Origin of the sequence: Deinococcus taeanensis (assembly GCF_020229735.1) — a bacterium.
Taxonomy (GTDB): domain Bacteria; phylum Deinococcota; class Deinococci; order Deinococcales; family Deinococcaceae; genus Deinococcus; species Deinococcus taeanensis.
The window spans coordinates 284,878-397,549 of sequence record NZ_CP083457.1 but is presented as its reverse complement, the minus strand read 5'-3'; the positions used below and the strand labels follow the sequence as shown (position 1 = coordinate 397,549).

At 65.6% G+C, this 112,672-nt stretch carries 107 protein-coding genes, 8 pseudogenes and 1 riboswitch; of the genes and pseudogenes, 57 read left to right on the top strand and 58 right to left on the bottom strand.

Annotated features, from left to right (window positions below):
* Positions 1-23 precede the first annotated feature (23 nt).
* Positions 24-269: a hypothetical protein gene (locus tag LAJ19_RS17640; RefSeq protein ID WP_225523796.1), complete on the top strand. Its 246-nt coding sequence runs from the start codon at positions 24-26 to the stop codon at positions 267-269.
* Between the two features lie 825 nt (positions 270-1,094).
* On the opposite strand, the gene LAJ19_RS17635 is transcribed toward LAJ19_RS17640, so the two are convergent.
* Both LAJ19_RS17635 and LAJ19_RS17630 read right to left on the bottom strand, forming a co-directional pair.
* The gene (locus LAJ19_RS17635) at positions 1,095-2,003 is read right to left on the bottom strand and encodes a ParB/RepB/Spo0J family partition protein (RefSeq protein ID WP_225523795.1); all 909 of its coding nucleotides are present in this window, start codon (positions 2,001-2,003) and stop codon (positions 1,095-1,097) included.
* The gene (locus LAJ19_RS17630; RefSeq protein WP_225523794.1) at positions 2,000-2,938 is read right to left on the bottom strand and encodes an AAA family ATPase; all 939 of its coding nucleotides are present in this window, start codon (positions 2,936-2,938) and stop codon (positions 2,000-2,002) included. Before LAJ19_RS17630 ends, LAJ19_RS17635 begins: the two co-directional genes overlap by 4 nt.
* Positions 2,939-4,411: 1,473 nt before the next feature.
* On the opposite strand from LAJ19_RS17630, the gene LAJ19_RS17625 reads away from it, so the two are divergent.
* Complete coding sequence (locus LAJ19_RS17625) at positions 4,412-4,966, top strand: NUDIX hydrolase (protein WP_225523793.1); 555 nt, start codon at positions 4,412-4,414, stop codon at positions 4,964-4,966.
* Between the two features lie 1,459 nt (positions 4,967-6,425).
* Entirely contained in the window at positions 6,426-7,781 is a 1,356-nt protein-coding gene (locus tag LAJ19_RS17620; protein ID WP_225523792.1) for a replication initiator protein A, read from the top strand.
* A 686-nt stretch (positions 7,782-8,467) separates the two neighbouring features.
* Here the strand turns inward: LAJ19_RS17620 and LAJ19_RS17615 are convergent.
* The 3 genes from LAJ19_RS17615 to LAJ19_RS17605 all read right to left on the bottom strand — a co-directional run bounded on the left by LAJ19_RS17615 (position 8,468) and on the right by LAJ19_RS17605 (position 10,947).
* Positions 8,468-9,436 (bottom strand): magnesium transporter CorA family protein, encoded by a 969-nt coding sequence (locus LAJ19_RS17615; RefSeq protein WP_225523791.1) that lies wholly within the window; start codon positions 9,434-9,436, stop codon positions 8,468-8,470.
* Between the two features lie 169 nt (positions 9,437-9,605).
* Positions 9,606-10,280: a haloacid dehalogenase type II gene (locus LAJ19_RS17610; RefSeq protein ID WP_225523790.1), complete on the bottom strand. Its 675-nt coding sequence runs from the start codon at positions 10,278-10,280 to the stop codon at positions 9,606-9,608.
* 94 nt (positions 10,281-10,374) lie between these two features.
* Positions 10,375-10,947 (bottom strand): carboxymuconolactone decarboxylase family protein, encoded by a 573-nt coding sequence (locus LAJ19_RS17605; RefSeq protein ID WP_225523789.1) that lies wholly within the window; start codon positions 10,945-10,947, stop codon positions 10,375-10,377.
* 844 nt (positions 10,948-11,791) lie between these two features.
* Between LAJ19_RS17605 and LAJ19_RS17600 the strand changes: the two genes are divergently transcribed.
* The 6 genes from LAJ19_RS17600 to LAJ19_RS17575 all read left to right on the top strand — a co-directional run bounded on the left by LAJ19_RS17600 (position 11,792) and on the right by LAJ19_RS17575 (position 15,051).
* Positions 11,792-12,289 (top strand): 1-acyl-sn-glycerol-3-phosphate acyltransferase, encoded by a 498-nt coding sequence (locus LAJ19_RS17600; protein ID WP_225523788.1) that lies wholly within the window; start codon positions 11,792-11,794, stop codon positions 12,287-12,289.
* Positions 12,232-12,627 (top strand): lysophospholipid acyltransferase family protein, encoded by a 396-nt coding sequence (locus LAJ19_RS17595; protein WP_225523787.1) that lies wholly within the window; start codon positions 12,232-12,234, stop codon positions 12,625-12,627. The genes LAJ19_RS17600 and LAJ19_RS17595 overlap by 58 nt, the downstream gene beginning before the upstream one ends.
* Positions 12,624-12,863, top strand: a complete 240-nt coding sequence (locus tag LAJ19_RS17590) for a hypothetical protein (RefSeq protein ID WP_225523786.1) — start codon at positions 12,624-12,626, stop codon at positions 12,861-12,863. The genes LAJ19_RS17595 and LAJ19_RS17590 overlap by 4 nt, the downstream gene beginning before the upstream one ends.
* Complete coding sequence (locus LAJ19_RS17585) at positions 12,860-13,204, top strand: TOBE domain-containing protein (protein ID WP_225523785.1); 345 nt, start codon at positions 12,860-12,862, stop codon at positions 13,202-13,204. Before LAJ19_RS17590 ends, LAJ19_RS17585 begins: the two co-directional genes overlap by 4 nt.
* Positions 13,201-13,860: a nitroreductase family protein gene (locus LAJ19_RS17580; RefSeq protein WP_225523784.1), complete on the top strand. Its 660-nt coding sequence runs from the start codon at positions 13,201-13,203 to the stop codon at positions 13,858-13,860. The genes LAJ19_RS17585 and LAJ19_RS17580 overlap by 4 nt, the downstream gene beginning before the upstream one ends.
* 96 nt (positions 13,861-13,956) lie before the next feature.
* Positions 13,957-15,051, top strand: a complete 1,095-nt coding sequence (locus LAJ19_RS17575; protein WP_225523783.1) for a flavin-containing monooxygenase — start codon at positions 13,957-13,959, stop codon at positions 15,049-15,051.
* A gap of 24 nt (positions 15,052-15,075) precedes the next feature.
* Here the strand turns inward: LAJ19_RS17575 and LAJ19_RS17570 are convergent, their stop codons facing one another.
* The 3 genes from LAJ19_RS17570 to LAJ19_RS17560 form a co-directional block, all read right to left on the bottom strand.
* Positions 15,076-16,575 (bottom strand): dihydrolipoyl dehydrogenase family protein, encoded by a 1,500-nt coding sequence (locus LAJ19_RS17570; RefSeq protein WP_225523782.1) that lies wholly within the window; start codon positions 16,573-16,575, stop codon positions 15,076-15,078.
* The gene (locus LAJ19_RS17565) at positions 16,572-17,342 is read right to left on the bottom strand and encodes a Crp/Fnr family transcriptional regulator (protein ID WP_225523781.1); all 771 of its coding nucleotides are present in this window, start codon (positions 17,340-17,342) and stop codon (positions 16,572-16,574) included. The genes LAJ19_RS17570 and LAJ19_RS17565 overlap by 4 nt, the downstream gene beginning before the upstream one ends.
* A 235-nt stretch (positions 17,343-17,577) precedes the next feature.
* On the bottom strand, positions 17,578-18,288 hold the full coding sequence (locus LAJ19_RS17560; protein WP_225524003.1) for an IS6 family transposase: 711 nt from the start codon (positions 18,286-18,288) through the stop codon (positions 17,578-17,580).
* A gap of 89 nt (positions 18,289-18,377) precedes the next feature.
* Between LAJ19_RS17560 and LAJ19_RS17555 the strand changes: the two genes are divergently transcribed.
* Positions 18,378-18,605, top strand: coding sequence for a hypothetical protein (locus LAJ19_RS17555; protein WP_225523780.1), 228 nt, complete (start codon positions 18,378-18,380; stop codon positions 18,603-18,605).
* Positions 18,606-18,771: 166 nt separating this feature from the next.
* Here the strand turns inward: LAJ19_RS17555 and LAJ19_RS17550 are convergent, their stop codons facing one another.
* The gene (locus tag LAJ19_RS17550; protein WP_225523779.1) at positions 18,772-19,617 is read right to left on the bottom strand and encodes a DUF4384 domain-containing protein; all 846 of its coding nucleotides are present in this window, start codon (positions 19,615-19,617) and stop codon (positions 18,772-18,774) included.
* A 253-nt stretch (positions 19,618-19,870) separates the two neighbouring features.
* A pseudogene (locus LAJ19_RS17545) lies at positions 19,871-20,260 on the bottom strand (transposase); the annotation flags it as partial.
* Positions 20,261-20,297: 37 nt separating this feature from the next.
* Between LAJ19_RS17545 and LAJ19_RS17540 the strand changes: the two are divergent.
* From LAJ19_RS17540 to LAJ19_RS17530, 3 genes are all read left to right on the top strand, one after another.
* Positions 20,298-21,008 (top strand): IS6 family transposase, encoded by a 711-nt coding sequence (locus LAJ19_RS17540; RefSeq protein WP_225523778.1) that lies wholly within the window; start codon positions 20,298-20,300, stop codon positions 21,006-21,008.
* A gap of 290 nt (positions 21,009-21,298) precedes the next feature.
* Positions 21,299-22,612: a hemolysin family protein gene (locus LAJ19_RS17535; RefSeq protein ID WP_225523777.1), complete on the top strand. Its 1,314-nt coding sequence runs from the start codon at positions 21,299-21,301 to the stop codon at positions 22,610-22,612.
* Entirely contained in the window at positions 22,612-23,928 is a 1,317-nt protein-coding gene (locus LAJ19_RS17530; RefSeq protein WP_225523776.1) for a hemolysin family protein, read from the top strand. The genes LAJ19_RS17535 and LAJ19_RS17530 overlap by 1 nt, the downstream gene beginning before the upstream one ends.
* Positions 23,929-24,496: 568 nt before the next feature.
* Here LAJ19_RS17530 and LAJ19_RS17525 read toward each other — a convergent pair.
* From LAJ19_RS17525 to nhaA, 4 genes and pseudogenes are all read right to left on the bottom strand, one after another.
* Complete coding sequence (locus tag LAJ19_RS17525) at positions 24,497-25,768, bottom strand: cation:proton antiporter (RefSeq protein ID WP_225523775.1); 1,272 nt, start codon at positions 25,766-25,768, stop codon at positions 24,497-24,499.
* Positions 25,769-25,780: 12 nt separating this feature from the next.
* On the bottom strand, positions 25,781-27,127 hold the full coding sequence (locus LAJ19_RS17520) for an ArsB/NhaD family transporter (protein ID WP_225523774.1): 1,347 nt from the start codon (positions 27,125-27,127) through the stop codon (positions 25,781-25,783).
* 3 nt (positions 27,128-27,130) lie between these two features.
* Positions 27,131-27,301: a hypothetical protein gene (locus LAJ19_RS17515; protein ID WP_225523773.1), complete on the bottom strand. Its 171-nt coding sequence runs from the start codon at positions 27,299-27,301 to the stop codon at positions 27,131-27,133.
* Between the two features lie 199 nt (positions 27,302-27,500).
* Positions 27,501-28,790: pseudogene (gene nhaA, locus LAJ19_RS17510) on the bottom strand (Na+/H+ antiporter NhaA); the annotation flags it as partial.
* A 385-nt stretch (positions 28,791-29,175) separates the two neighbouring features.
* Between nhaA and LAJ19_RS17505 the strand changes: the two are divergent.
* The 5 genes from LAJ19_RS17505 (at position 29,176) to LAJ19_RS17485 (ending at position 33,276) form a co-directional block, all read left to right on the top strand.
* Entirely contained in the window at positions 29,176-29,976 is an 801-nt protein-coding gene (locus tag LAJ19_RS17505; RefSeq protein WP_225524012.1) for an IS5 family transposase, read from the top strand.
* Positions 29,977-30,066: 90 nt separating this feature from the next.
* Positions 30,067-30,627: a helix-turn-helix domain-containing protein gene (locus LAJ19_RS17500; protein WP_225523772.1), complete on the top strand. Its 561-nt coding sequence runs from the start codon at positions 30,067-30,069 to the stop codon at positions 30,625-30,627.
* Positions 30,628-30,692: 65 nt separating this feature from the next.
* A complete protein-coding gene (locus LAJ19_RS17495) occupies positions 30,693-31,631 on the top strand; it encodes a DMT family transporter (protein ID WP_225523771.1) in 939 nt (312 codons plus the stop codon).
* A 120-nt stretch (positions 31,632-31,751) separates the two neighbouring features.
* Positions 31,752-32,784, top strand: a protein-coding gene (locus tag LAJ19_RS17490; RefSeq protein WP_225523770.1) for an IS630 family transposase whose coding sequence is annotated in 2 segments (ribosomal slippage) — positions 31,752-32,237 and positions 32,239-32,784 — 1,032 coding nt in all. Because the reading frame shifts where the segments join, the coding sequence is not laid out codon by codon here.
* Positions 32,785-33,015: 231 nt separating this feature from the next.
* The gene (locus LAJ19_RS17485; protein WP_225523769.1) at positions 33,016-33,276 is read left to right on the top strand and encodes a hypothetical protein; all 261 of its coding nucleotides are present in this window, start codon (positions 33,016-33,018) and stop codon (positions 33,274-33,276) included.
* Positions 33,277-33,558: 282 nt separating this feature from the next.
* Here the strand turns inward: LAJ19_RS17485 and LAJ19_RS17480 are convergent, their stop codons facing one another.
* Positions 33,559-34,416: a hypothetical protein gene (locus LAJ19_RS17480; protein ID WP_225523768.1), complete on the bottom strand. Its 858-nt coding sequence runs from the start codon at positions 34,414-34,416 to the stop codon at positions 33,559-33,561.
* A complete protein-coding gene (locus LAJ19_RS17475) occupies positions 34,400-34,810 on the bottom strand; it encodes a hypothetical protein (RefSeq protein WP_225523767.1) in 411 nt (136 codons plus the stop codon). The genes LAJ19_RS17480 and LAJ19_RS17475 overlap by 17 nt, the downstream gene beginning before the upstream one ends.
* Before the next feature lie 62 nt (positions 34,811-34,872).
* On the opposite strand from LAJ19_RS17475, the gene LAJ19_RS17470 reads away from it, so the two are divergent.
* The 7 genes from LAJ19_RS17470 to LAJ19_RS17440 all read left to right on the top strand — a co-directional run bounded on the left by LAJ19_RS17470 (position 34,873) and on the right by LAJ19_RS17440 (position 40,949).
* Positions 34,873-36,513 carry a M3 family metallopeptidase gene (locus LAJ19_RS17470; RefSeq protein ID WP_225523766.1) on the top strand — a complete coding sequence of 547 codons (1,641 nt, stop codon included), beginning with the start codon at positions 34,873-34,875 and terminating at the stop codon, positions 36,511-36,513.
* 176 nt (positions 36,514-36,689) lie between these two features.
* On the top strand, positions 36,690-38,438 hold the full coding sequence (locus tag LAJ19_RS17465) for an ATP-binding protein (RefSeq protein ID WP_225523765.1): 1,749 nt from the start codon (positions 36,690-36,692) through the stop codon (positions 38,436-38,438).
* A gap of 206 nt (positions 38,439-38,644) precedes the next feature.
* Positions 38,645-39,367 (top strand): hypothetical protein, encoded by a 723-nt coding sequence (locus tag LAJ19_RS17460; protein ID WP_225523764.1) that lies wholly within the window; start codon positions 38,645-38,647, stop codon positions 39,365-39,367.
* Positions 39,368-39,377: 10 nt separating this feature from the next.
* Positions 39,378-39,617: a hypothetical protein gene (locus LAJ19_RS17455; protein ID WP_225523763.1), complete on the top strand. Its 240-nt coding sequence runs from the start codon at positions 39,378-39,380 to the stop codon at positions 39,615-39,617.
* Between the two features lie 57 nt (positions 39,618-39,674).
* A complete protein-coding gene (locus tag LAJ19_RS17450) occupies positions 39,675-39,824 on the top strand; it encodes a hypothetical protein (RefSeq protein ID WP_225523762.1) in 150 nt (49 codons plus the stop codon).
* 35 nt (positions 39,825-39,859) lie between these two features.
* Positions 39,860-40,063 (top strand): antitoxin VbhA family protein, encoded by a 204-nt coding sequence (locus tag LAJ19_RS17445; protein ID WP_155300869.1) that lies wholly within the window; start codon positions 39,860-39,862, stop codon positions 40,061-40,063.
* Between the two features lie 10 nt (positions 40,064-40,073).
* The gene (locus tag LAJ19_RS17440; RefSeq protein ID WP_225523761.1) at positions 40,074-40,949 is read left to right on the top strand and encodes a Fic/DOC family protein; all 876 of its coding nucleotides are present in this window, start codon (positions 40,074-40,076) and stop codon (positions 40,947-40,949) included.
* On the opposite strand, the gene LAJ19_RS17435 is transcribed toward LAJ19_RS17440, so the two are convergent.
* The 3 genes from LAJ19_RS17435 to LAJ19_RS17425 are packed head-to-tail and all read right to left on the bottom strand — an operon-like array spanning position 40,950 to position 42,481.
* Entirely contained in the window at positions 40,950-41,885 is a 936-nt protein-coding gene (locus LAJ19_RS17435) for a tyrosine-type recombinase/integrase (protein ID WP_225523760.1), read from the bottom strand.
* A gap of 13 nt (positions 41,886-41,898) precedes the next feature.
* The gene (locus LAJ19_RS17430) at positions 41,899-42,249 is read right to left on the bottom strand and encodes a type II toxin-antitoxin system PemK/MazF family toxin (protein ID WP_225523759.1); all 351 of its coding nucleotides are present in this window, start codon (positions 42,247-42,249) and stop codon (positions 41,899-41,901) included.
* Entirely contained in the window at positions 42,236-42,481 is a 246-nt protein-coding gene (locus LAJ19_RS17425) for a ribbon-helix-helix domain-containing protein (protein WP_225523758.1), read from the bottom strand. Before LAJ19_RS17425 ends, LAJ19_RS17430 begins: the two co-directional genes overlap by 14 nt.
* 125 nt (positions 42,482-42,606) lie before the next feature.
* On the opposite strand from LAJ19_RS17425, the gene LAJ19_RS22185 reads away from it, so the two are divergent.
* Genes LAJ19_RS22185 through LAJ19_RS17405 form a run of 4 tightly spaced genes read left to right on the top strand, consistent with a single transcriptional unit; the run spans position 42,607 to position 44,144 of the window.
* Entirely contained in the window at positions 42,607-42,828 is a 222-nt protein-coding gene (locus LAJ19_RS22185; protein ID WP_225523757.1) for an AbrB/MazE/SpoVT family DNA-binding domain-containing protein, read from the top strand.
* Positions 42,821-43,195: a PIN domain-containing protein gene (locus tag LAJ19_RS17415; protein ID WP_225523756.1), complete on the top strand. Its 375-nt coding sequence runs from the start codon at positions 42,821-42,823 to the stop codon at positions 43,193-43,195. Before LAJ19_RS22185 ends, LAJ19_RS17415 begins: the two co-directional genes overlap by 8 nt.
* Complete coding sequence (locus tag LAJ19_RS17410; protein ID WP_225523755.1) at positions 43,192-43,881, top strand: hypothetical protein; 690 nt, start codon at positions 43,192-43,194, stop codon at positions 43,879-43,881. The genes LAJ19_RS17415 and LAJ19_RS17410 overlap by 4 nt, the downstream gene beginning before the upstream one ends.
* Complete coding sequence (locus LAJ19_RS17405; RefSeq protein WP_225523754.1) at positions 43,878-44,144, top strand: acyltransferase family protein; 267 nt, start codon at positions 43,878-43,880, stop codon at positions 44,142-44,144. Before LAJ19_RS17410 ends, LAJ19_RS17405 begins: the two co-directional genes overlap by 4 nt.
* A gap of 205 nt (positions 44,145-44,349) precedes the next feature.
* Here the strand turns inward: LAJ19_RS17405 and LAJ19_RS17400 are convergent, their stop codons facing one another.
* Positions 44,350-44,922, bottom strand: coding sequence for a carboxymuconolactone decarboxylase family protein (locus LAJ19_RS17400; RefSeq protein ID WP_225523753.1), 573 nt, complete (start codon positions 44,920-44,922; stop codon positions 44,350-44,352).
* A 275-nt stretch (positions 44,923-45,197) separates the two neighbouring features.
* Here LAJ19_RS17400 and LAJ19_RS17395 point away from each other — a divergent pair, with 275 nt between their 5' ends.
* The 8 genes from LAJ19_RS17395 to LAJ19_RS17360 all read left to right on the top strand — a co-directional run bounded on the left by LAJ19_RS17395 (position 45,198) and on the right by LAJ19_RS17360 (position 52,268).
* A complete protein-coding gene (locus tag LAJ19_RS17395; RefSeq protein ID WP_349774848.1) occupies positions 45,198-45,482 on the top strand; it encodes an FAD-dependent oxidoreductase in 285 nt (94 codons plus the stop codon).
* Entirely contained in the window at positions 45,479-45,730 is a 252-nt protein-coding gene (locus tag LAJ19_RS17390) for a hypothetical protein (protein ID WP_225523751.1), read from the top strand. Before LAJ19_RS17395 ends, LAJ19_RS17390 begins: the two co-directional genes overlap by 4 nt.
* Before the next feature lie 131 nt (positions 45,731-45,861).
* A complete protein-coding gene (locus tag LAJ19_RS17385; RefSeq protein WP_225523750.1) occupies positions 45,862-46,749 on the top strand; it encodes a lysophospholipid acyltransferase family protein in 888 nt (295 codons plus the stop codon).
* Positions 46,746-47,948 (top strand): ABC transporter substrate-binding protein, encoded by a 1,203-nt coding sequence (locus LAJ19_RS17380; protein ID WP_225523749.1) that lies wholly within the window; start codon positions 46,746-46,748, stop codon positions 47,946-47,948. Before LAJ19_RS17385 ends, LAJ19_RS17380 begins: the two co-directional genes overlap by 4 nt.
* Positions 47,945-48,790 (top strand): ABC transporter permease, encoded by an 846-nt coding sequence (locus LAJ19_RS17375; protein WP_225523748.1) that lies wholly within the window; start codon positions 47,945-47,947, stop codon positions 48,788-48,790. The genes LAJ19_RS17380 and LAJ19_RS17375 overlap by 4 nt, the downstream gene beginning before the upstream one ends.
* Complete coding sequence (locus LAJ19_RS17370; protein ID WP_225523747.1) at positions 48,787-49,563, top strand: ABC transporter permease; 777 nt, start codon at positions 48,787-48,789, stop codon at positions 49,561-49,563. Before LAJ19_RS17375 ends, LAJ19_RS17370 begins: the two co-directional genes overlap by 4 nt.
* Positions 49,551-50,615, top strand: coding sequence for an ABC transporter ATP-binding protein (locus LAJ19_RS17365; protein ID WP_225523746.1), 1,065 nt, complete (start codon positions 49,551-49,553; stop codon positions 50,613-50,615). The genes LAJ19_RS17370 and LAJ19_RS17365 overlap by 13 nt, the downstream gene beginning before the upstream one ends.
* A 540-nt stretch (positions 50,616-51,155) precedes the next feature.
* On the top strand, positions 51,156-52,268 hold the full coding sequence (locus tag LAJ19_RS17360) for a flavin-containing monooxygenase (protein ID WP_225523745.1): 1,113 nt from the start codon (positions 51,156-51,158) through the stop codon (positions 52,266-52,268).
* Between the two features lie 15 nt (positions 52,269-52,283).
* Here LAJ19_RS17360 and LAJ19_RS17355 read toward each other — a convergent pair whose 3' ends face one another.
* From LAJ19_RS17355 to LAJ19_RS17345, 3 genes are all read right to left on the bottom strand, one after another.
* Positions 52,284-53,783 (bottom strand): dihydrolipoyl dehydrogenase family protein, encoded by a 1,500-nt coding sequence (locus LAJ19_RS17355; protein ID WP_225523744.1) that lies wholly within the window; start codon positions 53,781-53,783, stop codon positions 52,284-52,286.
* Positions 53,780-54,550 carry a Crp/Fnr family transcriptional regulator gene (locus LAJ19_RS17350; RefSeq protein ID WP_225523743.1) on the bottom strand — a complete coding sequence of 257 codons (771 nt, stop codon included), beginning with the start codon at positions 54,548-54,550 and terminating at the stop codon, positions 53,780-53,782. The genes LAJ19_RS17355 and LAJ19_RS17350 overlap by 4 nt, the downstream gene beginning before the upstream one ends.
* 150 nt (positions 54,551-54,700) lie before the next feature.
* Positions 54,701-55,138, bottom strand: coding sequence for a hypothetical protein (locus LAJ19_RS17345; RefSeq protein ID WP_225523742.1), 438 nt, complete (start codon positions 55,136-55,138; stop codon positions 54,701-54,703).
* 313 nt (positions 55,139-55,451) lie between these two features.
* On the opposite strand from LAJ19_RS17345, the gene LAJ19_RS17340 reads away from it, so the two are divergent.
* On the top strand, positions 55,452-55,754 hold the full coding sequence (locus LAJ19_RS17340; RefSeq protein WP_225523741.1) for a TfoX/Sxy family protein: 303 nt from the start codon (positions 55,452-55,454) through the stop codon (positions 55,752-55,754).
* 90 nt (positions 55,755-55,844) lie between these two features.
* On the opposite strand, the gene LAJ19_RS17335 is transcribed toward LAJ19_RS17340, so the two are convergent.
* Together LAJ19_RS17335 and LAJ19_RS17330 are read right to left on the bottom strand one after the other, a co-directional pair.
* Positions 55,845-56,420, bottom strand: coding sequence for a TetR/AcrR family transcriptional regulator (locus tag LAJ19_RS17335; protein WP_225523740.1), 576 nt, complete (start codon positions 56,418-56,420; stop codon positions 55,845-55,847).
* Positions 56,421-57,230, bottom strand: coding sequence for an alpha/beta fold hydrolase (locus LAJ19_RS17330; RefSeq protein WP_225523739.1), 810 nt, complete (start codon positions 57,228-57,230; stop codon positions 56,421-56,423). It lies immediately after the preceding gene.
* A 539-nt stretch (positions 57,231-57,769) separates the two neighbouring features.
* On the opposite strand from LAJ19_RS17330, the gene LAJ19_RS17325 reads away from it, so the two are divergent.
* Complete coding sequence (locus LAJ19_RS17325) at positions 57,770-58,792, top strand: hypothetical protein (RefSeq protein ID WP_225523738.1); 1,023 nt, start codon at positions 57,770-57,772, stop codon at positions 58,790-58,792.
* A 551-nt stretch (positions 58,793-59,343) separates the two neighbouring features.
* Positions 59,344-59,428, top strand: a riboswitch (cyclic di-GMP riboswitch).
* A gap of 7 nt (positions 59,429-59,435) precedes the next feature.
* Positions 59,436-60,023 (top strand): hypothetical protein, encoded by a 588-nt coding sequence (locus tag LAJ19_RS17320; RefSeq protein ID WP_225523737.1) that lies wholly within the window; start codon positions 59,436-59,438, stop codon positions 60,021-60,023.
* Positions 60,024-60,645: 622 nt separating this feature from the next.
* Here the strand turns inward: LAJ19_RS17320 and LAJ19_RS17315 are convergent.
* From LAJ19_RS17315 to LAJ19_RS17295, 5 genes are all read right to left on the bottom strand, one after another.
* Entirely contained in the window at positions 60,646-62,520 is a 1,875-nt protein-coding gene (locus LAJ19_RS17315) for a putative bifunctional diguanylate cyclase/phosphodiesterase (protein ID WP_225523736.1), read from the bottom strand.
* A gap of 791 nt (positions 62,521-63,311) precedes the next feature.
* The gene (locus LAJ19_RS17310; protein ID WP_225523735.1) at positions 63,312-65,531 is read right to left on the bottom strand and encodes a sensor histidine kinase; all 2,220 of its coding nucleotides are present in this window, start codon (positions 65,529-65,531) and stop codon (positions 63,312-63,314) included.
* Between the two features lie 615 nt (positions 65,532-66,146).
* On the bottom strand, positions 66,147-67,253 hold the full coding sequence (locus LAJ19_RS17305; RefSeq protein ID WP_225523734.1) for a sensor histidine kinase: 1,107 nt from the start codon (positions 67,251-67,253) through the stop codon (positions 66,147-66,149).
* Between the two features lie 3 nt (positions 67,254-67,256).
* A complete protein-coding gene (locus tag LAJ19_RS17300) occupies positions 67,257-68,048 on the bottom strand; it encodes a PAS domain-containing protein (protein WP_225523733.1) in 792 nt (263 codons plus the stop codon).
* A gap of 226 nt (positions 68,049-68,274) precedes the next feature.
* Positions 68,275-68,874 (bottom strand): EamA family transporter, encoded by a 600-nt coding sequence (locus LAJ19_RS17295; protein ID WP_349774847.1) that lies wholly within the window; start codon positions 68,872-68,874, stop codon positions 68,275-68,277.
* Positions 68,875-69,248: 374 nt separating this feature from the next.
* Between LAJ19_RS17295 and LAJ19_RS17290 the strand changes: the two genes are divergently transcribed.
* The gene (locus LAJ19_RS17290) at positions 69,249-70,172 is read left to right on the top strand and encodes a LysR family transcriptional regulator (protein WP_225523732.1); all 924 of its coding nucleotides are present in this window, start codon (positions 69,249-69,251) and stop codon (positions 70,170-70,172) included.
* Between the two features lie 765 nt (positions 70,173-70,937).
* A complete protein-coding gene (locus LAJ19_RS17285) occupies positions 70,938-71,756 on the top strand; it encodes a class I SAM-dependent methyltransferase (protein WP_225523731.1) in 819 nt (272 codons plus the stop codon).
* A gap of 640 nt (positions 71,757-72,396) precedes the next feature.
* Here the strand turns inward: LAJ19_RS17285 and LAJ19_RS17280 are convergent.
* Positions 72,397-73,326 (bottom strand): hypothetical protein, encoded by a 930-nt coding sequence (locus LAJ19_RS17280; protein ID WP_225523730.1) that lies wholly within the window; start codon positions 73,324-73,326, stop codon positions 72,397-72,399.
* 415 nt (positions 73,327-73,741) lie between these two features.
* On the opposite strand from LAJ19_RS17280, the pseudogene LAJ19_RS17275 reads away from it, so the two are divergent.
* Positions 73,742-73,942: pseudogene (locus LAJ19_RS17275) on the top strand (integrase core domain-containing protein); the annotation flags it as partial.
* 95 nt (positions 73,943-74,037) lie between these two features.
* Positions 74,038-74,307, top strand: coding sequence for a hypothetical protein (locus tag LAJ19_RS17270; protein ID WP_225523729.1), 270 nt, complete (start codon positions 74,038-74,040; stop codon positions 74,305-74,307).
* 275 nt (positions 74,308-74,582) lie between these two features.
* On the opposite strand, the gene LAJ19_RS17265 is transcribed toward LAJ19_RS17270, so the two are convergent.
* From LAJ19_RS17265 to LAJ19_RS17205, 13 genes are all read right to left on the bottom strand, one after another.
* On the bottom strand, positions 74,583-75,395 hold the full coding sequence (locus LAJ19_RS17265) for an alpha/beta fold hydrolase (protein ID WP_225523728.1): 813 nt from the start codon (positions 75,393-75,395) through the stop codon (positions 74,583-74,585).
* Entirely contained in the window at positions 75,376-78,090 is a 2,715-nt protein-coding gene (locus tag LAJ19_RS17260; protein ID WP_225523727.1) for a PAS domain S-box protein, read from the bottom strand. The genes LAJ19_RS17265 and LAJ19_RS17260 overlap by 20 nt, the downstream gene beginning before the upstream one ends.
* A gap of 832 nt (positions 78,091-78,922) precedes the next feature.
* Positions 78,923-80,047 carry an NAD(P)/FAD-dependent oxidoreductase gene (locus LAJ19_RS17255; RefSeq protein ID WP_225523726.1) on the bottom strand — a complete coding sequence of 375 codons (1,125 nt, stop codon included), beginning with the start codon at positions 80,045-80,047 and terminating at the stop codon, positions 78,923-78,925.
* Positions 80,044-80,865, bottom strand: a complete 822-nt coding sequence (locus LAJ19_RS17250; RefSeq protein ID WP_225523725.1) for an SDR family NAD(P)-dependent oxidoreductase — start codon at positions 80,863-80,865, stop codon at positions 80,044-80,046. The genes LAJ19_RS17255 and LAJ19_RS17250 overlap by 4 nt, the downstream gene beginning before the upstream one ends.
* A 16-nt stretch (positions 80,866-80,881) precedes the next feature.
* On the bottom strand, positions 80,882-82,432 hold the full coding sequence (locus LAJ19_RS17245; protein ID WP_225523724.1) for a 5-oxoprolinase subunit B/C family protein: 1,551 nt from the start codon (positions 82,430-82,432) through the stop codon (positions 80,882-80,884).
* 3 nt (positions 82,433-82,435) lie between these two features.
* Positions 82,436-83,917 (bottom strand): aldehyde dehydrogenase, encoded by a 1,482-nt coding sequence (locus LAJ19_RS17240; RefSeq protein ID WP_225523723.1) that lies wholly within the window; start codon positions 83,915-83,917, stop codon positions 82,436-82,438.
* Positions 83,914-84,414 (bottom strand): MaoC family dehydratase, encoded by a 501-nt coding sequence (locus LAJ19_RS17235; protein WP_225523722.1) that lies wholly within the window; start codon positions 84,412-84,414, stop codon positions 83,914-83,916. Before LAJ19_RS17235 ends, LAJ19_RS17240 begins: the two co-directional genes overlap by 4 nt.
* Positions 84,415-84,520: 106 nt before the next feature.
* Complete coding sequence (locus tag LAJ19_RS17230; RefSeq protein WP_225523721.1) at positions 84,521-85,660, bottom strand: CaiB/BaiF CoA transferase family protein; 1,140 nt, start codon at positions 85,658-85,660, stop codon at positions 84,521-84,523.
* Complete coding sequence (locus LAJ19_RS17225) at positions 85,661-86,803, bottom strand: acyl-CoA dehydrogenase family protein (RefSeq protein WP_225524010.1); 1,143 nt, start codon at positions 86,801-86,803, stop codon at positions 85,661-85,663. It lies immediately after the preceding gene.
* A 17-nt stretch (positions 86,804-86,820) separates the two neighbouring features.
* Positions 86,821-87,609, bottom strand: a complete 789-nt coding sequence (locus LAJ19_RS17220) for a LamB/YcsF family protein (RefSeq protein WP_225523720.1) — start codon at positions 87,607-87,609, stop codon at positions 86,821-86,823.
* A gap of 7 nt (positions 87,610-87,616) precedes the next feature.
* Complete coding sequence (locus LAJ19_RS17215) at positions 87,617-88,210, bottom strand: thiamine pyrophosphate-dependent enzyme (RefSeq protein ID WP_225523719.1); 594 nt, start codon at positions 88,208-88,210, stop codon at positions 87,617-87,619.
* On the bottom strand, positions 88,207-88,758 hold the full coding sequence (locus LAJ19_RS17210; RefSeq protein ID WP_225523718.1) for a thiamine pyrophosphate-binding protein: 552 nt from the start codon (positions 88,756-88,758) through the stop codon (positions 88,207-88,209). Before LAJ19_RS17210 ends, LAJ19_RS17215 begins: the two co-directional genes overlap by 4 nt.
* The gene (locus tag LAJ19_RS17205) at positions 88,751-90,154 is read right to left on the bottom strand and encodes an MmgE/PrpD family protein (protein WP_225523717.1); all 1,404 of its coding nucleotides are present in this window, start codon (positions 90,152-90,154) and stop codon (positions 88,751-88,753) included. Before LAJ19_RS17205 ends, LAJ19_RS17210 begins: the two co-directional genes overlap by 8 nt.
* Positions 90,155-90,631: 477 nt before the next feature.
* On the opposite strand from LAJ19_RS17205, the gene LAJ19_RS21765 reads away from it, so the two are divergent.
* The 3 genes from LAJ19_RS21765 (at position 90,632) to LAJ19_RS17195 (ending at position 92,491) form a co-directional block, all read left to right on the top strand.
* Positions 90,632-91,057: an NAD(P)H-dependent oxidoreductase gene (locus tag LAJ19_RS21765; RefSeq protein ID WP_255639889.1), complete on the top strand. Its 426-nt coding sequence runs from the start codon at positions 90,632-90,634 to the stop codon at positions 91,055-91,057.
* A gap of 4 nt (positions 91,058-91,061) precedes the next feature.
* A complete protein-coding gene (locus tag LAJ19_RS21760) occupies positions 91,062-91,373 on the top strand; it encodes a hypothetical protein (RefSeq protein ID WP_349774846.1) in 312 nt (103 codons plus the stop codon).
* Positions 91,374-91,669: 296 nt separating this feature from the next.
* A complete protein-coding gene (locus tag LAJ19_RS17195) occupies positions 91,670-92,491 on the top strand; it encodes an AraC family transcriptional regulator (RefSeq protein ID WP_225523716.1) in 822 nt (273 codons plus the stop codon).
* Between the two features lie 122 nt (positions 92,492-92,613).
* Here LAJ19_RS17195 and LAJ19_RS17190 read toward each other — a convergent pair whose 3' ends face one another.
* The 4 genes from LAJ19_RS17190 to LAJ19_RS17175 form a co-directional block, all read right to left on the bottom strand.
* Positions 92,614-93,027 carry an HIT family protein gene (locus LAJ19_RS17190; protein WP_225523715.1) on the bottom strand — a complete coding sequence of 138 codons (414 nt, stop codon included), beginning with the start codon at positions 93,025-93,027 and terminating at the stop codon, positions 92,614-92,616.
* A gap of 242 nt (positions 93,028-93,269) precedes the next feature.
* Positions 93,270-94,856 (bottom strand): ABC transporter substrate-binding protein, encoded by a 1,587-nt coding sequence (locus LAJ19_RS17185; protein WP_225523714.1) that lies wholly within the window; start codon positions 94,854-94,856, stop codon positions 93,270-93,272.
* A 308-nt stretch (positions 94,857-95,164) separates the two neighbouring features.
* On the bottom strand, positions 95,165-96,343 hold the full coding sequence (locus LAJ19_RS17180) for a M20 family metallopeptidase (RefSeq protein ID WP_225523713.1): 1,179 nt from the start codon (positions 96,341-96,343) through the stop codon (positions 95,165-95,167).
* Positions 96,344-97,047: 704 nt separating this feature from the next.
* Positions 97,048-98,250, bottom strand: coding sequence for a benzoate/H(+) symporter BenE family transporter (locus tag LAJ19_RS17175; RefSeq protein WP_225523712.1), 1,203 nt, complete (start codon positions 98,248-98,250; stop codon positions 97,048-97,050).
* Positions 98,251-98,917: 667 nt separating this feature from the next.
* Between LAJ19_RS17175 and LAJ19_RS17170 the strand changes: the two genes are divergently transcribed.
* Positions 98,918-100,002, top strand: a protein-coding gene (locus LAJ19_RS17170; RefSeq protein ID WP_225524009.1) for an IS3 family transposase whose coding sequence is annotated in 2 segments (ribosomal slippage) — positions 98,918-99,137 and positions 99,137-100,002 — 1,086 coding nt in all. Because the reading frame shifts where the segments join, the coding sequence is not laid out codon by codon here.
* Positions 100,003-100,305: 303 nt separating this feature from the next.
* Here the strand turns inward: LAJ19_RS17170 and LAJ19_RS17165 are convergent.
* Positions 100,306-100,628: pseudogene (locus tag LAJ19_RS17165) on the bottom strand (hypothetical protein).
* Positions 100,629-100,770: 142 nt separating this feature from the next.
* Positions 100,771-100,974: pseudogene (locus LAJ19_RS17160) on the bottom strand (transposase family protein); the annotation flags it as partial.
* A gap of 287 nt (positions 100,975-101,261) precedes the next feature.
* Here LAJ19_RS17160 and LAJ19_RS17155 point away from each other — a divergent pair.
* The 3 genes from LAJ19_RS17155 to LAJ19_RS17145 are packed head-to-tail and all read left to right on the top strand — an operon-like array spanning position 101,262 to position 102,333.
* Entirely contained in the window at positions 101,262-101,576 is a 315-nt protein-coding gene (locus tag LAJ19_RS17155; RefSeq protein ID WP_225523710.1) for a metalloregulator ArsR/SmtB family transcription factor, read from the top strand.
* The gene (locus tag LAJ19_RS17150) at positions 101,573-101,968 is read left to right on the top strand and encodes a hypothetical protein (RefSeq protein WP_225523709.1); all 396 of its coding nucleotides are present in this window, start codon (positions 101,573-101,575) and stop codon (positions 101,966-101,968) included. Before LAJ19_RS17155 ends, LAJ19_RS17150 begins: the two co-directional genes overlap by 4 nt.
* A 26-nt stretch (positions 101,969-101,994) precedes the next feature.
* On the top strand, positions 101,995-102,333 hold the full coding sequence (locus LAJ19_RS17145) for a rhodanese-like domain-containing protein (protein ID WP_225523708.1): 339 nt from the start codon (positions 101,995-101,997) through the stop codon (positions 102,331-102,333).
* A gap of 180 nt (positions 102,334-102,513) precedes the next feature.
* Here LAJ19_RS17145 and LAJ19_RS17140 read toward each other — a convergent pair whose 3' ends face one another.
* The 7 genes and pseudogenes from LAJ19_RS17140 to LAJ19_RS17105 all read right to left on the bottom strand — a co-directional run bounded on the left by LAJ19_RS17140 (position 102,514) and on the right by LAJ19_RS17105 (position 105,677).
* Positions 102,514-103,161: an IS630 family transposase gene (locus LAJ19_RS17140; protein WP_228758029.1), complete on the bottom strand. Its 648-nt coding sequence runs from the start codon at positions 103,159-103,161 to the stop codon at positions 102,514-102,516.
* Positions 103,073-103,282: pseudogene (locus LAJ19_RS22180) on the bottom strand (helix-turn-helix domain-containing protein); the annotation flags it as partial. The pseudogene LAJ19_RS22180 and the gene LAJ19_RS17140, both read right to left, overlap by 89 nt.
* A gap of 29 nt (positions 103,283-103,311) precedes the next feature.
* Positions 103,312-103,506, bottom strand: a complete 195-nt coding sequence (locus LAJ19_RS22175) for a transposase (RefSeq protein ID WP_225524007.1) — start codon at positions 103,504-103,506, stop codon at positions 103,312-103,314.
* A pseudogene (locus LAJ19_RS17125) lies at positions 103,503-104,674 on the bottom strand (IS3 family transposase). Before LAJ19_RS17125 ends, LAJ19_RS22175 begins: the two are co-directional and overlap by 4 nt.
* 55 nt (positions 104,675-104,729) lie before the next feature.
* A complete protein-coding gene (locus LAJ19_RS17115; protein WP_225523706.1) occupies positions 104,730-105,089 on the bottom strand; it encodes a DDE-type integrase/transposase/recombinase in 360 nt (119 codons plus the stop codon).
* Between the two features lie 31 nt (positions 105,090-105,120).
* Positions 105,121-105,354 carry an IS3 family transposase gene (locus LAJ19_RS22170; protein WP_225523705.1) on the bottom strand — a complete coding sequence of 78 codons (234 nt, stop codon included), beginning with the start codon at positions 105,352-105,354 and terminating at the stop codon, positions 105,121-105,123.
* A gap of 56 nt (positions 105,355-105,410) precedes the next feature.
* Positions 105,411-105,677 carry a transposase gene (locus tag LAJ19_RS17105; protein WP_225523704.1) on the bottom strand — a complete coding sequence of 89 codons (267 nt, stop codon included), beginning with the start codon at positions 105,675-105,677 and terminating at the stop codon, positions 105,411-105,413.
* A gap of 77 nt (positions 105,678-105,754) precedes the next feature.
* On the opposite strand from LAJ19_RS17105, the pseudogene LAJ19_RS21865 reads away from it, so the two are divergent.
* From LAJ19_RS21865 to LAJ19_RS17080, 6 genes and pseudogenes are all read left to right on the top strand, one after another.
* A pseudogene (locus LAJ19_RS21865) lies at positions 105,755-105,868 on the top strand (IS4 family transposase); the annotation flags it as partial.
* A 222-nt stretch (positions 105,869-106,090) separates the two neighbouring features.
* Entirely contained in the window at positions 106,091-107,344 is a 1,254-nt protein-coding gene (locus tag LAJ19_RS17100) for an ABC transporter substrate-binding protein (protein WP_225524006.1), read from the top strand.
* Positions 107,345-107,514: 170 nt separating this feature from the next.
* Positions 107,515-108,456: a carbohydrate ABC transporter permease gene (locus LAJ19_RS17095; protein ID WP_225523703.1), complete on the top strand. Its 942-nt coding sequence runs from the start codon at positions 107,515-107,517 to the stop codon at positions 108,454-108,456.
* Entirely contained in the window at positions 108,453-109,298 is an 846-nt protein-coding gene (locus tag LAJ19_RS17090; RefSeq protein ID WP_225523702.1) for a carbohydrate ABC transporter permease, read from the top strand. The genes LAJ19_RS17095 and LAJ19_RS17090 overlap by 4 nt, the downstream gene beginning before the upstream one ends.
* A complete protein-coding gene (locus LAJ19_RS17085; protein ID WP_225523701.1) occupies positions 109,295-110,269 on the top strand; it encodes a Gfo/Idh/MocA family protein in 975 nt (324 codons plus the stop codon). The genes LAJ19_RS17090 and LAJ19_RS17085 overlap by 4 nt, the downstream gene beginning before the upstream one ends.
* Positions 110,266-111,264 (top strand): Gfo/Idh/MocA family protein, encoded by a 999-nt coding sequence (locus tag LAJ19_RS17080; protein WP_225523700.1) that lies wholly within the window; start codon positions 110,266-110,268, stop codon positions 111,262-111,264. Before LAJ19_RS17085 ends, LAJ19_RS17080 begins: the two co-directional genes overlap by 4 nt.
* Positions 111,265-111,744: 480 nt before the next feature.
* On the opposite strand, the gene LAJ19_RS17075 is transcribed toward LAJ19_RS17080, so the two are convergent.
* Positions 111,745-112,578, bottom strand: coding sequence for a DUF4384 domain-containing protein (locus tag LAJ19_RS17075; protein WP_225523699.1), 834 nt, complete (start codon positions 112,576-112,578; stop codon positions 111,745-111,747).
* Between the last annotated feature and the right edge of the window lie 94 nt (positions 112,579-112,672).

Here is a 112,672-nt window from a genome sequence, read left to right as displayed (position 1 = left end):
ATTCCAGAGTACGCTGAGGCGGCATGAGTCCCCGTAAGCGTTTTCCTCCTCTCCCGCGGTATCAGGGTGACGCCCGGCCACCGCAGCTTCTGACCGCGGATGAACTCCGCGCTCTGGGTTTGAAGCCCACCGGCACCAATCCCGAAGCCATCTGGCTGTACCAGAAGGGCAGCGTCAGTGGCATGTGCGCCCTGTATGACCGGACGCACGCCGTTCCCCTCCCCACCGAGGACACAGGCAGGGAGCCCGCTGAACGAACGGAGCGGTAAGTCAGCAGCACCGCGGTGGACCGCTTCTGAACCTGGCAGACCGCACTGGCCCTGCGCTGGAGTGGCCGACCGGCGCTGCGGACCTGAGCACTGTGCCGTTGCTGTCTTGCCAGTCAGGGCAAAGGTCATGAGGAGCCGCAGCACAGCGCTCAAGGCTTGATCCTGCCAGCTGCATCCAGTGGCCTGTGCCGGTTTACAGCCGGCCGGGGTGACGGTCTGGCGTGCCACCAGCAGAGCGGCGACGTGTAACAGGAGACCATCATCCTGGGCTGGAATCCGCCCTCCTGGCTGGGTGAACGTCGGGGAGGCCTGCATGCGACGTGCTCTGTTCATGCCCTCTCCTCCGACGGCTTCAGCCTGAACAGCCGGCTTCGCGGCGGTCAGCTACATGCGCAGGGCGCCGCGCCCGGCTGCTGTCCCTGCCCGGCTCCATCCACAGCCTGGCAGCCCCATTGGGCCCATAGGCGCTGAGGATGAGGGGACCTGCGTGGGGCCAGCGTGAGCCTCCGATCAGGTCGCTGGTCTCCCCATTGCTCCCCGGCCCTCGCGGGCGGCGCAGGTGAAGTCAGCGCCGATGCTGTCGTTGCTGGTCTTCAGGCTCCCGGGTCAGTGGAGGCCCATCAGTTGTGTGGAAGGGGGCCGCCATCCGCTACCTGTGACGCCGTTCATCTCAACTTTCGCCGTGTCCAGCGAATTTCTTGCGTATCGCTCAACGGCTTGCAGGGCCGAGCGGGCGAGTGCTGGCTGGCCCTGGACGACTGCTTCACTTTTCCTGTGCGCTTCACTGTTCCGTGGCGCTCTGGGTTTGTGCACCGACCACGCTGTTCAGGGGGTCGCCTGGCTGAGCAGGGTTTCGACCCGCTGAAGCAGCCGCTGCAGCTCTTTCTGCGCCCGGTCGTCCAGCTGCTGAATCCGGCGTGGTGACGCCAGGCGCAGGACGCGGCGGGTCTCACTTGAGAGGTTGCTCTCCCCTGCTGGCGCGGCACTGCTCGCTGCCCCCTGCAAGGCCGCTTCGACGTCCCGCACCCCCCACTCCCCTGTTTCGATGCGCGGCAGCCATTCGGCCTGCTGCTGCGGGGTGGCCCGGCGCAGCACACGCACTGCGTTGAACGACGCGCCGCGGCGGATCGCGTCCTTCAGGGCCGGAGGCAGGTTGAGGAGGGGCAGGTAATGCTTGGTGAAACTCAGCCGCGTGAGGTCCTTGCCCAGCACGCTCAGCGCTTCTGCGAGGGCCTGCTCGACCTCCGGGTCCACCGGTCCGCGCACTGTCAGGCGGGCGCGGACCGTCTCCTGCGTCTGATCGAGGCTCAGGGCCGTCAGGGCCAGAGCCACGCTCGCCACTTCGAAAGCGTTGAGATCCTGGCGTTCCAGGTTTTCCTTGAGGCTGTAGAGCCGGGCCTGTTCATCCGTGGCTTCCCGGAGCATCACCGGCACCTCGCTCAGACCGGCCCGCCGCGCGGCCCGCCAGCGTCGTTCGCCGGCGATCAGTTCGTAACCGTCGGCGGTGGACCGCGCGACCAGAGGTTGCAGAATGCCGTTGGTCCGGATGTCGTCGGTGAGTCCTTCCAGGTCCGTGAAGTCCAGCCGGGCCTGGAACGGCGAGGGCCGCAGCTGCCCGACCTCCAGGTACTGCACCGGTACCCGGGCGCGCTGCAGGTCCTGAATGTCCTGATGAACGGCCTGCGTGCGGGCGAGCGCCGCCTGCATGCCTTTGGTGAGTTTGCGTCTGGTCATGCGGGCGCCTGGCCGATGCGGTCAAGCAGCGTACGGACCACCCGCTGAATTTCCCGGCGCGCCTCGGAGGTGGGGGCGTTCACGCCGATCGGTTGGCCTTCAGGCTGACAGCGGTTGTACACGGCGGGCCGGTACGTGAGGGGACCGGCGAGCTCATCGCCGAGCACCTGCTGAAACACCTCGTGAGTTTCTTTGCTGTGCGCGGTGTTCTCCATCTGGGTGACGAGGTACATCGCCACACGCAGGCGCGGATTGGTGCGGGTGTACTCGCTGAGCATCTCGCGCAGGCCTTCAAGCGCCACGAGTCCCTTATAGCGGGCGGGGACAGGCACAATCACCCAGTCCGCTGCGTTTGCCGCGTTCGCTGTGAGTTTGCCCAGGCTGGGGGGCGGGTCGATCAGGACGAAATCATACGTCCCGCTCTGCCGGACCTGCTCAATCGCGGCGCGCAGGCGGCCCTCAGCGTTGGTGTAGCCGGGCAACCGGGCGTCCGTGCGCGCGAGGCTGAGGTGACTGGGAATCAGGTCCATCTGATGGACGCGGTAGGGCTCCGGCAGGGGCGCGTAATCCTCCAGTACCGGCTGCAGGCTGCGGGCACCGTCCACGTCGTGAATGCCGAGCCAGGACGTGAGATTGGCCTGTGGGTCGATGTCAATCAGCAGCACGCGGTACCCGAGTTCGGCCAGCTCGTAGCCGATGTCGCGGATGGTGCTGGTCTTCGCCGCGCCGCCAGCGTGGTTGAACGCCATCAGGACAGTCATGTCCTGTCCGGCCCGCTGAATCGTTTCGAGGTCCTGCACGGAGACGAGGCCCGCGACGGGCTTGCCATGTCGCTCCAGCACCACCGGTTCCCCTGGCCGCAGGTTCTTCACCTGCTGGCCAAGTTGTGTGTGGGCCGCGCTGATGGGCACCGACCGCTTCCCTTTTCCGCTCATGTCAGCATTTTGCTTAAATTCCAGAGCCGGCGCAACCATTTTGCTTAAAAGCCGGTGGGGGAGACGTGGGAACAACGTTGTTCCCACCCGGGCATGACCAGCAGAAACGCCGATTCAGCCGGGCGAAACCACAACGCGGGTATGCCTGAGAGTCACCGGCAATCCACCACTGGGGGAGGTCCCACTTCAAGCGACCGCGCGCTTGACATTCACGCCGAACGATCACCGGACTTGGCATAGGGGAGACCATTTCTCCTGTGGTCTGCCGCTACTGGCTGGCGCACTGGGACCCCGCTCCAGGGCTCACTCCAGGCCGGTTGCGTTCGTCATGCCGGTCAATTCCCAGGTTCCTTCGCCGCGTCACTGCACTCACTGGCACGGCAGAAAGGTGTCAGAAATAGGAGCATGCTGACGCCTGAGCGCGTTTCCTCCATCCGCGTTCCTCCTGTGAAGAGCGTCTCTGAGGCCAGCAGGAATAAAGTGCAGCAGGATCGCTACACGGCCTGCAGGTCAGGCTTCCTCACTTCCCGTGGGCACGGCGCCGCTTCTGCGGTGCGCTCTGCGGCCTCTCACGGTCGTCGTACAACAACCGATGGGCCGCAGGAGCCTGTGGCTGCAGCCGGACGGTACCGTCGGGCTGCCACCTGGGCTCTGCAACACATCGTCGCTCGCGCTTCCTCACGGCGGACACCGCACCCTCTCCCCATCACGACTTTCGGTGCGCCATTGAACGTGAAAGCCATCCGGAGTCTTCCCCTCGGCTTCCTGTCCCCAGCGGCCGCCTCAGCAGTATTCTTCTCCACCACCACGCGCCGGACCACCTGGCCTGCCTTGAAAATCTGCTTGTCCTGCTCGCAGCACCTATGCAAAGCCTGCTCATTCCAAATGGCGGCGTTGAGCTCGACCGCTTCCAGGACAACGTCAGCGCCCCCTCCTTCCGCAACTGCGGCGTAAACGTCAGGTCAGAACAACAACCTTGAGGCTGTTCCGGGTCAGGGCACGCCAGCGGCCAGGGCAATCGCGCGCCGACACAGCGGTACAGGCAGACGGGCGCACCCCTGCGGACGCGGCCCATGTCATTCAGATCTTCAACGGGCCACCACCGTATTGTGTATCCACTCGATCACCAGGCTGAACTGGACACTGTGGCGATTCTTGGATGCTCCCCTCGACTGTGAATGGTATCGGCCTCCTGATTGCTCTCCCGGCCGGTAAGGAAGAGCCCGGCGACCGGGCACCGTCCAGGTGTCTGGAATCACAATTTCCTGATTGGACGTCAGGCTGCCTTTGTTCCAGTTGCAGCACGATCACTCGTCAGCTTGACCGAATCAGCTGCAGAGAGGCCGAAGCTGGGAACAGTGCACACAGGCCGATCCAGATCTCGCTGGGCGCTGCCACTCCTTTTGGTTTCTTGTGCAGGACAAACCAGCGAAGCAACTGCTTGCGACCAGCGCCAACTGGTACCCTTCGCACGTGACTTCCCGCCACCGTTACCGGGTGTCCTCAACGGTCTTCGTCGTATTGCGCAGTCACCATGAGTTCTGCAGCCTGAAACGCGTGAACACTGGTTGGATGGACGGCTTCTACAGTCTTCCCGCAGGCGGAGTCGAGGAGGGTGAAACCTTGCTGGAAGCCGCCCGACGCGAAGCCCTGGAAGAAGTTGGCGTCCTGCTCAACCTTGAGGACCTACGCCTCGTTCACACGCTTCATAGCCAGACTCAGGGCGACGGATGGCTGGATCACTTCTTCGTTGCGGATCGCTGGGAAGGTACGCCGAGGATTTGTGAGCTCGACAGACACGAAGACCTGTGCTGGCTGTCATTTGACGCCATTCCGGAACAGTTCGTACCCTACGTGCGGTCCGCCCTGGTGGCCCTCACCAAAGGGGAAACGTATTCGATCTACGGATGGCCTCACGCTGAGACGCCAGAACTGGCTACAGAACACCTGAAACATGCGACCCCATCCAGTCTGAAGGGTCAGGGCGGGTTGTCACTCCAAGGGGCAGACTCCAACCAAGACGACTGAAGAACGCGTGTGATGCGCGGCATGGATCTGGAACGCGACAGTGGTGGGGGAGAGGCCCATGAGTCGAGCGGCCGTGTCAGCGCAGGGAGCGACTGGGGCGCTCAGTGCGGTTGTGGTCTCAGTGGCCGATCGAGGCGCTGACCTTTTGTGCCGGTTTTGAGGCTCAGGGCCCCGAACCCCTTTGCTCGTCCTTTTCCGAGAAGTGACAGTTGCGCGGTTCTTGAGAGCCACAGCATGGCCTTATGATCATAGTATCGACAGACTGCTCAAAAGCCCATCACCGACCTGTGGATCCCCGGCTGTGCGCATCCTGCGAGAAGAGGGGGCTGCAGCGCTGGAGCCACCCTCCGGACCGTGACCTCGCTGTTGGGTCCCGTCACGGCGTCGCCCATTCGACATACTGCTCAAATTGACGCTTGAGTACGCCAGCTGGGTGCAGGTCTGCCTTCTCCCGCCTCGCATCACCCTGCACGTCAACGCCCGTGCCTCTGCCACTCAGCTTGCAGGACCACGACAAATGATCATGCGGCACGACATACTGCTCAAATTGGGCTGTCAGACACGTGGGGTAGGCGTGAAGGTGAGCCAGAAGACACGACATGGTGCTCAACTACAGTGAATAGCAGGGCTTTCTCGGAGCACCTGACGCGCGGAATGGCAGGCAGAGTCCTTCACCGCTGTTGACTCTCACCCGCATGTTTTCGCTGTTTGAGAGGACACTATTGGCTTTTTTTCAGCCAAGAAGGTGATCGGGTAAGGAGTTTATCGACATACTTCTCAAATTGCTCTCGTCGTGACGCAGTTCAGTGCCCATGTCCGGCTCATCGGCGTGCCCTCGACCTGACCGCTGATTGTGTGACTGGTACGGCGAATTTTCTGATCTAAGGAGTGTGCAGCTACGCGGCGGGCCAAGCAAAATTGGCAGCTCGACACCACTTCGACATACTGCTCAAATTGCGGTTCAGACCCACGACATACTCCTCAAGTTCAAAGCGGGCCCACACGACACACTGCTCAAATTTGTTCTCAAGGGACCGCGACACACTGCTCAAAACGGTCCGGGTAACCCACGACACACTGCTCAAATTCACGCGTCGCGCCTTCGACATACTCCTCAAATTCAGCTGCAAAACCCACGACATAGTGCTCAAAACAAGAGGCCACGACACGACATACTCCTCAAAAAAACCGAGAAATTGTCGCTCTGGCGCGGAGGGTGGGTCGTGCGCTGTTGTTGTACAACATTCTTTATCTCTTTAAAAACAAAAAAACAAACATCAATCAGGAGCTCCATCTCCCTGGCACAGAGTCCGTATACTGAGCCGACAGCGAGGCCAGCATGCCAACCAGGGAAGCGAAACAGCGGACGAGGGACTCGTCTGACAATTCACCGAAGGGGTCCTTAAAACGGGCGTCACGCGGACGCGACCTTCCCATCCGTCATCCGTCTGAATTCAACATGGCCCTGCTCAACATGTTCAGCATCCAGGAGCGGATCCCGCCGGACCACACCTCCTGGAGCATCGATATTCAGATCGGGGAGGAGACCGGCGTGATGTCCTGCCTGGCGCCGCAGGGCATTGGCGGCGTGCCGCACGGCCTGGACGCTGACATCGCCAACGCGATCCTGGATCTGTTCGTGGAAGCGGGTGCCCCCAGCCACGGCATTCTGCACACCACCCCGTATCAGATTCTGGTCCGCGCGAACCTCCATCCGAACGGCACGTACTACGAAATTCTGCGCGATTCCCTCAACCGCCTGACGCACAGCGTCTACACCATCGGCAACACCTGGCGCGACCACGGTGCCAAACGCTGGACCAGCGCGAAATTCAGCATCATTCTCGAGTTTAACGCCACCAGCGCGGACCGGGACACGCTGGATTCCAGGGCGACGATCAGTATCACCATCGCGCAGATGCTCGTTCGCTCCATCCGCGAGCAGTACACAAAGCCCGTCAACTCCCTGCTGCTCAACAATCTCAAACGGCCCCCCACCCGGTCCCTGTACCGCCTGCTGGACGCCAAACGCCGGAACCCGGAAACGCTGGCCATCGAAAGCAACGAACTCACGGTCAATCTGCTCGACTGGGCCAAGGAATGCAAATTCACGGAAACGGAAACGGCGGCCTACATCAAGCGGCTGCTGGCCTCCGCACACGCCGAACTTCTCACCCAGGGGTATCTCCGGGAGGTGAAGTACTCCGGTCGCGGGGCGAACACGGACGTCACGTACCTGTTCAACCGCGCCGAGCTCGAAGAAGACCCCACAACCGCAGCGCTGCTCCGTGACATGTACGCCCGGTTCGCCCTGTCGGTCCCCAACGGACGCAAACTCATCACCCAGTACGGTCAGGCGCGCGTGCAGGAACGGGTCCTGGTGGCGCAGCAGCTTATCCAGCAGTTCCGGCCGCGGTCGCCCGCAGCGTTCGTGACCGACGTGATCAAAGATGAGGAAGGAAAGTACCAGGTGACCGCCAGTGACGTGGCCCTGCCCGTGGCCGCCGCGCCCATCACGCCACCTGCTGCGGCCCGTGCCCAGCCTGAGGACGCTCACACGGCTTTCCAGCGCAGCCTTGAGGAACTTGGCACCGAAGAACTGCTGCGCACCACGGTGACGCTCCTGCAGGTGACGTTGGGCGACCGGTTGACCGCCCAGCAGTACAGCATGATCCGTACCGCCATGGAAAAAGGCCGCCTCGCGCCGGTGCGGGTGCGCACCGAACTGTCCGCTGCACTGACCGGAAAGACCCTCGATCAGTTCGCCGCGAACATCAAAGCGCTCGTGAACGAACCGCCCCTCTCGCTGTTCTGAAACGGGCCAGCCCAGGGTGGAGACCCAGCGAACAGGGCCGACCTCCCGGTTCAAGGCTCAATGAGGACCTCAGGATGCACTGGCTTTCTCGGACGGAGGCACGCCGCCCGGAACGAGAGCCCCAAAAGCCACCTCTGAAGTGGCGCTGCGTCTGACCTGCGTCTGCGCCTCGCTGGGCCTGATGCTCTGCCGGACGTCACCGCGCTGGACCGACAGTTAAGCCGTCAATCTCCGGACCTGAGCGTGGCGCAAACGACCTGGGCCGCCCTGCCGACAGATCCAAGAATTTACATGTGCGCCGCTGCACGCGGTGACCTTCTGGGCACCACCACCAAGGTCGCGGTGCCCAACCTCGCGCAAGGTGCACGGCCATACGGCCTGATTGAAAGTGTCGCGCCCCGCGAACACGTTTGTGGACAGGGCGGCGGCCCGGCACTGATCCGGTATACCATGGCGCCGGCGCGCACACGGAACGTCTGCAAAGTCATGCTGGTGACCCTGCGAGAAGCCCCGGGTGTCCACCGCCTGTCCGTCAAAAGCGGGTTGAGGTCTGACGCAGTCGCCTCTCGTTCTCGCCTTGACCTAGAACTGGCGCCGCGTCACGCCTCGCGGCCCCTGACCGGGACGCGCTGGCGCCGCTTCGGTGCAGCGGCGCCTGCACGTTGTCCGGAGGCGCGCCTTGCGCCTTAAAACCACCCCCGGCGGCGTGCGAAGGCCACCAGGGCCACCACCAGGACCATGGCCCCCACCAGAGCCGCAAAGAACCCCGCGTCTCCAGCGCGGAAGACAGAGGCTTCAAAATTGGTCCCCAGAAACCCGGCGACGGCCGCCAGGACCCCCAGCGCCACGGTGGCGACCGTCAGGGTGGACATCACCTGGTTGGTGTGCAGGGTCAGGCGCGCTGTGTACAGCTCGAAGGCCCCCAGCACCAGGCCGCGTGCACTTTCGAGCGAGTCGACCGTATGTTCAAACTCGGCCACCAGCGCCCGCAGGTGCAGTTCCGGCTCGTCACCCACGAAGGTCACAAAGTCCGGTCGGCCCAGCGCGGCGTACACCCCACGGTGGGCCGTCATCATCCGGCACAGCTCACCCACCTGCCGGCGCAATCGGGCCAGTTCCGTCAGCAGGGGCGGCCCGACCTTCTCCGTCAGCATCCGGGTGTCCAGGCGGTCAACCGCCTCCTCCAGCGGATCAAGCTGCCCGAGGTAGGACTCGACGTGCCGGCCCAGCAGGGCCGCGAGAAACACGGCAGAATCGAGTTGTCCGAGGCGACTGTCGCTGCGCAGGGCCTGACTGAAGGCGTGAAGGAACGGCACTTCCTTCTCGGACACCGTCAGCACCCGGTTCTGACCCGCGATCAAGTGAAGGCGGCGGCCCACAACTTCTGTGGGTGCCAGTTCGGCGACCAGAACCTGAACGTGGGTGTACGCGCCGTGTTGAAGCAGGACGGGCCGCCGGGTCCCCTGGGTCAGCTGCCGCAGGGTGTCGGCGCCCACCTGAAGCAAGGCGGCGGCCGGCGCCAGTTCATCCGGTCCGGGGGCGTCCAGGTGAATCCACAACAGCTGGCGGTCGGTCAGCTGCGCTGGTACGTCGCTCAGGGAGGTGTAGTCCTGATCGGGCACGTCCGCATCGAACAGGTGCGCGTGCACCGTCATGGCGGCGGAACCGCGAACCGTTCAGCACGGGCGGGTGCGGCTGGGCAGGCGCAGGCCGGAAGGGAAACTTCCGGCCACCCCGCTTGGCGGACGGCGACCCGTGCGGCCGCTCCGGTCGGCCCCGCGGTACGGGGGTGCGCCGCCCCTGGGCGCAACAGCCAAGTGCGGGTCATTCTGACGGTTGCTCAAGGAGACGCACCGCCACCGCCTCGATGTCGGGGCCGGTGACAGTGGGCAGGTCAGCCAGGGGGCTCAGGACGTGGCCCGGGCGGTCGACGAAGGCGGTCCGGCAGCCTGCCCGGGCCGCCCCCTGAATGTCCCAGCCGTGCGCGGCGACCATCCACATGCCGCTGACGTGCACGCCCAACTGCTCAGCCGCGTACCGGTACGGCTCCGGCGCCGGTTTCAGCCGCCGCACGTCATGGGCGGAGAGCATCTGGTCAAAAAAGGCGCTCAGGTTCGCATTCCGGAGCTGCGCCTCGCTGCTCTCACGGGGATTGTTGCTCAGGGTCGCCAGGCGAAAACCCGCGTCCTTCAGCCGCTCCAGGCCACCCATCACGTCCGGGTGGGCAGGCAGGGTGGTCAGCGCCGCACGCAGGTGGCGTTTGTCGTCCGCGCTGACCCTCATCCCGCGGAGGGTGGCCGTCATGTCCAGGGCCGCGCCACCGATCGCGCCGAAGTCCTGGTAGGCCCCCGTCACGGTGGTGGTCAGGGCCGTCTTCAAAACCCGTTGAAACCACTGCTCGCGGGCGCCGGCATCTCCGAACAGCTGCGCGAAGTCCGAGTCAAGCGCCCGCAGATCAAGCAGGGTTTCGATCACGTCAAAAACCACGACATTTGCCACGATGCTCCTCCCGCTTCATGATGAGGCGCTGAAGCGCCCCTGGGTGCTCAGGTCAGGGATGCACGCGCCGCCGCCCGGTTTCGCGCTTCTCCCGTTACGACCGTGATGCGGGGCGCCATTCCCGGGGCTGGAAGGTCACGTCAAGCGGCGTATCAGACACGTGACTGGTGTAATTGCTGATGGTCTTCACGGCCAACCCCAGGATAATCCCCAGGATGTGTTCCTCACGGTACCCGGCGTTGAGGAACGCCTCGGCGTCGGCCTGGCTGGGACGGCCACGGGTGTCATGCATCGCCCGGGTGAATGCCCACAGGGCCTCGAGTTTGGGCTCCGCAATGGGCCGCCCGTCCCGGATGGCGTCTGTGACGTCCCCCGGCGCGTTCGACACGTGATCGGCCAGAAAGGAGTGGGCGCCCGCGCAGTACTCACAGCCGTTTTCGACACTGAGGGTCAGGAACACCACTTCCTGCTCCACGGGCGTGAAACCGGCCCCCTTGCGGAACGGCTCGTACCCGTAGAGGTCGGTGTCCAGGACTGCCGGCTGGCGCGCCATCATCAGGTACATGTTGGGAACGCGGCCTTTGGCCCACTCGAGCACCGCGCGGGCTTCAGGTGTGGCGTGTTCCGGATCGACGGGAGGCTGCTTCAGGTGGTAGGGCTCACTCATGGGGGTCGCCTTGGGCGGGGGGTGGGTCAGTGCGTCGTTCTGAGGCTGGGGAACGCCAGGGCGGTGGCCGACCGCTTGACATGCTGGAACAGCACAGGCCTGGGCGCAGCACCGCAGTGCGGACCCGGGAACCCTCAGGCGGCTCCCCTTGAGCTTGCCAGGGCCGGATGCACCGCGGTGTTGTGCGCCCAACATCAGTCTTCGCGCGCCCGTTATGAAACGGTCACCGTCGGGTGGCGCCCGGGGTGATGTTGGCTGCATGACACTCGCCTCGCCGGCCGTGGTGTTCCATGGGGGCAACATTGGTGCCCCACCACCCACAGACTGGACGCGCCCGGCAGACCCCGGGTAAACCCCGCTGCCGTGACGCCGTCATCCGCGGTGCCGGGCAGGGCAGCAAATCGCTGACCCGGGGGCGGGACGGACAGAAGAGCAGGTGGTCCCGATCGGCACCGCGCGGTGCAGAGGCCGCCGGGTGGGCCCCCCCCTGACCTGGACGTGGACTGGCCGGGCCGGCGCCGCGCTGGGCGACCGGACTGACGTGGCGTCTGGGGTCATCGGTCCCGCGGTGCACCGCGCCCCCATGCCAGGTGGGGTGACTCTGCGCCCACTGACCCTGCGGGGCAGCCGGCTGGGTGAGGCCGGTCACGCCTCAGTGCGCGGTGGGGCCTGGACCTTTCGGCGAACGCCTGGCCAGATCGCCGGGGGCGCCGCGGCTCCGCAGCGCCGAGGCCCGTACGGCGCCTGGCCTCTGCCACCACTGGCGTGGACCGGGCCCGCCTGGAGGCCAGTGGTGCGGGGTAAGGGGCGTCCGCGCCCGGCCCTCCGATTTCAACCGCGCGCCGTGACTGACTGGCTGCACTTCACGGGGTGGGGCCGCGCCGCGCTGTGGGGGGCGGTGCGTGACGTCAGCCGGTTGCCCGCGGACCTGAGCCCACACCAGCGGGACGCGGCGCAGAAGCAAGTCAGTGCGCGCCTGTTGCGGCACCTGCGCGTTCGTCTGGAGATCACGGGCGCCGAGTGCATCGGGCGTGGGCCGTACGTCGTGATTGCTCTGCATGAGAGCGTCGTGGACGTGCTGGCGCTGGCGCAGCTGCCCCTGCCGCTGCGGTTTGTTGCGCGCGCAGAGATCTTCAGCTGGCCAGGCGTGGGCCCGGCAATCACCCGGCTGGGCCACGTGAGCATCGACCCGGAAAGTGGGTCGGGCGGCTACCGGCATCTGCTCCGGCAGGCCCGGGCGATCACCACGGGGGGGAGAGCCTGGCGTTGTTTCCTCAGGGCACGGTGCTGGGTCTGGAAACTGACTTTCAGCAGGGCGCGTTTGCTCTGGCACGGCACCTGAATCTGCCGGTCCTGCCGGTGGTCCTGACCGGCGCTCACCGCGTGTGGGAGCATCCATTCAGCCCGGCGCTCCGCTACGGGCAGCCGGTTGGCCTGCGGGTCCTGCCGGCGCTGACCCGATCGGAGGTGCAGCGCTGTGCCCCCGAAACGCTGCGCGTACAGGTCCGCCGCCGCATGAAGGCGGCCGCGCTGGACGGCCGCCTGCCCGCCCCCCGTCGGTACGATCCGGAGCGGGACGGGTACTGGCATGGGTTTCACTTCAGCATCGACCCTGACTTTCCGCAGGTGCAGGCCCTCGTTGCGGCCCACCGGCGCACCCCACCTGGAGGAACCCCATGAAGCATGCCCTGGCCCTGACCTTAGCCCTGATGGGCATGACCCTCGCCGCCCCCAACCCCGCCAACTGGACCCAGGTGCTCAAAGAAGCGCGGGGGCAGACCGTCAACTTCTACATGTGGGGCGGATCGGAGAACATCAACAGGTACGTGGACACTGCCGTCGCGCCCGCATTGAAGAAGCTCGGCGTGACGCTCGCCCGGCGTCCGTGGATGTCGCTGCGTTTTTCGGCGGTGTGAACTTTATTCCAGGGCAGCAGCGGGGCCAGGAGGTGCGGACCGGGCTGGGCGTGTTCCAGGTGGGCGTGGCGCGCGAAGGCCCGGTCACGCTCGTCATGAGGCCCGAAACCATGCACCGGGCGCTCGGTGAGAATGCCTTCCAGGGGGAAGTGATGGCCTGCGCGTTCGCCGGGGGGTTCCAGCGCGTGACCTTGCGTGCCGGGCCGCAGACGCTGGTGTGGCACGCGCCTGCGCATGAAGCCGTCGTGGTGGGTCAGCAGGTGACGTTGTCCTGCCCCGCCCCAGGCTGCTGGACAGTTCCACGCGGGAGTGTGGAGCACCCATCCGGAGGACCCACATGATCCCCAGACCCACCCCCACCTTCCAGGATCTGTATCCCGGCTTTCCCGAGCCCGAATTCGAGCCGCTGGCCTTCCGGCGCCGGTCCCTGGAGGAGATGCGCCGCCGTGCCCAGACGTTCTACGAGGACATGGCCGGGCGGCGCACCACCCGGCAGTTCAGTCCGGAGCCCGTGCCGGTGGAGCTGATCGAACTGGCAGTGCAGGACCCTGACCTCAAACGGCAGATGCGTGAGGCGGCGGAAGACGAGGAGTACCGGACCTACACCCAACGGATGCCGGAGGAGTGGCGCGCGGCCCTCGCGCCGCTGGGGACCGATTATGTCAAGACGCACCTCACCGACGCGCCCTGGGTGGTCGTGTTGTTTCGCGAGAAGTATGGCCTGCGCGCCGACGGCAGCGCCTCCAAGAACTACTACACCACGGAGAGTGTGGCCATCCCGGCCGGGCTCTTCATCGCGGCCGTTCACCATGCCGGCCTGACCACCCTGACCCACACGCCCAATCCGATGGGTTTTCTGGGCGAACTGCTGGGCCGGCCTAAGAACGAGGAGGCCATGCTGGTGATGCCGGTCGGGCATCCCGCCGAGGATGCCTGCGTGCCCAGACTCGCCCGCAAGGCCCTGGGCGACATCTTTCAGGTGGACCGAGGAGAATGAACACCGGTTCTCCGCGCCCTGGGGCCGGTGGAACGAAGGGGGAACCGGTCCGGAATCGTTCAGAAGGCCACGTGATGACCGGGCGACCCCAGGCCGATGCTGTTTGACGCGGTGGTCATCGGGGCTGGCCAGTCGGGCCTGGCCACGGCCTACCACCTGCAACAGCGTGGCCTGCGGTTTGTGATGCTGGAGACGGGCGCGCGGCCGGTGGGCTCCTGGCCGCAGCATTACGACAGCCTGAGGCTGTTCTCTCCCGCCCGCTACGCGGCCTTGCCGGGTCTGCCCTTCCCGGGTGACCCGGAGCATTATCCGACCCGTGATGAGGTGGCGGCCTACCTTGAAGCGTATGCCCGGCAATTTCACTTTCCGGTCCTGACCGGGGCGAACGTGTCACAGGTGCTGCCCACCGGCGCGGCCTTCCGGGTCCTGACCGACGATGGCCGGACGGTGGAGTCACGGGCCGTGGTGGCGGCGACCGGAACCTTTCGCAAGCCACGCACCCCGGACGTGCCGGGGCGTCCGAACTTCCAGGGACGGACCCTGCATTCGCTCGAGTACCGGAACGCGCCCCCCTTCCACGGCGAGCGGGTCGTGGTCGTGGGGGCAGGGAATTCAGCAGTTCAGATCGCGGTGGAACTTGCCCAGGTCGCCCGGGTCACCCTGGCCGTGCGCACCCCCGTGCCGTTCTTCCCGCAGCGCCCGCTGGGGTGGGATGTTCACGACTGGATCACCTGGCTGCGGGTGGACCAGTGGCCGCTCGGATGGCTCGGCCGGCTTCCCAGCCCGCGGACCGTGTTCGACCCGGGCGTTTACCGCGCCGCCTTCCACGAGGGCCGTCTGGACCAGCGGCGGATGTTCAGCCGCTTCACGGCGCGGGGCGTGGTCTGGACCACCGGCACCGAGGAAGCTGTGGACAGCGTCATTTTTGCTACCGGTTACCGCACGAATCTGGATTACCTGTGGGGGACGGGGGCCCTGGATGCGCGGGGAGAACCAGTACAGCGGCTGGGCCGGAGCTTGACGGTGCCAGGCCTGTATTACGTGGGCCTCAGTGGGCAGCGCGCGTTCGCGTCCGCCACCCTCCGGGGCGCCGCTCCGGATGCGGCCCTGGTGGTCCGGCACCTGGCCAGCCATCTCAGGGCGGCAGGGCGGCGTGCCGCCGCAGGGACCGGCCCACACGGCCTGAGGTAAGGCTCGCCGACCGCCCTGCTTGGCTCAGCGCCGTCCAGGGCGCCTCACCCCAAAGGCTCGCCCTTGCGTGAATAAGCCCAGGTACGTCTGACGCACCGCCTCGGCGTACGTCGGGTAAGGAGCGGGCAACAGGGCCAGCTTGAGGGGATGAATGCCGAGGCGGCCAGGCATGCTGAGCAGCTGCGCCAGTTCCCCGGCGGGCCCCCCCACCACCTGCGCTCCCACCACCCGCAGGCCCAGCGGCGTGCCCAGGCGGCCCTGGAGGGCAATGAGCTTCACGAAGCCCGCCTCGCCCTCGGTGATGGCGCGGTCCAGGTGGCGGTAGTCATAGTCGACGACGATCACCCGCCGGCCGTACTTCTGGACCGCGTCCGCCTCCGTCAGGCCCCAGTGGGCAATTTCGGGGGATGTGAACGTCACCCAGGGAATGCGCTCGACCTGGGCCCCGGGGGCGCGGGCGCGCGCGAGCAGGCGGCCGGCCTGGCCGGTGGCCCCCAGGCCCGCCAGCGTGCCGCGCTCGGTCGCGCCGTGCGTGAACATTGGTCCACCGACCACGTCGCCTGCCCCGCTCAGGTACGGCACGGTCGTGGAGCGCATCTGGGCGTCCACCGTCAGCCCGTGTTCGTCATAAGCGGCCCCGATCCGTTCCAGCCCAAGGTTCTCGACGTTCGGCCGCTTTCCGGTAGCGAGCAGCACATGAGAGGCGGTCACCGTCCCACCGCTGTCCAGGTCAGCCTTGATGCCGTCCGCTTCTCCCCGCAGGCGCTGAACCTGGGCGTTCAAATGAACGGTCACCCCGTCGGCCCGCAGGACCTGCAGCAGGTGCCGGGCCGCCTCGGGTTCATCCCGGGGCAGCAGCTGCGCTGCGGATTGAATGAGGGTCACGTCGCTGCCCAGACGCACGAACGCCTGCGCCATCTCACACCCGACCGGGCCACCCCCCAGGATCAGCAGGTGGGCGGGTGCCTCGGGCAGGTCAAAGAGGGTTTCCGTCGTGAGGTAGGGCAGGTCCGTGAGCCCTTCGATGGGAGGGACCACCGGGTGGGACCCGGTCGCCAGGACGATCTCCCCAGCCACGATCTGGTGGGTGTGGCCCTGGCACTGAAGTTCCAGGGTGCGGGGGGCGACGAACCGCGCCTCGCCGTTGACCACCCGCACGCCACTCGCCTGCACCGCATGCGGGCTGTCCGCCTCCTGAAACGCCCCGATGGTGCGGCCCAGCGCGGCCTGGACGGCGGCCCAGCTGGGAGGGCCCAGGACGGCGAGCCCCAGTGCCTCGGCGCTTCTCGCCGTGTGAACACGTCTGGCCAGGGAGAGCAGCGTCTTCGAGGGCACGCACCCAGTGAACAGGCACTCCCCGCCCAGACGGTCACGCTCGATCAGGATGACCGTCTGACCGCGGGTGACGGCTACCTGGGCGGCGGTCAAACCTGCCGCGCCGCCACCCAGCACCGCCACGTCGACCGTCATGACCGTTTCGCCCAGCGCGCACGGCACGTTCCACACGGCTGGTGAGGCCGTCACTCCAGTGCCTCCAGTTCCAGTTGCTCGATCAGGGCCTCGAGACCCTGCACGTTCACCCGGTAGTCGCCTCGCGTGCCCAGTACGAGCTCCTGGGCCCGCCACGCGCTGATCGCCTGCGTGGCACTCACCCGGCTGGCGTTCGCCAGGCTGGCGATCTCGTCGTGCCGGAGGTCCAGTTTCAGGTGGTACACCTCGCCGCCGAGGTTCTCGCCGAGCCGGACCGCGAGTTCCACCATGACGCGCGCCAGCCGCACCTGCACTGGCTGGGTCATGACGTGGAGGCGCTCCTCCAGGTCTGCGTTGCGCCGCGCCAACACCATCGCGAAGGTCAGGGCGACGTGAGGCAGCTGGGTGGCCACCTCCAGGAACTGCTCGCGGCTCACCGGGCACACGACGGTGTGGTCACCCAGGCACACTGCATCAGCCAGACAGGTCCGGGCGAGGGTCAGGAAGTTCTCCCCGAAGAAGTCGTCCGGACCGCAGACGGTCAGGACGCGCTCGTTGCCCAGCCAGCCGGGTTGGGCGAGTTTGACGTGGCCTTCGAGCAAGATGTAGAGATTGCCTGCTGACTCACCCCGCCGGTAGACCCGCGCCCCGCGCGCATACCGGCGGGGCGGACAGATCTGCCCGAGTCGCTGCATGTCGGGGTCGCTGATGGAGGTCATCCAGTTGGTGTCCGTGACTGACCAGGCACGTTGCGGCGTCTTGGGCACAGGACTCACGCCCAGCAAGGAGAGCAGCCGGCGCGTCGGGTCAACCGTATTCATGACGTGCCTGCGCTAGAGGAATAGACGGCGGGACGTGGGTTCATGCGTCAGTGTGACCTGCGGAGGGGGCAGCGTGTGTTGCCGGCACGACATGTCCTGGGCTGACGGGGTTGGTCCCGTGCCGCCCACCGACAATGGACCCAATTCGTGAGGGTGCCCGGGGGTTGTGGCAAGTTGTTGAGGTGGTTGTGCTTCACGGAAGCAGAGGGCTGCGGGAAGGCAGGCGGCTTGAAGTTCAGGCCGCCTGCCGCACGGTTTCTTGCCACGTCTTGAAGGCGGTCTGTTGGTGGTGACGCCGGTGGCGAGCGGGAACGGTGGAGCGAGCAGGATGGTGAAGATTCGTGATGCGGGCGTGCAGGTTGAGAAAACCTTGTGCCCGCTGCCGTGACCGGAAACCTCGCTGCTGATGTTCCTGGCGTCGTGTCGGGCGGTGGGATTGTTCGATCAGGTTGTTACAGCGGGCCGTGGAGACGATCTGGACGTGCTCCACGCTGTGGAGCACAGGAAATTCCCGAAGAGCTGCGCCGTCACTCCGAAGCTTGTCGGTATGGATGACCTCCGGCACGTCGTATTCCTCCAGCAATCGGTGGAAGAACGATCTGGCGGCCTCGGTGTCGCGTTGTTCCTGAAGGAGGACGTCCAGCACGGCTCCGTGTTCGTCGACGGCCCGCCACAGCCAGTGTTTGACACCGCCCACGTCCACGCACATCTCGTCAAGGTGCCACCGGGAACCCCGTCGGGGTTCTCGATGGCGTAGACCCTGGGCAAAGGGGTCGCTGAACTTGATACACCAGGTCCGAATGGACTCGCGGGTGACGGCGATGCCCCGTTCCAGCAAGAGTTCCTCGACGTCCCGGTAGCTCAGGGTAAAGCGGTGGTAGAGCCAGACGGCGTAACTGATCACCGCAAGGGGGAATCGGTAACCAGGGAGTTTCTGACCGCTCAGCACCGCGTCACCCTACCTCAACAACTTGCCACAACCGTCTGGTCACGATGGGATCCGATTATTTTCCTCAAACGGCAGAAGGTCGCGCCTTGACGTGGCTGTTGGCGCTGTACGGCTTTGCCGTATTCGGGTACCTGACCGCGTCGGTGGCCAGTGTCTTTGTGGGCAACGACCGCGAACAGCAGCAGGGAGAAGGTGGGAAGAACGGTGGAGATGCCGGGAGTCGGGTGCTTGAGGAACTTCAGGCGCTGCGCAGAGAGGTCGCCGCGCTTCAGGCAGACCTTGGGCGTCTGACAGACCACCCCCCTCAGTCCTGAAGCACTTCAGAGCCCCTCACCCACAGGCAACCGTGGTGCCCGTAGAAGCTGGAAGCCGCACGTTGAAGAGGTGGCTTCCGATTTCACTTGTGAACGTAGGCAACCGGAAAAGAGGGGCTGGGTCTGCTCTTCAAAAAGAGCGGAACCAGCCCAGGCCTCAGAAAGCTTATTGAGTCGTTTTGCGCGTCAGGACGATGTCGTACGTGGTGGTATTGGGACGCTGATTGACGGTCAGGGTGGCGGTCACATTGTTTTGTAGTTTGAGCTCACCGACCACACGGTATTGACCGGAGATCTTCTCCTGTTCGATGTACCCCTGGCCCTTAAGCTGGTTGGCGTAGAACGTGTACACCTGACCCAGCCTCATACTCGACCTGAATGTGGTCTTCCAAACTGAAGTTGTCGACACGGGGACGGGCGGCGCCGCTACCTTCGAGGAAATCTGGTACTGGGCGACATCTGTAACCCACTCCTCTGAGGCCAGCGGCGTGACGATGATCGAGAGCGCCTGTGCCAGACCGTTCTGGCCGCCCTTGATGGTGATCGTGGCGAACCCAGTCGTCTGATTGTCCTTGAACCGGGCGATGTCGTCCAGGTCAAGTTCAATGGTGCTGGCCAGCGCCAGGACCTTGTTCAGCCCAGCGGGGCCAGCGATGTCGAAGGTGAACTTGTCGTTGGCGCTGGGAAACGTTTTGGTGGTATTTGCCTTGATGAAGTTCTCGCCGCTCGTAAAGCGGTTGGGCAGAATCAGGCTGATCGTGCCTTTCTGATCCACGTTGAACAGGTAGACGTAGGCGTCTTGCGTGGTTTTGACATTCAGGACGATTCTGTCGCCTGCCACGTAGGTTGGGATGGCATTTCCGGTTGTATCCTTCGCCGTCCAGACACTGACCTTGAGTGGCGTTACCACCGGGTTGACGATGATGCTCTGCGAAGTGATTTTGGGCGCAGTCTGGGCCGTGGTCGTTCCCAGACCAAGCAGGAGCCCGACCGACATGAGGGTGCGTTTCATATTTGAAGGTGGCATATCCTGGCCTGCTATGCCTGAGAGGGGCCTGACTGGCTGTTATAGAATGGACGATCCCTAAAGACGGGCACAGCGGGCCTGGGAAGCCACTGAAGCGCGCGCAACTTGCCCAGGGTGCGGACCGGTGGACATGATCGCCGACCTCGCCCAGCAAGCGCAGCCGGGCTGAGAGGAACCCTCCCCCTGCCGAGCTGTTTGTCAAAGGCGACGCGGAAACGAAGGACCACGCGTTATAGCTTCAATCGCCCGAAAACCCCCGTTGTTGATCTCGGCATAAGTTTGAGTCCATCAAGTGCTGTGGAAGCTGGATGTAGCGCACGCGTTGCCAGGCACTGACCAACCGGGCCTTGAGCTCCTGAACGTTCGAAGCACAGAAGTTCGCCAGGACATTGCGCTTGACGTACGCCCACACCAGCTCGATGGGGTTCAATTCTGGGGCGTAGGGCGGCAGGTACACCAGTGAGAGACGTTCGTGGCACGCCACGAACGTCTGCACGGCTTTGGCCCCGTGAATGCCCGCATTGACTAGCACCACCACGAGTTCCCCAACGACCCGCCGCAACACATGCTCCAAAAACTGGATCACATCTCCACTCCGAATCGAGCCCTGCTTCGTATTCTGGAAGAACGGTTCTGGCAAGTTAAACCGGGTAGGCTGCTGAACTGTGCTGGACCGGAAGCCCTACCGCCATCGTTTTCCCCTGAGCATCATCGGCTATGCCCTGTGGCTCGACCACCGCTTCCCGCTCAGCCAGCGTGACGTGCAGGAGCTGCTCCACGAGCGCGGTGTTCAGGTCAGCCACGAGACCCTCCGCCAGTGGAACATCAAGTTCACGCCGCTCCTCACCGAAGAATTGCGCCACCGAGAACCCCGGCGGGGTTCTCGGTGGCATCTCGACGAGGTCTGCGTCAAGGTCGGTGGGGTCAAGCATTGGATGTGGCGCGCGGTCGACGAATACGGGGCCGTACTCGACATCCTCCTTCAGGAACACCGAGAGACCGAGGCAGCCAGATCCTTTTTCATCCGCCTGCTCGGTGAATATCGCGTTCCTGAGGCCATTCACACCGATAAGCTCTGGAGCGACGGGGCAGCGCGGCGTCAGCTTCCCGTGCTCCACACCGTGGAGCACGTTCAGGTCGTCTCCACCGCGCGCTGCAACACCCTGATTGAGCAATCCCATCGACCCACACGGCAGCAGGAACGGAGTCGGATCGGCTTCAAACGACGACAGCGAACGCAGGAATTCCTGGCCCTGCACGCCCGAGTCTCGAACCTTCACCGCCACACCCGAACAACCGTTTCCGCCGCCAGGAGAAGAAGCAACCAAACCGTAGCGCTGCGCCTCTGGCGAGAGGCGATGCAGCAGGCAGCTTGAGAATCAAGCTGCCTGCTGCCCTACTCCAATCCCATTGAGATTAAGTTGCCGGAACCGTGCCTGAACACTGGCGCGAGCGGGGTGCAGCCTCCACCTCCACAGAGAGCCATCCCCGTGTGCTTCTCGAACCGCTGCCACGTGAAGCCCAAACCTGCATCACCCGAATGACGGACCGGCAACGCGCTATGCTGGCGGTCTATGCCGTTGCCCTCCAGTGACAACGCCGAACCTCCCAGTTCGACTCACAACGCAGCGCCCGTGGAGCACACCACCAAGCCTGGTGGTGTGCCTTGAGCGCGCTCCTTCCCCTGGGGGTCATCCTGCTGATGGTGGCCCTCAATGCGCTGTACGTCGCGGCCGAGTTCGCGACCGTCGGTTCCAGGCGCTCGCGCGTGCAAGAGGCGGCCGAGTCGGGGAACCGCTCGGCGGCTGACCTGCTGGAGATCCTGAAAGATCCAGGGCGCCTGGACACGTACGTTGCGGCCTGCCAGATTGGAATTACCCTCAGCAGCCTGGCCGCCGGCGCGTATGGTCAGGCGCAGCTTATTCCCCTCTTCACTCCCGTGGTCGGTCCCGCCGGGGGAGTGATCCTCGCAACTGTCCTGGTGCTGGTGCTGATTACGGCTTTGCAGGTCGTCCTGGGCGAACTGCTGCCCAAAACGGTGGCCCTTCGCTACCCCGAGCGCCTGGCCCTGAGCACCCTGCGACCCATGCAGTTGAGCCTTTTTGTCTTCCACCCGTTGATCCGCCTCTTCAACGGCACGGCCTTCTCCCTGATGCGGGCCTTGAAGCTTCATGTGGACTCCAGTCATGCGCACGTCCATTCCCCTGAGGAGCTCGAGGGCCTGTACCGCGAGAGTGCCCGTGGAGGACTCATCGACGCCAGTGAACGCGACATGGTCGCGGGTGTGCTGAATGTCGAGGACCGCGTCGTTCGTGAAATCATGACCCCACGCACCAAGCTTGTGACGATCCCTGGTCACCTCACGGTGCATGAGGCCCTCGGGCAGCTGGCGAACACCCCGTACACCCGCTTCCCCGTCACGGGCGATACCCCGGACGACGTCACCGGCATCATTCATCTGCGCCAGCTGTTCCTGACCGGCGAAAACCAGCCCGATCGGCGGGTGGGTGACGTCGCCCGGCCACCTCTGATCGTGGCTGAAAGCATGCCGGTTCCGGACCTGTGGCGGCGGCTGCGTGAAGCGTCGCGCCACGCTGCCATCGCCGTGGATGAGTATGGCGGTGTAGCTGGCATGGCTACCCTGGAAGACGCCCTGGAAGAGATCTTCGGGGAAATGCAGGACGAGTTCGATCACGAGGACGAACTCCTCACGGTTGATGGGGACCGGGTGCTGGTCCGGGGTGACGTGCTGATTGACGTGCTCAACGACCGGTTCGAGTTAGACCTGCCCACCGACGAGGTGGATACGGTCAGTGGCCTGGTGTGGCATGAGCTGAGCCGACTGCCGATGGTGGGGGATGAAGTGGGTGTGGGGGCATTGGTCCTGCGGGTCGAGGTGATGGAGCGCCGCGCGGTGCATAGGGTGAGCTTCACCCTGCCGAGAGGCACGACAGATGGGGACACCGGGAGGACCGTCTGATGGTGGACGTCGTTGTTCCCATCGTGGTGATCCTGGTGCTGGTGGTGCTCAATGGCGTGTTCGTCGCAGCGGAGTTCGCTCTGGTCGCCGCGCGCCGCACCCGCCTGACGGCGCTCGCCGACACTGGAAACCCAGCTGCCCGCTGGCTGACCGCTGTCTTCGACGATGAGACGGGAAAAGACCGGTACATCGCCATCGCGCAGCTGGGCATCACGCTGGCCTCCATCGGGCTGGGCATGTACGGTGAGCCCGCCATCGCCAGCTGGCTGTACGGGCCGTTTGAAGGTGCCGGCCTGTCCTACGCGGCGGCGCACACGGCTGGGTTCGTCATCGCGTTGAGCCTGATCACGTTCATGCACGTGGTGTTCGGGGAGATGATCCCGAAAGCGCTGGCTTTGCAGGCGCCGGAGGCGGTCAGCCTGCAAGTCAGTCCGCTCATGCGTTCGTTCGGGTTCATCTTCCGGCCGCTGATCATCCTGCTGAATTTCCTGGCGCTCGGGTTGATGCGGCTGCTGCGTATCCGGGAACCGGGGAAGTACGCATTCCTGTATACCAGCAAAGAGCTCAGCATCATCACGGATGAAAGCGCCGAGAGTGGGCAGCTGGGAGAAGTGCAGCGGGACCTGATCCAGAACATTTTCGCGCTTGAGGACCGCACGGCCGAGGAACTGATGACACCCCGCCGCAGCCTGGAGGCCCTGTCGGTCAGTGCGGCTCCTGAGGAGATCACGCGGCGGATTGCCCGGTCGCCACGGAGCCGCTACCCCGTGTTCGAGGACAATCTCGACGAGATCATCGGGGTCCTGCACGTCAAGGATTTCATTCGTGCACGCGTGGCAGGCAGGTCCCTCCACCTGGGCCGGCTGATCCGTCCCCTGCCCAGCGTGGCGGCGTCCTCAACGGCCGAGCATCTGCTGGCGCTGTTCAAGCGGGAACGCCTGCACGCAGCCCTGGTGGTGGACGAGTTCGGCGGCACCCTCGGCTTCGTGACGATGGATGACCTGATCGAGGACGTCATGGACGAAGAGGATGCGGGGTCATCGGACTGGGTGCAGCGGAATGAGGATGGCTCCTTGACCCTGAATGGCGAGGTCACGCTCAGCGAGTTGCGGGAGGACCACGGCCTGAACCTGCACTGTGAGGACGCGACAACCATTGCGGGGCTGCTGCTCGGGGAGCATGGGACAGTGCCGGCGGCGGGAACTACGGTATTTGTACAGGGACATGACCTGACGGCTGAAGAGGTACAGGGCCTCAAGATCACCCGTATAAAGGTGCGGCAGGTTACAGGTGCTGAGAGGGTTGTGTTGCAGTAGTCGTTGAAGATGGGACTCGTGCCGGTGATGAGCACGGCCGTGGAACGTTCGAACAGCGCACAAACACTTGTGCGGATGGCACCTACGATGTTCGTTCGTTGGTGGGACTCATACTGTTCCTCCAGAAGCATCTGTACGAAGGGCTGGAGATGCGCCTATCCCCGAAAGCATTCGGGTTCCTGTTGGGAGACGCACCGGGGCGGGTAGACAACCGGGAGACAATCACGGCAGAGGTGTGGCTGAGGTGCCGGGAGCAACGTGGTGGAAGTGCAGTTGGCTAACCTGCGGTTCAACCTGCGTGACGCTGGAGCGACAGGACCACGCGAGGTTGTCAGAACATGAACCTGCGACGGAGTCTTCCAGATCACCAGCGCCACGATCACCACCGCGACCCCGGCCAGCTCTCCCCCCGCCCTGGTCGGCGCCACTGCCACAGGGGCTGCGCAGCGAGCGGCGTGGGCCTGGGCTGCTTGGGGCAACCCTGTCGGCCCAGCCGCGCGCGTTCACAGGCTCTCCTGATCCATCAGGACGCAGTCGTTGTTTGGCACGAGTGTCGTCCTCCTGCCCCTCAATTCAATGAAGTGGCGGCGTCGGCCTGACCTGCTTTCGCCGCGAGGCGGCCGACCGTCAGACCCTGAACGAGAATGGAGAACACCACGATCACGTACGTCATCACCAGGAACAGGTCCCGCGCCGGGCCAGCCGGCACCGTGAAGGCCAGCGCCACACTGATCGCGCCCCTGAGTCCGCCCCAGATCATCAACCGCCGCGTGAACGGCGAGAACTCATGCCTGGTGCGCAGCAGGAGGACCGGCACCTGCACACTGACCGCGCGGATCAGGAGCACCAGCGGGATGGCGATAACCCCCAGCAGCAGCGCCTGGGTGCTGAAGCGCACCACGACCACTTCCAGGGCGAGCAACGTGAACAGGAAGATGTTCAGGAGTTCGTCGGTGAGGTGCCAGAAGCTGTCGAACTTCTCTCGACTGGACAGGGCCGCGGGGCGCCGGTCGGTCAGCGAGCCGACCAGCAGGCCGGCGGCCACGGCCGCCAGAGGGGCGGACACATGCAGGTGGGTGGCCACGGCGGTACACGCCAGGACCAGACCGAGGGTGACCAGCACCTCGACCACGAAGTCGTGAACAGAGCGCAAGGCCAGGTAGGCCAGCAGGCCCAGCACGCCCCCCAGAACCAGCCCGCCCAGCGCTTCCTGGGCGAAGAAGGTAAGGACCCCCGTGGCGCTCAGGTCCGGACCGTGCGCGCCGCCTGCCGCGGCGGCAATACCCGCCAGGACCGCGAAGGCGACGACGCCCACCCCGTCGTTGAACAGGCTTTCTCCGGCGACCAGGGTTTCGATGCGCTTGGGCACCTTAGCTTGCTTGAGCATGCCGAGGACCGCCACTGGGTCCGTGGGGCTGATCAAGGCGCCAAACAGCAGGCAGTACACCAGCGGAATGCTCAGCCCAAACAGCCCCAGCAGGCCGTACACGCTCAGCCCCACGAGACCGATGGAGAGGGCGGTGGAGAGCAGCGCGAATGAGACCACTGGACCCCTCAGGCTCCACAGGGCGTGCGAGTTGACCCCCAGGGCACCGGCAAAGAGCAGGAACGAAAGCACGCCTTCGAAAACGAAGTCGTCAAAATCAATGCCCCGAACGATGGTCACGGCGTCTACTGCGAACGGCACGTTGAGCTCCACGAGCAGGAACATCAGCAGGCTGACGACCAGCCCCCCGACGGTGACGCCGATGGACGCCGGAAGTCTCAGGTAGCGGGCGTTGACGAAGGCCAGAGTGGCGGTGACACACACCAGCAGGGTCGCCAGATCAAGAATGCGCATCAGGGAGGCTCCTCAGGTCGACAGCTGGAAGACCAGGTAGAACAGGCCCAGGGCCAGCGTTACGGTGACCAGCGCGACTGGCGTGGCGTAGCGCATGAACTGCCCGAAACTGATGGGGTGACCCTCACGGGCGGCGATGTCCGACACCACGATGTTCGCCGAGGCGCCGATCAGGGTCAGGTTTCCGCCCAGGCAGGCCCCCAGCGAGAGGGCCCACCACAGCGGATCCATCTTCGTGCCCAGCGTGGCTTGCAGTTCTTTGAGGACGCTGGCCATGCTGATGGTGAAGGGGATGTTGTCCACGAAGCCGCTGATGATGGCGCTGGCGAAACCCACCAGGAGAATGCCCAGTCCGATGTCGCCACCGATGGCGCCGGTCAGGGCCGTGGCCACCTGCTCAAAGACGCCGACATGTTCCAGCGCGCCCACCACGATAAAGAGCCCCATGAAAAACAGCAGCGTGGCCCACTCGACCTTCTCGAAGAGTTCCACCGGGGAGAGGTCAGCGATCAGCAGCAGGAAGGTGCTGGTGGTCAGGGCGATCAGGCCCGCTTCCAGCCCGATCGGGTGGCCCACCATGAACAGCACAAGGGTGACGGCGAACATCACCAGCGCCTGGCGCATGAGTTTCGGGTCGGTCTTGATGGGGCGGTCGTCGGACAGGATCTGCTGGAGGCGTTCACTGGCGCCGGCCGAGTTCAGTTCGCCGCGCCAGCGCATCAGGAGATGCATCAGGGCGATGCCGACGAGGGTGGCCAGGGTGGCGTAGGGGGCGACGTTCACCAGGAATTCTCCAAACCCTTTGCCGGCGACGGAGCCGATGATGATGTTGGGCGGGTCACCCACCAGTGTGGCGGTGCCGCCGGTGTTGCTGGCCAGGATGACGGCAATCAGGTAAGGCATCGGTCGGAGGCCCAGCCGGGTGACGACGGTCACGACGACCGGCGCCATGAACAGCACCGTGGTGACGTTGTCGAGAAACGCACTGAAGACGGCGGTGAGCAGGCTGAAGATCCACAGCACGCGAACAGGTTCGCCTCGGGTGAGGAGCATGGCGCGCCGGGCCACCAGGTCAAAAAATCCGCTGCGGCTCAGGACGTTGACGATGTTCATCATGCCGAACAGCAGGAAGATGGTGGTGAAGTCGATGCTGCCCCAGGCCTGGTCGGGCGTCAGGAGGCCGACCACCATGACGGCGCAGGCGCCGAGCAGCGCCGCAACCGTGCGGTGGACGTACTTCTCAAACAGGATCATGGCGTACGTGAGGACGAACAGGGCGATGGCGAGCACAGTCAGGGTGGTGTCACTCAGGTGCAGGCCGAGCGTTTCAGGCAGGGTGGCGTGGGTGGGTTCGGTCATGGTTTATCCGGTGGGTAGAGGCTGGAGGAAGAAATGAACGACGAGCAGCACGATCAGACCGGTCACGATCAGCGCGCCAACAAACGTCGCGAGGAACAGCACGAGGTCGCGCTGTGAAGGTGGGGACTCGTGACCTTCTTCGGGATCGGGTGGGGATGAATTGGACTGGTTCATACGGCCTCCTGGGAAAACGACAAAGGAGGAGTCTGTTAGCAGACTCCTCCAGTTCGGCGTATGGTCGCCGGTACCCGTCATGACGACAGGATTGTGGGTTCAGTGTACAAGGTCAGTGCAGAGTTCACTACCGGTAAAACGGGGAGGTGGTAAAGGTTGCCTCAAGGACCTGTGCGATGGGCACGGGAGGGGGTTCTCGTTACACGGTCGCATCCGGCCCGTCGTGTGGACCAACGCCAGCCCGCGCGGCGGCACCTGTGGTCCGGCTGCCCAGCATCAGCCACGCGGCCCCCAGCGTGGCCGCCAGGACGGACGCCAGGAGAACGCCCAGTTTCGCCTGCGTGAGCAGGGCGGCGTCCTCAAACGCCAGATTGGAAACGAACAAGCTCATCGTGAACCCGATGCCCGCCAGCAGCCCGGCGCCCACCATATGCATCCAGGTCACGCGGCGGGGGAGCGAGGCCACCCCGGCGCGAACGGCGAGCCAAGCGCCGCCCACCACGCCCAGGGGCTTGCCGACCAGCAGGCCCAGGATGACCCCGAGCGAGACCGCGCCGAGGCCTCCGCTGGTCACGGTGACCCCCGCGTTCACCAGGGCAAACACCGGCAGCACCAGGAACGTGACGAACGGATGCAGCGCATGTTCCAGTCGGTGCAGCGGGCTTTGCGCACGTTCGAGCAGGTCTTCGAGATCCCGCAGCCGTGCGCCGACCACCTCGCCGCGTCCGGGCCGGGCGGCGTTCGTCAGGGCCGCCAGGTAACCGGCGGGGTTGGGCTTGCGGATGGGCACTGCGAAGGCGAGCAGCACACCGGCGATGGTGGCGTGCAGCCCAGACTTCAAGACGAAGAACCACAGCAAGACACCCAGCGCGGCGTACAGCTTCAGGCTGAAGGCCCCGCGCCAGCCGGCATACAGCGCCGCGCCCCAGGTGAGGGCCGCCAGAGCCAGGAAGGTCAGGTCGAGGCTGGAGGTGTAGAACAGGGCGATCACAATCACTGCCCCGAGATCGTCGACGATCGCGAGCGCCGTCAGGAAGACTTTGAGGCCCAGGGGAATCCGGGAGCCGAGCAGGGCCAGGACACCCAGGGCAAAGGCAATGTCGGTGGCCATGGGAACGCCCCACCCGGAGATCCCAGGTCCGCCGGCGTTCAGCGCCAGGAACAGGGCGGCAGGAACGAGCATGCCGCCCAGTGCCGCCGCGACCGCAAGCGCCACACGGCGGCGGGAGGACAGTTCACCGATCAGGACCTCCCGCTTGATTTCCAAGCCCACCAGGAGAAAAAACACGGCCATGAGGCCGTCGTTGACCCAGTGCTCGATGGAGAGGTCCAGGCTGGCGTTACCCAGGGACAGGGCCAGGTGCGTGTGCTGGGCGGTCGTGTAGGTCTCACGCCAGGGGGAGTTGGCCCAGAGAAAGGCGATTAGGGCCGTGCACACCAGCAGCAGGCCGGCAAAGGACTCGCTGTGGACGAAGCGGGCAAACGGGGATTGAGGTTAAGTCATGTGTCCTCCGGAACAAAAAACGGTGGAGTCCGCAGATCGGACTCCACCAGGTCAACGTATGGCCGTTGGGACCAGCCGCAGGGCGGCTTACTTCTCTGACAGCGTAACATCCGCATCCGGAAGTGCACGCCGTGATCCGCCTTAACCTTCAGCCCGCGCGTCGCAGGTGCTGGCGCAGCGCGAAAGCCGGCCGCTAAGGAGGGCGAGGAGGGCAGCACGGTGTGTGCCTGGAGGTGAAGACCCAGGCGTGCAGGTGCTTGAGCATCACTCCGGCCTACCTTAGAGGTAACGGCAGAAATTTAGGTTGCTAGACTGGCTAGGATCTGTAGGCCAAGCTTAGCGGCGAGATTTCGAGGCGTATCTTTTCCTGCTGTGGCGCGAAGAAATCAATGATGAGCAGTGGATACGTCTCGAACCTCTCTTGCCACCCCTCATCGGTCTAGGGCGTCCGTACTTGGCCCATCGTCCTGTCATCAGCGGCATCATCTGGGTCCTGCGGACTGGCGCACCCTGGCGGGATGTTCCTGACCGATTTGGGCAGTGGACGACTATCGCCAGTCGCTTCCGTCGCTGGACGGCAAAAGGCATCTGGCAGGCCATTTGGACAGAGTTGCAACGCCAGGCTGACCAGGGCGGCCAGCTCGACTGGTCCATGCATTTTGTGGATGGCACCATTGTCCGCGCACATCAATGTGCAGCCGGTGCTCGTGGAGGCCAGCACGATGAAGCCCTGGGGCGCTCCCGTGGTGGGTTCGGGACGAAGATTCACCTGCGCGCTGAAGGACAGGGAAAACCCATGGCGTTCGTCCTAAGTGGTGGTGAACGCCACGAGGCCAAGTTCTTGGCACCACTTCTGGAAACAGGGGCTGTTGTCCGTGCGGGACGCGGCCGGCCTAGACTTCGCCCAGATCGGTTGGTGGGTGATAGGGGGTACAGCTACCCCACCATTCGGAAGTATCTCCACCGTCTTGGCATTCGAGTCACGATTCCCAGGCGCAGAAATCAAGGACCCGACCTCTGCTTCGACGCGGCGGTTTATAAGGAACGGAATCGGATTGAGCGTCTGGTTGGCCGCCTCAAGCACTTTCGGCGAATTGCGACTCGGTATGACAAGCGAGCGGTGAGCTATCAAGCTTGGCTCATCGTAGCCGCGATCCTCCTGTGGCTCTGAAGAGCTGGGCGGTGCGTACTGACGGCAAGTAAGCATGAAGCGGGAATAGCAGCCTTGTCTGCGGAGAGCTTGTGCAGTATATTGCACGTCATGGCGGACGCCCTTGACCACGCCCTGCGCAGGCTTGCCGACAACCTCCGGCATTACCGCATCCAGCGGGCGTGGACCCAGGACGATCTCGCGCAGGCATCCGGAATCAGTCGCCGCATGATCGCCGCCCTTGAAGCCGCACAGAGCAACGTCAGTCTCTCCACCCTCGATCACCTGGCCCAAGCGCTCAACCTCACCTTCGTTGAACTCGTCTCCCCACGCTTGTCCTCCGGTACAGGCGAGGTGCAGCGCGGCGCCACCCTCTGGACCGTACCCCATTCTGCCAGCCAGGCGGTCCTGGTCAATACGGCCCCCGCGCGCCACGGCACCGAACTCTGGCACTGGCACCTCAGCCCCGGCGAGCACTATGTCGCGTCACCCGATCCACAGGGCATGATGGAGATTCTTTATGTCCTGCACGGGGAACTGACTATCGAGTTCCAGAACCGCACCACACGCCTGCACGCCGGTGATTCCGTCACGTATCCGTCCGACCAGCCCTACACGTACCGCAACACCGGGCCCACCCTGACCGAGTTCATTCGCAACGTCACCCACTGAGTGAGGTGGTTTCCTCACCCCCACGCGGCGCGTGGGGGAACCCGGGTTATGCCCGAAGGAGCTGTATGCGCCTAAGCCGTCAAGAACTGCTGCTGGTCTTCATCACCATGATCTGGGGGGGCACCTTCCTCGCCATTCACCACGCCCTGGCATACACCGGACCCCTGTTCTTCGTCGGGGCCCGGTTCTTGATCGCGGCGCTCCTGCTGGCCTTACTGACCTTTCGCACCCTCGGCCGACCCACTCGGACGGAACTGGTCGCTGGCGGCCTGATTGGCGCATCGATCGGGGCTGGTTACATCATGCAGACCGTCGGGCTGCAGACGATCCCCAGCAGCACGTCGGCGTTCATTACCGCCCTATATGTCCCGCTGGTGCCCCTGTTGCAGTGGCTGTTCCTGCGCCGGCCCTCTTCACTGATGGCCTGTATCGGCATCACCCTGGCGTTCGTGGGGCTCATCCTGGTGGCGAATCCGGAAGGGGCCAGCCTCAACTTCGGGGCGGGCGAGTACTGGACCCTGGCCAGTGCAGTCGCCATCGCCGTCGAAATCATCTTGATCAGTGCCTTTTCCAATCGTGTGGACGCCAAGCGCGTGACAGTCATTCAATTGCTGGTGGCGGCCCTGTTGGCCTTCCTGGTGATGTGGCCCGCTGGGGAGCAGGTGCCCGCGTTTTCCTGGACGCTGGCGATCACTGTAGTGGCGCTCGGGGCGGCAAGTGCACTGATTCAGTTCGGGATGAACTGGGCGCAGAAGACCGTCTCTCCGACGCGCGCCACAGTGATTTACACGGGGGAACCCGTCTGGGCAGGCATCATTGGCCGGATGGCCGGAGAGCGGTTACCGCTGCTGGCGCTGTTTGGGGGCCTGCTGATTGTGTTGGGTGTTCTTGTGAGTGAATTGCCCTTGCCGGTCTGGCTCCGCAGCTTGTTGGATCGCCGACGGCCCCGGACTGAGGGGCTTGGAGATGCGCCAGTTGGCCATCGGGGGGATCATCAACCATAGATTCGGTTGCCCTTTGCCTACACGCCGTAGAAGGGAAGGACCAAGTAATTTCGCTTGAAAAAGCTCTCGTGCGGCCTACACTGGACCTACTGATTTCTACCTAACTTGGTAGCATCTGGTATGGCAGATGTGGTGCCCTGGCGACCCCGGCAACTCAGTCGAGCGCAGCAAGAAGAGCGAAGGCTCAGTGCGCTTCCCCTCCTGCATGATCCGCAGCGCCCCACCCGCTCACTGGCTGAGCAGTTCGGTGTCAAAGAAGTCACCATCCGCGCCTGGCGGGCCCAGATACGTCGGGGAGGCGAGGAAGCGCTACGCGCTTCCCGCGCCACCGGCCGCCCACCGCAGCTCAGCGCAGAACAACAAGTTGAGATCCAGGGGATCCTGGACCAGGATCCTCGCACGCATGGCTGCGACACCAGCGGCTGGACCACTGCCCGGGTGCGTGATCTGATCGGCAGGCGGTTCGGCGTGTGGATGCATCGTGATTACCTCTCTCGCAAATTGCACCAGTGGGGGTTCTCGTATCAGCGGCCCGCACTGCGCGCCGTAGAACGCAATGAAGAAGAAGTGGCCACCTGGGTTCGCGTGCAGGGCGAGGCCTTGGAAAAAAAAGATCGTTGAGGGCGCCACTATCGTCTTCCTGGACGAGAGCGGGTTCAGCTTAAAAACCACCAAGGTGCGGACCTGGGGCCGGTGTGGGCAGACCCCAGTGATTCCGACCCGGCTGCGGTGGGAACACCTCTCGGTGATCGGGGCCATCACGACCGGCGGCAAATTTCTCCAGCACACCCATCACGGCGCCATTCGTTCGCCTCAGGTCGTCGCCTTCCTGGAACACGTGTTGCGTCACATCGCGGGTGAGGTGGTCGTCGTCCTGGACCGGGCCATGATTCACCGCGCCAAAGTCGTTCAGGCGTTCGTGGCTCGCCACAAACGCCTGTTACTGATCTATCTTCCTGGATATGCCCCGGAGCTGAACCCGATTGAGCTGGTGTGGGCCGACGTGAAACGGAATGTATTGGGGAACTTCTGCGCGCCAACGGTCAGTGCGTTGAAAGCTCGACTGGTGCTGGGTTGGCAACGCGTTCGTCGCAAAGAGCTCCCTCTCGCGTTCATTCGCGGAACACCTTTTACTGCTCCGCTATTAACTTAGGTAGAGATCAGTAACTCTGCGTTCAGACGCCTACAACCTACCGTCACCCAGACGCCCGCAACCCCACCGGTTGCGGGCGTCGCCTTTCCCTGCTGGAGGTCATATGCGTAGCCGCTCGCACCCGCCTTGGAGCGAGCGAAATTTCCTACCTTGCCGAGAATCACCCAGCCGTATTGTCAGTCCAGCAACGGGAGAAAACCGTTCTGGACGTTCTTTTCCAGGAGTTTTACTATGACACGCACAGTTCCTGCTTCACCCCGGCCTCGGCCCCAGTTTCCCCTCATCATCGCCTTCATTGTCCTGGTGCACGCTGGGGTGATCGTTGTTTCGATCATTTACCAAACGCCCCTTCCCTTCGGCATCTTTATGTCGTTTGTGCTGGCAGACGTCATTTGCCTTGCGTTGCACTACGTGCCCGCGCGATCCTTGCCGGGCTTCATCCGCGCGCTTGGTAGCGCGTTCCGGGGAATAAACGGCAGCGGCAACCCGTGACGCTCGTGGATATTCCCTACAGCGAATGCATCAGTTTTTGTACTGGTGATATTCATTGGAGACTTCGCCGCTCATGCCGAATTGTCTTATGGGAAAGGCCGACCGCATGGCGGTCTGCAAACCCCGAGAGGAAACAAGGTCCCAGACTTCTAAGCGCATCCTCGAAAAGGCATCGCGTCAGGAATCGATCTTCTGGTGTCTATTTCCCATCTTGAAGGGTGATGAGACATGTCAGCTCACTTTCAAAAATAGATAACGGTCGTTCCTCGATAAGGATGACCTTCAATTTCCGAAAGGAAGAGTGATGATCTGCCAGAGAAAGAAGGCCAGAAGGAAAAAGGCCCTGGTTGCTGGGGAAGACGCGATGGCATAGCCAATGCAGGCGAGCAAAACGGCAAAGCTGGGAATCGGCAGAATGATGTAGGCGGTGATGAAAAAGAGAATGAGCGCAATGTCCCTGAGGATGACTTTATTTCCAGCGAGTGGTGCGAGGAAGACGACTGCGAGGACACCTTCTAGCATCTGAGTCAGCAATGTGAACACTTGCGCTGTAGGCGCGATGTTCGGTGGCCTGGCCAGGGCCACTGTTGAGGTTACACTCTGGCTTAAAAGGTCCGTGATAGCCAGAATGTTGTGCTGAAGCTGCTCCTGGGTCAGACCTGTGAAAACCTGGGTGGTCAGCCCAATCGGGATCATGGTGGCCATGAAGTACTGCAGGGCAGTTCCGTCAGCGAATTCGGGTGACATGAACTTCCACAACGCGGCGAAGAAGAATGTTGCGCCAATCAAATAACGGCCAGACGCGGCCAGCATGCCTCGTGGCTCTTGTGCTGAGAAAGACAGGAAGATGGCGCCGACCCAGTACAGCAGCAGGAAGGCGTGACCTCCCTGGGACCACCAGTTGTTGACGATGGGCAGCGCGGTTGCGAGGAGGACGAGGAACCAGAACGTCTGCTCACGGACGACTGGCCTGAAGATGATGGCTACGGCCAGTAAACAGCCGTAGTTGGCCTGCATCTGTTCCCCGAAGCTGCTGTACCTCGCCAGCATGAAGAGGGTCATCAGTGAGAGTGCCTGCCAGTCGTCGACCTGAGTGGTCAGGCTGGTCCACCACCCGGCAGCCTTACGGACAGCGGTCAAGTCGCACCGAGTCCTTTAAGGTGTTGGTCACGGTAAAGCGCCCGGGATCGAACGTCAGTTCCCGGTACTCGACCTTCAGGGCAGTAAAGCGTCCCAGGGTCTGCGGCAACTCGGCGCTGCACGCGGCGGCCTGACCATAAGCCCGGAGATCTTCTCGCGAAGGGTGCAGCATCAGGGTGTCGCTGAGGCCACTCAGTGATTTGGGGAGTTCCATCTTCTGCCACTGCTGCCCGTCCAGAGCAAAGAGGAAGACGCGGCGGCCCCGCTGGTCGTTCACCGTGGCGTACATGCCGAAGCCCCCGCCCCGCCAGGCGCTGACAGGCTCATAGTGCCAGCGCCAGACCTGCACCGACGCGACCGCCACCAGGATCAGGGCCGGGACGGCGGCGAGCACGTGATCAGTGGGGGAGAGGCGTGACGTAGCGGGCATGTTGGGGGCTCGCTATAGATTACGGCATGTCCACTGCAATTCAGAACCTTGATGGCCGGGCGCAGGCCATTGTTGACGCGCAGCAGGCGCTGGTGAGCCTCCAGCCAGGCCAGGATGACCTGCCGACCTGGTTTCAGTCCTGGAATCGACTGAAGTTGAAGATCCAGAACCTCTGGTTGGAGCAGATCGTGGCCCAGCACACCCAGCCGGACCAGGAGGAAACGGAGGTGCTGCACCGCCGGTTTTCAGAACACTGGTTACCCCAGATGGAACGTCTGGACGGTGCGCTTCAGCAGCAGGCCCTGGACAGTGGCCTGGCGGGCCTGCACCCGGCCGTGGCCGCCGCGCTCGCGGAGGAACCGGAGGCCTCACCGCGCCTCCTTGAGCTGCGCACTCAGGAGCGGCAACTGTTCAAGGACTACCAGAACATCGTGAGCCAGCAGCAGGTGGAGTACGCCGGTGAACACCTTACGGTGGCGGCCGCTGAGGCGCGGTTGCGAACGACCCTGGAGCGGAGCGAGCGTGAAGCGCTCTGGCGCCGGATCAAAGCTGCTGAACTGGCCTGCGCACCCGCCCTTGACGCGCTGTTCGGGCGACTGCTTCAGGTGAGGCGGGACATTGCTGTCGAAAGCGGCCACCCGAACTACGCCAGCCTCAACTGGGCTGACCGGGCAGATACGATTGCCAGCACCGAAACGCTTCTGGAAGCCATCGGTGAGGTGTTCGAGGGGGTGGAACGGGGCCTGCAGCAGCACAGGGCTGAGGCACTGGGCGTGCAGACCCTGCGGCCCTGGGATCTGGATGTGGCCCTGACGTCCCCCACGACCTTCCAACTGCCGATAGAAGAGTACGTGCCCACCGCAGAGCGGGTCCTAAACCGCCTGGACGTCCAGTTTGGTGATGTGGTCAGGCAAATCCGTGATCATGGTGGATTTGACCTCGCCCCTCGGCCTGGGAAGCCGAATGGCAACATCTGTGCTCACTACATGGATGAAGGGCGGTCTGTCCTCATCTGTAATTTCTCCGGCGGCGTTGAATCATTCCGGGGTTTACTGCACGAATTAGGCCACGCCTCGCACCATCACAGCATCTCCAGCGTGCCGGATCACGTGTTCTGGGACTTCACGGGCTTCTGGGAAGTGCAGGAGTTCTACGCGTTCGTGTTCACCTATATCGGATTACTGGAGTTGTTCGAGTTGCACGCGGTGAGTGATGACGAGCGTCGGTGGTACCTGCGTTCCACAGTAGAACGGATCATGGAGCGTTTCAGTGATGTCGAGGAACGAACCCGACTGGAGCTGTGGCTGTATCAGCAGGAGCCTCCCACCACCGACGAGATCGGCGCCGAGTACCGGCGGCTGACCCGCACGGCCGAGGTGGACTGGACCGGACTGGACGAGATCTTGGATAAGCGCTGGCAGAAGCCTCACACCTTCAAGTACGCCTTCTACAACATCGACTATGCGATCGCTATGCTCGCGGCGCTGCAATTCGTGCACGCGTACCAGCAAGACAAAAGTGCGGCTCTCAGGCGACTGAAGTGCAGTATGCTGCTGGGCGCAACCGTTGGAGCGAAGAGGATTTTTGCTGAGGCCGGGATCACCTACCCATTTCAACGGGCTCAGCTTGAAATTGCCAGATCTGTTCTCGAAGGTTGGTTGTCGTAAAGGAGCTCAGAATGAAGAAATTGCTTGGGTATACTCTCGTACTTCTGATCGGTCTGGGCTCGGCATACGCTGCCAGTACAAAGGGCCATGTGCTTAAAGTTGTGACCAACGGTTGTTGCGCGACGGTCAACGCCGATAAGGATTGACCGCAGCTCCTATTGAAACATAGGTGATAGATGGATGTTTACGCGATTGACCTCGAATGCTCGCAAGTCTTTCAGGACTGGTTCATAGAGCAAACCGAGCATGCGGTCACGCCTGAACAGCTTGTGGATGCGCTGGAGGGAATTGGCTCGGATCATGCTTACATCCGTGCGCTTATCCTGTCCTACTGGCGGAGTACGCCGCAATACGACCGTTTGTTGAAGCGGTGCCTGACTCTCAACAATCCCATCGCCAATGAGATTGCGAAGGGATTCGCGGTTTACCAGCGCTCAGTCAAAATCATGATGGAGGGCGGGGCGCATATGCATGCCCGCCTGGCAGAAATGCGTGGCGCGCTGGATTTTTCATTGAAGCGGCTATCAAAACTGCCGATCACTGATCTTCTGATCGAGACACAGATCGGAATCTATATTCCAAAAGCGATCCTTTATCTCAACGAGCAGAACTTTGAGGAGGCCCTCCAATACGCCTCCCAGGGACTGTTTCTTGCGGAACAGATCAATGGGGCCGTCTCGGTTGCTCGGGCTAGGGCCACCCTGATCTCATGTCATTCCGCTGCCGGTCACGTGGAGACGACGATCGCTCTGGCCCAGGATGACCGGCGCCAACATTTCCGGTACGGGTGGCGTTTCACCGAACTGGCGCTCGCCAACAGCCTGTTCGTCCTGGGTAACTATTCAGAAGCAGTCTCGACGTTGACTGATTTGACGCAGCGAGCCGACGGGGTCTATCAGCAGCGCGCTTTGTCACTCCTCCAGCGGAAGGCCGCATTCTGGGGCGTGGGTGGTCTCGATGGTGACGTGTTTCCCACCCTTCTGGGAGAAGAGCCATTCGGCTGGATGACTGAGGCGATGCGCGAGATGATGCGCGCCACAGCCCTTCCGCGCGAAGGTAAGGAAGCGGAGGAACGCGCCACGCACTTTGCCAACGCCATCCACCTCTGTCGCCTCGCCGAGGACGAAGGCCTCCGGGTGTATCAGTGGCAACGCATTTTCATGAAATGGGTGACCGCGACAGCGCATCTGGCCCGTGGGGAATTCTCAGCGTCGGCTGGAGCACTTGAGCGAATCGGTGACGTCCCGTCTGAAATGTTCGACCTGAGGGTGCTGTCACTCGGCGCGGGCTTGGAACTGGCGTTGACCTGGGCCGCTCCGGGGAACTCTTCCGTCGCCGAGTTTGAGGCCAAGTTGCGGCTTGTCTTCGCGGAGGTTGAGGCCCTGCGGTATGCCAGCGCACCCGGCCTGGCGCGACTGCTGCAGCGCTGGCACCCAACGGCGGCTGCCTATCTGGCGCTCATGCCGGAGCCGATTGGTGCGTGCGCCTTCGCGCTCCGCGGTGTGATGAAGGTGGGGCAGCAGAACGTCGTGTTTGATGACGTGGTGCTCCCGCCGGTGTACGCCTGTGATCTGGTCCTCCGGGCCCTGGACTTTGACCTGCGCCGTGATTTCTCGTTCGTGCAGAGTGACCCAGGTGGGAGCCGACGCAAAAAGAAGGAACTGCTGCATCAGTCGGATGAGGTCATGGTCTGGAGACAGCCCATTTCTGCTGTTCGGATTGCGTACGGCCTGTTGACGCACCGCAAGGAGGCCTACCACCTGCGCGCCCGGTCGATTATCCAGAGCTATGGGATTCGCCCGAGTACCGCAGCGCTTTATCCGATGATCGGCGCGTTGGAGGAGGTCGAGCGCTCAGTTCGCGCCCTCCTGGACGGCCACCTGACCACAAAAGGACTGGCTGCGAGGATGCTGGAGATCAGCTGATGTGCCCCTGCCGCGTCTCCGGAGTCGCCCCGAAAGGCGGCTCACATTTTTTGCTCATAAAATAGTCGCCTCCTGGTCGGTTGGCTTTTTCACACTCGCTTTACGATCCATTCATGGGGCAAGTACTGCACAGTGGTCGGGGGAGCAAATTCACGCTCACCAGACGTACTCCGTCAACCATCCACCCCTTTTCCACCAAACCTCACATGCAGCGCGCCGAACAGGATTCTGCCCTCCATATCGAGTTCATCCTGCCGGAGGACCTGCGAGGGACAGCTGAGGCGCGGGTGCTGTGTAGCCAGCATCTGAGTGAGCTGTTCGACACGGAATTGACGGCCGGGCAGCGTGGGCGACTGCTGTACCACCATCTGCCCAACTCGGCGAACAATCACTATGTGCTGTCTTTGTTCGACGGGACCCTTGTGGCCCAGTCCAATACGCTAAGCAGTAGAACAGGCTGTGACCCCCTGATTGCGGGCATGCTTCGTCGTGGCTTTGCCGTGCGCCTCCTAGACCAAGCTGAAGGTCACAGCAAGCAAGTCGCCCTGCACACAGCGCTCACTCAGCGGGATATGGCCGTACTTTCCTTGGAGTGTTGCCCAGAGTCGACCCATCCACAGATCACCAGCGTGCTGCGCGAGGCTTTGAGGGCACACATCTACTTCTATGTCCTCGATTTTGAGCGCCTGCCTGACCGTGATGTCCTCACGCAGAGCGCGAGCTGCGCTTACACGCTCAGCCTGCTGATGCCCGGCGCTACAGCTGAAACGGTCTGGCGTGCTCAGCAGGCGCTGTTTGAAATGAATGGCGCCCTGGCAGGCCCCCTGAAGCGCAAGGCGAAACGCGGAAGTGAAGCGCCACTGCCGGCGCAGCCACGTCTCAGCCACTGGGGCAGCACGTACACCATTGCCGATCTCATTCCCGCATAACCAGGTGCCTATGTCTCCAGTACTGACGCTCTACCGAAACGCTGTTCTCTGCGCGCAGCAGCAGGACTGGGATCTCGCTACGGCAGCCCTGGACGCCGCGTACAATGCCGCGCCTCCTGCTGAACTTAGCCTGGAAGATTGCCGGACGCTCAAACGCCACAGCGACGACCTGGCCCTCGTGGGTCAGCACCTGCCTTGCCTGACCCCGACCATTCAATTGTTCAGCCGATTTCTTTCGATTTCCGCCTGAGTTGTCAAGGGCAGATGATCGTCTCTCATTGACCAATCTGGTCCACAATCAATAATCATGAACTCCCACGACGTCGCCAACGCTGAACTGATTGACCTGTTGAAGGCATCACTTGAGGCGCAGACGCCGCCGTTGACCGATCAGGACGAGCGAGAGACGCTGGAAGATCAGGAAATCGGGGACGTGCCTCAGCCGCTGAACTCGTGATATTCTGCGTGTAGGACGAAGAGGAGGTGGCACGCATGACCGTACAGGATTCTCCCATTCTGGCCCAGGAGCGTCGGCGTAAGGCCCTGGAGCACGCCCGGCATGAAGCGCGCCTCGAAGGCCTGCACATCGATCCCGCGTTTGAGGGTCACCTGGACGGGTACGTGCGCGGTGAGTTGAGCGCGGATGAGGTGGTCGAGCGCCTGAAAACGGCCCCACTTCCAGCCCGCCGCCCCTGACCGGCTGCCCGTGGCCGCCGATCCTTACCTCCAGGAGAACGGCACCTTCAAAAACCGCCTGGGCATCACGGACGCCGCCGAGTTACAGGCCCGCGAGACTGCCATCAGCAGCGTGCGCCTGGCCCAGATGCAGCAACTGGAGCGGCCGGTGGGCCGCTTTGATCTAGACCACCTGCGCGAAATCCACCGCCGCGCGTTCGGTGACGTGTACGAGTGGGCCGGGAAGACCCGCGGCGAGTGGACCACCATCGAGGGCGAGCGTTTCATGCCCCCTGCAGGGCTGATGAAAGGCGGGACCCGCTTTGCGGATGGCCCCATGGTCGAGCCCTTCCTGCGGGACACCTTCCGCCAGTTGGAGCGAGACGACCAACTGCGCGGGCTGTCCGGGCCGGAGTTCGCGGGGAAGGCCGCTGAGCTGATGGGGGACATGAACGCAGCCCATCCCTTCCGCGAGGGCAACGGCCGCACGCAACGCGAGTTCATGCGCGAGCTGGGGGTTGAAGCGGGCCACCAGCTGAACTTCTCGGTGGTGAGCCAGGCGCGCATGATCCAGGTCAGCATTGAGTCTTCCCGAGGAGACAACGAGGGTCTGCGCCGGATGCTGCTGGAGATCAGCGACCGCCAGGCGGTTAGGGCCTTGCAGCAGGCCGAACAGGCTCTGGAGAAGCGCGGGCAGGACTGGAATGGGCTCTACGTGGCCACCACGACCAAAGGCCAGCAGTACGCCGGCGAAGTGACCTGGAAGGGGCGTGAGCTGTCCGCCGTGCAGGACGGAAGCCGGGTCATCGTGGCGCCGACGCGCGAGTTGGGGCGCGGCCTGCAGGAAGGACAGACGGTGCAGTTCACAGCGAGCGGCCGTACGCAGGGGATGGATCTGGAGCGCTAACTAGCTCTGGCGCATGTGGTCTTTGAGACGATCATCCGCCCATTTTCCGTAGGTTCGAGCAGTCTGCACGTCGCTGTGCCCCAGGTGTTCGGCGACGTCCTGGAGTTGGAAGCCAGCCCTCACCAGGCGCGTCCCGGCGGTATGTCGCAGCGCATGCAATCCCAGGTACGGGACACCTACCCGCTTGCAGAGCGTCCGGAGCCGGGCGCGAGCGGCCTCTGGCGTTCGGCCGATCACCAAGGCGTCCGGCGCCTGCACGCCCAGGTCCCGCAGGTCCGCAAGCAAAGAGGCGGACAGCAGCACCCGGCGCGTCTTGCCACCCTTGCCGTTCACCACAGTCAGTGCTCCCCCATCGAGGTCCACGGCGCCCCAGGTCAGGCCCGTAATCTCTGAAGCGCGCAGCCCAGCGATGCCCCCCAGTCGCAGGAGCACGCGCATTTCTACGGGGGCCGCGTCGAGCAGCTGCTGCACGTCGGCGTCCGGGTAGGGTTGCCGCTTGTCCCAGGGGCGGCGCTTGTCCTTCTTGGGTTTGGTGTCGGTAAACGGTGTGTCTTTGGTGGCCTTGGCCCAGCGCAGAGCGGCATAGAGGGCTCGCGCCCCGGCGAGCAGGACCCCGACGCTGGCTGGAGACTTGCCCGCGGCCTCCAGGGAGCGCACCCACAGATCCGTGTCTTCCCCTTCCGGGTGGAGCACTTTCACGGCCTGGCCAGCAGCGTACTCCAGCCAGGTCCTCGCGCCGAGTCGGTACTTGCGCAGGGTCTCAGGGCTGACGTGCCCGTGGGTGCGGATGTGGTGTGCTTCCAAGAGGTCGAGGAGGGTAGGGGTGTCCTGACTGGCGACAGCCGCGACCGCTCGGCGCCGGCGTTCCTCTGGTGGCAGCGCGGCCCAGGCGCGAGACGGCGCCAGTGCGCCGTGCCGGTAGAGGTCCAGTGTCACGGGTGGACGCGACTCACAGCGACAGGTGCAACCGCAGTGCCGCGTCAAGCTGTCCCATCAGGGCCGCTGGAACGGCTCCGACGGGCGCTGGCCCCAGGCGACTGAAACTGATGGTCCGGATCTGCTCGGCTTGAGCCTTGCTGTCCTGATCCAGGCCGGTCTGTTCAGCGGGCAGCAGGACCTGGAAGTCGTACACCCGGGTGACGTTGGAGGTCAATGGCACGACGGTGATGGCACCGGCCCCGAGGCGGTGGACGGTGCGGTTCAGGCTGTTGGCGCTGACGATGACCACGGGGCGGCGTTTGTTTGCTTCGCTGGCGCGCGCGGGGTCGAGGTCGGCGATATAGATGTCACCGCGCTGCATCGGTTCCGTCCAGGCCGTCGGCGGCGGTGTGCTCCCAGAGGTCGGCGTCGCTGCTGTCCTGCCACTCACTCAGGGCGGCGGCGTACTGGGCTTCCAGTTCCTGGTCCCGCAGAAGGGTCAAGGCCTGAGCCACCACTTCCGAACGGGAGCGCAGCTGGTGGGTCTCCTGGTAGTGCGCCATGAACTCCAGGAGTGAAGCATCAAGACTTACACTCATCTTCCCAACAGTCATGCAGCTATTTTATCCTACTTTAGGTAAGAAAAATAGTATGGGGATAATAATTGGGTCTTTCTGGTAACTCCGATTACCAGAAAGGTACTCACTTTTTGGGACACCTGAGCTGATAAAGTGTCCCTATGTCAGATAGTGGCCCAAGGGGTCAAGAGGTTCACAACGCGAGCCTAGGGCCAAAGTACCGGGTGATTGTGCCCAAAGCTATTCGTGAAGTCCTCAATGTCGGAGAGGGGGACACCTTGCTCTTCGTGGTGGAAAACGGAACCGTGCAGGTCACTTCCCGCGCCCAGATGATCCAGGCCCTGCACGGGAGCACGCCTGACGAGGGGAATACCGATGAGTAAGCTGGCCGACGCCGCAGCGCTTCGGGCCTACCTCACCGGAGGCGCCGGGGCAGAGGCCGTCCGCGCCGCACTCTCCGAAGGGCAGGTGCAGGTGAGCAGCGTCACCGCGGCCGCCGTGGTGAGCCGGTACCCCACCGGCAGTGCAGGCGCCAAGAACGCCACGCTGCTCCTGCAGAGCCTGGTGCACCTGGTGCCGTTTACCCCAGACGACGCCCTGCGCGCGCCAGGAGCGCCGGACGTGGAAGGTGCAGCGGTCCTGGCCACCGCCCGCCGCCTGAACTTAACGGTCCTCACCCCCTGCGCCGAGCTGGCCGCCGCCGCCGAAGCGGCGGGGCTCCCCGCAACCCTGATTGGAGGTGCCCCATGACGAGCAGCGCCCGTCCCCGTGCCCGCGTGAAAGCCGCTTCGCCCGCCGCCCCAACCGACCGGCCCGCACCTGCCAAGGCGCAGTCAGGGAAGGAGACGCAGCCGGTCCGTGTGCCCGAGCCTCAAGCCACTCCACCGGCTGCGCCAACGCCATCCGCCCGCACCCAGCGGCGGAGCGAGCGACCCGACGTGCTGGCCCAGGCCGCGCAGCATGATCACGTCGCCGTGACAGCCGCCGGGGTGCTGCACCAGGAAGACGGCGAGCTGATGTTCACGGCCAAAGACGCCCGCTGGCCTGTTCACCCCGCTCCTGGCCTGACGGTGCCGGAGGCCGGCCTTGTGGTGCAGGCCCTGCTGTGGCCCCGCACCGATGAGACGGGACTGGTCACGACCTGGACGCTGGGGCGGGCGAAGGCGGAGGGCAAGGCCGCCAGTGTCGGCGCGCTGCGGGCCTGCGGCACCCTGACCGGGCGACGCGGAGAAACGTTCACCCTTCGGGTCACGCCCAGTAAGGCGGGCAGTGAGCCCTTCGAGGTGACCTTCCGCGCCACGGGCCGCCTGGTGGCGGCCCTGCCGAAAGCGGGCGGGCGTCTGGTCGTGCACGGCCGGGTCGTAGACGGCACGCTGCACGCTGTACGGTTCCATGCGGAGCAGGCATGGACGCAGAAGGAACCGCAGCCCGAGTGACGGCCGCGACCGCCCCAGCCCGGCCGGTGATTTCGTCGGCGGCTCCAGCGCAGGCGTACGTCCCGGCTTTTGATGGGTTGCGCGGGGTGCTGGCGCTGGGCGTGGTGCTGTCGCACTTCACGCTAATGACCGTCAACCCCTTCGATGACCTGGCCCGGCCGCTCGCCGTGTGGGAGCACCTGTGCTGGTACCTGGGCGCACCGGCCGTTGACGCCTTCTTCGTGCTGAGCGGGTGGGTCAGGGCGGTCTTCAGGACGCGCTGAAACCACTGCTCCCGGGCGCCAGCGTCCCCGAACACCCGCACGAAGTAAGGCTCGAGCGCCCGCAGGTCGAGCAGCGTTTCGATCACATCAAAAACCACAACCTGGGTCATGCTGGTCCTCCTGTTCCTGGAAGTGACTCGTTTTTCGGGAGTTCCAAGCCGCGCGTGTCTGCGACCATGGTCCCATCTTTCCGGTCATCAGACGCTCAGTCCCGTGAGGCTGGCCGCCATTCCCGGGCACGAAACGTCTCATCGAGCGGCGTGTTGAATACGTGATTGGCGTAGTTACTGATGGTTTTCACCGACAGCCCCAGGATGATCCCCAGGATATGTTCCTCCCGGTACCCAGCGTTCAGGAACGCCTGGGCGTCCGTCTGGCTGGGCCGGCCCCGGGTGTCATGCATCACCCGGGTAAACATCCGGAGGGCCTCCAGTTTGGGGTCCTGAACCGGCTGCCCCTCACGAATGGCGTCGGTCACCTCGCCCGGAACCTTCGACAGGTGATCGGCAATAAACGAGTGCGCGCCGGCACAGTACTCGCAGCCGTTTTCCACGCTCAACGTCAGAAACACCACTTCCTGCTCCACGGGCGTGAAGCCGGCCGCCTTGCGGAAACGCTCGTACCCGTACAGGTAAGTGTCGAGCAGCGCGGGCTGGTTCGCCATCATCAGGTACATATTGGGCCGCCGGCCCTGGGCGCGCGCCAGTACCTCACGCGCTTCAGAGGTGGTGTGTTCGGGATCGACGGGAGGCAACTTCAGGTGGTAGGGCTCGGTCATGGTGGGTCTCCTTGGGTGTGGGGCCGGGTGCGGCCGCCGTCAGGACACGGCGCGAAGCGCAGGCCACTGGCCGCAGCGAGACTGAACTGCTCCGAAGGAGGAACGCTCAAGCGCCCCCTTCTGCGTCATCACCCGCCCCATCGTTCGCCTCCCTGAGCTTGCCAGGGGCCGCAGGATCACAGTGTTGGGCACCCAACACGGAACTTCGCCGGCCCTTTAGAAAGCATTTAGGTTTCGGCCCAAAGCCGGCCGCGCCCCGTGCCGATGTTGGCTGGATGACATCCGGCGTTCCGCCCATGGTGTTCGATGGAACCATGTCATACGACCATTCGAACGCCGCGCGTCTGGCCGGTGAACCAGAGGCAGGGCCGCCCACCCGCGGTGGCGTGATCATCGGCGCTGGTCAGGCGGGCGTGCCTCTGGCCAGAACCTTGAGCGAACAGGGGCAGCGAGTCCTCCTGATCGAAGCCGAGCATGTCGCAGGCACTCGCGTAAATGAGGGATGCACGCCCACCAAGACCATAATCGGTGTCCCTGATGAACCGCGAGAGGCCGTATGAGCCCAGGTCCGGCGGCCCTGCCCTGGACGTTCTGGCTGTCCGTGCTGCCCGCAAGCCTATACCTCGCCATGGGGCTCGTGGAAGTGAGGCTGGGCAGCTTGTACCACATGGCACTCGCGCTCGGGCTCGCCGGTCTGGTGCTGTACAGTGCCCGAATGATGGACCGCAGGCAAGCGGGGCTGACCGTGGTGCTGCTGGCCTACGGCCTTTACCGGCTGGTCCAGGACGTCCGTGTCATCACGGGGTAACCGGGTGCGCAGGGTTCCGGCTGGAAGCAGGCTTCCCAGGGCCGTTCCGGCCCTAACCCACCGACGCGGTGGCCCGCTTCACGCCCGGCCTCACTGGGCGGCCACCCGCTGGACGTGCCCTGAGGTTACCGATGCGTGCTGAGGCCTCCCCACCCCCACTCCTCCAGTTCCGGCCCGGCTCCGCGGGCGACTGGCTGCGCTTCATGGGTGGGGGCCGCGCCCTGCTGTGGCAGGCGGCTCACGAACTCCGGAGCCTGCCTGTGGCCCTCACCCCGCGCCAGCGGGACGACGCGCAGAAGCGGGTGAGCGCGCGCCTGCTGCGCCACCTGCGTGTCCGCCTTCACCTTCACGGCACCGCACGGGTGGGGGCTGGCCCTTATCTGGTCATTGCCCTACACGAGAGCGTCGTGGATGTGCTGGCCCTGTTGCAGCTGCCGTTGCCGCTGCGCTTCGTGGCGCGCGAGGAGATCTTCACCTGGCCGGGGGTGGGGCCCGCCATCACCCGGCTGGGCCACGTGAGCATCGACCCAGAAAGTGGCTCCGGCGGGTACCGTCATTTGCTTCAGCGGGCGCGGGCGATCACTGCGGAGGGGGAGAGCCTGGTGCTGTTTCCGCAGGGCACCGTGCTGGGTCTGGACACCGACTTCCAGCGGGGGGCGTTCGCTCTCGCCAAGCACCTGAACCTGCCGATCCTGCCGGTGGCCCTGACGGGTGCCCACCGCGTGTGGGAGCACCCGTTCAGCCCGGTGCTCCGCTACGGGCAGCCGGTCGGCCTGCGGGTCCTGCCAGAAGTCACTCAGGAGAAGGTGCGCTGTACTTCAGCCGAAACGCTGCGCGTGCATCTGCGCCGCCGCATGAAGGCGGCCGCGCTGGACGGCCGCCTGCCCGCCCCCCGTCGGTACGATCCGGAGCGGGACGGGTACTGGCATGGGTTTCACTTCAGCATCGACCCTGACTTTCCGCAGGTGCAGGCCCTCGTTGCGGCCCACCGGCGCACCCCACCTGGAGGAACCCCATGAAGCATGCCCTGGCCCTGACCTTAGCCCTGATGGGCATGACCCTCGCCGCCCCCAACCCCGCCAACTGGACCCAGGTGCTCAAAGAAGCGCGGGGGCAGACCGTCAACTTCTACATGTGGGGTGGCTCGGACAACATCAACACGTATGTGGATTCCGTCGTTGCGCCCGCCCTCAAAAAACTCGGGGTGACGCTGCGGCGGGTGCCGGTCACGGATACCGTGCAGGCGGTGAACAAGGTGCTCGGCGAGAAACAGGCCGGCAGGAACCGGGGCGGCGGCGTGGACCTCATCTGGATCAATGGGGAGAACTTCCGCACCGCCCGGCAGGGCAAGCTCCTGCTGGAAGGCTGGGCCGAACGGCTGCCCAACGCCCGGTACGTGGACTGGCAGAGCCCCGCCGTCCGCAACGACTTCGGCTACCCGGTGAACGGCGCCGAGTCCCCCTGGGGCAGCACGCAGTGGCAGTACGTGTACGACAGCGCCCGGGTCAGACCCGCAGAGCTGCCCCGCAGCTTCAAGGCCCTGGCTACCTGGGCCAGGGCGCACCCGGGACGCTTTACCTTTCCGGCCCCTCCAGCGTTCTACGGCAACCGTTTCCTGCGGATGGCGCTGTTCGAGTTGGCGGGGGGCCGTGAACCGTTCGCCGCCGGTTTCAACGAGCAAGTCTGGCAGGCCAAATCTCCCCTATTGTGGACGTACCTGAATGACCTCAAGCCCCACCTCTGGCGGCAGGGACGAACCTTCCCCACCGACATCGCGCAGCAGTACAGCCTGCTGGCGAACGGCGAGGTGGACTTCGCGTTCGTGCAGAACAAAGCGGGGATCGCGGCGGAGGTCCGCAGCGGTCAACTGCCGAAGACCGCGCGGGTGTACCTGTTTGGCGCAGGCACCATTGCGGACGCCCACTACGTTGCGATTCCCTACAACGCTGCGCACCAGGCAGGCGCGATGGTCCTGGCCAACCTCCTGCTCGACCCGGAACTTCAACTGAAGAAACTTTCGGGGGACGTGTGGGGGGACGGGCTGGCCATCAATCCGGCGCGGGTCGGGCGGGCGTTCCAGTCACGGGTGGGGCAGGCCCTGCGCCCCGGTCCGTACACGCTTGATCAGACGCTCCTGGCCACGCGCGCCGTGGGCGACGTCGCTGCCGAGTACGACCGCCGCGTGCAGCTGGGCTTCACGGAACGCTTCCTGAAGTGACGCGCCGACTCGGGTACCTGCCGGCCTTGCTGGTCACGACCGGACTGTTCGGTGCGGGTCTGCTCCTGGCGGCCGTTCAGAGCCTGGGCGGGCTGCCGGTCACCGGTGAGGCAGACTGGAGCGTGGCGGCGTACCGGGCCGTGTTCAGGTCGCACTTTTTCTGGTCTGCGCTTGGCATGAGTGCCTGGATAGCGGGGGCCGGGACGCTGGCCGCAGCCGCGCTGGGCACCCTGGCCGCCCTGGTCCTGTGGCGGCTGCGCGCGGGAACCATCCTGCGCTTCCTGTTCGCCTGGAACCTGCCGGTGCCGCACGTGGTGGGCGCCTGGATCACGTTGCTGCTGTTCTCTCAAAGTGGGCTGTGGTCGCGGCTGGCCCACGCTGCCGGCGTCACCCGGACGCCCGCCGACTTCCCGGCCCTGGTGAATGATCCACTGGCGGTGGGGGTGCTGCTGGAACTTGCCTGGAAAGAGGTTCCGTTTGTGGGTCTGGCCGTCCTGGCGGCCCTCACCCGCTTTGACCGGCGCCTGCTGGACGTGGCGCGCAGTCTGGGCGCCTCCCGCTGGGTCGTGTTCTGGCGCGTGGTGCTCCCGGCCGTGCAACCGGCGCTCGTGTCGGCCAGTCTGCTGGTGTTCACCTTCGCCTTCTCGTCTTTTGAGGTGCCGTACCTGCTGGGCCCGACATCCCCTGCCACGCTTCCCGTGCTGGCCTACCGCGCGTTCAGTGACCCCGACCTCACCGCCCGGCCGATGGCGATGGCGCTGTGCGTGGTCATCGCCGGGCTGGCGGGCCTGGTGGTGCTCGCCTGGGCGCTCCTGAGCCTGCGGGGCCGGGGGCGGCCGTGAGGCGCACCCGCCGAATACTGGGCGCCACGCTCGTGATCGGCGGCGCCCTACCGCTGGGCCTGCTGCTGGTCTGGTCGTTCAGCCGGCGCTGGTACTTCCCGGCGCTCCTCCCGCAGGAGTTCAGTCTGCACGCCTGGACGGCGCTGCTGGCCCCGGCCGGACCGGTGTGGCCCGCCCTGAAGGGGAGCGCCTGGGTGGGGGGTATGACGGCGCTGCTCGCCACCCTGATCGCGTTGCCTGCCGCCCGTCAGCTGGCCCGGGAGCGCCCGCTGCCCCGCGCCGTCGTGGGGGGCCTCATTCTCGCGCCGCTGGTGCTGCCGACGTTTGCGGGCGTGATGGGCGTGCAGGTGGCGTTGATCCGGCTGGGGGTGGCCGACACGCCCGCCGGCGTGATCGCGGCGCACCTGATTCCCGCCACGCCGTACGCGACCGTGCTGCTGACCGGCACGTTCGAGGGGTACAACGCGCGGTTCGAGGAGGTCGCCCGGACGCTGGGCGCCCGGCGCCGCGAGGTGGTCACGCGGGTGACGCTGCCCCTGTTGCTGCCGGGTGTGCTTGTCGCGGCGCTGCTGGCGTTCCTGGTGTCGTGGAGTGAGTACCTGTTGACCCTGATTGTGGGCGGCGGGCAGGTGGCCACGCTGCCTGCGCTGCTGTTCGCCTCCGCGCAGGGCGGGGACTACGCGCTGACCGCGGCCCTGAGCGTGGTGTACGTCACGCCCGCGCTGCTCATCTTCAGCCTGGTCGCCTGGAAACTGCGCGGATGGCCGGCGTGAATGGGCTCGCCTTGCAGGGCCTGCGCAAACGGTACGGCCCGGAGGCAGAGGTGCTGCGGGGCCTGAGCCTGGAGGTGGGCGCGGGTGAACGCTTCGCGCTGCTGGGTCCTTCCGGAAGCGGCAAGACGACCCTGCTGCGGCTCGTTGCTGGTCTTGAGCTGCCCGACGAGGGTGACGTGCACATCGGCGGGCAGTCCATGCGGGGCGTGCCCGCCGAACGCCGGGAGCTGGGCGTTGTGTTTCAGGAGCCGCTGCTGTTCCCGCACCTGACCGTCGGTGAGAACGTGGGGTTCGCGCTGCGCCTGCGCGGGGAGCGGGGCCGGGCGTGGCAGGTTCGGGTGGACGAAACCCTTGAACAGGTCGGCCTGGCCGGCTTCGGTGCGCGCCGACCGCAGGGGCTCTCCGGAGGGCAGGCGCAGCGCGTGGCGCTCGCCCGCGCCCTGATCACGCGCCCCCGGGTGTTGCTGCTCGACGAGCCGTTCAGCGCCCTGGACACGCCCCTGAGACGTGACCTGCGCGCCTGGCTCGCTGCGCTCCAGGAGGCGACCGGCACGACGATGCTGTTCGTGACGCACGACCAGGAGGAGGCCCTGAGCATCGGGCAGCGCATCGGCCTGCTGCTCGGCGGCACGCTCGCGCAGGTGGGGGCGCCGCAGGCCTTCTACACCCGCCCGGCGTCCGTGGATGTCGCTGCGTTTTTCGGCGGTGTGAACTTTATTCCAGGGCAGCAGCGGGGCCAGGAGGTGCGGACCGGGCTGGGCGTGTTCCAGGTGGGCGTGGCGCGCGAAGGCCCGGTCACGCTCGTCATGAGGCCCGAAACCATGCACCGGGCGCTCGGTGAGAATGCCTTCCAGGGGGAAGTGATGGCCTGCGCGTTCGCCGGGGGGTTCCAGCGCGTGACCTTGCGTGCCGGGCCGCAGACGCTGGTGTGGCACGCGCCTGCGCATGAAGCCGTCGTGGTGGGTCAGCAGGTGACGTTGTCCTGCCCCGCCCCAGGCTGCTGGACAGTTCCACGCGGGAGCGTGGAGCACCCCCCCGGAGGATCCTCATGACCCCCAGGCCGGTTTTCACCACCCTGCCCCTGTTCCCAGGTGCTGCGGCGCACGCAGCGGAGCCTCAGGTGTTCCGGCCCTGCCGGCCGCCGAGGCCGGCAGGGCCGAGCCTGTTCAGGTGGGCCGCCGGGTCAGTCGAGCGCAGTGCAGTGGCGGCGCGCGCACCGCAGCGCCGTGCCAGCGCGGCACCCCGCTGGCCGCGCCGGTGGGTGCAGGCGCCTGACTTCAAACGGCTCAGGCCTGAGGCTGCCGAGGGGCAGCAGCACCGCACCGCCACCCACCGGATACCGGCGGAACGGCGTGACCCCCTGCCGGCCGTTCACCCTGCGGGCCGAGGTACCCTTCACCCCGGTGGGTGGTCTGGGCGGGAGATCGGATCTGCCCAGCGCCGAGGCGGCGAGGCAGGCGGCGCCCGCCGGAAAAGCCCGCCGAGGCGCCCATGCGCCGCGCCTGGACCGGCCGCGGCAGAGTCCCGGGAGGACGCCCCCTGCTGGGGAGCCTGCCTCAGGCCACGCCGTGCTACACCTGTCCAGGCCGATCATGGTTGACGCGATCGTCGTGGGGGCCGGGCAGGCGGGGCTGGCCACGGCCCACCATCTGCAGCGCCGTGGGCTGCCGTTTCTGATGCTGGAGGCAGGCGCACGCCCGGTCGGCTCCTGGCTGCGGCATTACGACAGCCTGAAACTGTTTTCCCCGGCCCGCTACGCGGCTCTGCCGGGCCTGCCTTTTCCGGGTGACCCGGACCACTACCCGGCCCGCGATGAGGTGACGGCGTACCTGGAGGCGTACGCCCGGCAGCACCGCGTTCCGCTGGTCACCGGCGCGGACGTCACCCAGGTGCTGCCCACCGGCGCGGCGTTCCGCGTCCTGACCGGCGACGGCCGGACCTTCAGCACCCGGACGCTGGTGGCGGCGACCGGGACGTACCGCACGCCGCGCGTTCCGGAGCTCCCGGGACACGCGAGCTTTCAGGGCCGGACGCTGCATTCGCTGGAGTACCGGCAGCCGGACCCTTTCCGCGGGGAACGGGTCGTGGTGGTGGGGGCCGGGAACTCTGCCGTGCAGATCGCGGTGGAGCTCGCCCGGATGGCGCGGGTCACGCTGGCGGCACGCACGCCGGTGCCGTTCGTCCCGCAGCGTCCGCTGGGGCGGGATGTCCACGACTGGATCACGTGGCTGCAGGTCGACCAGCTGCCGCTGGGCCAGTTTGGCCGGCTGCCCAGCCCGCGGAGCGTGTTCGATCCGGGCACGTACCGCGCGGCGTTCCGTGAAGGCCGCCTGGACCAGCGCCCCATGTTCGCCCGCTTTACGGCGCGGGGTGTGGTGTGGTCCACAGGGCGTGAGGAGGCGGTCGACAGCGTTGTTTTTGCGACCGGCTACCGCACCGGCCTCGAGTACCTGTTCGGCACCGGGGCGCTGGACGTGCGGGGCGAACCGGTGCAGCGGCTGGGCCGGAGTCTCACGGTGCCGGGCCTGTACTACGCGGGTCTCAGCGGGCAGCGCGCGTTCGCGTCCGCGACCCTGCGGGGCGCCGGTCCGGATGCCGAACTCGTGGTCCGGTACCTCGCCGGCCATCTTCAGCGGCAGAGCAGCGGGCCGCCAGGGGGCCCGCTGGCCCCCCTCCGCGCGGCCTGGAAGGCCAGGCGCCGCTGAGCCTGCCCACGGCGTTCAGGCCCGCCCGGGGCGGCGCACGCCGAACGCCCGGCCCTGCGTGAACAGGCCCAGGTACGTCTGCCGCGCCGCCTCGGCGTAGGTCGGGTAGGGCGCGGGCAGGAGGGCCAGCTTGAGCGGGTGAACGCCCAGGCGGGCGGGCAGGCTCAGCAACTGCGCCAGCTCCCCGGCCGGGCCGCCCACCACCTGGGCGCCGACCACCCGCAGGCCCAGCGGCGTGCCCAGCCACCCCCGAAGCGCAACGAGTTTCACAAAGCCCGGCGTGCCCTCCGTGATGGCGCGGTCCAGGTGACCGAAATCAAACTCCACGACGGTCACCCGCCGGCCGTACTGCCGCACCGCGTCCGTTTCCGTCAGGCCCCAGTGGGCCACTTCAGGCGCCGTGAACGTCACCCAGGGAATCCGCTCGACCTGGGCACCCGGCGCGCGGGCGCGCGCCAGCAGGCGCCCGAGCAGGCCGGTGGCGCCCAGGCCCGCGAGTGTGCCCCGCTCCGTCGCCCCATGGGTGAACATCGGGCCGCCCACCACGTCTCCCGCGCCGCTCAGGTACGGCACCGTCGTGGAGCGCATCCGGGCGTCCACGTGAAGACCGCGCTCGTCGTAGGCGGCGCCAATCACGTCCAGGCCGAGGTGATGCACGTTGGGCTGCTTGCCGGTGGCGAGCAGCACGTGCGAGGCATGAACGGTCGCGCCGCCTGCCAGTTCGGCGGCGACGCCGTCCGGCCCGTGCCGCATCCGCTGGACGGTGGCGTTCAGGTGCACGGTCACCCCGTCGGCCCGCAGGACCTGCAGCAGGTGCCGGGCCGCCTCGGGTTCATCCCGGGGCAGCAGCTGCGCTGCGGATTGAATGAGGGTCACGTCGCTGCCCAGACGCACGAACGCCTGCGCCATCTCACACCCGACCGGGCCACCGCCGAGGATCAACAGGTGAACGGGGGCCTGCGGCAGGTCAAAGAGGGTCTCGGTGGTGAGGTAGGGCAGGTCCGCGAGCCCCGGAATGGGCGGAACCACCGGATGCGCCCCAGTGGCCAGAATGACTTCCTGCGCCACGATCTGATGCGTGTGCCCTTCACACTGCAGTTCCAGGGTGCGGGGCGCCACGAAGCGGGCCTCGCCGTTTACCACCCGCACGCCACTGGCCTGCACGGCCTGCGGGCTGTCCGCCGCCTGGAAGGCGAGGGTGGTCCGGCGCAGGGTGGCCTGGACGGCCGCCCAGTTGGGGGTGCCCAGCACGGCGAGTCCCAGCGCCTCGGTGGAGCGCGCGGCGTGAACCCGCCGGGCCAGGGAAAGCAGCGTTTTGGACGGCACGCAGCCGGTGAACAGGCACTCGCCACCCAGCCGGTCGCGCTCGATCAGCATGACCGTCCGGCCCCGGGCCGCAGCAACCTGAGCGGCCGTCAGCCCCGCCGCTCCGCCGCCCAGCACCGCCACGTCCACCGACATGACCGCCTCGCCGAGCGCGCACGGCACGTTCCACACGGCTGGTGAGGCCGTCACTCGAGCGCCTCCAGTTCCAGCTGCTCAATCAGGGTCTCCAGGCCCCGGACGTTCACGCGGTAGTCGCCGCGGGTTCCGCGCACGAGGCCCTGGGCGCGCCACGCGCTGATCGCCTGGGTGGCGCTCACGCGGCTGGCGTTCGCCATGCTCGCAATCTCGTCGTGCCGGAGGTCCAGCCTGAGGTGATACACGTGGCCGCCGAGGTCCTCACCCAGCCGGACCGCGAGTTCCGCCATGACGCGCGCCAGGCGCACCTGCACCGGCTGGGTCATCACGTGCAGGCGCTCCTCCAGGAGCGCGTTGCGCCGGGCCAGCACCACCGCAAAAGTCAGGGCCACCCGGGGCAACTGCGTGGCGACTTCCAGAAACTGTTCGCGGCTCACCGGGCACACGACCGTGTGGTCGGTCAGGCACACTGCATCAGCCAGACAGGTCCGGGCGAGGGTCAGGAAGTTCTCCCCGAAGAAGTCGTCCGGACCGCAGACGGTCAGGACGCGCTCGTTGCCCAGCCAGCCGGGCTGGGCGAGCTTGACGTGCCCTTCAAGCAGGATGTACAGATTTCCTGCCGGCTCACCCCGCCGGTAGACGCGTTCGCCGCGGCTGTAGCGGCGGGGCGGGCAGATCTGCCCCAGCCGCTGCATGTCCGGCTCACTGATGGAGTTCATCCAGTCGGTGTCGGTGACCGCCCAGGCCCGTTGTGGCGCCCGCGGGGCTGCCCCCACGCCGAGCAGGGAAAGCAGCCGGCGCGTCGGATCAACCGGGCTCATGACGGAACTCCGCGGAACAGGCGCAACACAGGGGCACAGGCATGCGCCAGTCTGGCCTGCCGGAACAGACGCGTGTGTTGCCGGCGCGACAGGTTCCAGCCGGACCTGATCGTTCCGCTGCTCCGGCCTGTGACTGTTCCGGCATGGGCATCAGGGCGTGATCGGGTGCACCGTGGCCTGCCGGTGGGTCAGCGCCGCGAAGGTCCCGCCCAGCACTGCCCCGTAGATCAGGTGGCCCATCAGGCTCATGAGGTTCGGCGTGCTCAACGCATTGGCAAACTGAACGCCCATCCCCATCATGGTGGGCATCACGACCAGTGGCCCCAGAATCCACCACAGCAGCCCGTACATCACCCCCAGTCCGGCGCCTTCACCGCGCGAATGCACCCGGTGACCCAGCAGCAGTCCAAAGCCCGCGCCGATCAGCATGCTGAGCAGCAGGTGCAGGGCGAACCCAACCGCAGCGCTGGAACTGCCAATCAACCCCGCAATCATGGGCAGCATGCCCATCATGCCCATCAGCATGCCAAAGACCATACCGCCCGCGAGTCCACCCATACCGCCTGCTTTCAGTGTGTCTGTGTTCATGATTATTCCTCCACAGCCAGCGTGAAGGTCAGCGCCGCCCGCGCGTGTCAACCAAACAACAGGGTGGCCCGGGCAGGCCAGAGGGGCGCGGCCCTGGGCGGCCTTCCGCACGCCCCTCACCCACATGCGCCGACCTTCGCCGGCGGTCCGGGCGCTCAGGGTGAAGCGTCAGTTCACGCCTGCTCCCGGTGAGGGGAGACCAGAGTCCGGGCCGGGCCGAAGGCTCACGTGACCCGGCTTCATCTCCTCCTGAGGCTGTCCTGGGAACCGGTGCGCTGAGGCGTCCGGACCGGCCGCGGTCTAGACTGGCCGTATGGTGGCTTCCGATTCGGCACCGGTGGCTTCGCTGCCCAACCTGGGGGACAAAAGCGCCCGTTTGCTGCGGCAGGCCGGCATCGTGACCATCGGGGAGCTGCGCGAGGTGGGTCCAGTCGAAACGTACCGGCGGCTGCTCGCCCTGGGTGAGCGGCCCTCCCTCGTGCTGCTGTGGGCCATGGTGGCCGGACTCCGCGGTGAACACTGGCTCCAGGTGAACAACCACGAGAAAGTTCAGCTCAAAGCGCAGCTCCGCGGCACGCCGGAGGATCCTCGACCAGCGGAAGTCCAGGCGATGTAAAACCAGGCGGTGCAGCGGCACGGCACCCGGCGGGCAACTGCGTCCCTCGCGGCGACGGCCTGAGCATCGTTCGAGGCCCTCGTTTCGGTTTCACGTTGGGTGGCGGGCCTGCTCGATCAGGCCGTCGTGCAGCATGTGCAGCAGCCGCTCGAAGCTCTCGTCGACCTGGAGGGCCAGACCAAAGCCGCCTCCCACCTCCAGGTCGATAAAACCGCGGAGCGCGGCGCGCAGGCAGCGGGTGGCGTGCAGGGCGGCGTCTCCTTCAAGGCCATACCCACGGAGAACTGCCAGCACCGCGTCGACATACTTTGTTCCAAGGGCGTGTGAGTGCTCGCTGCCCTGCATCACCGGAAGTTGCATTGCGGCGTACAGGCCCGGGTGGCCTTTGGCGTACCTGCGGTGCGCGTGTGCAAGCGCGTCAAGCGCCTCCCGGCCTGATCGGCCTGCAATCGCGTCTCGGCTGACCTCCAGCATCTCCCGCAGGCCGCGTTGCATGAGGCCGTCGCGCACGGCGTCGAGACTTTCGACGTGGTTATACAAGCTCGGGGGTTTCACCCTGAGTTCCTGTGCCAGGCGCGAGATCGAGAGCGCGCCGAGGCCTTCGGCATCGGCGATGGAGGCGGCTGCGTTCAGAACGCGCTGGAGGTCCAGTCCGGCGCGTGGCACCTATCGCACGCCCTTCAGGAAGTTCAGGAGACGTGGCGCAACCTGTTCGGGCATCTCGGTGTGAGGATAGTGCCCGGCACCTTCGACGATCATGACTTCGCCCCTGGTGCGGCTGGCGAGCCACTGGGCTTCGGCGGTGGGGTCTCTGAAGTCGGGGTCTTTGGTCCCCATGACGATCAGGGTGGGTTTGGGGGGCACGCCAAGGATGCCTTCGGTGTCTGCTTTGCTGAGATCAATCATGGTTTTCAGCGCGCGCATCCGGCCGTTCTCGCGCAGGTTCGCGACAAGGTGCGCCCGGTAACTGCGGTGGTCAGCAGGTTTCCTGGTGGGGAACAGGGTGTCCCAGTACCACGTCCAGAAGTTCACGCGCCAGGGGCCGGCGAAGCCGACTTCGAGGATGGCCTTGATGAAGAAGGGAGGCGGCTGGGGAGGGTCGCGGACGACTGGGCCAAGCATGGCGACGGCACTGATTTTTTCGGGGGCGTCATGGGCCGCCCACGCGGCGGCGCCGGCGGCGAAGGAGTTGCCGAGGAGCACAACCTCTGTGACGCCAAGATGGTCAATCAGGGCGATGATGTCGCGTCCCACAGCGTGCGCACTGTAGTCAGTCCACTGCGCGCCTGTGTCGCCGTGTCCGCGGATGTCCAGGGTGACGACGCGGTAGCCGGCCTGCGTGAGGTAAGGGGTGAGATGGCGATATTCGCCGCGCAGGTCGCCCATGCCGGGAAGAGCGATAATGAGGGGACCGACGCCACCCGTGTCATCGAACGCGAGGGTGTTGCCGTCGTGCTGGAGGGAGTGTAAGGCCATGGAAGGCTCCTTTTGGTGCGGGGCTGGTGTGATGCGGGCAGCGCCGTTGAAGGGGAAGTGGCGTGGTTGGCGGCGGCGGACTTCATTGGCCTTTCCTATCCCGATTTGTATACTGGCTAATACAATTAGTTTTGTCAAACCCACCTGCCATTTTTGCAGGAGTGATACTTCACACATTTGATGGATGCGCCGCGCGGGAAAGCGGCCGAAGCTAAAGCACGTATGACGATGAACGTGTTCACCTCCCTCCCGCAGCTGCACGACTCTCCAAAGGCACGACTCCGAAGGGCTTCCACCGTCCACCGTCTCGAGTGTTCCCACCAGTGTTCTCTCGTCGTACACGGCACTGAAACGGCTGCCCACCCCCTGAGCCCTGCCAGACAGACCCTCAGCGCCTCAAGGGTCCCCCATCAAGGAAACCGCGGTACACGCAGCACACCCCCCCGCAACCTGGAGGCTTCCCCATGACCGTCCACTCCCCCCCTGTCCTTGCGTCCGTTCCCAACACCCGGCCCGTCGCCAGACGCTGGGAGAACCTCGTGACCATTCTGCTGGGCTTCTGGCTCATGATTGGACTGTTCGTCGATGGTTGGGCACATTCCAACCTGCCGTCCAGCCTGGAAACATTTTTCACGCCCTGGCACGGCCTGTTCTATTCTGGCTACCTGGCCACCGCTGGCTGGATTGCTCTGCTGGTCTGGCGCCACGTCCGCCGGGGCGCACGTGGATTGAACGCTGTGCCTCTGGGCTACGATCTGGGCCTTGCTGGCATTGCTGTGTTCGGCCTTGGCGGCGTCGGAGACCTGCTCTGGCACACCATCTTCGGGATTGAAAAAGATGTGGAGGCCCTGCTCAGCCCGACCCATCTCCTGCTGCTGCTGGGCATGCAGCTGATTGTGCTGAGCCCTTTCAAAGCCCGGTGGAAGCATCCTCACGCAGACCACGCACCACGGTTTGGTGCGTTCCTGCCGACTCTGCTGTCCGCAACGGCGGCCCTCAGTTTCGTGTCTTTCTTCCACATGTACGTCTGGGGGTCCACCGTAACGCTGCACGTCAAACACAGCGTTAAGTACCTGACTCAACAGGGCGACCTCACAGCCCAATTGGCGCAGAACTACAATCTCGCGTCCATCCTCTTTACCACTGTCATTCTGCTGCTGCCCCTGTTGCTCATGGCGCGACGCTGGCGCTTGCCTTTCGGGAGTCTGACCTTCCTTTACGGGCTGAATGGACTGCTGATGTCAGCACTGAGTTTCGCCGGGGCTCAGGACCTGGGGGGGTTGGTGCTGCTGGCCAGTCCCCTGGCTGCCGGCCTCGTGGCGGATCTCCTGCTGCGGCGGGAGGATGTCCGCACGCATGCGTGGGGACTGTGGCTCATTGGATTCGTGACCCCCGTCGTGTTGTGGGGAGTGCATTTCCTGGTGGTGTCTGTGCTTTTCGGGGAGGGATGGAGTGTGGAGCTCTGGGCTGGAATTACGTTCATGGCGGGCCTTGCCGGCTTTGCGCTGAGTTTCCTGGCGGCCCCCCCTGCGCCGCCCATCCCACAACCCGGACACCATTGACTGACCCGCTGAATGCGTGTTGATTCAGCCACGGCAGGAGGTCTGGGAAGGTCAGTTGAGCGAGAAACGAGAAATGCGGGCGGCGGTCTGACACTCAGACCGCCGCCCGCATTTCTCGTGGATTGTGCCAGGCAGACAGGCGGAGCAGCGAAGCCGGATTTTTTAAAGCAGGCTGCGGTTGCACACCGCGGTTCGCTCGAAACTCAGGTTGGCCGTACCTGGCTGACCCTGCCAGAGTTCCCAACCGTGACTCACTGACCGGGCCTGCTTTTCCGCGGTCGTCGGGCCGATTTCCTGACGCCGGCGCGTTCAGCTTGCCTCAGGTTTCCCGGGAAAGGTCAGTACCACCGCCGGGGGTGCAAAAGGGGGGGTGCGAAATCTTATGTTCGGCTTAATGTGGTCTTACTGATCCGAGCGGAAATCGGCAGCGAACCTGACGTCACCACAGTCCCGATATGGGATGAATCTGAGCTCCCGATGCTCTCAGGCAACGCGTAGGACAGTACCAACACGAGGACACGTTGTGAGCCACGACCGGTCCGCTGGTCACTCTTCTCTTTGGCTGCGATGAATCCTGCCCTGTAATGCGGTCACCTCAGGCAGGAGGAGCAAATGGTGAGCCCGGCCAAACCCAAGGAGCCGTATGTTCTACCACCTGGCTCGTCCGTTGAGTCTCGTCGCCGCTGTCACCTCCGTCCTTCTGGCCTCCTGCGGTCAGACGCCCGTCGCCACCGCCCCGACCCTCAGCGCGCAGGATGTCGCGTTTAACGCCAGCACCGGCACCGGCTTCGTGGGGAAAGGCGACGTCCAGCTCGCTTTCGGCTGGAACAACCAGGCCCTGCAGAAGAACGCCAAATACGTTACGTTCACCTACAACGCGACCGAGTCGTACCACTACGATTGCACCTTTACCGTTGTGGTGGGCCGCGACCGAGTGGCGCAGCCTCAAACCGTGACTCGCGGCCGCTCAGCGGCGGTCAACGCCACGATCACCAACGACGCCCGCGTGAGGAACCAGATCACCGGCTTCAACCTGACCGGAATGAGCGCCTTCACGTCTGACAGCACGGTCCCGCTCGACGGTGGGTCCTGCCCGGGTGGCCCGTTGCACGACGGCGTGATTTCGAACGTCACTCTCGACTCGGCCTCGTCCACTGGCGGCCTGTTCGTGAACTACAACGGCGTGAGCGTGACTCTGCCCAACACGCCCGTCGTGCTCGCCACCCCCTGATCCAGCCGGAACGTCCCGGTCCAGCGGGGACGTTCCGCCACAAGCGATGCCACTGCGGGACCTCCACCGGAGGTCCCGCACCGCTGAGTTGTGCTGGCCCCCCACGCATAAAATCCCCGGCGAACACTGAAAAACCGGGTTCAGCCTTCCCGGGCTGCGGTCTGCTGCAGGTTTGTCCGGAGGTGCGCCGAAACACCATCAGGGCATACCTCTGACCGGGTCGCCGACTGTTCCCCAGGTTGGTGCGGTCATGGGGGCAACCCTTTGGCCTGCTCTTCCGGGCTTGGCTGCGCGACAACAACGACACCAGGCTGCATTCCTGGCCCAATGACCGGTACCTGAACGAACTTGCCCACCCGGAACCGGCGGACTCAGGGCCGTCATGGTGAATTCGACTGGTTGTGCCCCCAGGGGACCTGCACAGACTACGGCGCGTGATCACGCTCAGCGTCCGCCGGTGTGGACGGTGCAGGTGGGCGGCGCGGGGTCTCCCGTGCGCTGAGGCCGTGGAGAGCAGACGGCCCCCGGCGGGCAGCCCGGTCGTGCGGAGCCCGGTGCCGGCGATGTGCTGCTCCAGCACCGGCGGGGTGCCGCTCAGGGCGACCGATTCACGGTGCGGGTCTCAGCGCTCTGGGCGCGGCAGGCCCCGGCCGTCACTGGCATGCAGGTTCATCCAGGCCGGCACGGCCTCCGCAGCCAGCGGGCGACTGAGCAGGTAGCCCTGCGTGCGGTCGCATTCGAGCGCCTCCGTCAGCTGCCACTGAATGGCGCCCTCCACGCCTTCAGCGACGACCGTCATTTTCATGTCATGGGCCATGTCGACGATGGCTTTTACGATCCGGTGGGTGCGGGCGTTGCCTTCGAGATCCCGCACAAAGGACTGATCGAGTTTCAGGACGTCAAATGGAAGCTGGGCAAGCGTCTGCATGGACGAATGCCCCACGCCGAAGTCATCCAGCGCGAGACGGACGTTCAGGTGATGCAGTGCGGCGAGCTTCGCCCGGACCACCTCGGAACACTGAAACACCATCTGCTCGGTCAGCTCGAGTTCGAGTTGCTCACCGTTCAGGCCCGCAGCACGCAGCGCCGCCTCCACCTGATGCACGAACTCCGGGTGCTGCAACTGCACCTGAGAGACATTCACCGCCATGTGAAGGTTCAGGGCCCCACGGTCCTGCCAGGCGCGTAGCTGCCGGCACGCCTGGCGCATCACCCATTCGCCCAACGGCAGGATCAGTCCGGTGCGTTCGGCCACGGGGATAAAGACGTCGGGCGGCACCAGCCCCAGCGTTTTGTGCTGCCAGCGCAGCAGCGCTTCAAAGCCCCACAGGCGGCGCTGCGCGTCAAGTTGCGGCTGGTACATCAGGAACAGCTCGTTGCGTTCGAGGGCGCCCGGCAGGGCCGCGGCAATCTGCTGCGCCAGGCGCTGCTGGTCCGTGACGGTGGGCGAGAACCGCGCGGCGGATCCGCCGCCGGCATGCCGGGCATTGTACTGCGCCACCGCCGCGTGCTTGTGCAGCGCCACCACGTCCTGCCCGTCGACTGGAAAGATGCTGACGCCCACGGACGCGGTAACTGGAAGAGGCGCCGGCAGGTCAGGCAGGACGAACGGCTCGGCGAAGGCGTTCATCACCTGATTAACGACGCGGAACGCGTGGTGTTCGTCAGGAACGTCCTCGGCAATCAGCATGAACGTCTCGTCGTCCCAGTGGGCGAGGGTGCTGAACGCTCCTGGCAGGTCCTGCAACCGCCGGGCGATCTGCACGGCCAGGGCGTCCCGGAACTCGGCGGATGAGGCGCTCTGGGCGTCACTTGGCGGCTCCGGCTGAAGCAGGAGAAGGGCGAAAGACGTCGCCGATCGCTGTGCGTGCCACAGGGACTGCCGGAGCCGGTCGTTCGCAAGGGGCCGTGCGGGCAGGCCGGTGCGGGCATCGAACAGCGCGTGGCGGTGCAGCGTCTGAATCAGCCGCTCCTGCTGCACGGCGGCGGCGGCCTGGTGCACAAGGGCTTCAAGCCAGGCCACGTCATCATCCGTGAAAGGTGGCCCCCACGGCAGATTGATGAGCGTGAGCGTCCCGAAGACGCGTGTCTTCATCATGATGGGCAGCACGATGATGTCGCCACACACCGTCTCACGCCGGCGCTGCCGGGCCTCCGGGCCTTCCCGCGGGTCGTCCTGCCCCGCGGGTGAGCGCGCCACCCGCCGCTCGCGCAGCACCCAGCCGGTCAGGCCGGTGGCCAGTTCCTGCCAGGTGGGGCGCTGCACGTGCACCGCGCCCGGACCGGCCACCAGAAAGTGCTCCACGCGGGGCACGTCCTCACTCAAGGTGAGCAGGACGGCGCGGTTGACTCCCAGCACCGCCACGACACTATTCACCACGCGGCGCAGCAACTCCTCTTCGCTCGGCCCGTCGGTGAGGGTCCGGGCCATGTCGTACAGCGCCTGTGCTCGCTGCAGCGTCTGACGCTCGCGTGCGGCAGCGTGTGGCTCAGTCATGGCCCTATGGTATAGGGTTCACCGGTTCAGTACCGGGCAAATCCGGCTCGCGCACCGGCCGCCGGCAGCAGGGTGCAGGTCCTGTGCGTCCTTTCTGCAGGGCACCCCGAAGTGAGGCAGTGGCGCTTCCTTCGCGGGGGTTGCGCGGCGCATCACGCTGGGTCTGCGTGCCTGAACGGCCCTCGCCGCTGTGCAGAGGACTACCAGTCCACCAACAGGCCCACACGCCTTTCCGACGCGCAGAAATATCTGCGGGCGGAGTGGGTAGCGTATAGCAGACGGCACCCAAACTTTGAGGGTGGCGTACGTCCACGCCGGACGGCCCGAAGGACACGCTCAGGCGGCGCAGGCGATTGAGGCTGCGCTCATGTCAGCACGAGTCAGGTTCGCTCGCCGCCTCTGCGGTGGCGTTTGAGTCCGCGCAGGCGGGGGGTCAGGAACCGGCCTCACCTCACTCGTCAGGCCGACTGGGCCTGTTGCACCTCTGCCCCGCAGTTCTCCTGGAGCCCCGGCACGACGCGGCCCGGGTGCACTTCACCACGGACGGGAGCGGACGTCCACCGTGCTGGTGACGGCTGTTTGCCGGCCCGCCGTGCAGGGCGCCGCGCTGCCCCTCAAGGCCGGCGGCGGCGGCGGGTCCCTGCCGCACCTTGTGCCAGCAGGTTTCGTGCGCGGTCAGGCCCCTGCTCCAGGTGATCTGGCGCGTCACGGCCGCGTGCAGACCCGCCTGCCCGTGGTACGAACGGCCGTGAAGGTGGGCCACCATCTGGCCAGCCCCTCCATTGGGCTCCTCAGCCCGGACGAGCCGTCATTTTCGCTTTGGGCAGGCTGATCGAGAAGGTGGCCCCTTGATCCACCGCGCCCGAGGCCCAGACCTCACCTCCGTGCCGCAACACAATGCGCCGGACGTTGGCCAGGCCCACCCCGGTGCCTTCGAAGTCCTCCTGGCGGTGTAAGCGCTGGAACACGCCAAACAGCCGGCTCGCGTGGGCCGGGTCAAAGCCGACGCCGTTGTCCCGGATCTCCAGGACCCAGTGGTCCGGGCGCTCCACGGCCTTCACTTCAATCACCGTCAGCGCCCGGTGCTGGGAGTACTTCAGGGCGTTCGAGATCAGATTGAGCAGCGCCAGCCGGAGCAGGTCCTGATCCCCCAGCACCAGCGGCAGTGGACCGATCTGCCAGGAAATCTCTCGTTCAAGCAGATCCGGGACCAACTCGGCGCGCACGTCAGCCAGCACGGCGCCCAGGTCCACGAGTCGCAGCAGCAGCGGCTGCCGGGACGTTCGGGACAGCTCGAGCATGGCATCAATCAGGCTGTTCATGCGGTAGGCCGCCTGCTCGATCACGGTCAGGGACCGCAGCGTCTTCTCGTTGGGGCTGTCACCCAGGGATTTGCGCAGCACCGAACTGAAGCCCGCAATATGCCGGACGGGCGTGCGGAGGTCATGACTGACGCTGTACGCGAACGCTTCAAGTTCTTCGTTGGCGTCTCCCAGCGCGCGGGTCTGGGCATCCAGCGTGTCGCGCTGCGCAGTGAGCTGGCCGAGGTACCCGGCGCGTTCCAGGGCGAGGCTGAGGCTGTGCACGGTGGTGTCCAGCACGGCCCGGTCGACGGCCGTCCAGGTCCGCTGGTGAAACAGACCCAGCGCGAACAGGCCCACCGTCCGGCCCTGCACCTGTACAGGAAGGGTCACCACCGCCTGAACGTGCTGCACGACCTCCACCGGCGTATCGGCGCCCTGCGCGTAGACGTCCTGGTAGAACGGTTCACCACTTCTGAAGGGCGTCAGCAACGTGGGGGAATCAAACGGCAGGCCCGCCGTGACGAGGGTCTGCAGGCGGTCATCGCCCAGATCACCCACCTGGGCCTTGACGCGCCACAGCCCCTCTTCCAGCTCGTAGTACACCGCGTACCCTTCGGGCAGCAAGGACAGCACGATCTCCTGCGCCCGGCGCACCAGCGCGAAGCGGTCCGTTTCCGCCATCATGTCCCGTGACAGCTGCACAAACGCCTCCAGCGCCTGGGTGCGCGCCAGGAGAACGCCAGTCAGGTCCGCCGTGCGGAGCGCGCCGGTCACCTGGCTTCTGAACAGTTCCAGAAAGTCGCGGTACGGCGCGTTCACCTGCTTCCTGGCATTCAGGCCGACGACAAGCACGCCGAGTCGGTCCGCCGCCGTACCGCGCTCAACGAGGGGCAGGACGGCCACCTGCGTGACCGGTTCGGGCCAGGGTGAGGCAGGCTGTGGGGGAATGCTGAGAATGTCCAGGTCATCCCCCTGCCTCCAGGCGTCAGGGATCTGATGAAACGACGCCAGTGCGGCGTCCTCCAGGCCCACCCCCGCCTGATACGTCAGGGCCTGCCGGGCGCCTGTCAGGTACAGCAGCGCAAAGGGCAGGTCAGCGGGATTGGTCTGAACACTGTCCATCACGGCCGTGGTGATCTGGGCCGCGTCGCCGGCGCGCAGCAGCTGGGCCGCGAGGTGGGCCAGCGTTTCGGTCCGGCGGTTGCCCAGCACCCGGTCGGTGGTTTCGTTGACAGTGGCGAGCATACGCTCGACCCGGCCATCGCCGTGAATGGGCGTGTAGCTGGCGTCGAAGTAACACTCCTCCAGGTAGCCGTGCCGGATGAGCGGCACGAGAATATTCTCGAAGGCGAAGGCCTCACCCCGCTCAAGCAGCGCGTCAAAGTACGGCTTCAGGCCAGGGTAGCCGTCGCGCCCGAAAATGGCGGCGGTCGGGCGGCCCAGTGCGCCCGGGTGCTTGTCGGCACCGAGAATAGGGCGGTAGGCATCGTTGTAAAAGGCAAGCAGGTCGTGAGTCCAGCCGATGTACATCGGCTGTTTCGAGGCGAGCATCAGCTCGACGTAGGTGCGCAGGCGCGGCGACCACGTGCCGGGCGCGCCCAGCGGCGACTGGGTCCAGTCGTACTCCCGCAGCAGGGCGCCCATCTCACCGCCCTGGTCAAACAGGGTGTGCTCAGTCAGGGGCGTGGACGAACCATCTGCGGTCATGCCTTCCTTTTATCAGGTCGTCCCGGGCCGGGGTGTGCTCTGTGGGCGTGAATCGTGAGTGAGCTCGCCGGCAGGCCGGACCGGGACGGCCCGGTCGGCTTGCCGCGCCAGGGGAACGCAGCGGCGTTGGGCTGAAGCTCTCCAGTCATCCGGGCTGCACGCTCCAGTTGAGCCGTTCAGGGTGCCCCGCGCGCCTCGCCGGGCTGGCGTCTCCTGTGTGACGTGTTCAGAAGCGAGGCCTCCGTTGAGAGCCTGACTCCGGGCTGCCCCAGGGTCTCCAGGACAAGGCCACCGGTTTGACGGGGTGCCCCTCAGGCCGTCAGTGCCTCCTCCGTCGCCAGCTGCGCTGGCCCGCACAGCCAGGACCCAGCAGGACGCCCGGCCCCCGACAATCACCCGTGCAGATCCTGCCGCACGGCTCCTCGCCAGGGCTGTGCTCCCACTCCTGCCCTCTGCGGCAGCACTCGTCCCAATGTCCTGGCGCGGCGAACACATTCACCCGGGCATCACGTCACCTGGAAGCGCTGGCGCCCGGAGCTTCCCGGTGAGTTCACCTGCCGCCGTTGTCTGCCCACTGACCCGGCCCTTCACGCGTCCCTGATGCGCCCGGGAGCTTCAGCCTTTGGGCAGGGTGAAGCCAAACGTGGCCCCAGCCCCGGGCACGCCGCTCGCCATGACCTGGCCCCCATGCCGCTGAATGATGCGGCGCACATTGGCCAGCCCGACGCCCACCCCTTCGAACTCGTCCTGACGGTGTAACCGCTGGAACACCGTGAACAGCTTGTCGGTGTACCGGGGATCGAAACCGGCGCCGTTGTCCCGCACGAACACAGCCCACTCCGCGGGCCGCTCCTCAGCCCAGACTTCAATCACGGCGCCGTCACGGTGCTGGCTGTACTTCAGCGCATTCGACAGCAGATTCATCATGACCTGACGCAGCGTGTCGGCGTCCCCCATGATCGGAGGAAGCGGCCGGATCTCCCAGCGCACGGCCCGGGCCGTGGGTTCAGGGAGCAACTCCTGGCGCAGCTGAGCCACCAGGTGATCCAGGTGCACGCGGGTCACCCGCAGGGGAAGCCGGGACGTCCGGGAGAGATCCAGCATCGCGTCAATCAAGGTGTGCATTCGCTGCGCCGCCTCTTCAATCACGGTCAGGTAGCGCGGCGCCCTGCCGTTCAGGTCCGCTCCCAGCGCTTGACGCAGCAGGCTCGAGAAGCTGACGATGTGCCGCACGGGGGTGCGCAGGTCGTGCGACACGCTGTACGCGAAGGCCTCAAGTTCCTCATTGGCCGCCTCCAGCTTGCGGCGTTCCTCCGTGAGGTGCTGCATCGCGTTCGCGCGCTCGACCGCCAGATTCAACCCGCGTCCGAGCGCGCGGAGGGTGGCCCGCTCGCGCTCGGTCCAGCTGCGGGCGTCCTGAGTGCCCAGCGTGAACAGTCCACGGACCGCGCCCTGAGCGCCCACCGGGAGCAGGGCCACGGCCCCGTACGACTCGGCGCTGGAGATATGCTCGCGCGTAGCGTCCCACCCGTCCACGAACAGTGGAACGCCGCCGCGCTCCACCTCGGCGAAGTTCGGGGCGTCCTGCGGGATCCCCGCGCAGATCTGCGTAACGATGTCCGGCAAGACGTCCTCTGACCACACCTGCGCGACCCAGCGGTCGTTCGAGCGTTCGTAGTACGCGACGCTGACCTGCTTGAGACTCGAGCGCGCGACCTTCACGGCCTAGCGCACCAGGGCCCGCAGGTCAGTCTCGGTCCCGACCGCCTCGCTGAACGCCACGAAGGCGTCGAGGGCCACCACGGCGTCCTGCGCCTCCCGGCGGGCCGTAATGTCGCGGGAGACCGCGCTGACCTGGTGCACGTGACCGTGAGCGTCGTAGATGGGTGCGACACTCACCTCCCACTCCCGGGGGCTGCCTTTGTACGTGGTCGTTGGGGCTTCGAAGGTGCTGGCCTCCCCGGCGCAGGCGCGTTCCAGGGCGGCTTCCACCAGCGTGCGCGCTTCACCCGTCCAGAAGCTCGGCCAGGCGAGATTCCGGCACAGTTCAAAGTCGTCGATTTCCATGGTGACGCGCCCGCCCGCGTTCATGTCGAGCAGCCGTCCTTCCAGATCAACGACTTTGATGCAGTTCGGACTGGCGTCGATCACGCCCTGAAGGGTCTGGCGGCGGAACTGCTCGTCTTTCAGGCCGCTGATGTTGCTGCCGGTCATCAACCACTGGTCGGCTTCGCGCGTGGCGTTCAGGTGAAACCACTGCAGCTCACCGCCGACGTCACGGAGGGGAAGATCCAGTGCAAAGGTGGACCCGCTGGACATCAGCCGCTCGAACCGGGCGGCGTCGTCGGGTGAGAGCCTGGTCCGCACGTCTATGGGCGGGTCCGTGTCTCTTTGGGCCGTGAAGGAACGCCAGGCGCGGTTGCCCCAGTGAATGAGGCCGTCCGGGCTGGCCAGCCACACCAGCTGTGGCAGCGCGTCCAGCCATAGCCGCGCTTCCAGAGGGGGGGCAGTCAACATCCCTCATCTTAACCTGCCGCTCATCCTTATGGCGGCGCGGATGCGCCCTTTCACCCTGATGAATGTTGTCGGTCGAGGGCGCCTCGCTGGCCGGCAGGGTCCGCGCGAAGAACGGCAGTCAGGCGTTTAACGACCACGAACATGCTGCCCCACACGCACGCCACGTAGAGCAGCAGGCCAACGCCAAAGAGGTGGGACGCACGGGCGCGGGAATGCGCAGGGGGGGTCATGCGGTCCCCGGGCGGGCCTGCCGCGCCGTCCAGGCGCCCCCAGCGCTCGCGGCCATGACCAGCACCACCGCGACCCACTGACTGACGAGCAGCGTCTCGCGGAGGACCACCCACCCGAACAGCGCAGCGACCACGGGTTCAAGACTCAGGAGCACGCTGAAGGTGCGGGCCGGCAGGGTTCGCAGCGCGATCAGTTCCAGCGTGAATGGAACGGCGCTGGACAGCACCGCCAGGAGCGCCCCGGCCGCCAGCAGACCGGGCGTCACTTTCACCAGTGCGCCGCTGGTCAGGATGAACGGCAGCACGGTCAGGGTGGCCACGATCATGCCGGCCGTCACGCCCACACCGCTGCTGACCACCCGCGACACTTTGCCGCCCAGGACGACGTATGCCGCCCAGCAGCCACCGGCGAGCAGGGCCAGGATCATGCCCAGCCCATCGGGCCCCTGACCGCTCCAGGGGGCAATCAGCACGACGCCCACGGCGGCCAGGGCGACCCACAGCAGGTCCAGCGTCTGGCGTGAGGTGAGCGTCGCGAGCAGCAGCGGACCCACGAACTCCAGCGTGACGGCCAGACCAAGAGGAATCCGGGCCAACGACAGGTAATACAAGCAGGTTCATGGCGCCCAGCACCAGGCCGTACGGCAGGATGACGCGCCACTGGGCGGCCGTGAGCGGACGGAGGGCCGGGCGGAAGATCAGGCACAGCACGACGGCCGCCAGGCCAATGCGCAGACCGGTGGCGCCCACCGGGCCGAGCTGCGCAAACAGGCCCTTGGCGAGCGCGGCGCCCCCCTGCACGCTGAGCACGGAGAGCAGCAGCGCCGGAATCGCCGGCATCGCGGCGGGGAGTTGGGCGGCGCGGATCATGTCGTGAAGTCTGCCGGACGATTTCCCGGCTGCCTACGGCGCGCGCCCGGTGATCTGCACCGCGGCCGTCGGAACTTCCGACGGCTTTCTATACTGGGCCATGTCCGCGGGACCGACCCTGATTCAACTGCGCGCCTTCGTGTCCGCTGCGGAAGCAGGCAGTTTTGGCCGGGCCGCCTTCATGCTGGCGATGTCACCCAGCAGCCTGAGTGAAAGTGTTCAGGCGCTCGAACGGCTCTACGGTCAATCACTCTTCCGCCGGTCGTCCGTCGGACTGACCCTGACCGACCTGGGAAAACGCGCCCTGGTGCATGCCCGGCTGAGTCTCCAGCACAGCGAGGACTTCGGCCTGGTGCTGAACGAAGGCCGGGCGTTGAACGGCCTCCTGAAGGTCGCGGCGTACCGGAGCCTGGGCATTCACCTGCTGCCTCCCGTACTGGCCCTGCTCAGACAGCAGCACCCTGACCTGCAGGTCCACCTGCTGGACGGCACGTCTGGCCAGAGCAAGGAGCATCTCGTGCAGGATGGCCGGGCGGACCTGGCGTTTCAGGAACTGCCCCAGGAGACCCCCCTGCGCACGGTGCCGTTGCTTCAGGATGACTACGTGATCGTGGCGCCGCCCGGAGAGGGACTCCCCCCGAAAGGATGGGCGGATCTGTGCGCCCAGCCGGTGCTGGTGTCCCCGTCCCAGCATGACTGCAACGAGCGGCTGTACGCGCACCTGCACCGTCACCTGATCCCGGGCACGCGGGTGCAGGAGATTGAAGAGGACGAGGTGATGGTGTCGATGGTCCGGCACGGCCTCAGGGTGGCCATCATGCCGAGGCTGGCGGTCCTCAACATCGACCTGACGGTGCACCCGCTGCCGACGCCATTGACGCGGCAGCTCGGGTTGATCCTGAAAGCTGGACGCGCTGGCCTCCCGCACGTGCAGGCTTTTGTGCGGGCGCTCACGCACCACCAGCAGACGGAGGCATTCGCTCAGTTGCAGCAGCTGCTCCACCGGGCTCAGGCCGTGCACTGAAGTGCCTGTCAGCGTGTGCCGCCTGAGCTCAGCCGGCAAGCGCCTTCCTTATCACCGGCGCGGCACGCGAGCAGACAGGTCCGTTCCTGGGCGCGCCACGTCAAGGGTCGTTCCTGTCCGCTGGCCCGGCACGTTCCCTTCGCGGCGCCCACAGCAGCGTCGGGCGGGTTCAGGCGTCGGCGCCTGTTCGACTGACCTGCTGCGTGAGGCACAGGCGCCACTTGAGCCGCGTGGTTCCTGTGCCACGCTGACGTTCATACGGACAGGCCAGTCATCACCCTGAACCCAATTCTCCGTGCCCGGTCAGGGGCGCCACCTCACCACCTCCCCGCCAGCAGGACCGTCATTCCCCACCAGCGCGGGGCCCGAAGGGCCGCGTAGCCTTCCCGCTGGTGGCCGCAGAATCTCCTGTTCACCACGGCGCTTGACACCATCAGCCCCGCAAAGTCACCCCACCCGCGCCACGTGGCGTGAGCGTTCTCGGTCCCCCTGGAGCTGGGCTGGACGCCACCGACTGTCCATACGGGCCGGAGCGCGCGTGACGACCCGGACTGGAGTACGGAGCAGGAGACGGGAGCAGGTCCCGGCGTGCACAGGAGCGATACGCGACCCTGGCCCCGGCGCGGCGCCGGGGGGGTACGCTGAGGGCAGGGGACGCGCACGCCCGGCAACCCCGGGGGTGGCTGCCCGCTGGCCTGACCTCCCACGCGGGACGTCCCGGGGCCCCCCGCGATCCCCGCCGCCCCACCGGGAAAGGAAGGCCGCATGGACCCGTCAGACCGCGACAGCCGCTTCACCGGCTCCGTTCCGCAGCTCTACGACCAGTACATGGTGCCGCTGATGTTCGGACCCTACGCCGACGACCTCGCCGCCCGTGTCGTGGCCCGCCGGCCTGCCCGGGTCCTTGAGGTCGCCGCGGGCACCGGGGTGCTCACCCGGCGGCTCGCCCGCGACCTCAGCGCCGACGTGCCCATTGTCGCCACCGACCTGAACCTGCCCATGCTCAACCAGGCCGCCGCGACCGGAACGCCCCGGCCCGTGGCGTGGCAGCAGGCCGACGCGCTGCACCTGCCGTTCCCCGACGGGGACTTCGATGTCGTCGTCTGCCAGTTCGGGGTGATGTTCTTCCCCGACCGGGCGAGGGCCTTCGCGGAGGCGCGGCGGGTTCTGCGGCCAGGCGGGGTCTTTCTGTTCAATGTCTGGGACCGTCTGGAGCACAACGAGTTCGCCCACACCGTTCAGGAGGCGCTGGAAGTCGCCTTTCCCGATGATCCGCCGCGCTTCATGGCGCGCGTGCCGCACGGGTACCACGACCCCGCCGTGATTGCCCGGGATCTGGCCGCCGGGGGCTTCGGGCAGGTGCCTGACTTCATCACCGTGGCCGCACGCAGCCGGGCCGAATCGCCGCGCAATGTGGCCGTGGCCCTCTGTCAGGGCACGCCGATGCGCGGCGAGATCGAAACGCGGGGCCCCGACTGCCTGAACGAAGCGACCGACGCGGCGACAGCGGCGCTCACCCAACGCTTCGGCCCGGGGCCCGTGGAGGGCCGGCTCCAGGCCCAGGTAATCAGCGTCGAGTGGTGAACTTCCACCGAAAAACGGAGGCCGCCAGCGGGCGCTGCCAGCGCCGCATGGGGAAGACGACGTACGGTGAGCATTCACCCGGAGAGGCTCTAGCGTTACGGCGTCCCCCTGTAGGAACCGCCTGTGCTCCACACCGCGCAGTACGGGCAGAGTGTTCTGGGGCGCGCTTCACCACCTCGACTGAGCGGGCTCACCCCTCCAGCCCACCTGGCAGACATTCTCAGGGAGGCCTCCGATGACGATGGGCGCAACGATGTCTCGAACTGCACGCCCGGATTGCGATATTCGTATCATCTCACCCACGCCACCTGTCCTTCGCACGGCCGGCGTGACCATCAACAGACTGTTTTCAGGGCGTGGTGGCATAGGGCAGGGCGGCAGACTCGAACGTCAGGTCACCTGCCTTTCCAGGGCCTGTTTCTTTCTGCACGCCAGCACCGCGTCACAACCGTCGCAGGGGCATGATGGGTACTCGCCAAAAGAAGGACAGCGTGCCAGCACGCTGTCCTCTAACGAAGTGCCTGATGTAGGGACTCAGGAGGTCAGAAGTCGAAGGCCGCCCTGCATCATGCTTTCCCTGATGGTGGGTAAGAGAAGGACCTGCGGATCCATCAGGAGAACGCGGCGGTGCCAGATCACCTCACGGCAGGTTCGTGGTTGGTGTTTCCTCCGGGATCGCCACGGTCACACTCACGGTGGGTGATTCGCTGCGGTCTGAGGCATTCTCAGCGGCGTCACGCGCCACCACGGTGTAGGTCGCTGTCGTGCCGTTCTGCGTGCTGTTAAAGCTTTCGGTGTAGGTCAAGCCGTCTGCTGGCGTGCTGTCGGTGGCGACCAGGACGTCATTCTTGTAGAAGTCCACCGCCGCGACGCCCGTACGGTCGTAGGCATTGACAGACAGCGTCACGCTGCTGGTGTCGGTCACCGTCACCGGTGACGGGACGGTGGTGGCCTGGTAGGTGGCGCTGAGGGTCACCTGGGCGGGCGCGGTGCTGTTGGGTGCGTCCACGTTGGTGATGTGGAATTTGACCGGAAGGATTCGGCCGTTGACGACCGTCACGTAGTCCGGCGTGGGTTTCTTCTTGCTGCGGTCGGTACCGGTCGGTGCGGGGTCGATATCCACGTGGCCGAGCGAAGCGCCGTTCAGCAGGACGCTGACACGGTAGTACTTGTTGTTGTCGAGCCCGGCAGTCGCCGTGTTCCAGTCGAACTGATAGTGAGGGTTGCTCCAGCGGCCAGTGTTGGCGTTGAAGGCGGCATCGACGAAAACCAGGCCGTTGGCGGCGGAGTACTCGGGGCCAACGCTCACAACGGTGCTGTGGTCAAAGCTGATCTGGTCGACGCGGACGGTGAGGGCGCCGGCGAGGTCCGGGTTGATGTCCCCGTCAACTGTGGGGTTGGTGACGACGGGTGACAGCAGGAAGAAGCCGTCCGTGCCGCCGGTCGTGTCGTCGTGGAGCGCGGAGGCCAGGGCCTGGGTGGTAAGGGGCGCTGCGGGGGTGGTGCGGCCGCAGGAGGCGAGAAGAAGGGCGGTGCCGAAGATACTGGCCAACAGTTTCTGGTTGTTCATGTGATTCTCCTGTGTACTGGTCATAAGGGGGTGTTTCAGGGAGCAGGCCACTGAATGGAGGAAACCTTCGTTGTCTGTGAGGACAGCATGACCAGATGTCCAGAAAGATGAAGACGGATTTCTCACGAAGAGTGGTCAGGGGGCGGGGGTGACGGGGGCATCCATTGGGGGAAATCTCCCCCTCCCCAGACCCCTCTCCATAGCGTCATCACAATGAACACACCGAACCCCACCGGTCAAAGTGGGGCTGGTCAATCAGGCTTGGGAGAGCCAAGCTGAGTTGCAAGGGGCCGTCGACGAGAGATGTGCTTGGCTGATGAGTCAAGAGGCCCTGATTTCGCACACCACGTTCTTCCACTTGCTTCCCAATGCATGATGGCCAATCTTTACTTCAGTTTGATATCAGCCGGGAGGAACTGGGATCCTCGAACGCCTCAACCGGACCGACAAAGACCAGTTCGCGTTCCGCCAGGACTGGCACTCCATGGCCGATATCCGGGCCGCCATGCCGGATTTTCACCGCTGGTACAACCACGAACGCCGTCATTCGGCGCTCGGCTACGCCACGCCCTGGTCTACACTCACGTCATCGGCGAACGCTTGTAACGCCGCTTGAAGTCAAACCTGGAGCATTACCACCCCTGGTTACACCTGGGCCAGCGTCTGGCGACGCACTGGTCCACCGGTCAGAGTGGGCGCCTGACGTGCTTGATGACGAGCCGCCCACTTAGCCTGAGCTTCTACCTGCGGCAACGCGAAGGATTTCACCGCGTGGGTCTCGTGATCGTCACGCTTGAGGCCCTTCAGCGCCGCCCGGACTTCGCCACGGACGCCGTGCGGAATCTGGTGCACTGGGGCCACACTGGCGCACTGCCCCAGTGCGGCGCGGATCAGCCAACGCCGCTCCTGGCCACCTGGGGGCCGGACGCCGTGAAGACCACCGCCCGCCTGCTCCTGTTGCCTGAAACGACAGCCTATTGATAACGGCACAGGTTCGCCTTGCTCCCGTCCAGACCCGCCGGCGATCAAGCTCACCCAGACACCTGAAGTTTGACGGCAACCGATACAAAGCTACGCCGTTATCAATAAGCGCAGGGTCCGCCGGGACCAGAGGGGCCCGGCACTCAAACGCCAGGCCACCAGGGATGTTGCGCCGCACGGTTGAGGCCGACGCGATCACGCTCACACGGCAGTGGCGGCTGGACCAATCGGTCTGGCTGCCGGGCGTTCCGGTACCAGCAGAGGTTCTGGGGGGCTCAGCAGGGGGCGGGGATCAGGAAGTGGGCCAGGCGGGCGTTGAAGGCCTGCGGGTCGGTGAAGTGCGGCACGTGCCCAACGCCCGGCACGAAGGCGAGTTCCGCGTCCGGCAGGTGGCGCGCGAGGTACGCCCCGACCGTCACGGGCACGGCGCTGTCCGCCCGGGTCTGCGTGACCAGCACCGGGTGCCGCGCGCGGGGCAGCAGGGGGCGGCAGTCGGCTTCGAAGAGGGCGCGCGCCACCACGCCCGCCACCTCCGGCCGGACCCCCTGCACCCGTTCGGCGACCTCCTGCAGGACCAGGGACACCGGTTGGTTCAGCAGCAGCCCCGTCAGGGCCGTCTGCCAGCCCTGCTGCCGGTCCACCAGGGCGTAGAAGCCGTCCACGTCCGCGCGCTCGAAACCGCCGTGGTACGGGCCGTCGTTCAGGTAGCGGGGCGAAGCGCCGATGAACACCAGGCGCTCAAAGCGCTCAGGCCGGTGGAGCGAGGCCAGCAGGCCGGTCATGGCGCTCATGGACGCGCCGAGCAGGGTGATGTGGCGCAGGTCCAGTTCGTCGATGAGGCACACCAGGTCCGCGGCGTAGCCGTCGAGGGTGGCGTATCGTGCTGCGTTCCACAGCTCAGGATCCGACTGACCGAAGCCCGCGAGGTCGTACGTCACGACCTGGTGCGTGGCCTGAAAGGCGTCGACCTGATGACGGAAGATGCCCTGGTGGGAGCAGAAGCCGTGCGCGCACAGCAGGGTCCGCGGCCCGGCCCCGGTCACCGTGACGTGGGCGCGTTCGCCGAAGCTACGGTGAGTGACGGTCATGGTTGTGCGCCTGCTGGGCCTCACCAAATACAGGCAGCTGCAAGAAGGCGTCGACGACGCGGGCGTCGAGCAGGACGCCGGCCTCGCGGCGCAGCTGGGCGGCGGCGTCCTGGTGGGTCCAGGCTGTCTTGTAGGGCCGCTCGCTGGTCAGGGCGTCGTAGACGTCCACCACGGCAAAGACGCGGGCGGCGAGGGGAATGTCGGTGCCGGCGAGGCCGCGGGGGTAGCCGCTGCCGTTCCAGCGTTCCTGGTGGTACAGGACGACTTCGAGGGTGCCTGGCGGGAGGGAGGGGATGTGGTGCAGCATTTCGTAGCCGATACTCGGGTGGCGTTTGATGACGGCCCATTCATGGGGATCGAGCTGGCCGGGTTTGAGGAGGATGGCGTCGGGGATGGCGACCTTGCCGGTGTCGTGCAGGAAGGCCCCCCAGCGCAGGGCGTCGAGGTCGTGGCCGGTAAAGCCGAGGGCCTGACCGAGCTGCTCGGTGAGGGTGACGACGCGGTCGGTGTGCCCTTTGGTTTCGTAGTCCCGGTACTCCAGTGCCAGCCCCAATGCCCGCAGCGTCTCCTCCCGCGACTGCCTGAGCTCGTCGAAGTGAACGCTGCGTTCTACCGCCCGGCTGGCCTGTTCACTCACGCCGAGCAGCAGCCGGCGGGTGTCATCGTCAAGGTCGACCGCCTCGTTGGTGCCGAACGCCATGAACCCGCGCAGCGCGCCGCGTGCCACCACCGGCAGCACCGCCAGCGAGGTCCACACCGGGCGGGGCAGCGGTTCCGGGGGCGTGAAGACCGCCTGCGAAGGACCTGCGAAAAACGCGGTGTGATGGCGCAGGGCCCGGCCCACCTCACCGTTGCGGTGGAGCCGTTCCATCGGGAGTGTCCAGGGCAGCATGGCGTCGGTGGCCTGCCCGGCCCGCAGGGGTTCGATCAGGGTGTCGCCGCCCACCGGAAAGTAGAACCCGAACGCGTACGGCGTGAGGTCCAGGCAGCGTTCCAAGGCTGTCTGCATATGCTGCTCCGCACCGTCCTGGGCGGCAAAATCTGCGGTGAGATCCACCAGGTGCTGAAAGCGGCGCAGCTGCCGCCGCAGGGCCTCCTCGGCGTTGACCCGTGAGGTCACGTCCCGGGTGGCTGCGTGCACCTCGGTCAGGTGGCCTGCCGCGTCGGTGACGGTCCGTGTAACGGTCTCCACCCACACGTATGTGCCGTCCTGACGCCGGATCCGGTACACCGGCAGCTCGGTGCGGGCCGCCCAGGCTGCCTGAACGGCCGGCAGGTCGTCCGGGTGAATCAACACCTTCACCCCGTCCGCCGTGAGCTCCTCCGGAGCGTAGCCGAGCATGGTGCGGACCGCCGGCGACGCGTATAGGCACCGGCCTTCCGGGCTGAGAATGTGAATGAGCATGTCGGAGTGTTCTTCAAACAGCTGCAGCCGCCGCTCACTGGCCCGGCGCGCCTCCTCGGCCGCCATGCGGGCCGTGACGTCACGCGTGTTCAGGACGACGCCGTTCAGGTCCGGATCGCCGGTGGCGTCGGTGCCTGTGGATTCCAGCCACACCCAGTGACCGGCCTGGTGCTGGCAGCGGTACGTCACGAGCCTCGGTTGACGGGAGCGCACCGTCTCGTGGAACGCGTGCATGACCCGCGCGCGGTCCTCCGGGTGAATGCTGTCAAAGACGTTCACGCCCCGCCGCTCCTCCGGCGTGAAGCCCAGAATGCGCTGGATCTGAGGACTGACGTACTGCAGGTGTCCACTCGGCGTCACGACGGACACCAGGTCCCCGCTGTACTCCGTCAGCTTCCGGAAGCGCCGCTCCTGCTGCTCAAGGCGGGCGTGCAGTTCCCCGCGCTCCAGTGCCAGGGCGCACTGGGCCGCGACGCTGCGCAGGTGCTGGCGGTCCGCTTCGCTCAGGGGGCGGTCCTCGGCAAAGGCGAGCGTGATGGCCCCGGTGATCCGGCCGTGGATCCGCAGGGTGAGCACCGCCGTGGCGCCGGTGGTCGGGGACCGGACGTGCTGCAGATGAGGGTACAGGGTGGACCAGTCCTCGCCCGTCATGAACAGGTCCTGCCCTTGCCTGAGCGCGTCCGCGGCCGGAACCGGCGCGTCGGCCGGGAAGCGCCGCCAGGGCCGCTCGATGCGCTCAGGAAAGCCGGCGCTGCCCAGGACAGTGACGTGCTGGCCGCCGGGTTCCAGCAGCACGACGCCACCGGCGTCGGCGCCCATGGCCTCGAGGCCCTGCAGCAGAATGACCTGCACGACTTCATCCGTGGTGGTGGTGCTGGCCAGCGCTGTGCTCAGACCCGCCCACGCGCGGGCCCGCTGCTCCGCCTGCACCTGCCCCGTGACGTCCCGGACCTGCATCAGGAGACCGCGGACCTGCGGGTCGTTCAGGAGGTTGATGGCCGTGCCCGCCAGCCAGCGCCAGCGGCCACTGGCATGGCGCGCGCGGTACGGCAGCAGGGCGGTGGTCACGCCGGGTGGACTGCGCAGCACCTGGGCGGTCACCCGGGCGCGGTCGTCCGGGTGCACCTGGTCCAGGGCGAACGGGCACCCCTCAGCAGTGCAGGTCGGCGGACAACCAGCGTGCCGCTGGGCGGACGGGCTGAGGTACCGCACCCGGCCGTCACTGCCCAGAAGGATGAGAAGATCGGCACTGTGCTCGACAAGCGCTTGGAAGTGCACACTGGTCAGCAAGGCACCAATAGAAAATGTGGTCGCTGAACGTTCCATCACGCAGGTCTCCAGAGCTGGCCTATAGAACAGCCCTTCCCTGAGCGTAAGGGGGGCTGAACACAGCAACCTTACAGGGGCTTCACTTAACGCTCAGCCGACAGTCGCCACCCGGAGCGGCCACTGGCCCTGCGCGGCTGCCAGAGCAGGAGGGCCACCCCAGCAGCGGAGGGGAGAGGCGCCGGTGCGTGAACCCGAGGCGCTGTGGTGGGGTGCAGACGGGCCCAGAGCGCTGTACCTTCCCGCGGTACCCGTCGTCGGGACGCGTGAAGGTCCCGAGGAGGCCGCCTCCTCAACGCGCGTCTGATCATCGTGCCGGCGCGTGCTGTTCCGGCGTGAACAAGCGAAGGCGATCAGGCGGAAGTCGCGCAGCCAAGCCCAGAGCCCTCCAGCGGATGATGGAGAGCGCTTGAACCATCGGCCGCGGGCCGCGTCCGTTGAGTCGCACTGGTTGGTCACCCCCGCAGGTGATCCCGGCCGGCACTCCTGAACGGGCGTCGCTGTCGTCCTCAGCGGTGCAGTCGCCCGCCCGGCGACCTCACACGGGGGTTTCCGCCGCCAGGTCCTGGCGGCTGACAAGGTTGCCTTATTATTGTCCTGGCCTGGGAAAACCCATCAGGGGTTCCCTCGGCACGCCTGACCACAGGGTGAACCCGGTGACGTGCCTGTTCATCCAGCAAGACAGACGGCCGTGTCGCGGGCAGGCCGGACGGGAGCCTTGCCCCGGCGGGGACGCCCGCGTTCGGCCCCCCATGCCTCCTCCGCTCATCCCTCTGCAGAACAAGTGCCCAGGGAACTACACCTGAATGTCGGTCAGGCGCTGGGACGCCTGAGCGAAGCGTTCGTACCGGAGCGGGGTCACGTCAATGAACGGCGTTTCCCCCAGGGCTTCTTGCGCCGTCACGCGGGCGATGGCCGCGGCGTGCATGACGCCGTGTCCGGAGAACCCGCAGGCATTCAGCCAGCCCTCGACCCCTGGCATGCGGCCCACGACGGCCTGCTGGTCCGGCGTGACCTCGTAGTACCCCCACCAGCTGGCCCGGCGGTCCAGCGCCGCGCTGTCCAGCCACGGAAAGCGGGTCAAGGCGGCGTCCAGGGTGGGTTCCAGCCAGTCCCAGCTGATGCCTTCGCGCCACCCGACGTCCGCCGGGTCCGCGCGCCCCAGGATGATCCGCTCGCCCTCGGAACGCAGCCACACCCCGCTGTCCAGGTCAAAGATCATCGGCAGCGGCCGGGAGAGGTGCAGCGGCCCGGTGGTGTACACCATGCGCCGCGCGGGCTGAACCGGGACCTCCAGACCGGCCAGTGCGCCCACCTCGCCCGCCCAGGCGCCGCTGGCATTGACCACCAGGGGCGCCTCCACGGCGCCCGCGGATGTGCTGAGCTGCCAGACCCCGCCGACGCGCCGCAGGCCCGTCACGGTGGTGTTCAGCAGAAAGCGTGTGCCGGCTTCCCGGGCGCGCTTCACGTACGCCATCGTCAGCCCGTGGGCGTCCACATGACCGTCTGTGCCGCAGAAGGTGCAGCCCCCCAGCCCGTCCGGCAGGAATTCGGCATACCGCTGGGCGCCGGCGGGCGTCAGTCGCTCGGTCGGCACGCCCAGCCGGTGCTGAAGCTCGACCCCCCGCTGGTGGGCGGGCCACTGGGCCTGCGGCACCAGCATCAGGTAGCCGCCCGGGTGGTAGCCCGATTCGGGCATGGCAGCGTATTCCTCGATGCTGTGCTTCGAGAGCAGAATGTTCGTTTCCGTGGCAAACTGCGCGCGGACCCCCGCGGCACTTTTGCCGGTGGAGCCGCTGGCCGGGCTGTTCTGCTCGAGGACCACGACCCTGAGGCCCCGCTCGGCCAGCCGCCAGGCGCAGGCGGCGCCGATGATGCCCGCCCCAATGACGGCCACGTCCCAGCCTGCGCCTGCGGTCATGCGAGGTCGGCCTCAATCACCGGGAAGCCGTCCACCGGGAAGGTGTCCACGTTCGCCGAGCGCTGCTGCACCAGCACGCCGCCATCAACCGAGATGAACTGCCCAGTGACATACGCCGCGTCATCCGACGCCAGGAACAGCGCCGCTCCGGTCATGTCCTGCGCCACCCCGTACCGGCCGAGCGGCACGGTCTTCTCGCGCACGCGGAGCTGCTCCTCGGTCAGGCCGTAGGTGTTGATGAACCCCGGCACGACCCCGTTGACCCGGATGCCGTACGGCGCGAGGTCCAGCGCCATGGCCCGCGTCATGGCCTCGATGCCGCCCTTGGTCGCGTCGTAGGCCACGTTGCCCCGGTGGGCCCGGGTCGCTCCGCCCGACGAGGTGCTGATGATGACGCCCTGGCGCCGGCGGGCCATGATCCGGGCCGCCCGGTGCGAGCACAGGAACACACTTTTGAGGTTGACTTCAATAATGCGGTCCCACCACGCTTCGTCCGCCTCCAGGAAGTGCCGGGTGGTGTCGATCAGCCCGGCGTTGTTGTACAGCACGTCCACGTACCCGAAGGCGGTCTCAATCTTCGTGAACATGGCGTCGACCTGCGCAGCGTCAGACACATCGGCGGAGGCGGCCAGGGCGCGGCCCCCGGCGGCGGTGATGCCGTCAACCACCGCCTGCACGGCGTCTTCTTTCAGGTCATTGACCGCCACCTGCGCGCCTTCACGCGCGAAGCGCTCCGCCACGGCGCGGCCGATGCCCCCGGCGGCGCCGGTGACCAGCACCACGCGGCCCTGAAATCGGTTGGAAACGTCGTTTGTCATAGCTTCTCCTTGGGTTTCATACCGGCATGAACCAGCGTTGCGGCCAGCTGTCCGGCCGCCCAGACACGTGGGGACGAAAGTGGACGCGTTGATTGGGCCGCAACTGGGCGGCCAGCGGCAGGTCGTCTGGATGGATCACGGCCGGCTTGTGGTATCCGCCGATGCGGCCCCGGTCGTTGAGCAGCATGATGGCCTGCCCGGCCGGCGTCACCTGCACGGCGCCGTGAGGTGTGGCTTCACTGACCACCTGCCCCCCTGGGACGGCAGGCCCCTCGAGCCGGATGCCCATCCGGTCTCCTTCACGGACGCGGAACGGGGCGCGGCCCAGCGCGACGAGCGCTTCATAGGTGGCCTGAGGACCCGGGAGGAGTCGTAAGGTGACCTCGGCCGGGAGCTGGGGTAATGGGGCGGTGGCGCCAGGCGCGCGCACCGGGGCTCGGCCCAGGCCCAGCACGTCGCCTGCCCTCAAGGGACGGCCCACCCGGCCGGTGCGGTCGACACTGCTGCTGCCCAGGAAGGGCCGCGTGTCCAGGCCCCCGGCCACCGCCAGGTAGCAGCGGGCGCCTTCCCCGGTCGGTGTGAAGCGCAGGGTGTCGCCCGCCCGCACCACGAATGGGGCCTGTGCGGGAACGGGCCGGCCCGCCACCTGCCCGGTCATCCCGTAGCCCACGGCGGCCAGCACGACGTCCTGCAAGGCCGTGAGGGTGGGCCCCAGCAGCGTGAGCTCAAGCAGCGGTGTGCCCGGGGGGTTCCCGGCGACGTGGTTGGCCAGGGCCGCCGCCCGCTCATCCAGTGGACCGCTGCGGGCCATGCCGTGGTGCGCCTGAAGAAAGCGGCCCTCATCGACGAGCAGGTCCAGCAGGCCGGCCTTCTCGACCCGCAGGGCCGGGCGCGCCGGCACGTCGGGCCACAGGGGGCGAATGCCCGGCAATTCCGGCGCGTCTCCGGTGGCTTCGGCAAACCGGACCGTGTCTCCGGGCGAGAGGAGAAAGGGCGCGGTCCGGTTCGGGTCGTAGATGGTGGTCAGAGCCGTGCCGAGCAGATGCCACCCACCCGGTGAGGGCAGGACGTACACGCAGCTCTGCGCATTGGCGACCGCGACCGCATTGAAGGGTACCTTCAGGCGCGGCGTATCGCGCCGGGGAAGGCGCAGGGCCCCGGGCACCTCCCCCAGGAACGGGAACCCGGGCGTGAACCCGACGGCGTACACGTGGTAGTCCGGTCCCGTGTGCAGGCGAATCACCTCGCGTTCACTCATCCCGGTCCGTGAGGCGACGTCCGCGAGGTCCTCACCGTCGTACCGGACCGGGATCGTCACGGGGGGCCGGGCCTCGGGCATGGCGCCCCGCGCCGCCGGCAGGTGCTTTCTCACCCACTCGCTGACGGTGGCCCGGTCCGTCTGAACGGCGTCGTATTCCACGTACAGGTTGACGTAGCCCGGGTACAGGTCGGTGACCCCGGGCAGAAGGTCCCCGCGCAGGGCCCGGTGCAGGGCGTGCAGGCAGAGGTTGTCCGCGCGGTTCAGCTCAGTGCCGAACGCGACGTAAAAGCCTTCGAGCCGCCGCACAGGTCAGCCGATCGTGAACGGGTCGCGGGTGGCGCCGCTCAGTTCCACCCACACCGTCTTCGTGTCGAGGTAGTCGTGGACCGCTTCCAGGGAGTTCTCCCGGCCGATGCCGCTGTGCTTGAAGCCGCCGAAGGGCGCGTTGTAACTCACCGCGCGGTAGGCGTTGACCCAGACAGTGCCGGCTTTGATCGCGTGGGCGGCGCGGTGGGCGAGCTGGACATCCCGGGTCCAGACGCCTGCCGCCAGGCCGTAGCGCGAGTCGTTCGCCAGGCGAATGGCCTGGGCCTCGTCCCGGAACGGCAGCACCGACAGCACGGGGCCGAAGATTTCCTCCGCGGCCAGACCCATGCGGCTGTGCACATTCGTAAAGATTGTCGGTTCGACGAAAAAGCCCGCGTCCAGGTCGCTGCCCGAGGCGCGCCTGCCGCCGGTCACCAGCGTGGCGCCTTCCTGCACGCCGGCCTCACAGCGGCGCAGGATGCCTTCCAGATGGGCCTGGAAGGCGACGGGGCCCATCTCCGTCTCCGGATCGAGCGGGTCGCCCAGTTTGATGGTCCGGGCCCGCTTCGCCACACGCGACACCAGCTCATCTTGCACCGACTCGTGAACCAGCAACCGGGAACCGGCGATGCAGGTCTGCCCGCCCGCCGCGAAGATCCCGGCGATCACGCCGTTGGCCGCCGCGTCCAGGTCGGCGTCCCCGAACACAATGTTGGGGCTCTTTCCCCCCAGTTCCAGGCTGACTTTTGCCAGGTGCCCCATGGCGGCCTGACCCACTTTGATGCCGACTTCGGTACTGCCGGTAAACGCCACCTTGTCCACGCCCGGATGGGCCACCAGGGCCGCGCCGACCGCCGCACCTCCTGTCACCACGTTGAAGACGCCGGGCGGAAAGCCCGCTTCCTCCACCCGCCGGGCAAACTCCAGCGCCGACACGGGGGTCTGGTCCGCGGGTTTGACGACCACGGTGCAGCCGGCCGCGAGCAGCGGGGCGAGTTTCCAGGTAAGCAGCAGCAGGGGGGAGTTCCACGGCACGATGGCCGCCACCACCCCGACCGGTTCGCGGCGGGTGTAGATGAAGTAGTTGGGTTTGTCGCTGGGAATGGTTTCGCCGTGCAGCTTGTCGGCCGCCCCCGCGTAGTACTCGTACCATTCCGGCAGAACGCGGCACTGGCCGCGCATTTCCCGCAGCAGTTTGCCGTTGTCGCGCGTCTCGATCTCCCCGAGCAGGTCCGCGTCGCGTTCCAGAATCTGAGCGAGCCGGTGAATCAGCTTCGAGCGCTGCCGCCCCGTCAGGCGGCCCCAGGGGCCGCTGATCAGAGCGCTGCGGGCGGCGCGCACGGCCGCGTCCACGTCCTCTGGCCCGGCCTCCGGGACGTGCGCCCAGGCCCGGCCGGTGTACGGGTTGACGGTCTCGGTCAAGGCGCCAGACCGGGCCGCGACAAACTGGCCGCCGATGTACAGCAGGTACTCGGGCAGAGTCACTGGGTCTCCTTCATGCTGGGCCTGGAAGTGACGCTCGGCACGTGCCCTCGCCGGTAGACCAGAACGGTCCGTTTGAACTCCAGGACGACCGTGCCGTGCTGGTTATACCCGGAGGTCTTGAACGTCAGGACCCCCTGGTGAGGCCGTGAGCGCGATTCCCGCAGGGACAGCACTTCGCTCCGGGCATACACCGTGTCCCCCTCGAACAGCGGATGGGGGAGACGCACCTCATCCCAGCCGAGGTTGACCGCGTTCTGCGACATGTCCGACACCGACAATCCCGTTACGAGCGCGATGGTGAACGCACTGTTCACCAGGGGCCGCCCGAACTCCGTGTGTGCGGCGTAATGCGCGTCGAAGTGAATGGGATTGGTGTTGTTCGTCAGGAGGGTAAACCAGATGTTGTCGTTCTGGGTCACGGTGCGGCCCAGGGGATGCTCGATCACCTGACCGGGGGCAAAATCCTCGAAGCAGCGACCGGTGGTGGGGGTCGTCATGGCGTTCTCCTTTCCTGACCGTCAGGGTGCGGACTGGCCGGCATGCTGCCGGCGTTCGCGTCAGTCCCCGCGCAGCTTTCGGTGGGGCAATTCAGCCGGGCCGGACTCATGGGGCGCGCTCCAGTTCGGCCAGGACCTCGGCGGTGTGCTCCCCCAGGGCGGGCACCCGGCCCATCCGTGGGGAAACGCTCCCGATGTTGTGAGGCGGCAGCAGAGCCGGAATGGTGCCGGCCGGGGTCTGCACCTGTGTCCAGCGCTGACGGTCCTGCAACTGGGGGTGGTCCACCACCTCCTGCACGCTGTTGACGCGGGCGCTGGCAATACCGGCCTGGTCCAGGCGGGCGCTCACCTCACCCCGCGTCAGGGAAGCAAAGGCCGCTTCGATGATGGTCTCGAGGGCCGAGCGCCAGGCGAGCCGCTGGGCATTGGTGACGAAGCGTTCGTCACTGGCCAGATCCGGCTGCTCCAGCACGTCAGCGCAGAACTTCACCCACTCGCGCTCGTTCTGGACGGCAAACATCACCTGCCCGTCGGCGCAGCGGTAGGCGCCGTAGGGGACGATCATGTTGTGCCGCAACCCCGCCCGGCCCGGCGCGCGCCCCTGCCCGATCAGGCTGTATATGGGCGGCGTCATCCATTCGGTGAGGGCCTCGAACATCGAGATCTCGATGCGGTCGCCCAGGCCCGTCTGGCCGCGTTTGAGCAGGGCCGCGAGGATGCTGGAATGGGCGTACAGCCCGCTGGCGATGTCCGCCACAGAGATGCCCACCTTGGCAGGCTCGTCGGCGCTGCCGGTCACTGAAATGACGCCCGCTTCCGCCTGGATCAGCATGTCGTACGCCTTTTTCTGAGCGTAGGAACCGGACAGGCCATAGCCGGAGATGGAGACCCAGATCAGGCGTGGGAAGCGCCCGCGAACGTCCTCCCATCGAAAACCCAGGCGCTCGACCGCTCCGGGCAGCAGGTTGTGCACGAACACATCCGCGCCGGCCAGCAAGCCCTCCAGGGCGGCCACCCCCTGCGGGCTCTTCAGATCCAGCACCACACTGCGCTTGCCGCGGTTGAGCCAGGCAAAGTAGGCGGAGACCCCGTCCAGGGCGCCGTCGTAGCCGCGCGCCAGGTCCCCTTCGCCCGGACGCTCCACCTTGATGACGTCGGCCCCCAGGTCCGCCAGCTGGCGCGAGCAGAACGGCCCGGCGACCGCCTGTTCCAGGGCGATCACCCGCAGTCCCTCCAGGGGCAGCATCTAGTACGACCTCGGCATACCCAGGACCTTCTCGCCGACAAACGACAGGATCAGGTTGGTGCTGATCGGCGCGACCTGATACAGCCGCGTTTCACGGAACTTGCGTTCCACGTCGTACTCGGCGGCAAATCCGAAGCCACCGTGGGTCTGCAGGCAGGCATTCGCCGCTTCCCAGGAGGCGTCGGCCGCCAGCAGTTTGGCCATGTTGGCCTCGGCGCCGCAGGGTTGACCGGCGTCGAACAGCGCCGCTGCTTCGTAGCGCATCAGGTCGGCGGCGCGCACGTTCACGTAGGCGCGGGCTATCGGAAACTGCACGCCCTGGTTCTGCCCGATCGGCCGGTCGAATACCACCCGCTCGCCGGCGTAGCGGCTGGACCTTTCGGTAAACCAGTATCCGTCGCCGACGCACTCGGCGGCGATCAGGATCCGCTCGGCGTTCATGCCGTCAAGCACGTACCGGAAGCCCTGCCCTTCCTGGCCGACCAGACTGCTGGCCGGAATCTCCAGGTCGTCGAAGAACACCTCGTTCGTTTCGTGACCCACCATGTTCTGGATGGGCCGCACGGTCATTCGGCTGCGGTCGATGGTGCGCAGATCCACCAGGAACGTGGAAAGCCCGTCTGTTTTCTTGCGGACCTCCGCCAGGGGCGTGGTCCGGGCCAGGAGTAGCAGCAGGTCGGAATGCTGAAGGCGGGAGGTCCACACCTTCTGCCCATTGATCACGTACGTGTCGCCCCGGCGCACGGCGGTCGTCTTGAGGCGGGTGGTGTCGGAGCCGGTGGTGGGCTCGGTTACTCCGAAGGACTGAAGGCGCAGTTCCCCGCTGGCGATGCGCGGCAGGTAGTGCGCTTTCTGCTCGTCAGACCCGTGGCGCAGCAGGGTCCCCATGATGTACATCTGCGCGTGGCAGGCGCCGGAGTTCGCGCCGGAGCGGTTAATCTCCTCGAGAATCACGCTCGCCTCGGTCAGGCCCAGTCCCGCGCCGCCGTACGCCTCGGGAATAAGTGCGGCGAGCCAGCCGGCCTGGGTCAGGGCGGCCACGAACGCCTCGGGGTACCCGGCACGCTCAGCCTCCAGCCAGTACTGGGTGTCGAAGCGGGCGCACAGGTCACGCACCGGTTCGCGAAGCTCGGGATAGGTCATGGCAGGGCGGGGCTGGGTCACGAGGGCACCTCGGAGGAAGACAGGTGGGGCGCGGCGAAGGTGCGAATCTCGATGCCTTCGGCCTCCAGGGCGGCTCGGACGGCGCGGGCGATCTCGACGGCGTGGGGGTTGTCGCCGTGGATACACAGGGTGTCCATCTCGAACTCGAAAAAACCGCCATCCAGGGCCTCCACGTGGCCTTCTTTCACCATGGTCACGGCGCGGCGGGCAGCTTCCTGCGGGTCGTGGATGCTGGACCCCGGCATGGACCGCGGCGCGAGGCGGCCGTCACGCAGGTAGGCCCGCTCCGGAAAAGTTTCCAGCACGACCGGCACCCCCAGGCGGCGCGCTTCGGTCTCCAGCAGGGTGGCGGGCAGGACCACCAGGGGCAGCGCGGGGTGGACGTCCCGCACAGCCTGAGCGATGGCGTGGGCTGTCGGGGCGTGCGTCCAGGCGCGGGTGGACAGGGCGCCGTGCGCCTTGACGTGCCGCAGGGGCACCCCCACAGACGCCGCCATGCCGGCCAGGGCGGCCACTTGGTACAGCACGTCCGCGTACACCTCGTCGGGCGCCGCTTCCAGGAGGCGCCGCCCGAAGCCCACCCGGTCGGGGAAGCCCGGGTGAGCCCCCACGCCCACGCCGAAGCGCTGGGCCAGCTTGAGGGTGGCGTGCATGGTGAGGGGATCCCCGGCGTGAAAGCCGCAAGCGACGTTGGCGGAGGACAGAAAGGGAAACAGCGCTTCATCGTGCCCGAGCGTCCAGGCTCCGAAGCTTTCTCCCACGTCGGCGTTCAGGTCAACGAACATAACATCCTCACTCGTAGATGGCGCTGGGGCCCAGCAGCGCGGCCCGCATGCGGTTTTTCAGATACGTGCCGTCCCGGGGCGGGAGGGTCATGGGATCCGCCGTGAGGGCCACCTTCACCACCGCCAGGAGGGGGCCACCGCCGGCATGCAGCTCTGCCCGCAGAGCAGGAACGCCGTCCATCTCCCGGACGGTGGTGGTCCGCTCGAACCCGCAGGCGCGGGCCACGCCCGCCAGGTCCACCCCGGCGGCAGTATGGGTGGGCTGCGCCCCGGTTTCCCCGTAGCGTTCGTTGTCCAGCACCACGATGCTCAGGTTGGAGGGCCGTGTGGTCGCAATGGTCGACAGGGCGCCGAGGCCCATCAGCAGTTCACCGTCACCCGTGAAGACCACCACCGGCCGGTCCGGCTGGGCGAGGGCCAGGCCCAGGCCGAACATGGCCGCGCCGCCCATGGCGCCCCACAACGGGAAGTCCTGTGGGCTGTCCGACAGCGAAGCGAGGTCCCAGGCGGTGGCGCCCAGGCCGGTCACAACCAGCATCCTCCCGCGGTCCTCCAGCAGCTGGGCCATGACGGTCCGGCGTTCCAGTGTGGCGGCGCTCATTTGCTTCCTCCAAACGTCTTGGCGCCCAGCAGCTTCTGCGACAGCAGCACGGCGACCGGGCTGTACGTGCTGTACGCCAGCCGCAGGGCCGCGTTGACCTCGCCCGGCAGCAGCTCCGGATCATCCACCCGCTGCACCAGGACGCCCATGGCCCGGAGGACCTCCGGGGTGGCCTGACCCATCGGGACCTGCCAGGGATTGAATTCGCCCCACTCGCCGCGCATGGTCACCAGGGTGACGAACGGCATCTGGCAGGTTTTGAGCAGGGACAGCATGTTGACGCAGTTGCCGACCCCGCTCGACTGCATCAGCAGCACCGACCGCACGCCGCCCACCCAGGCGCCGGCTGCCAGCGCCACCCCTTCCTCCTCGGTGGTGAGGGTTACGGCGCGCATCTCCGGGTCCGCCTGGCAGCGCTCGATCAGGCCGCGGTGCCCTCCATCCGGCACGAAGGGAACCAGCCGGACGTCCTCGGCCCTCAGGACGTCGTAGACCGCCTGGGACCACGTCCCGGCGGGATTCTGAAAGGTGGAGACAGATTCACTCATGTCGGGCTCCCTGGCACAGGGCGTTCAGGTCCGCGCACGCCACCGCGAGATCGGGAATGTCTTCGAGCGTCCGGACCAGCGTAAGCGCGCGCCCGGTGGCGGCCACGCCGAGGCGAGGTTCGACCAGCGCGCGGAACTTGGCTTCCAGTTCCGCCGTGCTCACCGGGTTTTCCTGGTTGCCGCGGGGGAAGTCTCCGCCCGCCCGGAGCACCTGGCCGTCCATCAGTTCCACTTCCAGACGGGCGGGCCAGGCGGCCGGGTACAGGGCGGTCAGCTCCGCAGACACGGCAGGGCGGACCCGCAGGAGCAGACGGGCCAGGGCGTTCTGGGTCACGCCGGACGGACCAAAGCGGTCCTCACTGAACTGCGCCAGGCCTACGGCGCCTTCCAGCAGCGCCGCACCCACCACGTATGCGAGGCTGAATTTCGCCTGGTACGGCGTGCGGGGGTTGCGTTCGCTCACGATGTCCCAGCCGGGGCCGTAGGTGGCGACCCGCACTTCACGCACCTGGGCCAGGACCTGTTCGGCCGTCCAGCCGTGGGCCTGACGCAGGGAGAGGGCCGCGTCGATGGCCGTGTGGGTGTGGCCGCAGCAGGCGTACAGCTTGTAGCCGTTCTCGCTGACCTTCCAGACTTCCCCGAGGTCCGCGGTCACCCGCCCCGCGTCATGGACGGCGGTGGTCGCGGCGAAGAAGCCCCGCGGGCCTTCCAGGATGGTAGACGCGCCAGTGAAACCGCGCCGCGCCAGGTCCGCGGCCATCACGCCGTTCATGGCCGCCTTGCCCGGGTGCAGGGTTTTGCTCATGGCACCGCTCGCGTTGAATTCCCACAGGCCCGCCGCCTGGGTGCCGGCGGTGCCCAGCGCGTCAAGCATCTGGCGCTCATCCAGGCCCATCAGGGTGCCGGCCGCGACCGCCGCGCCGAAGGTGGCGACTGTCCCGGTGGGATGCCAGTGGCGGTAATGGCTGGGGTTGACGGCTTCGCCGATCCGCAGCGCGGCGTCGTAGCCGAGGACCACGGCGCGCAGGAACGCGGCGCCGCCCAGGTGTTCGCGTTCGGCCACGGCGAGGGCCGCGGGAATGATCGGCGCGGCCGCATGAACAGTGGAGCCCTTGTGAATGTCATCCAGTTCCAGGATGTGCGTGGCGACGCCGTTGGCGAGGGCTGCACCGGCGGCGCTGGCGCGCCCGGCTCCGAAGACGGTGGCGTTGTCCGCCCGGCCCAGGTCACGCACGAGGTCCTGCACGATCCGGGCGGGCGGTTCCACAGATCCCGCGAGCAGAGAGCCCAGCCCGTCGAGGACGCTGCGCTGGGCGTCCTCCAGGGCAGAAGCGGGAATGGCGGGCGGATTCGCCATGAACGCGGCGAGGGTGGCACTGGTTCCAGCGTGGGTCACGCGGTTCTCCTTGAACGGTGGGTTGCTGCTCATTGTCCGCTCGGCCGCGCCAGGGTGTCTTGAGCATTTCGCCAGGGTGTGCTGCGGAAATTGGCATAGGGCAGAAGGTCACGGCCGGTGGATGGCTTGATGTTCAGGGTGATCTGGTGCAGCCAGACGTCTGGCCTCAGCTGGCTTTGCCTGCGTGTCGACCGGCCCAGAGCGGCGGCCGTGACGCGAATGAGACCCGTGCGGGGTGTGATGGTGTTCCCAGCTGCACCGCGACCCCTTATGCCGATTTCCGCAGGCTGAAGCGATGATCCAAACAAGACAGCGTCTCTGCCCGGCGGAAGAGTGCCCTTATCGGTGGGCTGAGACGATGGACTGCGCTCCTGCAGGGAGACCACCCTGCGGCGCGCCTTCTGGGGCCACCCAGCGCCGCCCTTCCTTTGCCCTGTTTCCCAGGAGATATCCCCATCCTTTACGCCCTGATCGTTCATGCGCACCCGGAACCTGCATCCTTCTGCTCCGCCCAGAGGAGGGAGGCTTCGCAAGCCCTCGAAGCTCAGGACTAACACGGTCGAGATCCGCGACCTGTACAGGATAGGCTGGAACCCTGAAGTTGGCCTGAACAACTTCCGGCACGAGCTCGTCGGTCATTTCAAACCGCAGGTTGAGCAGGTGAGGGCCGTCAATCACGGCACCTTCGCCCCAGATGTGGCGGCGGAGATTGAGGAGGTGCAGCGGGCGGACCTGCTGGTGTTCTCCTGCCCGATGTGGTGGTTCTCCCTGCCGGCCCTGCTCAAAGGCGGGGTGGACCGGGTCTTCACGATGGGCGTGGTCTACGGCGGCAGCGTCGGCCGCTTCGAAACGGGAGGTGCGCGGGCGGCGGGCCAAGCTGCTCTTCACGACCGGCAGTACTGAGGACATGTTCGGACCCGCGGCGCGGGACGGCGAGATGGACGTCACCCTGTTTCACAGCCAGCACGGCATGTTCTCTTTCGTCGGGTACTCCGTCCTCGCCCCCGTCGTGAGTTGCAGCCCGGTGCGCAAGACCCCGGAGGAACGCGAGGAGCGACGGAGGCAGGTGTGCGGCGCCTTCTCGAACCTCGGCGCCCGGCCCGTGCTGCCGTGGAACATGAGGCACGCCACGCCACCGACCCGGTGGCGTGAGGCTCAGTCCTGCGTCTCGGGGTCCGGATTCACCCCTGAACCGCTTCCCGTCAGGGACCCCTGCTGAACGGAGCACCAGGCCTGTGAGCACGCCTCATACACCGGATGTTCAATCCCCAGTCCTGCCCCGGCCGGTGTTCGACGCGCCGGTTCAGCGTCTGGCGTTCACCCTGGGGTGGCGCTCACCTGCTGTGGATTCATTGGAGCGGTCTTCCCCCGGCCGGACCTTCGCGAATGGTCAGGTGGATTGAGGTCTCGCGAACCGCTGCTGCGGGGGCCCGCCTGGTGAAGAACGGTGGCGGTGACCGGTGTGGGACGGACACTGAACCAGCCGAACTGACCACAGACCACGCAGAGTGTCCCGTGCTTGACCGGGACGGCCTGGTGCTGTGCGGAACCTGGCACACCCGCCGACCGGATGGGGTGTGGCAAAGTGAATGCATGGACGACCCCAGGGAGTGGTTGCGCCCCGCGCCCGACGGGAGTTGGCCGCTGGAAACCCTGCTCGACAGCGCGCCCGATCTGATCTTTTTCGTCAAGGACGTGCAGGGAAGGTACGTCAGCGTGAATGACACCTTGCGGCGTCGCAGCGGGGCTCAGCATAAGCGGGACGTGCTGGGCCGCACGGCCGCAGAGGTGTTTATCGGGGAGCCTGGACGGCGGTTCAACGAGCAGGACGTGCAGACCGTTCGCGAAGGCCGCGAACTGCGCGACGTGCTGGAAATGTATTTCGGCCCGCAGGGCGAGCCAAGCTGGTGCCTGACGCATAAGATCCCCCTGCGCAACGCCGCAGGTCAGGTGGTGGGCTTGATTGGCATTTCACGCGACGTCCCCGCCACCATCGAGCGTCACGAGGATTTCGCGCGGGTCGCAGAGGCGCTGAGTTACATGCACGGGCATTACGACCAGCCGCTGCGCGTGCCCACTCTGGCCGCGCGCGCCGGGTTGTCAGAAGACAGTTTCGAGCGGCTGATGCGGCGGGTGTGCCACATGACGCCGCAGCAGTTCTTGATCAAAGTCCGGCTGGACGCGGCGGTGAACCTGCTTCGGGAACCCGACCTCTCCATTTCCGAAATCGCGCACGCCTGCGGCTACAGCGACCACAGCGCCTTTACCAGAAAGTTCCGTTCGGTGACGGGAATCAGCCCGCAGGCCTACCGGGAGCGGATCATGTCCGCCGCGTAATGCCAGCGGTCTGTGCGGCGGGGGCCACCCCACCGGTGGTCACGCCGGCGATGCGCTCAGACCTGCGACCCTTCGCAGGTCTGAGCGCAGCTGCCCAGTGACGGCGGCGTTGGGCGAACCTCTCAGACCCGCGGCAGGTGGAGGCGGCGGTTCTCGGCGGACTTCAGGTGGCTGCGAATGCCCTGTCCTGCCTTGGGCTCGTCCGCGAACCGGGGAATGACATGAAGATGAGCGTGCATCACGTGCTGTCCTCCCACGTCACCCACGTTCCAGCCGACGTTATAGCCATCAGGAGCGAGCTGAGCGTCAAGGTGGGCCTTGACCTGAAGCAGCAGCTCCTGTGTGGCGGCCCACTCCCCGGCCGTGAGGTCAAACGCGGTGACCCGGTGCGCTTTCGGAACAATGATGCCTGCACCTTCCAGCGCGCCGGTTTCGCTGGCTTTGATGCTCAGGAGGCACAGATCATTTTCGAGCACGAAGGCGTCACGCCTCAGTTCCGCGAGGTCACAGTAGGGGCAGGGAACCAATGAACGCATGCTGGGCTGAGCATAGGGCTTCGCCGGCAGACGTGCGCGTGCAGGAACGCAGCGGACGATTTCCGAAGGGTCCTGCCGCGCAAGGGGAGTGCTCCGGGGGGCCGTCTGGGTCGGGCTGGCCCGCGGCTCAGCAGGACGAAGGGCAGGCTCGGGGATCACAGATCCAGAGACTGCCCTTCGTCCTTTCAGGACGCCACTGACCTTAAGGCGGCACCTGCTGAGCGCCCGAGGTCAACCGCGCCTTACTTTTTCTCGTTGATGGTGATGTCTTCAAACGGTGTGATCACGGAAGGACTCGGAACCCAGCCTTTCACGTAGGTCCGCGCCGCCGCGAGTGGACGGGAGTGAACGATAGGAATGCGGACGTTGGCGTCATAGGAGATCTCGTGAACCTGGGCGTAGGCTTTGGCCTGTGCCGTGCGGCTGCTGGTGGCGACAGCGGTCCTCAACAGCTGGAACAGCTTGGGATTGCCGTAGTTGCTGTCCGCCGCGGCTTCCTCACCGTAATAGACGTTGTAGAAGTTGTAGGGGCTGGCGTACGGTCCCGTCCAGCCGATCATGTACATGTCGAACCCAGGTTTCTTGTTCCGGTCCTCCAGGTACTTGGCCCAGTCCTCCGTTTTCAGAGTTGCCTTGATGCCGATGGCGGCCAGGTCTGCGGCCATCGCTTCGGCGATCGGTTTGGGCGTGGGAAAGTACGGGCGGCTGACGGGCATGTACCACAGGTCGATGGTGAAGCCGTTCGGGTAACCCGCTTCGGCCAGCAGTTTCTTGGCAGCGGCAGGATCGAACTTGTAGTCGGCCGGGACCGCCTTGCTGTTGGCCCAGCTCAGCGCAGGCGGCAGGAAGCTGGCGTCCGACACGCCCAGGTCACCCCAGAAGGCTTCGACGATGGCTTTCTTGTTGATCGCCATGCTGATGGCCTGCCGGACCTTGTCGTTTTTCAGGTTCTGGTTGCCGAGGTTCAGGCTGAGGAAACCCACGTTGAAGCCGGGAATGATGACCGGGTTGAGGTTCTTGTCGGCTTTCACAGCGTTGAACTGGTCAGGATTGAGGTCGGTGGTGAAGTCGATGGTGCCGGCCTTCAGCTCGTTGAGGCGGACACTGGGGTCTTTCAGGAAGCGCAGCTGAAGCTGGTCGTAGCTCGCCTTTCTGCCCCAGTGGCCTTTGTTGGGCACCAGCGTGATGCGGTCGCCTGTACGCCACGACTGCATGATGAACGGGCCGGTGCCCACGGGCAGGGCGGCGGGCGTGCCGTACCGGGCGCCGGCCTTCTTGACCGCGTCTGGACTGGCGATGCCAAAGAAGGGGGTCGCGATGGCTTCGGGGAAGGGCGCAAAGGAGCGGTTCAGCGTAAAGACGACTTTGTTCGGCCCGTCAGCACGGACGCTCTTCAGTAGGCTGTTCTGTTCGCCCTTGAAGCCCCCGAAGATAAAGGTCCAGGAGGTAAAGGACTTGTTCTGCTCCTTCGCTCCAGTGTCTGCCGCCTGGTCCCACCAGCGGTTGACGTTGAACACCACGGCGTTCGCGTTGAACGGCGTGCCGTCGGAGAACTTCACGTTCTGGCGCAACGTGAAGGTCCACTCGGTGGCGTCCTTGTTGGCCTTCCAGCTGGTGGCCAGACCCGGCGTGATGGTCGTGGTTCCCTTCTTGAACCGGACCAGCATGTCGTACACGAGGGCCTGCGCCAGAGACGAGTTGCCGTCGGTGATGGTGCCGGAGTCCAGCGAGACGGGCTCGCCGCCAGCGCCGAACACCAGGGTGCTGGCGCTGGCGGTGCTGGAGATCAGGGCGAGGGTCAGTCCAGTGCAGAACAGTTGTTTCAACATAGTGGTCTCCGAGGTGAAGTGACGTTTGAGCGGACCGAAGTCAGGGCAGGCGTACACGCAGGTTTGGATAAAAGTGCAGGTTGGGAACTGGGCGCCCCAATCCAGAATCTAGCTACTGGGACGAAATTGAACCGTGCGGGCTCTGGTGTGGCGGGGTGCGGCTCGGGACCCGGCTGCATAATTAATCGGCCAGGTCAGGATAGCGCAGGGGGGACACGCCGTGGCTCCGCGCAGAGCAGGCCGCCGCCCCGCGCGGGTCCGGGAGGCACCTCGCACGGGGGCGCGTCCTCGTGGGGAAGGCCTCAGCGTCAGGCACCGGTGGACAGCCGCAGGGCGGCGCCGACCAGCACCTTGACGCCGATGGCCAGGGCGCTTTCATCAATAGCGAAATTGGGGTGGTGATGCGGCGCCGTAATGCCCGCCGCCTCATTGCGCGCTCCGATAAAGATGAACGTCCCAGGCGCCCGGGTGAGGTACGCGCTGAAGTCTTCCCCGCCCATCGTCGGCTGCGCTTCAACGAGCGCGTCCGCGCCCACCGTGTCCCGGACCACGTCCCGCAGAACCTCGGTGACCGCGGGATCGTTCACGGTGGCCCGGTACCCCTGCTCGTACCTGAACTCGTAGGAGGCACCGAACCCTTCAGTGACGCCGCGCACCAGCCGCTCCATCTGCTGGGGAATCTGCTCCCTCAGGGCCGGGTCGAACGTTCTGACCGTGCCGGTCAGGACTGCCGTGTTGGGAATGACGTTGTGGGCGGTCCCTGCGTGAATTGTCGTCACGCTGACGACGGCGGGTTCCAGCGGGTCACGCTGGCGGGACACAATGGACTGCATCGCCGTGACGACGTGACACGCAATTACGATGGGATCGACGGTTTCGTGGGGCATGGCGCCGTGCCCGCCTTTTCCGACCACCGTCACTTCGAAGGTGTCGGGGGCGGCCATCAATGCGCCCGACTTCAGTGCCACAAGACCGACGGGAATGGGGGAGAACAGGTGGGTGCCCACGGCGACATCGACTCCATCCATCACGCCAGCGTCCACCACCTGCTGGCCACCGCCGGGAAACAGTTCCTCTGCGTGCTGAAAGATGAAGCGGATTTCTCCCCGAAGCTCCGCCTGCCGTTCTGTCAGCACCTGGGCGGCGCCCAGGAGCATGGCCGTGTGACCGTCATGCCCGCAGGCGTGCATCACCCCATCATTTGTCGAGGCGAAGTCAAACTCGGTGTTCTCCTGGATAGGCAGTGCGTCCATGTCTGCCCGGAGCAGCACCGTGCGGCCTGTTCCTGCCTGGCCACGCAGGACGGCCAACACGCTCGTCGGGGTTGGGCGGGTGATGCTCAGCCCCTTCATCTGCCGCAACTGCGCTTCCACGTAGTTCGCTGTTTCGTGTTCCTGGAAGGACAGTTCCGGATGTTGATGCAGGTGACGGCGCCAGGCGATGACCTGGGCGTCCAGGGCGGATTGAGGTTCTTTGACAGGTGTCATCGTTGATCCTTCTGGGTCTCAGGTGAGAGAGAGACGGGATGAATAGCCTGTGGCCCTGCAGGCGCCCTTCGTTGCACCGCCGCAAGGAAGCAGGACCATAACAGTTCATTAAAGAACCCTAAAAAAACCCGGAGAACGCAAATAAAAAATTCAGCCGGCTTTGAATTGGATAACGTATTTTAACATACAACGAGTTTATTCAAACCCCTCAGAGAAATTTGAACTTGTCGAGCTGTCTTTGCCGCTTGAACGCCAGGAGCGCCCAGGCCAGCGGTTTTCTCGCGTTCCCCTGGGCGATCCGTGCTTCATTTGCCTCCACGCCCGTCTGTTCATCCTGGACGACAGTGGGCAGGACCAGCCCTGACGTTGCGTCTCAACAGCTCCTCCCAAAGCTCAGGCTTGCCCGTGTGCACGCGCGGCCCCCAGATCAACGCAAGGCGAGGTTCAGCGGCCAGCGCACGCCGACCTCGGCAGGTGTTGGCCGTCACCTCATCCAGAACAGCCTGAGGCCTCCTTGGCCCAGCAGTGCGTCGTGTCCTGGCGTCTCTCCCTGTTCATGGTGGTCATGAGCGCGGCCGGGCGCACACAGGTGGCCTGGGCCGAACCTTGCCTTGGCCGCACTCTGGCGCGCTTCTCCGGACGCTCTGCGCACACGCTGCGTTCCGCTGACCGGGCCGCCGTGGTCGAGCCGTCCACCTTCAGCATCACGGGCGCCGGGCCTCGTGGCTCAGGAGCTGCCGGCCTCGCAGCCACGCCAGACCCCAACCCAGCGCCAGGCCCCACACGGCCCCGCTCAGGCCGAGCCACGTCATCCCCGACGCAGTGATCACCAGGGTCAGCAGCGCGCCCTCCCGCCAGTGAGGCTCCGCAGCCAGCGTGCCTTCCCGGCCACTCATCAGCGGCCCCAGCAACGCCAGGCCCGCCAGCCCCTGAAGCAGAGGCGCCGGGAACGCACCCGCCAGGCCCAGCAGCGCGCCGCCGCACAATGCCAGGCCCAGGTAGCCTGCGGCGCAACTCAGTCCGGCGATAAATCGACGGGCCGGATCCGGATGCGCGTCTGGCCCGGTGCAGATGGCTGCAGTGATAGCCCCCAGATTCAGTGTGATGCTCCCGAAAAGCGAGGCCAGCGCGCCGGCCGCTCCGGTCAGGGTCACCAGCGGACGGGCCGGGACACTGCGGTAGCCGCTCGCGTGGAGGATCGCCAGGCCCGGCAGGTTCTGCGAGGCAACTGCGAACACCACACTCGGCACGGCAATCGCCAGGATGGCCCGCAGGTTGAAGGTCGGCTGGGTAAAGGTCAGCGCGCCCAGCGGATGAACTACGCGGGGGTGCAACTCACCGGTGAGCGCCGCGGCACCCAGCCCGGCGAGCAGGGCGAACGGGACCGCCCAGCGCGGCAGAAAGGCGCGGCCCAGCAGGTACGCAGCGAACATCGGCACCAGCAGGGCCGGCGCGGCCGGGACGGCCGCCATGCCCCGCAGTACGAACGGGAGCAGCACTCCGGCGAGCAGCGCGGCAGCCAGCGGCGGCGGCAGCTTCCGGGCGAGGCGGTCGAACAGGCCGGTCAGGCCCAGCACGGTGAGGGTCACGGCACTGACGAGCAGCGCCCCGACGATGTCCCCCGGCGTGAAGTGAGGCCCTTCGGCGATCAGCACGGCGATCCCCGCCGTGTTCCACCCGAGGATGATCGGAGCGCGGTAACGCAGACACAACGCGGCGCCCAGCACAGCCAGGGCCAGGTACATGCTGCTCAGGCTGCTGACCGACTGGGCCGGCGTGAAGTGCGCAGCGGTAAACAGCTGCATGAACAGCGGCAGGTTGCTGGACGCACTCACCAGCACGGCAATCAGGCCCGCGAGCAGGGGAGCCGCGAGATCCTGAAGCGGTGAGGGGGCCCGGCCGGTCATGCGCGCCGCGCCGGCAGGCCGTGACGGGGCCTTCTCTTCGCCCGCATGAGGGACCCGGTGCTGGAGGCCGGGCGGGCGAGAGGTGGCGCGCTGAGCAGGTGAAGGAGGGGGTTCATCTGCTGTTCCTCACCTCGCGCGTGGGGAAGGCCCCTGCCCACAGGGGCGCGGGGTGCGCGTCACGGGACCGTCGACAGTCGAGCATGCCAGTTCACTGTAGGGCGTGCCGGCCCAGGGGCGCGTGAAATAGCCTCAGCGTTCAGATGCGGCCCACTTGATCCCCAACCATGCCGGGTGGCGGAAAAGGCAGGGTCGACCCGGTCAGGGGAGCGGGAAGTTCATTCTGATTTCGTCTCACCGCATTCCGTCCCCAGCCGGAACCGGAGCGGGCGAAGCCCCCTTTCAGAAGGCTGGGGATCAGCACCGATCTCATGCAGCCAGACGCCGACCCGCGGACCGCCGAGCCCGCACGGCCAACCCAATGAGCCGTTCCAGGCGTTCTGGACGTGTAACGCCCGTTCCTTTCAAAGCTTCTCCAGGCATGGCAGGGTGTCGGTGCTCAGGGGTCAGCACCTGATTGACGTGACCCCTGTTTCTCGGTCCACTCCGATTGCGACAAGATGAGCCAACCGGAGGCGCAATGAAAGGGACACGGTAGACCGAGCAACAGATTCTGGAGATCCTTGGGCAGGGCGAGGCTGGTCAACCGCTGGCCGAGCTCACGCGGCTCCATGGCATCGTGGTCAGTACCATCCACCGCTGGAAGGCGAAGTCCGGTGGGATGACAACAGACGAAACCAAACGGTTTCATCGCCTGGAGGAGGAAAACCGCCGTCTGAAGAAGCTGGTGGCCGATCTTTCGCTGGACAACCTGGTGCTGAAGGAGAGGGTCGCAAAAAAGTGGTGACGCCCGAGGCGACCCCACAATCCCAGACCCCGTTGAAGCGGGAGATGGTGGGATTTGTCCGCCCGCGCTTTGGGGTCACCGAACGGCGGGCATGTCGCCAGCTGGGCTTCTGGCGATCCACACACAGGCACAACAGCCCTGGACAGGAAAAAGACGAAACCTTGAAGACCCGGCTGCGAGAGTTGGCAGGCGAACGACCTCGGTTCGGTGACCGTCGTCTCCATGTGATGCTGGAGCGCGAAGGACACAGGGTGAACCACAAACGGGCGTACCGGATGTACCGTGCTGAAGGGCTGGCTGTGCGTCGCAAGGCCCGCAAGAGGCTGGCCGCCGGAGAACGGCTGCACAAACCGCTCGTTTGTGCAGCGAATCAGCGCTGGAGCATGGATGTCATGTCCGATCAACTGGCCTCAGGGCAGCGCTTCCGGGTGTTCAACGTGGTGGACGACTTTACCCGGGAATGCCTGCTCATGCATGTCGGCACTTCGATCACCGGTGCAGATGTCGCCCGATTGCTGACCGGCGTGCTGGCTGAGCGCGCTCAACCAGCCATGATTGTCACTGACAATGGCCCGGAATTCATCAGCAAAGCGCTGGATCAATGGGCCCACGAACGCGGGATTATCCACCACCTCAACCGCCCTGGAAAGCCCACCGAGAATGCCTATATCGAGAGTTTCAATGGGCGGGTCCGGGATGAGTGCCTGAATCTCCATTGGTTTCAGGCGCTGCCTCAGGCCCGTCTGATCGTGTCTGCCTGGCACCAGGACGACAACCAGATCCGTCCGCACAGTTCCCTCGACAACCACTCACCTCAAACGTTTGCCCGCCTGATACAGGCGGGCTGAGGTGCGATTTCATTGCAACCGGATTGGACCGACCGAGGGGGGAACCTCAGCTTGATCTTCAAGAGCGCCTGCTTGTGAGGGTTTCGCGTTGTCCATTTTTCCTCCGGGACAGTGGGCCACATGCGTCAGTGTCCCCGGGGGGTAGGTGGTTGTTCCGGCCCAGGAGGTGATCAGGGCAATGAAGGGATCACCCCCTTGTCAAGGGAACGGAGTTGAACGCGAAAACCGCTCCCAAAGGAGCGGCCGCGCCTGCAGGGGTTACGCCGTGACAGGGACTTCGTCCGGCGCCGCCCCAGAGCGTGTCTACTGAGGTACGTTGAGCCGCGTGAGGGTCTCCCAGAAAGCGCGCAGGTCGTCACTGGCGGCCGACGTGTCTATAGCCGTAGCGTTCAGCGCCTTGAGCTCGTCCCGGGTCACGGCGTATTCGGGGGCTTCGTGGCCCTTGAGACGATGCAGAACCTGGTACGCCACCGGCGCCGTCACCACGCCCTTGCTGGTCGCCACTGTGTCCGTGGTTTGCATCGCCTGTCCGACCAGGGTGATGCCGGTGGCACTGACCAGCGTGCCCCGGTCGTGGCACTCCTCCATGTGACTGGCGAGCACAGGAGGGCGCGCATGCTCGACATGCGCGCGAAGAGGGGCAGGTGCGGGAGCATCGTGCCGGCCTTTTTCAGCAGATCTTTGTCCATACCCTGAAGACCTATTGCGCAGTAGTCGAAGGGGGAGCGGGGCGACGGGAACCGTCGCCCCGCTGGCTTAGCCCTGAATTCAGTGTATGGACAGGTGGAGTCGGCGTTGCCAGCGGCGATTGACGAGTCCGGCGACACAGCCCCAGATCAGACCGTGCCGTGCGGTCTGGTTCCTGAAGAACGCGTTGCAGGCGCGGAACTTCTTCATGCGGTTAATGCTGTTCTCGGCGGTGATCCGCACCTTGGCAATCAGCCGATTGGGCTCCCGCTGTTCGTCGCTGAGTTGACTCAGATCTTGCAGGTTTAAAAAAACCGTCTGTGACGTGCTTTTGGTCCCATGATGGGGTGTGAACCCAAAAGAACAACGTTCCAGACGACTGTATTCTGACGGTCTCCCGCGCTTCTCGCGCAAGCAGCACCGAGACTCGCTCAGGGTGTTCCTCGATCCATTTTGCCTGTTGCTCCTGCCTAATGCGCTGCCCCCAGTCTTCTGACCCATCGTCGGCCCCGAGCCGGCAGCACCTGAGTGCGGGGCTTGCAATTGTTCGATTCTTAGCTAATAATCCAATTATGAGCGCCGTGTTCAAAGCCTTGTCGGACCCAACCCGGCGCCAAGTCCTGCAGCACTTGCAGAACGGACCGCTCGGCGCCGGCGAACTGGCGCAACTCTTCGACGTGTCTAAACCGACCATGTCGGCCCACTTCGCCGTCCTGGTCGCCGCCGGCCTGATCGAACCGGTAAAGCAGGGCCGCACAATCACCTACCACCTCAAACTGTCTGTGCTCGAAGATGCGCTGCTGATGTTTGCCGAGGCCTTTGGCCTGCAAGTCACACGAACCAAGGCCGGCAAGCCTTCCGGCTCACCCCATAAGGAGTCACGATGAACCCTTTGTTTCGCCTCGGCCGCGCCCTGCTTGGCGCAGCACTCATCATCGGCATTGCGGTGGTGCTGCAATGGCTGCAGCCTGTCTACATCAGCAAAGAACTGTCGATCCGCCTGATGGGCGCCGTGTTCGGGCTGGTCGTGGTCGTCAATTCAAATGCCATTCCCAAGACGCTCGGACGCAGGTGGCGGGTGCAATCGGGTGCGGCCGCTCAGGCGGCACGCCGTGTCGCCGGCTGGAGCATGGTCCTTGGAGGCATGGGCTACATGCTCGCTTCGCTGTTCGCCCCGCCCGCTCTGGCATTCCCGGTGAGTGCAGCGATCCTGCTCACCGCCCTGTTTGCCGCAACGCTGCGTGTCACTCGAATCGGCACCAGCTGCCCCAGACAATAAGCCCTTCAATCACCTCAGGAGTCGCCATGTTTGCCATGTTCATGGGTTTGAAGTCCATCAGCTGCCAGGAACTCCACCACCGCATGCAGAACGGAGGCGTTATCGTCATCGACGTCAACGCCCCCCAGTCCTGGTTGAGCGCACACGTGCCCGGCGCGCTCAACCTCAGTGTTGACTTCGATCCGGCCGCCCTGCCGAATAAACGCGACGTACCGCTGGTCTTCTACTGCTCAAACCCGTTCTGCCGTAAGGCGCCCCAGGCGGCGAAGCACGCCATCAAGCTGGGCTACAGTGATGTGTCAGTCATGTCGGCCGGAATCACGGGATGGAACAGCGCCGGGCTGCCGTTCGAGGCTGGGACCTGACACGGCTGCGCGGATGGTTTGAGCATCGTCTTGTTGCGGCAGCTCGATCACTGCATAGCCTTAGAGTCGCTTTTCCATAGCCGCCAAGAACTGACAAAGCAGCACCTAAACAGCGTCCAGTTGCTGCTAATGCATAAACGTTCCAAGAATGTCAGTCTACGGTTGACTATTGATACCGGTTTAAATCGGAGTTGCCGCCATCAGCCGCTGTGGCAGGCTGATGTACCGCATCCGCTGCCAACCCGAGCGCAGCCGCGCCTTGAGTTCTTTGATCGTCCTGGCACAGAAATTGCCCAGCACGTTGCGCTTGACATCGGCCCAGACCTTCTCAATAGGATTCAATTCTGGCGAGGAGGGCGGCACATAGACCAGGGTGAGGCGTTCTCCGGTCTCTACGAAAGCCGATACGGCTTTCGCTCGGTGAATGGCGGCATTGTCCAGCACCACAACCACCTCACCTGGGACATGCGTCAAGACATGTTCCAAAATTCCCAGGACATCGGGCGTCTTGATGGCGCCTGCCTGCGTATGCTGCAGAAATTGACCGGTCGACGTGATCGCGCCAATCGTGGACAGCTTGTGCCAACGGGCCGGGAGACGCACCAGAAGGGTCTTGCCTTTGGGTGCCCAGGTTCGGCGCACCACACCCTTCAGGCTGAAGCTCACTTCATCCAGATCCACCAGGGTCGCGCCGAGCGCGACCTTTTTTTTCGACCACTGGGCGTGTGGTCTGCAGCCAGATTCGCACCGCGGTCTCGTCCTGCTCGAGCGCGCCTGTGCTCGGTCGTTGAGGTGAAAAGCCCAGCCGGCGAAACAGCTTGCGAACATGATCCGGGTGGGACCAGACATCAAACCGACGACCAATCACCTCACGCACGCGAGAGGTCGTCCACGTGTCCTCCAGACACCCGAACGCGCGAGCACCCTCCTGCAGGAGGGTGCCAAGCATCGGTCCAGGCCGAATGAGACCAGCGTACTTCAGCCCGCCAAGTGGCGGGCAAACTGCTGTGGCGTGAGGTTCCCGAGCGAGCTGTGCGGACGGTCCACGGTGTCATCCCGCCGCCAGATGGCGTGGCTCAGCCTCATCTGCGGCATGCTCAGGACCCGTTGGACATTCAGCAACTCGTCGCGCATCCGACTGTTTGATCTGTCAAGGGTTTGGTGGAGCCTCAGTTCAGGATGTAAGCCTGCTCCTCGAAGGCCGTCGGTGACTGATACCCCAACGACGAGTGACGACGGCGACGGTTATAGAACACTTCAATCCACTCGAACACCTCTGTCCGTGTCTGGGCACGGTCCCACTGCGCTTCACCAAGCCCCATCTCCGTCTTCAATGTCGCAAAAAAGCTTTCCTGGACAGCATTATCCCAACAATCCCCCGCCTCGCTCATACTCTGAACGGCCTGCAGTCTGTCCAGCGCCTGCTGGTACACATCGCTCGTATACTGGCTCCCTCGATCCGAGTGATGCAGGAGTCCGCCTGGTGGTTTCCGACGCGCTACGGCCATCTCCAACGCCGCTGTGACCAGCGGCGTCTGAAGTCGCTCATTCAGCGCCCAGCCGACAATTTTCCTCGAGTACAGGTCCATGACCGTTGCCAAGTACAACCAGCCATCACGGGTGGGTAGGTACGTCATATCCGTGACCCACTTCTGGTTCGGGGCATCCGCAGTGAATGCCCGATCAAGAATGTTTTCTGCGACTGGACGCGAAGATTTCGTTTTGGTCGTCGTACGGAACTTCCGTTTCCCACGTGCGACAAGCAGGGCTTGTCGCATGAGCCGCCTGATCCGCTGACGACTGACCTGCTCTCCCTGTGCCTTCAGGTCGGCTTGGATGCGCAGCGCCCCGTATGTTCCCCGGCTTTCCTCGAAGCTGGTCCTGATTTTCTCGATCAGCACGCGGTCTTTTGTGATCCTCTTGCTCTCCGGCCTTCCCCGCGAAGCGTAGTACCCGCTGATGCCCACCTCGAGAACCCGGCACATCAGTTCCACTGGGAACTCGTTCTGGTGCCCCTCGATGAATTTGAAGATCAGGGCTGCTTCGCGAAGAAGGCCAGTGCTTTTTTCAGAATATCCCGTTCCTGTCGTGCAATTTCCAGTTCCCGCTCCAGTTCCTTGAGTCGAGCCTCCTGTGGTGAAAGGGCGGGGATTCCCCGCCCGGTGAAGGCTGGGCGGCCAGCGGCCGTCTGGGTGTCCTGCTGCTGCTTCCACCGGACCACGTAGTGAGGGGGAACGCCAAGGTCACGGGCAATCTGGGCGCAACTCTTTCCGGTCGTGCGGACCAGCCGGACGGCTTCTTGTTTGAACTCAGCGGTGAATTTCTGCTTGGGTACGGACATTCTGTCCTCCAGTGTGGATCACACTGAACTTACCCTCCACCAAACTCTATCCAGTTCAGTTGAAACTATTTGTGTATGCGTTCTGGACGGGCTTTCCAAGATCAATGAAGTGATGGGTGATGCCCTGCGAGTACGTCCACTGATCCAGAGCCCGACCCGTACTCTCTGGCACGTTGTCGGTCAGGAGCACTTTGGGTTTTCCGCGTTCCTCAATTACGGCTGCCAGCTGACGCGCCACGGTGCTGCCGGGAATCGACGTCGACGCAAAGCTGAGCACGCACTCCCGTGTGCCGTCGTCCACGCCGTTGAGGAGCGGCAACCGCTGGCCGTTGGTCAGCTGGGCACTGACGAAGGCCAGGCTCCAGCGCTCATTCGCTCGGGTCGGCGACGTGAGCGGCAGTCTGGTCTGCGCCACCCCCCTTTCTGCGGGCCTTTTTGCGGACCGCTCAGCCTTCATTCCAGTACACGCGGTAGACGCGCTTGTGGTTGACGGCCTCGCCCTGGCGGCGCAGAAGGATGTGGAGACGCCGATATCCGAACCGGGGACGCTCGTACGCGAGCGTCCGGAGCTTGTCCGCCAGATCACGGTCATCTCTCGTCGCGCGATGACGCTGTGTAGAACGATGAAAACCAAGGCTACGGCAGGCCCGCCGCTCACTGATCCCGAATAGGTGCCGCACTTGCCGGATGCCCCGTCGTTTGAGGGGCGTCTAGACCTGCGGCATCTGATGGGGACTCACCGCTGTCGGCCCACCACCTCCTTCAGGATGCTGTGATCGAGTGCCAGATCCGCGACAAGTCTCTTCAGGCGGCGGTTTTCTTCTTCCAGCTGACGGACGCGCTTCGCGCCGTCCTTGGTCATGCCGCCATACCGTGCCTGCCAGCGGTGAATGGCGGCCTTGGATACCCCGGACAACGTGGCCACGTCACCGACCGCAGTGCCCGCCTCGACCTTGGCCAAGACATCGAGGATCTCGTTTTCGCTGCACTGCTTGCGCTTCATGACCCCTTCCTGGAGACGATCTTGTCTTATCCGGAGTGGGCCGACCAACCGGGGTCACGTCACCACCAGGCCATACAGGGCCACAAATCAAGAACCACGTACGCCGCACGGTGTCCGTCGTCCGACTCGGCCTGGACCATCTTCAGGACCTGTTGCTGCGCCCGTCGCCATCATCCTGGCGCCCTTTGGCAAGGCGAAGAGTAGCCAGGTTCGACCCGTCTTTTTCATCAGACCGGGGGTGTCCTCTGAAGAAGTCCCTGGTGGTCTTTTGCAAAATCTGGACACCTTCCCGGTTGATTGTTGACCCGCAATTGCGCCAGGAGTATACCTGTGAGCGAACCACAACACATTTCAGATTTTGTTCGCGCACGGAGCCAGCATCTCCCTTCGGTACATGGATTGAGGAGGTTTCAATGAAACGCCTGAGCTTTTCACTTACTGTGTTGCTTCTCGCCAGTCTGGCTGGAGCACAGAAAACCACGCTCACCATCGAAAGCTGGCGCAACGATGATCTCAAGGTCTGGCGCGACAGCATCATTCCCGCGTTTCAAAAAGCGCACCCGGACATTCAGGTGGTTTTCGCCCCGAGTGCGCCAGCCGAGTACAACGCTGTGCTTGACGCAAAATTAAAGGCCGGTACAGCCGGAGACCTGATCACCTGCCGGCCGTTCGACAAGAGTCTGGAGCTGTATAAGGCCAAACAGGTCATCAGCCTGAACGACCTGACCGGCCTGAAAAACTTTGATCCGGTCGCCAAAGCGGCGTGGTCCACCGATGATGGGAAGACCACCTTCTGCGTCCCGATGGCGTCGGTCATTCACGGGTTCATCTACAACAAGGCTCTGTTCAAAGAGCTGGGCCTGAGCGTTCCGAAAACGGAAGCTGCTTTTCTCAGCACGCTGGACAAGATCAAAAAGAACGGCAAGTACGCCCCGCTGGTGATGGGCACCAAGGACCAGTGGGAATCCGCAACGATGGGTTACCAGAATATTGGCCCCACGGCGTGGGACGGCGAGAAAGGACGCAAAGGTCTGATTTCCGGCGCGGCCCAGTACAACAAAGGCGGGTTTCTGCAGGCCTTTACGTCACTGGCCAGCTGGAAGCCCTACCTGCCCAACGGTTACCAGGCGCTGGCCTACCCGGATGCTCAGAACCTGTTTGCTCAGGGCCGCGGCGTGATCTACCCGGCCGGAAGCTGGGACATTGGCACCTTCCGGCAGATGAATCCCAAGATGGAAATGGGCGCGTTCGCCCCGTACTCCATCAACGGCAAGAAATGCGTGATTGATGACCACCCCGATATTGGCATGGGCATCAACGCCACCAGCAAAAACCAGGAGGCCGCCAGGACGTTCCTGAACTGGGTCGCGTCCGACGCGTTTGCCACGCTGTACGCCAACGCGCTGCCGGGGTTCTTTCCCCTGGCGAACGTGAAGTACACCGTCAAGGACCCAGTGGCCCAGGAATTCCTGAAGTGGCGGACCCAGTGCGCCAAGAGCTTCCGCTCCTCGTATCAGATCCTGTCGCGTAACGCCAACCCGAACAACGAGAATGATCTGTGGAATGTCAGTGCGCAGCTTCTGAACGGCAGCATGACCCCGAAAGCTGCCGCTGACCTGGTGCAGAAGAACCTGGGCTCCTGGTACGCGCCGCAGAAGGGCAAATAAGGCCGACGCGCCCGTGGCGAGGGCCCTGAGCCGCGGCGGTGAGTTGAACCCACAGTGCGCGCCCTGCCCGGGTAGCAGAAATCGCAGTCCATTTCCTGCTTTGTCACTGGACCCAGGCCCGACCCGGTACTTACCGGTCGGGCCTTTTCCTGAAACTGAAGGATGTCTGTATGACTGACAGATCCTTGCCGCGCGTCCGAACACGCCGCCCCTTTCCCTGGCACGTCGTGGTGTTTGTGACTCCTGCCCTGCTGATCTACACGGTGGTCATGATCTACCCGATCCTGTCCTCGTTATGGCTGTCGATGAACAACAGACTGCCGGACGGGTCGGAAGTGTTCGTCGGGCTGGGGAACTACCGGAAACTCCTTGCGTCGGAGCTGTACGCGCAGCCCCTGTGGAACGCGTTGAGAAACAACGTTGTGTTTTTCGTGGTGCATATGCTGGTTCAGAATCCGGTGGGGCTGCTGCTGGCCGTGCTGCTCAGCTTCCGCCTGCGGGGCAGCGCGGTGTACCGGACGCTGCTGTTCACGCCGACGATCCTGTCGGTGGTGATTATCGGCTTCGCGTGGAAGCTGATTCTGAATCCGGCGTGGGGCGTGCAACGGGCGCTGCTCACGCCGTTGACTCTGCAGGAACTCGACCTGCCGTGGCTGGGGCTGCCGGCCACGGCTCTCCCTGCCCTGTCCCTGATCAGTGTCTGGCAGAACATCGGAATCCCGATGCTGCTGTTTCTTGCGGCCCTGGTGCGGATCCCGGAAGAACTGTACGAGGCGGCGCGGCTGGACGGAGCGGGCGGCTGGACCATCTTCCGGCGCATTCAGCTGCCCCTGATTCTCCCCACTGTGGGCATCGTCAGTGTGCTGACGTTCGTGGGGAACTTCAACGCCTTCGACCTGATCTATTCCACTCAGGGCGCCCTGGCAGGGCCGAACTTTGCGACGGACATCCTGGGCACCCTGTTCTACCGGACGTTCTTCGGGTACCAGTTACAGTCCGGCGATCCTTACATGGGCGCGGCCGTGGCAGGCGTGATGCTGGTCGTGATTCTCGCGGGGCTGCTGATCTACCTGACGGCGTGGCAACGCAGGATCACCGAGGTTCAGCTGTGAGCGCGGCTGGAGTCCCGCTGCTCAACCGCCGCGCGCAGGTGCTCGGGCATCTGGTGCTGATCTTCTATACCCTGCTGGCGATCCTTCCGACGCTGCTGATCATCGTCAACTCCTTCAAGGACCGGCTGACGATCTTCTCCCACCCCTTTGCCCTGCCCACCGCCAGCACCTTTACCCTTGACGGGTACCACACGCTGGCCAGCTCCGCAAACTTCTCCCTCTTCTTCCTGAACAGCCTGCTGGTCACGCTGGGATCACTCGCATTGATTCTGCTGCTCAGCAGCATGGCCGCTTTTGCGCTCAGCGAGTACCGCTTCCGGCTGAACACCCTGCTGGGTCTGTACCTGTCGGTCGGCATCATGGTGCCCATCCGCCTGGGCACCATCGGCATCCTGAACCTGATGGTCAGTCTTCACCTCGTCAATACCCTCTGGGCCCTGATTCTGGTGTACACGGCGCAGGGGATTCCACTGGCCGTCTTCGTGCTGACGTCTTTCATGCGGGGGGTGCCGCGCGACCTGAAGGAAGCGGCACGCATCGACGGCGCCAGCGAGTACCGCATCTACGGCATGACGCTCCCCCTGATCCGCCCCGCGCTGGGCGCGGTCACAGCGATCAGTATGATTCCGATCTGGAACGACCTGTGGTTTCCTCTGATCCTCGCGCCGGGCGAGAAAACGAAAACCATCGTGCTGGGCGCGAGCGCCTTCCTGGGCCAGTTCGTCAACGACTACAACGCCGTCCTGGCCGCCTTGACGCTGGCCATTGTGCCGGTGGTGGTGCTGTACGTCATCTTCTCGCGTCAGCTGGTCAGCGGGATCACCGGAGGTGCCCTGAAATGAGCCGCCTGCGTGTCGGTCTGATCGGTACAGGCCTGATGGGCCGCACCCACGCGCAGGGCTGGCAGGCCCAGCCGGGCGTCCTCACCTGCGTGTATGCCCCGGACGAGCGCGCCCGCGAGTTCGCCCGCGAGTTCAACCTGTCTCCCTGTGCCAGCACAGAAGACCTGCTGGCGCGGGTGGACATCGTGGATCTGTGTACGCCCACTCCAACGCACCACGCCCTGACGGTGAAGGCGGCGCAGGCGGGCCGGCATGTCATCTGCGAAAAGCCGATGGCGCTGACCCTCGCTGAGGCCGACGGGATGACGGCGGCCTGCCAGGCAGCGGGTGTGCGGCTCTTTGTCGCGCACGTCCTGCGGTTCTTCCCGCAGTACCGCGCGGCCTGGGACCAGGTGCGGGCGGGAACCATCGGTGAGCCGCGCGTGCTGCGACTCAGCCGCGTCAGTTCCCCCCCTCCACGCGGAAGCTGGCTGCTGGACGACGCCCAGAGCGGAGGCGTGCCTCTGGACCTCATGATCCATGACCTTGACTTTGCGCGCTGGGTGGCGGGTGAGGTGGACAGGGTGTATGCCGCGGGCCACAGCCACGGCGAGCGCGCGGTGGTTCAGGCCACGCTCTCCCACACCAGCGGCGCCATCAGCCTGATCGAAGGTGGGTGGGCGGCTCCGCCGGGGGTCTTCCGCACCGCGCTGGACCTCGCCGGCACACTGGGCGTGATCGAGTGGAGTTCCGACGCGCCTGCGGCGCTGCGCGGTCACGGGCCGCAGTCAGGGCCACTGCCGACAGGCACGGCGCTTCCCGCCCTGGCGGGCGATCCCTACGCCGCAGAGCTCCTGCACGCCTACCAGGCGATTGAACAGGGCCTGCCGTTCCTGGTCGGGCCTGAGGACGCCCGGGCTGCCCTGGCCCTGAGCCACGCCGTCCGGCGCAGCCTGAGCAGCGGTCAGGCTGCCCGCATGGAGGACCTATGACGCCCACCCGGATTGCCCTCCTGGGCGTGGCCCATGTTCATGCCGATGCCTACGCGGCGTGGCTGACCGGCTGCGCTGACGTGCAGCTTCTGGGGTTCAGCGAGGACTCACCAGAACTCGCGGCGGAATTCGCTTCCCGGACCGGACTGCCTCACCTTCCCCTGGCGCAGGTGCTGGCGGCCGGACCGCACGGCGTGATCGTCTGCAGTGAAACAGTCCGGCACCGCGTTCTGGTCGAGGCTGCGGCGCAGGCGGGCGCTCACGTGCTGTGCGAGAAACCCATCGCGACCACCCTGGACGACGCCCAGGCCATGAATCAGGCCTGCAAGCAAGCTGGGGTCGGGTTCCGCACGGCCTTTCCGGTGCGCTTTGCTCCCGCTGTGCAGCAACTCCGGCAGCTGGTGCTGACCGGCGCTCTGGGACAGGTGCTGGCCTATAGCGGCGTGAATCACAGCATCTGCCCGGATCAGGAGCGCCACTGGTTCAGTGACCCGCAACTGGCGGGCGGCGGCGCGGGCATGGACCACATCATCCACCTGGCCGATCTGTTTCACCTGTTCGGCGAGCAGGTGGATTCGGTCTACGCCCGGCTGACGCCGGTGCCTGCCTGGGTCCTGCCCGGGCAGGCACCGGTGGACGCCGCCGCCCTGGTGACGCTGCGCTTTGCCTCCGGGGCGAGTGCCACCATCGATTCGTCCTGGAGCCGCCCGCGCACGTATCCCCGCTGGGGTCACCTCAAACTTGACGTCACCGGGACTCAGGGCCTGCAGACGCTCGACATTTTCGCCGACTCACTCACCATCACCGGCGTGACAGGCCGGCACTGGGCTGGGTACGGAACCGATCTGAACGCCCTGATGCTCCGTGACTTTCTGAACCTGTGTACGCAGCGGGAACACTCCGTAGGAGCGGATTGGGAAGCCGGATTCCAGGCTCTGCGGGTGGTCCTGGCCGCCTATCAGGCAGAGGCTCAGGCGCAGGCAGTGTACCTCTGAACCCCTCGGTACCAGGGAAAGTGAGTTCCGGCTGCACGCCGCGCAGCGTCGTCACCGGGGGAGCTGTCCGGCAGGCGTGGGTCCGCGCATGCGTCCGGGCGGCGCACCTGCCGTTCCGGTCACGCTTCGCTCCAAGAACAGAAGGCCCCGGAAAGTTGGGCCTCCGGCCTGACGCTGTGCGGAGCCAAGGACCACTCAGGTTCCAAGGCGAGACCGGACGGATGCAGGCCGTGGCCTGTCACGATCCCTCAACGAGCCCGGCTTCCCCGCGTCATTTCTCATCTACACGGGGAGCGCTCCACTAGCTCCAACACTCAGGCCGTCATGCACGCGTCCGGATCAAGCCGGTTCACCGGCTTCCCTTCTCCTGAAGGCCCGGCACCACCGGGGGCTTGTCCCGCAGCCGCCCTCCGTTCGCGTCCAGGGCAAGGCAAAGGCGACTGTGCCGACCGGAGCCTCGGCGCGCCGGCTCGGGAGAACCTACTTCTGGCGGGTGAGTTTCACGAAGAAGGTCGTTCCGCGCTGCGTGACCTCCAAGGTCAGCTGCCGGAGTTGCGCCCCTTTGCGAACGAACACGCCCTTCGCCTCACGCTCGCCGTACCGGGCGTCCGTGACGAGGTAGCCTTCCGCACGCAGGCGGTCGGCGTAGGTCACGTACACCTCACTCAGGCGGGCCTTGCGCTGAAAGCTCACCTGCGCCTTCAGCGCATTGACATCCACGGCCGGCAGCCCGGTCAGGGACGACCGCGTGACGGCGTAGCTTGAGGTGTCCGTCGTCCAGCTCTGCGCTTTCAGAGGGTCGAGCACGCGCTTCAGGGCCTGGGCCAGGCCGGGCCGGCCGGCCACGTCGACCGGCGTCATGTCGCCCTGGGCGGCCGTCCGCGCCGTGAGGGCCCCGAGGTTCAGCGGCATCAGACTGGCCAGCGCGAACACCTGGTTGACGCCCTGCGGGAGGGTCAGGAGAAAGGTGGACGCTTTGCCTTTCTTCGGGAACACCTGCGTGGTGTTGGCCTTCACGAAGGTGCCCGCCGCCTGAAGACCATTGGAGGCCAGCAGGGCGACGTGCCCCTGCGCGTCGACATTGAACAGGTAGACGTAGGCGTCCTGATTCACGCGGGTGTAGAACTCCAGGTGGTCACCGGGCGCAAAGGTGGGGACCACCTGAGCGGTGGTGGTCCGGTTGGTGCGCACGTTGACCTTGAGGCTGGTGGGGACCGGGTTCACGATGATGCTTTGAGCACTGACCTGAGCCTGGGCAGCGGAGCCGATGGCCAGCAGGGCGACCAGTGAAACGTGAGCTGTGAAAGATTTCATACCGTCAAGAGTGAAGCACACTCTTGACGCCTGCCTGACCCCATCTGACGCACCGTTTAAGAACCAGGCCGTCTCAGGGCGCCGGATGAGCAGG

Coding starts and splice junctions, on each gene's coding strand:
- LAJ19_RS17640 (WP_225523796.1), top strand. CDS start 24: ATGAGTCCCCGTAAGCGTTTTCCTCCTCTCCCGCGGTATCAGGGTGAC.
- LAJ19_RS17635 (WP_225523795.1), bottom strand. CDS start 2,003: ATGACCAGACGCAAACTCACCAAAGGCATGCAGGCGGCGCTCGCCCGC.
- LAJ19_RS17630 (WP_225523794.1), bottom strand. CDS start 2,938: ATGAGCGGAAAAGGGAAGCGGTCGGTGCCCATCAGCGCGGCCCACACA.
- LAJ19_RS17620 (WP_225523792.1), top strand. CDS start 6,426: ATGGCCCTGCTCAACATGTTCAGCATCCAGGAGCGGATCCCGCCGGAC.
- LAJ19_RS17615 (WP_225523791.1), bottom strand. CDS start 9,436: ATGACGGTGCACGCGCACCTGTTCGATGCGGACGTGCCCGATCAGGAC.
- LAJ19_RS17605 (WP_225523789.1), bottom strand. CDS start 10,947: ATGAGTGAGCCCTACCACCTGAAGCAGCCTCCCGTCGATCCGGAACAC.
- LAJ19_RS17590 (WP_225523786.1), top strand. CDS start 12,624: ATGAAGCATGCCCTGGCCCTGACCTTAGCCCTGATGGGCATGACCCTC.
- LAJ19_RS17580 (WP_225523784.1), top strand. CDS start 13,201: ATGATCCCCAGACCCACCCCCACCTTCCAGGATCTGTATCCCGGCTTT.
- LAJ19_RS17575 (WP_225523783.1), top strand. CDS start 13,957: ATGCTGTTTGACGCGGTGGTCATCGGGGCTGGCCAGTCGGGCCTGGCC.
- LAJ19_RS17565 (WP_225523781.1), bottom strand. CDS start 17,342: ATGAATACGGTTGACCCGACGCGCCGGCTGCTCTCCTTGCTGGGCGTG.
- LAJ19_RS17550 (WP_225523779.1), bottom strand. CDS start 19,617: ATGAAACGCACCCTCATGTCGGTCGGGCTCCTGCTTGGTCTGGGAACG.
- LAJ19_RS17530 (WP_225523776.1), top strand. CDS start 22,612: ATGGTGGACGTCGTTGTTCCCATCGTGGTGATCCTGGTGCTGGTGGTG.
- LAJ19_RS17525 (WP_225523775.1), bottom strand. CDS start 25,768: ATGCGCATTCTTGATCTGGCGACCCTGCTGGTGTGTGTCACCGCCACT.
- LAJ19_RS17520 (WP_225523774.1), bottom strand. CDS start 27,127: ATGACCGAACCCACCCACGCCACCCTGCCTGAAACGCTCGGCCTGCAC.
- LAJ19_RS17515 (WP_225523773.1), bottom strand. CDS start 27,301: ATGAACCAGTCCAATTCATCCCCACCCGATCCCGAAGAAGGTCACGAG.
- LAJ19_RS17500 (WP_225523772.1), top strand. CDS start 30,067: ATGGCGGACGCCCTTGACCACGCCCTGCGCAGGCTTGCCGACAACCTC.
- LAJ19_RS17495 (WP_225523771.1), top strand. CDS start 30,693: ATGCGCCTAAGCCGTCAAGAACTGCTGCTGGTCTTCATCACCATGATC.
- LAJ19_RS17485 (WP_225523769.1), top strand. CDS start 33,016: ATGACACGCACAGTTCCTGCTTCACCCCGGCCTCGGCCCCAGTTTCCC.
- LAJ19_RS17470 (WP_225523766.1), top strand. CDS start 34,873: ATGTCCACTGCAATTCAGAACCTTGATGGCCGGGCGCAGGCCATTGTT.
- LAJ19_RS17465 (WP_225523765.1), top strand. CDS start 36,690: ATGGATGTTTACGCGATTGACCTCGAATGCTCGCAAGTCTTTCAGGAC.
- LAJ19_RS17460 (WP_225523764.1), top strand. CDS start 38,645: ATGCAGCGCGCCGAACAGGATTCTGCCCTCCATATCGAGTTCATCCTG.
- LAJ19_RS17455 (WP_225523763.1), top strand. CDS start 39,378: ATGTCTCCAGTACTGACGCTCTACCGAAACGCTGTTCTCTGCGCGCAG.
- LAJ19_RS17450 (WP_225523762.1), top strand. CDS start 39,675: ATGAACTCCCACGACGTCGCCAACGCTGAACTGATTGACCTGTTGAAG.
- LAJ19_RS17445 (WP_155300869.1), top strand. CDS start 39,860: ATGACCGTACAGGATTCTCCCATTCTGGCCCAGGAGCGTCGGCGTAAG.
- LAJ19_RS17430 (WP_225523759.1), bottom strand. CDS start 42,249: ATGCAGCGCGGTGACATCTATATCGCCGACCTCGACCCCGCGCGCGCC.
- LAJ19_RS17425 (WP_225523758.1), bottom strand. CDS start 42,481: ATGACTGTTGGGAAGATGAGTGTAAGTCTTGATGCTTCACTCCTGGAG.
- LAJ19_RS22185 (WP_225523757.1), top strand. CDS start 42,607: ATGTCAGATAGTGGCCCAAGGGGTCAAGAGGTTCACAACGCGAGCCTA.
- LAJ19_RS17415 (WP_225523756.1), top strand. CDS start 42,821: ATGAGTAAGCTGGCCGACGCCGCAGCGCTTCGGGCCTACCTCACCGGA.
- LAJ19_RS17410 (WP_225523755.1), top strand. CDS start 43,192: ATGACGAGCAGCGCCCGTCCCCGTGCCCGCGTGAAAGCCGCTTCGCCC.
- LAJ19_RS17400 (WP_225523753.1), bottom strand. CDS start 44,922: ATGACCGAGCCCTACCACCTGAAGTTGCCTCCCGTCGATCCCGAACAC.
- LAJ19_RS17395 (WP_349774848.1), top strand. CDS start 45,198: ATGACATCCGGCGTTCCGCCCATGGTGTTCGATGGAACCATGTCATAC.
- LAJ19_RS17390 (WP_225523751.1), top strand. CDS start 45,479: ATGAGCCCAGGTCCGGCGGCCCTGCCCTGGACGTTCTGGCTGTCCGTG.
- LAJ19_RS17385 (WP_225523750.1), top strand. CDS start 45,862: ATGCGTGCTGAGGCCTCCCCACCCCCACTCCTCCAGTTCCGGCCCGGC.
- LAJ19_RS17380 (WP_225523749.1), top strand. CDS start 46,746: ATGAAGCATGCCCTGGCCCTGACCTTAGCCCTGATGGGCATGACCCTC.
- LAJ19_RS17365 (WP_225523746.1), top strand. CDS start 49,551: ATGGCCGGCGTGAATGGGCTCGCCTTGCAGGGCCTGCGCAAACGGTAC.
- LAJ19_RS17360 (WP_225523745.1), top strand. CDS start 51,156: ATGGTTGACGCGATCGTCGTGGGGGCCGGGCAGGCGGGGCTGGCCACG.
- LAJ19_RS17350 (WP_225523743.1), bottom strand. CDS start 54,550: ATGAGCCCGGTTGATCCGACGCGCCGGCTGCTTTCCCTGCTCGGCGTG.
- LAJ19_RS17345 (WP_225523742.1), bottom strand. CDS start 55,138: ATGAACACAGACACACTGAAAGCAGGCGGTATGGGTGGACTCGCGGGC.
- LAJ19_RS17340 (WP_225523741.1), top strand. CDS start 55,452: ATGGTGGCTTCCGATTCGGCACCGGTGGCTTCGCTGCCCAACCTGGGG.
- LAJ19_RS17330 (WP_225523739.1), bottom strand. CDS start 57,230: ATGGCCTTACACTCCCTCCAGCACGACGGCAACACCCTCGCGTTCGAT.
- LAJ19_RS17320 (WP_225523737.1), top strand. CDS start 59,436: ATGTTCTACCACCTGGCTCGTCCGTTGAGTCTCGTCGCCGCTGTCACC.
- LAJ19_RS17315 (WP_225523736.1), bottom strand. CDS start 62,520: ATGACTGAGCCACACGCTGCCGCACGCGAGCGTCAGACGCTGCAGCGA.
- LAJ19_RS17310 (WP_225523735.1), bottom strand. CDS start 65,531: ATGACCGCAGATGGTTCGTCCACGCCCCTGACTGAGCACACCCTGTTT.
- LAJ19_RS17300 (WP_225523733.1), bottom strand. CDS start 68,048: ATGTTGACTGCCCCCCCTCTGGAAGCGCGGCTATGGCTGGACGCGCTG.
- LAJ19_RS17290 (WP_225523732.1), top strand. CDS start 69,249: ATGTCCGCGGGACCGACCCTGATTCAACTGCGCGCCTTCGTGTCCGCT.
- LAJ19_RS17285 (WP_225523731.1), top strand. CDS start 70,938: ATGGACCCGTCAGACCGCGACAGCCGCTTCACCGGCTCCGTTCCGCAG.
- LAJ19_RS17280 (WP_225523730.1), bottom strand. CDS start 73,326: ATGAACAACCAGAAACTGTTGGCCAGTATCTTCGGCACCGCCCTTCTT.
- LAJ19_RS17270 (WP_225523729.1), top strand. CDS start 74,038: ATGACGAGCCGCCCACTTAGCCTGAGCTTCTACCTGCGGCAACGCGAA.
- LAJ19_RS17265 (WP_225523728.1), bottom strand. CDS start 75,395: ATGACCGTCACTCACCGTAGCTTCGGCGAACGCGCCCACGTCACGGTG.
- LAJ19_RS17255 (WP_225523726.1), bottom strand. CDS start 80,047: ATGACCGCAGGCGCAGGCTGGGACGTGGCCGTCATTGGGGCGGGCATC.
- LAJ19_RS17250 (WP_225523725.1), bottom strand. CDS start 80,865: ATGACAAACGACGTTTCCAACCGATTTCAGGGCCGCGTGGTGCTGGTC.
- LAJ19_RS17235 (WP_225523722.1), bottom strand. CDS start 84,414: ATGACGACCCCCACCACCGGTCGCTGCTTCGAGGATTTTGCCCCCGGT.
- LAJ19_RS17230 (WP_225523721.1), bottom strand. CDS start 85,660: ATGCTGCCCCTGGAGGGACTGCGGGTGATCGCCCTGGAACAGGCGGTC.
- LAJ19_RS17225 (WP_225524010.1), bottom strand. CDS start 86,803: ATGACCTATCCCGAGCTTCGCGAACCGGTGCGTGACCTGTGCGCCCGC.
- LAJ19_RS17220 (WP_225523720.1), bottom strand. CDS start 87,609: ATGTTCGTTGACCTGAACGCCGACGTGGGAGAAAGCTTCGGAGCCTGG.
- LAJ19_RS17215 (WP_225523719.1), bottom strand. CDS start 88,210: ATGAGCGCCGCCACACTGGAACGCCGGACCGTCATGGCCCAGCTGCTG.
- LAJ19_RS17210 (WP_225523718.1), bottom strand. CDS start 88,758: ATGAGTGAATCTGTCTCCACCTTTCAGAATCCCGCCGGGACGTGGTCC.
- LAJ19_RS21765 (WP_255639889.1), top strand. CDS start 90,632: ATGCGCACCCGGAACCTGCATCCTTCTGCTCCGCCCAGAGGAGGGAGG.
- LAJ19_RS21760 (WP_349774846.1), top strand. CDS start 91,062: ATGTTCGGACCCGCGGCGCGGGACGGCGAGATGGACGTCACCCTGTTT.
- LAJ19_RS17190 (WP_225523715.1), bottom strand. CDS start 93,027: ATGCGTTCATTGGTTCCCTGCCCCTACTGTGACCTCGCGGAACTGAGG.
- LAJ19_RS17185 (WP_225523714.1), bottom strand. CDS start 94,856: ATGTTGAAACAACTGTTCTGCACTGGACTGACCCTCGCCCTGATCTCC.
- LAJ19_RS17180 (WP_225523713.1), bottom strand. CDS start 96,343: ATGACACCTGTCAAAGAACCTCAATCCGCCCTGGACGCCCAGGTCATC.
- LAJ19_RS17175 (WP_225523712.1), bottom strand. CDS start 98,250: ATGACCGGCCGGGCCCCCTCACCGCTTCAGGATCTCGCGGCTCCCCTG.
- LAJ19_RS17155 (WP_225523710.1), top strand. CDS start 101,262: ATGAGCGCCGTGTTCAAAGCCTTGTCGGACCCAACCCGGCGCCAAGTC.
- LAJ19_RS17150 (WP_225523709.1), top strand. CDS start 101,573: ATGAACCCTTTGTTTCGCCTCGGCCGCGCCCTGCTTGGCGCAGCACTC.
- LAJ19_RS17145 (WP_225523708.1), top strand. CDS start 101,995: ATGTTTGCCATGTTCATGGGTTTGAAGTCCATCAGCTGCCAGGAACTC.
- LAJ19_RS17140 (WP_228758029.1), bottom strand. CDS start 103,161: ATGTTCGCAAGCTGTTTCGCCGGCTGGGCTTTTCACCTCAACGACCGA.
- LAJ19_RS17105 (WP_225523704.1), bottom strand. CDS start 105,677: ATGAAGCGCAAGCAGTGCAGCGAAAACGAGATCCTCGATGTCTTGGCC.
- LAJ19_RS17100 (WP_225524006.1), top strand. CDS start 106,091: ATGAAACGCCTGAGCTTTTCACTTACTGTGTTGCTTCTCGCCAGTCTG.
- LAJ19_RS17095 (WP_225523703.1), top strand. CDS start 107,515: ATGACTGACAGATCCTTGCCGCGCGTCCGAACACGCCGCCCCTTTCCC.
- LAJ19_RS17085 (WP_225523701.1), top strand. CDS start 109,295: ATGAGCCGCCTGCGTGTCGGTCTGATCGGTACAGGCCTGATGGGCCGC.
- LAJ19_RS17080 (WP_225523700.1), top strand. CDS start 110,266: ATGACGCCCACCCGGATTGCCCTCCTGGGCGTGGCCCATGTTCATGCC.
- LAJ19_RS17075 (WP_225523699.1), bottom strand. CDS start 112,578: ATGAAATCTTTCACAGCTCACGTTTCACTGGTCGCCCTGCTGGCCATC.